General features: G+C 68.4%; 78 protein-coding genes. 31 read left to right on the top strand and 47 right to left on the bottom strand.

Annotated elements, in window-relative coordinates; genetic code table 11:
• Together AC1RVW_RS11055 and AC1RVW_RS11050 are read right to left on the bottom strand one after the other, a co-directional pair.
• The coding region (locus tag AC1RVW_RS11055; RefSeq protein WP_493199867.1) for an Ig-like domain-containing protein at positions 1 to 5,663 on the bottom strand (5,663 nt) is incomplete at its 3' end.
• 692 nt (positions 5,664 to 6,355) lie between these two features.
• Positions 6,356 to 6,565, bottom strand: coding sequence for a hypothetical protein (locus AC1RVW_RS11050; protein ID WP_081268037.1), 210 nt, complete (start codon positions 6,563 to 6,565; stop codon positions 6,356 to 6,358).
• 184 nt (positions 6,566 to 6,749) lie between these two features.
• Here AC1RVW_RS11050 and AC1RVW_RS11045 point away from each other — a divergent pair, with 184 nt between their 5' ends.
• The gene (locus AC1RVW_RS11045; RefSeq protein WP_493199865.1) at positions 6,750 to 7,223 is read left to right on the top strand and encodes a hypothetical protein; all 474 of its coding nucleotides are present in this window, start codon (positions 6,750 to 6,752) and stop codon (positions 7,221 to 7,223) included.
• A gap of 101 nt (positions 7,224 to 7,324) precedes the next feature.
• Complete coding sequence (locus AC1RVW_RS11040) at positions 7,325 to 9,166, top strand: bifunctional metallophosphatase/5'-nucleotidase (protein ID WP_493199863.1); 1,842 nt, start codon at positions 7,325 to 7,327, stop codon at positions 9,164 to 9,166.
• Here the strand turns inward: AC1RVW_RS11040 and AC1RVW_RS11035 are convergent.
• The 5 genes from AC1RVW_RS11035 to AC1RVW_RS11015 all read right to left on the bottom strand — a co-directional run bounded on the left by AC1RVW_RS11035 (position 9,097) and on the right by AC1RVW_RS11015 (position 12,233).
• Positions 9,097 to 9,963, bottom strand: coding sequence for a DUF418 domain-containing protein (locus AC1RVW_RS11035; RefSeq protein WP_493199861.1), 867 nt, complete (start codon positions 9,961 to 9,963; stop codon positions 9,097 to 9,099). The two genes, AC1RVW_RS11040 and AC1RVW_RS11035, sit on opposite strands and share 70 nt — an antisense overlap.
• Positions 9,964 to 10,090: 127 nt before the next feature.
• Entirely contained in the window at positions 10,091 to 10,450 is a 360-nt protein-coding gene (locus tag AC1RVW_RS11030) for a hypothetical protein (protein ID WP_081267979.1), read from the bottom strand.
• Positions 10,451 to 10,549: 99 nt separating this feature from the next.
• Positions 10,550 to 10,933, bottom strand: a complete 384-nt coding sequence (locus AC1RVW_RS11025) for a roadblock/LC7 domain-containing protein (protein WP_081267980.1) — start codon at positions 10,931 to 10,933, stop codon at positions 10,550 to 10,552.
• 26 nt (positions 10,934 to 10,959) lie between these two features.
• Positions 10,960 to 11,484, bottom strand: a complete 525-nt coding sequence (locus AC1RVW_RS11020; RefSeq protein ID WP_493199858.1) for a GTP-binding protein — start codon at positions 11,482 to 11,484, stop codon at positions 10,960 to 10,962.
• Positions 11,481 to 12,233: a hypothetical protein gene (locus tag AC1RVW_RS11015; RefSeq protein ID WP_493199856.1), complete on the bottom strand. Its 753-nt coding sequence runs from the start codon at positions 12,231 to 12,233 to the stop codon at positions 11,481 to 11,483. The genes AC1RVW_RS11020 and AC1RVW_RS11015 overlap by 4 nt, the downstream gene beginning before the upstream one ends.
• Before the next feature lie 324 nt (positions 12,234 to 12,557).
• On the opposite strand from AC1RVW_RS11015, the gene AC1RVW_RS11010 reads away from it, so the two are divergent.
• Positions 12,558 to 13,142, top strand: coding sequence for a BPSL1445 family SYLF domain-containing lipoprotein (locus tag AC1RVW_RS11010; RefSeq protein WP_493199854.1), 585 nt, complete (start codon positions 12,558 to 12,560; stop codon positions 13,140 to 13,142).
• A 22-nt stretch (positions 13,143 to 13,164) separates the two neighbouring features.
• On the opposite strand, the gene AC1RVW_RS11005 is transcribed toward AC1RVW_RS11010, so the two are convergent.
• The 5 genes from AC1RVW_RS11005 to AC1RVW_RS10985 all read right to left on the bottom strand — a co-directional run bounded on the left by AC1RVW_RS11005 (position 13,165) and on the right by AC1RVW_RS10985 (position 17,341).
• A complete protein-coding gene (locus AC1RVW_RS11005; RefSeq protein ID WP_493199852.1) occupies positions 13,165 to 14,007 on the bottom strand; it encodes a plasmid replication/partition related protein in 843 nt (280 codons plus the stop codon).
• A 30-nt stretch (positions 14,008 to 14,037) separates the two neighbouring features.
• Positions 14,038 to 14,847 carry a 4'-phosphopantetheinyl transferase family protein gene (locus AC1RVW_RS11000; RefSeq protein ID WP_493199850.1) on the bottom strand — a complete coding sequence of 270 codons (810 nt, stop codon included), beginning with the start codon at positions 14,845 to 14,847 and terminating at the stop codon, positions 14,038 to 14,040.
• Between the two features lie 25 nt (positions 14,848 to 14,872).
• A complete protein-coding gene (locus AC1RVW_RS10995; RefSeq protein ID WP_081267986.1) occupies positions 14,873 to 15,577 on the bottom strand; it encodes a glutathione S-transferase N-terminal domain-containing protein in 705 nt (234 codons plus the stop codon).
• 51 nt (positions 15,578 to 15,628) lie between these two features.
• Positions 15,629 to 16,588 (bottom strand): TIGR03571 family LLM class oxidoreductase, encoded by a 960-nt coding sequence (locus AC1RVW_RS10990; RefSeq protein ID WP_081267987.1) that lies wholly within the window; start codon positions 16,586 to 16,588, stop codon positions 15,629 to 15,631.
• A 66-nt stretch (positions 16,589 to 16,654) separates the two neighbouring features.
• Positions 16,655 to 17,341, bottom strand: coding sequence for a TetR/AcrR family transcriptional regulator (locus AC1RVW_RS10985; protein WP_493199847.1), 687 nt, complete (start codon positions 17,339 to 17,341; stop codon positions 16,655 to 16,657).
• A gap of 204 nt (positions 17,342 to 17,545) precedes the next feature.
• Between AC1RVW_RS10985 and AC1RVW_RS10980 the strand changes: the two genes are divergently transcribed.
• The 3 genes from AC1RVW_RS10980 to AC1RVW_RS10970 are packed head-to-tail and all read left to right on the top strand — an operon-like array spanning position 17,546 to position 21,066.
• Entirely contained in the window at positions 17,546 to 18,349 is an 804-nt protein-coding gene (locus AC1RVW_RS10980; protein WP_493199845.1) for an SDR family NAD(P)-dependent oxidoreductase, read from the top strand.
• A 25-nt stretch (positions 18,350 to 18,374) separates the two neighbouring features.
• Positions 18,375 to 19,511 (top strand): DUF5938 domain-containing protein, encoded by a 1,137-nt coding sequence (locus tag AC1RVW_RS10975; protein WP_493199843.1) that lies wholly within the window; start codon positions 18,375 to 18,377, stop codon positions 19,509 to 19,511.
• 4 nt (positions 19,512 to 19,515) lie between these two features.
• Complete coding sequence (locus AC1RVW_RS10970) at positions 19,516 to 21,066, top strand: AMP-binding protein (protein WP_493199841.1); 1,551 nt, start codon at positions 19,516 to 19,518, stop codon at positions 21,064 to 21,066.
• Here the strand turns inward: AC1RVW_RS10970 and AC1RVW_RS10965 are convergent.
• Entirely contained in the window at positions 21,051 to 22,682 is a 1,632-nt protein-coding gene (locus AC1RVW_RS10965; RefSeq protein ID WP_493199839.1) for a class I adenylate-forming enzyme family protein, read from the bottom strand. The genes AC1RVW_RS10970 and AC1RVW_RS10965 overlap by 16 nt on opposite strands.
• Positions 22,683 to 22,781: 99 nt before the next feature.
• On the bottom strand, positions 22,782 to 23,621 hold the full coding sequence (locus AC1RVW_RS10960; protein WP_285411925.1) for a hypothetical protein: 840 nt from the start codon (positions 23,619 to 23,621) through the stop codon (positions 22,782 to 22,784).
• A gap of 204 nt (positions 23,622 to 23,825) precedes the next feature.
• On the opposite strand from AC1RVW_RS10960, the gene AC1RVW_RS10955 reads away from it, so the two are divergent.
• Entirely contained in the window at positions 23,826 to 24,485 is a 660-nt protein-coding gene (locus tag AC1RVW_RS10955) for a DUF1345 domain-containing protein (RefSeq protein ID WP_081268039.1), read from the top strand.
• Between the two features lie 16 nt (positions 24,486 to 24,501).
• Here the strand turns inward: AC1RVW_RS10955 and AC1RVW_RS10950 are convergent, their stop codons facing one another.
• Genes AC1RVW_RS10950 through AC1RVW_RS10940 form a run of 3 tightly spaced genes read right to left on the bottom strand, consistent with a single transcriptional unit; the run spans position 24,502 to position 27,577 of the window.
• The gene (locus tag AC1RVW_RS10950; protein WP_493199836.1) at positions 24,502 to 25,449 is read right to left on the bottom strand and encodes a DMT family transporter; all 948 of its coding nucleotides are present in this window, start codon (positions 25,447 to 25,449) and stop codon (positions 24,502 to 24,504) included.
• A gap of 31 nt (positions 25,450 to 25,480) precedes the next feature.
• Positions 25,481 to 25,978, bottom strand: a complete 498-nt coding sequence (locus tag AC1RVW_RS10945; RefSeq protein WP_285411922.1) for a methylated-DNA--[protein]-cysteine S-methyltransferase — start codon at positions 25,976 to 25,978, stop codon at positions 25,481 to 25,483.
• A 6-nt stretch (positions 25,979 to 25,984) separates the two neighbouring features.
• A complete protein-coding gene (locus tag AC1RVW_RS10940) occupies positions 25,985 to 27,577 on the bottom strand; it encodes a DNA-3-methyladenine glycosylase 2 family protein (protein WP_493199834.1) in 1,593 nt (530 codons plus the stop codon).
• A gap of 111 nt (positions 27,578 to 27,688) precedes the next feature.
• On the opposite strand from AC1RVW_RS10940, the gene AC1RVW_RS10935 reads away from it, so the two are divergent.
• Together AC1RVW_RS10935 and AC1RVW_RS10930 are read left to right on the top strand one after the other, a co-directional pair.
• Complete coding sequence (locus AC1RVW_RS10935; RefSeq protein ID WP_409195126.1) at positions 27,689 to 29,071, top strand: phosphomannomutase/phosphoglucomutase; 1,383 nt, start codon at positions 27,689 to 27,691, stop codon at positions 29,069 to 29,071.
• A 4-nt stretch (positions 29,072 to 29,075) separates the two neighbouring features.
• Positions 29,076 to 30,461, top strand: coding sequence for a 3-deoxy-D-manno-octulosonic acid transferase (locus AC1RVW_RS10930; RefSeq protein ID WP_493199832.1), 1,386 nt, complete (start codon positions 29,076 to 29,078; stop codon positions 30,459 to 30,461).
• Positions 30,462 to 30,513: 52 nt separating this feature from the next.
• Here AC1RVW_RS10930 and AC1RVW_RS10925 read toward each other — a convergent pair whose 3' ends face one another.
• From AC1RVW_RS10925 to AC1RVW_RS10910, 4 genes are all read right to left on the bottom strand, one after another.
• A complete protein-coding gene (locus AC1RVW_RS10925; RefSeq protein ID WP_493199830.1) occupies positions 30,514 to 32,058 on the bottom strand; it encodes a TolC family outer membrane protein in 1,545 nt (514 codons plus the stop codon).
• 21 nt (positions 32,059 to 32,079) lie between these two features.
• Positions 32,080 to 32,415 carry a rhodanese-like domain-containing protein gene (locus AC1RVW_RS10920; protein ID WP_493199828.1) on the bottom strand — a complete coding sequence of 112 codons (336 nt, stop codon included), beginning with the start codon at positions 32,413 to 32,415 and terminating at the stop codon, positions 32,080 to 32,082.
• A gap of 13 nt (positions 32,416 to 32,428) precedes the next feature.
• The gene (locus tag AC1RVW_RS10915; RefSeq protein WP_493199826.1) at positions 32,429 to 33,106 is read right to left on the bottom strand and encodes a protein-L-isoaspartate O-methyltransferase family protein; all 678 of its coding nucleotides are present in this window, start codon (positions 33,104 to 33,106) and stop codon (positions 32,429 to 32,431) included.
• A gap of 89 nt (positions 33,107 to 33,195) precedes the next feature.
• Positions 33,196 to 33,873: a TetR/AcrR family transcriptional regulator gene (locus AC1RVW_RS10910; RefSeq protein ID WP_409195128.1), complete on the bottom strand. Its 678-nt coding sequence runs from the start codon at positions 33,871 to 33,873 to the stop codon at positions 33,196 to 33,198.
• A 102-nt stretch (positions 33,874 to 33,975) separates the two neighbouring features.
• Between AC1RVW_RS10910 and msrA the strand changes: the two genes are divergently transcribed.
• The 6 genes from msrA (at position 33,976) to AC1RVW_RS10880 (ending at position 40,860) form a co-directional block, all read left to right on the top strand.
• A complete protein-coding gene (msrA, locus tag AC1RVW_RS10905) occupies positions 33,976 to 34,527 on the top strand; it encodes a peptide-methionine (S)-S-oxide reductase MsrA (protein ID WP_409195129.1) in 552 nt (183 codons plus the stop codon).
• 14 nt (positions 34,528 to 34,541) lie between these two features.
• Positions 34,542 to 34,937, top strand: a complete 396-nt coding sequence (locus AC1RVW_RS10900; protein ID WP_081268004.1) for a hypothetical protein — start codon at positions 34,542 to 34,544, stop codon at positions 34,935 to 34,937.
• A gap of 79 nt (positions 34,938 to 35,016) precedes the next feature.
• The gene (locus AC1RVW_RS10895) at positions 35,017 to 37,191 is read left to right on the top strand and encodes a TonB-dependent receptor (RefSeq protein ID WP_493199823.1); all 2,175 of its coding nucleotides are present in this window, start codon (positions 35,017 to 35,019) and stop codon (positions 37,189 to 37,191) included.
• A 7-nt stretch (positions 37,192 to 37,198) separates the two neighbouring features.
• Positions 37,199 to 37,585, top strand: coding sequence for a hypothetical protein (locus tag AC1RVW_RS10890; protein WP_285411915.1), 387 nt, complete (start codon positions 37,199 to 37,201; stop codon positions 37,583 to 37,585).
• Between the two features lie 82 nt (positions 37,586 to 37,667).
• Positions 37,668 to 39,761 carry a TonB-dependent receptor gene (locus AC1RVW_RS10885; protein WP_493199820.1) on the top strand — a complete coding sequence of 698 codons (2,094 nt, stop codon included), beginning with the start codon at positions 37,668 to 37,670 and terminating at the stop codon, positions 39,759 to 39,761.
• Positions 39,762 to 39,909: 148 nt separating this feature from the next.
• Positions 39,910 to 40,860, top strand: a complete 951-nt coding sequence (locus AC1RVW_RS10880) for an AEC family transporter (protein ID WP_081268007.1) — start codon at positions 39,910 to 39,912, stop codon at positions 40,858 to 40,860.
• A gap of 21 nt (positions 40,861 to 40,881) precedes the next feature.
• On the opposite strand, the gene pdxH is transcribed toward AC1RVW_RS10880, so the two are convergent.
• Positions 40,882 to 41,535, bottom strand: a complete 654-nt coding sequence (gene pdxH, locus AC1RVW_RS10875; protein ID WP_493199818.1) for a pyridoxamine 5'-phosphate oxidase — start codon at positions 41,533 to 41,535, stop codon at positions 40,882 to 40,884.
• A gap of 29 nt (positions 41,536 to 41,564) precedes the next feature.
• Between pdxH and AC1RVW_RS10870 the strand changes: the two genes are divergently transcribed.
• Positions 41,565 to 42,143, top strand: coding sequence for a nucleotidyltransferase family protein (locus AC1RVW_RS10870; RefSeq protein WP_493199816.1), 579 nt, complete (start codon positions 41,565 to 41,567; stop codon positions 42,141 to 42,143).
• Here AC1RVW_RS10870 and AC1RVW_RS10865 read toward each other — a convergent pair.
• Positions 42,133 to 42,669 carry a superoxide dismutase family protein gene (locus tag AC1RVW_RS10865; RefSeq protein WP_493199814.1) on the bottom strand — a complete coding sequence of 179 codons (537 nt, stop codon included), beginning with the start codon at positions 42,667 to 42,669 and terminating at the stop codon, positions 42,133 to 42,135. The two genes, AC1RVW_RS10870 and AC1RVW_RS10865, sit on opposite strands and share 11 nt — an antisense overlap.
• Entirely contained in the window at positions 42,666 to 43,370 is a 705-nt protein-coding gene (locus AC1RVW_RS10860) for a gamma-glutamylcyclotransferase (protein WP_493199812.1), read from the bottom strand. Before AC1RVW_RS10860 ends, AC1RVW_RS10865 begins: the two co-directional genes overlap by 4 nt.
• A gap of 135 nt (positions 43,371 to 43,505) precedes the next feature.
• Here AC1RVW_RS10860 and AC1RVW_RS10855 point away from each other — a divergent pair, with 135 nt between their 5' ends.
• The 4 genes from AC1RVW_RS10855 (at position 43,506) to AC1RVW_RS10840 (ending at position 47,616) form a co-directional block, all read left to right on the top strand.
• Entirely contained in the window at positions 43,506 to 44,063 is a 558-nt protein-coding gene (locus AC1RVW_RS10855; RefSeq protein ID WP_493199810.1) for an OmpA family protein, read from the top strand.
• A gap of 197 nt (positions 44,064 to 44,260) precedes the next feature.
• On the top strand, positions 44,261 to 46,090 hold the full coding sequence (gene edd, locus AC1RVW_RS10850) for a phosphogluconate dehydratase (protein WP_493199808.1): 1,830 nt from the start codon (positions 44,261 to 44,263) through the stop codon (positions 46,088 to 46,090).
• Between the two features lie 159 nt (positions 46,091 to 46,249).
• Positions 46,250 to 46,885 carry a bifunctional 4-hydroxy-2-oxoglutarate aldolase/2-dehydro-3-deoxy-phosphogluconate aldolase gene (eda, locus tag AC1RVW_RS10845; protein WP_409195138.1) on the top strand — a complete coding sequence of 212 codons (636 nt, stop codon included), beginning with the start codon at positions 46,250 to 46,252 and terminating at the stop codon, positions 46,883 to 46,885.
• Between the two features lie 2 nt (positions 46,886 to 46,887).
• Positions 46,888 to 47,616, top strand: coding sequence for a haloacid dehalogenase type II (locus AC1RVW_RS10840; protein WP_493199806.1), 729 nt, complete (start codon positions 46,888 to 46,890; stop codon positions 47,614 to 47,616).
• On the opposite strand, the gene AC1RVW_RS10835 is transcribed toward AC1RVW_RS10840, so the two are convergent.
• The 7 genes from AC1RVW_RS10835 to AC1RVW_RS10805 form a co-directional block, all read right to left on the bottom strand.
• The gene (locus tag AC1RVW_RS10835; RefSeq protein ID WP_493199804.1) at positions 47,617 to 48,174 is read right to left on the bottom strand and encodes a DUF1697 domain-containing protein; all 558 of its coding nucleotides are present in this window, start codon (positions 48,172 to 48,174) and stop codon (positions 47,617 to 47,619) included.
• Positions 48,175 to 48,193: 19 nt separating this feature from the next.
• Positions 48,194 to 48,607 (bottom strand): lactoylglutathione lyase, encoded by a 414-nt coding sequence (gloA, locus tag AC1RVW_RS10830; RefSeq protein ID WP_081268016.1) that lies wholly within the window; start codon positions 48,605 to 48,607, stop codon positions 48,194 to 48,196.
• A 61-nt stretch (positions 48,608 to 48,668) separates the two neighbouring features.
• Complete coding sequence (locus tag AC1RVW_RS10825; RefSeq protein WP_493199802.1) at positions 48,669 to 49,349, bottom strand: glutathione S-transferase family protein; 681 nt, start codon at positions 49,347 to 49,349, stop codon at positions 48,669 to 48,671.
• 101 nt (positions 49,350 to 49,450) lie between these two features.
• Complete coding sequence (locus AC1RVW_RS10820; protein WP_493199800.1) at positions 49,451 to 50,137, bottom strand: ABC transporter ATP-binding protein; 687 nt, start codon at positions 50,135 to 50,137, stop codon at positions 49,451 to 49,453.
• Positions 50,134 to 51,813 carry an ABC transporter permease gene (locus AC1RVW_RS10815; protein WP_493199798.1) on the bottom strand — a complete coding sequence of 560 codons (1,680 nt, stop codon included), beginning with the start codon at positions 51,811 to 51,813 and terminating at the stop codon, positions 50,134 to 50,136. Before AC1RVW_RS10815 ends, AC1RVW_RS10820 begins: the two co-directional genes overlap by 4 nt.
• A gap of 40 nt (positions 51,814 to 51,853) precedes the next feature.
• The gene (locus tag AC1RVW_RS10810; protein WP_493199796.1) at positions 51,854 to 52,918 is read right to left on the bottom strand and encodes a Fe(3+) ABC transporter substrate-binding protein; all 1,065 of its coding nucleotides are present in this window, start codon (positions 52,916 to 52,918) and stop codon (positions 51,854 to 51,856) included.
• 159 nt (positions 52,919 to 53,077) lie between these two features.
• Positions 53,078 to 53,626, bottom strand: a complete 549-nt coding sequence (locus AC1RVW_RS10805) for a PaaI family thioesterase (protein ID WP_106935121.1) — start codon at positions 53,624 to 53,626, stop codon at positions 53,078 to 53,080.
• Positions 53,627 to 53,701: 75 nt separating this feature from the next.
• On the opposite strand from AC1RVW_RS10805, the gene AC1RVW_RS10800 reads away from it, so the two are divergent.
• The 4 genes from AC1RVW_RS10800 to AC1RVW_RS10785 all read left to right on the top strand — a co-directional run bounded on the left by AC1RVW_RS10800 (position 53,702) and on the right by AC1RVW_RS10785 (position 57,783).
• On the top strand, positions 53,702 to 54,157 hold the full coding sequence (locus AC1RVW_RS10800; RefSeq protein WP_106935120.1) for a MarR family winged helix-turn-helix transcriptional regulator: 456 nt from the start codon (positions 53,702 to 53,704) through the stop codon (positions 54,155 to 54,157).
• 109 nt (positions 54,158 to 54,266) lie between these two features.
• A complete protein-coding gene (locus AC1RVW_RS10795) occupies positions 54,267 to 55,580 on the top strand; it encodes an MFS transporter (protein ID WP_493199794.1) in 1,314 nt (437 codons plus the stop codon).
• A gap of 23 nt (positions 55,581 to 55,603) precedes the next feature.
• Positions 55,604 to 57,025, top strand: coding sequence for an MATE family efflux transporter (locus AC1RVW_RS10790; RefSeq protein ID WP_493199793.1), 1,422 nt, complete (start codon positions 55,604 to 55,606; stop codon positions 57,023 to 57,025).
• Between the two features lie 47 nt (positions 57,026 to 57,072).
• Positions 57,073 to 57,783, top strand: coding sequence for an SDR family oxidoreductase (locus tag AC1RVW_RS10785; RefSeq protein WP_081268025.1), 711 nt, complete (start codon positions 57,073 to 57,075; stop codon positions 57,781 to 57,783).
• Positions 57,784 to 57,795: 12 nt separating this feature from the next.
• On the opposite strand, the gene AC1RVW_RS10780 is transcribed toward AC1RVW_RS10785, so the two are convergent.
• The 5 genes from AC1RVW_RS10780 to AC1RVW_RS10760 form a co-directional block, all read right to left on the bottom strand.
• Entirely contained in the window at positions 57,796 to 58,113 is a 318-nt protein-coding gene (locus AC1RVW_RS10780; protein WP_106935116.1) for a hypothetical protein, read from the bottom strand.
• Positions 58,114 to 58,316: 203 nt separating this feature from the next.
• On the bottom strand, positions 58,317 to 59,054 hold the full coding sequence (locus AC1RVW_RS10775; RefSeq protein ID WP_081268027.1) for an aldolase: 738 nt from the start codon (positions 59,052 to 59,054) through the stop codon (positions 58,317 to 58,319).
• 39 nt (positions 59,055 to 59,093) lie between these two features.
• Positions 59,094 to 59,735, bottom strand: coding sequence for a 2-dehydro-3-deoxy-6-phosphogalactonate aldolase (locus tag AC1RVW_RS10770; protein WP_493199790.1), 642 nt, complete (start codon positions 59,733 to 59,735; stop codon positions 59,094 to 59,096).
• Complete coding sequence (locus AC1RVW_RS10765; protein WP_493199788.1) at positions 59,732 to 60,643, bottom strand: 2-dehydro-3-deoxygalactonokinase; 912 nt, start codon at positions 60,641 to 60,643, stop codon at positions 59,732 to 59,734. The genes AC1RVW_RS10770 and AC1RVW_RS10765 overlap by 4 nt, the downstream gene beginning before the upstream one ends.
• 171 nt (positions 60,644 to 60,814) lie before the next feature.
• Complete coding sequence (locus tag AC1RVW_RS10760) at positions 60,815 to 62,551, bottom strand: IlvD/Edd family dehydratase (RefSeq protein ID WP_493199786.1); 1,737 nt, start codon at positions 62,549 to 62,551, stop codon at positions 60,815 to 60,817.
• 149 nt (positions 62,552 to 62,700) lie between these two features.
• On the opposite strand from AC1RVW_RS10760, the gene AC1RVW_RS10755 reads away from it, so the two are divergent.
• From AC1RVW_RS10755 to AC1RVW_RS10735, 5 genes are all read left to right on the top strand, one after another.
• A complete protein-coding gene (locus AC1RVW_RS10755) occupies positions 62,701 to 63,444 on the top strand; it encodes a FadR/GntR family transcriptional regulator (RefSeq protein ID WP_081268031.1) in 744 nt (247 codons plus the stop codon).
• Between the two features lie 106 nt (positions 63,445 to 63,550).
• Positions 63,551 to 64,933: an ABC transporter substrate-binding protein gene (locus AC1RVW_RS10750; RefSeq protein WP_493199784.1), complete on the top strand. Its 1,383-nt coding sequence runs from the start codon at positions 63,551 to 63,553 to the stop codon at positions 64,931 to 64,933.
• Between the two features lie 43 nt (positions 64,934 to 64,976).
• Complete coding sequence (locus tag AC1RVW_RS10745; protein ID WP_081268033.1) at positions 64,977 to 65,858, top strand: carbohydrate ABC transporter permease; 882 nt, start codon at positions 64,977 to 64,979, stop codon at positions 65,856 to 65,858.
• On the top strand, positions 65,855 to 66,706 hold the full coding sequence (locus AC1RVW_RS10740) for a carbohydrate ABC transporter permease (RefSeq protein WP_081268034.1): 852 nt from the start codon (positions 65,855 to 65,857) through the stop codon (positions 66,704 to 66,706). Before AC1RVW_RS10745 ends, AC1RVW_RS10740 begins: the two co-directional genes overlap by 4 nt.
• A 23-nt stretch (positions 66,707 to 66,729) precedes the next feature.
• Entirely contained in the window at positions 66,730 to 67,800 is a 1,071-nt protein-coding gene (locus AC1RVW_RS10735) for an ABC transporter ATP-binding protein (RefSeq protein WP_493199782.1), read from the top strand.
• Between the two features lie 15 nt (positions 67,801 to 67,815).
• On the opposite strand, the gene AC1RVW_RS10730 is transcribed toward AC1RVW_RS10735, so the two are convergent.
• Positions 67,816 to 68,856 carry an endonuclease/exonuclease/phosphatase family protein gene (locus AC1RVW_RS10730; RefSeq protein ID WP_493199780.1) on the bottom strand — a complete coding sequence of 347 codons (1,041 nt, stop codon included), beginning with the start codon at positions 68,854 to 68,856 and terminating at the stop codon, positions 67,816 to 67,818.
• A 121-nt stretch (positions 68,857 to 68,977) separates the two neighbouring features.
• Positions 68,978 to 70,780: a DEAD/DEAH box helicase gene (locus AC1RVW_RS10725; protein ID WP_493199778.1), complete on the bottom strand. Its 1,803-nt coding sequence runs from the start codon at positions 70,778 to 70,780 to the stop codon at positions 68,978 to 68,980.
• A 301-nt stretch (positions 70,781 to 71,081) separates the two neighbouring features.
• Here AC1RVW_RS10725 and ettA point away from each other — a divergent pair, with 301 nt between their 5' ends.
• Positions 71,082 to 72,743 (top strand): energy-dependent translational throttle protein EttA, encoded by a 1,662-nt coding sequence (gene ettA / locus AC1RVW_RS10720; protein WP_081271470.1) that lies wholly within the window; start codon positions 71,082 to 71,084, stop codon positions 72,741 to 72,743.
• A 3-nt stretch (positions 72,744 to 72,746) separates the two neighbouring features.
• Here ettA and AC1RVW_RS10715 read toward each other — a convergent pair whose 3' ends face one another.
• The 4 genes from AC1RVW_RS10715 to AC1RVW_RS10700 are packed head-to-tail and all read right to left on the bottom strand — an operon-like array spanning position 72,747 to position 76,188.
• Complete coding sequence (locus AC1RVW_RS10715; RefSeq protein ID WP_493199776.1) at positions 72,747 to 73,208, bottom strand: carboxymuconolactone decarboxylase family protein; 462 nt, start codon at positions 73,206 to 73,208, stop codon at positions 72,747 to 72,749.
• Positions 73,126 to 73,761: a MerR family transcriptional regulator gene (locus AC1RVW_RS10710; RefSeq protein ID WP_493199774.1), complete on the bottom strand. Its 636-nt coding sequence runs from the start codon at positions 73,759 to 73,761 to the stop codon at positions 73,126 to 73,128. Before AC1RVW_RS10710 ends, AC1RVW_RS10715 begins: the two co-directional genes overlap by 83 nt.
• On the bottom strand, positions 73,751 to 75,130 hold the full coding sequence (locus tag AC1RVW_RS10705) for a TAXI family TRAP transporter solute-binding subunit (RefSeq protein ID WP_493199772.1): 1,380 nt from the start codon (positions 75,128 to 75,130) through the stop codon (positions 73,751 to 73,753). Before AC1RVW_RS10705 ends, AC1RVW_RS10710 begins: the two co-directional genes overlap by 11 nt.
• Before the next feature lie 20 nt (positions 75,131 to 75,150).
• Positions 75,151 to 76,188, bottom strand: coding sequence for a P1 family peptidase (locus AC1RVW_RS10700; RefSeq protein ID WP_493199770.1), 1,038 nt, complete (start codon positions 76,186 to 76,188; stop codon positions 75,151 to 75,153).
• 40 nt (positions 76,189 to 76,228) lie between these two features.
• Between AC1RVW_RS10700 and AC1RVW_RS10695 the strand changes: the two genes are divergently transcribed.
• Positions 76,229 to 77,530, top strand: a complete 1,302-nt coding sequence (locus AC1RVW_RS10695; protein WP_493199768.1) for an NAD(P)/FAD-dependent oxidoreductase — start codon at positions 76,229 to 76,231, stop codon at positions 77,528 to 77,530.
• A 16-nt stretch (positions 77,531 to 77,546) separates the two neighbouring features.
• Here AC1RVW_RS10695 and AC1RVW_RS10690 read toward each other — a convergent pair whose 3' ends face one another.
• Genes AC1RVW_RS10690 through AC1RVW_RS10670 form a run of 5 tightly spaced genes read right to left on the bottom strand, consistent with a single transcriptional unit; the run spans position 77,547 to position 81,767 of the window.
• Positions 77,547 to 77,837, bottom strand: coding sequence for a copper-binding protein (locus tag AC1RVW_RS10690; protein WP_493199766.1), 291 nt, complete (start codon positions 77,835 to 77,837; stop codon positions 77,547 to 77,549).
• Between the two features lie 32 nt (positions 77,838 to 77,869).
• Positions 77,870 to 78,325: a DUF411 domain-containing protein gene (locus AC1RVW_RS10685; RefSeq protein ID WP_493199764.1), complete on the bottom strand. Its 456-nt coding sequence runs from the start codon at positions 78,323 to 78,325 to the stop codon at positions 77,870 to 77,872.
• Between the two features lie 10 nt (positions 78,326 to 78,335).
• A complete protein-coding gene (locus AC1RVW_RS10680) occupies positions 78,336 to 78,848 on the bottom strand; it encodes a cupredoxin domain-containing protein (RefSeq protein ID WP_493199762.1) in 513 nt (170 codons plus the stop codon).
• A 23-nt stretch (positions 78,849 to 78,871) separates the two neighbouring features.
• Entirely contained in the window at positions 78,872 to 80,293 is a 1,422-nt protein-coding gene (locus AC1RVW_RS10675) for a multicopper oxidase family protein (protein WP_493199760.1), read from the bottom strand.
• 1 nt (position 80,294) lies between these two features.
• Complete coding sequence (locus AC1RVW_RS10670) at positions 80,295 to 81,767, bottom strand: TolC family protein (RefSeq protein WP_493199758.1); 1,473 nt, start codon at positions 81,765 to 81,767, stop codon at positions 80,295 to 80,297.
• Positions 81,768 to 81,799: the final 32 nt, after the last annotated feature.

Here is an 81,799-nt window from a genome sequence, read left to right as displayed (position 1 = left end):
AAGCTGTGCGGGCCGGTCGTCAGGGGCAGCGCGGGCGTGAAGCGCCATGTGCCGTCGGCGTTGACCGCCGTGCTGCCCAGCAGCATGCCGTTGTCGTAGACATTCACGCTGGCCACTTGTGCAGTGTCCGCCTTGCCCGCGTAGGTGGGCTTGCTGTCGTCGGTCTGTGCTCCGGAAGCGATGGGGCCCTGCGTCGAACCCACGTCGTCGAGCACCTGCAGCACCGAAGCGTCGAGCGCCGGGGGCGGCGTGATGTCCATGTGGACCACGAGAGCGCCCGAAGGCGCGCTCTCGTTGCCGGCCGCATCGGTCAGCGTGTAGCTGAGGCGGTGCGAGCCCTCGGCCAGCGGCGCGTTCGGTGTCAGCGTGCCTGCGGCCGGGTCATAGGTCGCCGCGACCTTGGTGCCATCGACATACAGCGAAGGCGTCGTGTCGGCGGGTACCGTGCCGATGTTGAGCCCGGGCATCGTGTCGTCGGTGCTCGGCGCGGTGCTGGCCGGGTTCCGTACGGTGCCGATGTCGTCGGCATAGCTCGTCGGCATGACCGGCGCGACCGGGGCGGTCTTGTCGACGACGACGGCAAGCGCCGGCGCCTGCGCGCTCTCGTTGCCGGCCGTATTGGTCAGCGTGTAGCTGAGGCGGTGCGCGCCTTCTGCGAGCGGGGCATCCGGCGTCAGCGTGCCGAGGGCCGGGTCATAGGTCGCGGCGACCTTGGTGCCGTCGACGTACAGCGAAGGCGTGGAGCCGGATGGCACCGGTGCGATGTTGAGTCCCGGCGTGCTGTCGTCGGTGGTCGGCGCGGTGCTGTTCGGGCTCTGGACGGCGCCCACGTTGTCGGCATAGCCGCTTGCCGCAACAGGCGCGGCCGGAGCGTTCGTGCTGACGGTGACGGCGAGCGCGGGCGCCTGCATGCTCTCGTTGCCGGCGGCGTCGGTCAGCGTGTAGCCGAGCTGGTGCGCGCCGTCGCCGAGCGGGACATTGGGCGTCAGCGTGCCTGCGACCGGGTCATAGGTCGAGGCGACCTTGGTGCCGTCGACATACAGCGAGGGCGTGAGGCCGTTGAGCAGCGTTCCGATGTTGATGCCCGGCGTGGTGTCGTCGGTGATCCTGGCGGTGCTGGCCGGGCTCTGGATGGCGCCGACGTTGTCGGCATAGCCGGTCGCCGCGACCGGCGTGGCCGGAGCGACGGTGTCCACGGTGATCACGAAGTCGCTCGACGGCTTGCTCTCGTTGCCCACGGGATCGGTGGCCGTGGTCGTGAGCCGGTGCGCTCCCTCGGCCAGCGGCGTGGTGGGCGTGAAGCTCCAGCTGCCGTCGGCCTTGACCGTGGTGCTGCCGACGGCGCTGCCGTTGTCGTAGACCGTGATGACATCGCCGGCGGTTGCGCCGCTGCCGGTGAGCGTGGGCGTGGTGTCGTCGCTGGCGCCTCCGTTCGCGAGGGGGCCCTGCAACGTGCCCACGTCGTCCGTGGCCTGTCCTATGGCAGGAATCTTCGGCGGCGTGGTGTCGATGGTCAGGCCGAGGACGGCCTGCCCGTTGGTGCCGGCGGCGTTCACCGCGGTGGCCTTGTATTCGTGCGCACCCTCGGCCTGTTCCGGCAGCGTGAGGCTCCAGTTGCCGCTGGCGTCCGCCGTGGCGGAGCCGAGCACTGCAGCGCCTTCGGTGACCGTGACGACCGCGCCGGCCGTGGCCTTGCCCGCGAGCGTCGGTGTGGTGTCGTTGGTGAGCCCGGCAATCTGCCTTGCTCCGCGCCCCGACGTGCGCTCCTGGGCCTGCTTGACGCTGACGATGACGTCGGAGGTGTCGACCGTGAAAGCCAGCGGCGCGCTGGCGGCGCTGGTGTTGCCCGCGGCATCGGTGACCGTTTGCGTGATGCTGTGCAGGCCCGCGCCCAAGGACGCGGCGGGCGTGACGCTCCAGCCGCCATCGGTCGCGACCGTGGCGCTGCCGATGAGGGTGGCGCCGTCGTACACCCTGACGGTGTCTCCGGCCTTGACGCCGCTACCGCTGAAAGTGGGCGAGACGTCGTCCGTGGTGCCGCCGGACGCGACCGTGCCTTGCACCGCGCCAACCTTGTCCGTTGCCACGACCACGCCCGGGGTGGCGGGAGGCGCGGTGTCGAGCACGATCGGATAGATGCCCGTGGCAGGACTGGCCTGGCCCGCGCCGTCGACCGCGATGGCGCTCAGGTTCTTGACGCCGTCGGTGCCCAGCGGGTCGGTGGTCACGCTCCAGGTGCCATTGGCGGCCACGCTGGCCGAGCCCACGGCAATGCCGTCGGCGTACACGGTCACGACCGTGCCGACGGAGCCGGTGCCGCTGAGCGTGGGGGTGTTGTCGTCGGTGCTGGTGTCCTTGGCGATGTTGCCGGTCACGCCGCCCCTGTTGTCGCTCACGCCGGTGATGGCCGGTGCCGCGGGCGCGGTGCCCAGCAGTGTGAAGGTCGAAGCGGGCGTGAGGGCGCTGGCATTGCCCGCCGCATCCACGGCCTGCGCGGTGAGGCTGTGCGCGCCCGTGGACAGCGGAAGCGCGGGCTCGAAGCGCCAGGTACCGTCTGCGTTCACGGCAGTGCTGCCGATCAGCGCGCCGTTGTCGTAGACGTTGATGCTCGACACCTGCGCGGGGTCTGCCTTGCCGGTGTAGGTCGGCCGGCTGTCGTCGGTCTGTGCGCCGGAGGCGATGGGGCCCTGCACGGCGCCCACGTCGTCCAGCACCTGGATGAGCGAGGCGTCCGGCCTCGAGGGCGGCGTGGTGTCCACGTCGACCGTGAAGTCGCCCGAACGCGGGCTTTCGTTGCCGGCGGCATCGATGGCCGACGTGCTGAGGCGATGCGTGCCTTCGGCCAGCGGCGTGGTCGGCGTGAAGCTCCAACTGCCATCGGCCAGCACCGTCGCGCTGCCGATGGGGCTGGCGTTGTCGTAGACCCTGATGACGTCGCTTGGCGTAGCGCCGCTGCCGGTCAGCGTGGGCGTGGTGTCGTCGGTGGAACTGCCGCTCGTCAACGGACCCTGCACCGAACCGACGTCGTCGGTGGCCTTGGCGATGGAGGGCGCGGTCGGTGGCGTCGTGTCGATGGTGAGCGAGAGCGAGGCTTCGCCCTTGGTGCCTGCCGCGTTCACCGCGGTGGCCGTGTACTTGTGCGTGCCTTCGGCCTGTGCCGGCAGCGTGAGACGCCAGTTGCCGTTGCCATCCGCCGTGGTGGAGCCGATGACAGTCGCGTTTTCCGTGACGGTCACGACGGCCATTGCCGTTGCCGTGCCCACGAGCGTGGGAGTGGTGTCGTCGGTGAGAGCCCCTGGAGCGAGGTTGCCTTGTTTGCTGCCCTGGTCGTCCACCGCGTGGCCGACGCTGACCACAACATTCGATGTGTCGACCGTGAAAGCAAGAGGTGCGCTGGCGGCGCTGGTGTTGCCCGCGGCATCGGTGAGCGTGTGCGTGATGCTGTGCGCGCCCTCGCCCAGGGGTTTGTCGGGCGTGAGGCTCCAGCTGCCGTCGGCCTTGACCGCGGTGCTGCCGATGGGGGTGGCGCCGTCATACAGCTTGGCGATGTCCCCGGCCCTGGCGCCGGTGCCGCTGAAGGTGGGCGATGCGTCGTCGGTGGAGCCGCCGGCGGGGATGGCGCCGGTGACTGCGCCCTGGTCGTCCGTGGCCACGAGGGTGGCCGGTGTTGCCGGCGCCGTGGTGTCGAGCACGATCGGGTAGTCGCCGGTCGCCGGGCTGGCCTGGCCCGCGCCGTCGACTGCGATGGCGCTCAGGTTCTTGACGCCGTCGCCGGTCAAGGGATCGGTCGTGACGCTCCAGGTGCCGTTGGCGGCCACGCTGGCCGAACCCACGGCCACGCCGTCGGCGTACACGGTGACGACCGTGCCGACGGTGCCCGTGCCGCTCAGCGTGGGCGTGTTGTCGTCGGTGCTGGCTTCTTTGGCGATGTTCCCGTTGATGCTGCCCTTGTTGTCGCTCACGCCGACGATGGCCGGCGCGGCAGGGGCATCACCCAGCAGGGTGAATGTGGACGCCGGCGTGAGAGGGCTGGCGTTGCCTGCCATATCGACCGCTTGCGCGGTGAAGCTGTGTGCACCGGTGGACAGTGGCAGTGCGGGCGTGAAGCGCCAGGTGCCGTCGGCGTTCACCGCCGTGCTGCCGATCAGCGTGCCGTTGTCGTAGACCCTGACGCTCGAAACTTGCGCCGGGTCGGCCTTGCCCACGTATTCCGGCTTGCTGTCGTCGGTCTGCGCTCCCGCCGCAATGGGGCCGCGCACGGCGCCTATGTCGTCCAGCACCTGGATGCCGGAGGCTTCCAGCGCCGCGGGCGGCGTGGTGTCCACCTCGACCGTGAAGGCGGCCGAAGGCCTGCTCTCGTTGCCGGCAGGGTCGACGGCGGTGGTGGTGAGCCGATGCGTCCCCTCCGGCAGAGGCTTGGGCGGCGTGAAGCTCCAGCCGCCGTCGGCCCTGACCGTCGTGCTGCCGATGGCGCTTCCGTTGTCGTAGACCTTGATGACGTCGCCCGGCGTTGCGCCGCTGCCGGTCAGGGTGGGCGTGGTGTCGTCGGTGATGCCGCCACTGGCAAGCGGCCCCTGCACCGGGCCCATGTCGTCCGAGGCAGCACCGATGGCAGGCGCGCCGGGAGCGCTGGTGTCGAGGCGGACGTTTCCTGTCGTCACCGGTGGGGAAACGTTGCCGGCCATGTCGCGGCTGGTTGCGCTCACGCTGATCGCGCCGCCTTCCACCGGATTGGCGAAGGAGGCGTTGACAAAGCCGTTGGCGACGTCCGCCGCGGTCAGGGTGATGCTGGACGAGGCCGTGCCGGCGGCAAGAGTGATGACGTCGCCCGCGGTCGCGCCGGACACCAGCGTGACCTGCACCGTCACATCGGCGCCTTTCTCGCTGGCGTTGATGAAGCCATCCTTGTTGGCGTCATTGAGGATGGCGATGCCGATGACCGGCGGCTCGCCGTCGACCGCGGCCGTGGCCTCGGGGCTGGCGTTGCCGGCTGCATCGGTGGCGACGGCGTGCAGCGCCGTGCCGTCTTTCGGCGGAGTCGCCGGGGCGATCGTGTACGTGCCGTCGGACGCGGCGGTGGTGCTGCCGATGATGTTGCCCGAGTCGTCCTTGATGGTGATCACGGAGCCGGCTTCGGCCAAGCCGGTGATCAGCTTGCCGTTGGTCGGATTGATCGTGGGCGCCGCGGGCGGAATGGTGTCGCCCGGTGCCGGCAGCGCTGAGGGGAAGACGAACGCCTGAAAGTCGTCGCCCCTGCTGGCGAAGGCAACTCCTCCCGCCAGAGCGCCGCCAACCAGAAAAGGCACGAGGCCGAGCTCGAAGTCCTGGTGCAGCAGCAATGGCTCGATGGAATCGATATCCAAGTACTCCACCGCCAGATCGCCTTGGTTGTCGCTGATTTCGGCGAGCCACATGCCCTCTTGATCGTCGTTCAGTACCAGGTCGTTCCTGTTTCCGTCGAAAGCGGTGAAGAAGTCATGAATGGTGATGACCTCGCCCGAAACAGCGGTAACGACCAGATCATTGCCGTCACGACGCATGCTCTTGATCCTGTCACTCGACAGGCCAATTCGAACGACCGAGGCCGCTTTCAAGGAGACCTCGTTCACCAGGACCTGGCTGACTTCTCCACCGCGCTTGGCAATTACTTCCAACGAAAACATCTTCTATTCCCTGCTATTTAAATCCGAGATCAATTACTTCTTTGAACGCAATTGAAGGGGTGCGGTATGCGCTGCTGCCAACCAGGGGTTGCCCTCGGGCTGGGCTTCCGAGCGAGATCGGCACACCTTTTCAGATCGTTCGGACAGCGCAATGTAGTGGGTTACATTGCGTTCTGAATATTTCAATCATTGAAGGCAGATGACAATCGCGACCACCAAATTTATTCTTGTGGGGGTGCGATTCAAAGTAATCGTGAAAAAGAGCACGAAACAAAACTGATGCTGAGCGCTCCCTGAATTATTTATTGCACGTTCATTGCAATTTTTGAAACATTCAAAGAGCGCAGTGAAAGATTGCCGCGCTCAATTTCAAGGACAGGCGCGAAAAATTTCACGTTGAGCCATCGGGCGCCGCGAACTATCCGGCGCGTTTTGCCGAAGAGAGGGCGTGCTTTGTCTCTGGTGCAAACGCGAGCAGTCCGCGCGAACGGCAATTGCTTACCGTTGCTCAGGTTTCAGGCTGCGTGCAGGCCTGACTCGGGGGATCAGGCGATGGATGGCGCAACGCGCGTTGGGGAGCGCGTCGGCGTGAAGGCCGCGGAGATTTCATCGATGGCGGCTGTCGACGAAAAGGCTCTTGAAGATCTTGAAGGCAACGCTCTGGGGCACTGCCGCCTGTGCCCAGGCTCGGCTCAGTCCGGCTGGATCACGCCTTCGTCGAGATAGCGCTGGTATTCAGCGATGGGAATCGCCGTCGTCTGTGCGCTTCCGCCGTCACCCCAACTCAGCACTGCGCTGTCGGGTGCCAACTGGACCTCGATCGGGCCCTGGGGAATCAGGATGAGGGGGCCATCGCCGGCCCTGTACTCGACATCTCCGGTGACTTTCGCGTTCGCTGGCATGGGGTGCATTCCTTGGGCTGGGGTGGCGGAGCCATCAGCTTAACGCGCCTGTGCGGAGGAGGGGGCGTCGCACCGCGACGAATCGTGTAGGCCTGACCGCCGTTCGCGGTCGTCATATCGGCGTCATGGGCCGCGTGGCACGCTCGCGCTCGTCTTCCCTAGGGATTGAAGTCGAGAAAGTGCGATGAAGCCACTGCATGGAGTCGTTGCGTTGGCCGCCTGCCTGATGGCTGTCGTGTCGATCGTGCTCGCCGCATGGCTCCCCGCAACTGAAAAAGCCGCCCGCGCAGGCGACGCCGCGTCGGCTCCGCTGCTCGAGATCCGCTGGCATGGCGGCGGCATCGTGCTGCAGGGCGCGGTGCGCGACTCGGCCACGCAGCATGCGTTGGCACAAGCCGCGGCCGAGCGTCTGGGCGGGGAGACCGACCAGGTGACCGACTGGCTCGACATCAAACCCACAGGGCTCGTCGTGGCCGACCCGGCGGCGCTCGCGCGGCTCATCCGTCTTGGACAGGAGGGCTGGCACCTGCAGCGCCAGCCTGCCGAGGCGCGGCTCGCGGTGCAGTCGCTCGCCGACACGCGCAGCGCACAGGCCCAGTCGTTGTTGCAAAGCGCCTTCGGCCCAGGTGTCTCGGCCCGCCTGGTCCCGCTGCCCTGAAATTCGAGAAAGCTCCGAAACCTCCAAGGGCCGAAGGGATTCACGCCGCCGTCATGCGCCTTCACCAGCATCGGCTGCACTCAAAACAGAGGAGAGGTGCCATGCAACCATCATTGAAACAGCTCGCCCTGGCGGGCGTGGTACTCGCCACGCTGACCGCCTGCGGCGGCAGCAACAATTCGAACAGCCTCCTGCCGCTGCCGGCGCCCACCGCTTCGAATCCGCCGGCACCTGCGCCAGCGCCAGCGCCCGCGGTGCCTGGCACGGTGGATGTCAAGCTCATTGCCTTCAACGACCTGCACGGCAACCTCGAGCCGCCGAAGCTGACGATCTCCGCGCCTGCCAAGGGGGGCGGCACGGTGGCGGTGCCGGCCGGCGGCGCGGCCTACATGGCTTCGGCAATTGCAGCGCTCAAGGAGAAGAACCCGAACAACGCGGTGGTGTCGGCCGGCGACATGATCGGTGCGTCGCCGCTGGTGTCCGCGCTGTTCCTGGACGAGTCGACCATCGAGGCGGTGAATGCCATGAAGATCGACTTCAACGCGGTCGGCAACCATGAGTTCGACAAGGGCCAGACTGAACTGCTGCGCATGAAGAACGGCGGCTGCGCGAAGAACACCGCGCTCGAGCCGTGCCGCGTCAACAAGAACTTCCCGGGTGCGAACTTCGGCTTCCTGTCGGCCAACACGGTGAAGACCGACGGCAACACGCTGTTTCCCGCCACCGGCATGAAGAGCTTCACCAAGGACGGCGCCACGGTCAAGGTGGCGTTCATCGGCATGACGCTGAAGGGCACGCCCAACATCGTCACGCCCGCCGGCGTCGCCGGCCTGAGCTTCAAGGACGAGGCCGACACCGCCAATGCGCTCATCCCGCAGCTGAAGGCCCAGGGCGCCGACGCCGTGGTGGTGGTGATCCACGAAGGCGGCACCACCACCGTGGGCTACAACGACAAGAGCTGCGCGGGCCTGAGCGGCGACATCCTGCCCATCCTCAACAAGCTCGATGCCGCCGTCGACGTCGTCATTTCGGGCCACACGCACCGTTCCTATGTGTGCGACTACGGCAAGACCAACCCGGCCAAGCCCTTCCTGCTGACCAGCGCCGGCCAGTACGGCACGCTGCTCACCGACATCAACCTGACCATCGACACCCGCACGCGCAAGGTCACGGCCAAGGCGGCGGACAACGTGATCGTGCAGGGCGAGGGCTACACCAGCGGCGCCACCACCTATGCGGTGACCGACCAGTACCCCGTGTTCGGCAAGAACCAGCAAGTGGCTGCGCTGATCAGCCAGTACCTCACCATCGCGGGGCCGCTGGTGCAGCGCGTGGTGGGCCAGCTCACCGCCACTGCCACGCGCACGCAGACGTCGTCGCGGGAAAGCGTGATGGGCAACCTGATCGCCGACGCGCAACTGGCCGCGACCAAGGCGGCCGACAAGGGCGCCGCGCAGATCGCCTTCATGAACCCGGGCGGCGTGCGCGCCGATCTCGCGCCCGCTTCCGACGGCAGCGTGACCTACGGGCAGATCTTCGCGGTCCAGCCCTTCGGCAACAGCCTCGTGGTCAAGACCATGACCGGCGCGCAGATCCGGGCGGTGCTGGAGCAGCAGTTCAACAGCGGCGCCAACACGACCGCGGCACCAAGGGTGCTGCTGCCGTCGGCCGGCTTCACCTACACCTACAACCTCGCGCAGCCCGCCGGCTCGCGCATCACCAACATGGCGCTCAACGGCACCGCGATGGCCGACGCCACCAGCTATCGCGTCACGATGAACAGCTTCCTGGCCACGGGCGGCGACAACTTCACCGTGTTCAACCAGGGCACGAACACGCTCGGCGGCGACCAGGACGTGGACGCGCTCGAGGCCTACATCAAGGCCGGCAGCCCGTTGGCCCCGCCGGCAACGGACCGCATCACCAACGCCACGCCGCCCTGAGCGGCCGGCGGCGCGCGCAGGCGCATCGGTTGTGGCTTGCCATGGACCAGGCTTTGCCACACCCATTCGGCCGGGCCGAAGCGGAAGCGGCCAACCCACCAGCAACTGAAAAGCGCCTGCAGCCCGAAGATCGCGAACCCGGCGAGCGCAACGCCCAGGGGGCCGAACCGCGGCCCCGGGCCCAGCCCGATGCCGTGGAACAAGCCAAGGCCGACCAGCGTCTGTGCGATGAAGCTGGTCAGCGCCATGCGGCCCATCGGCGCCAGCTTGCACAACCATCGGCGCCACGCGGCATGCTGGAACAGCAGCACGAAGCCCGCCATGCAGAAAAGGCCCAGTGCCAGCGGCGCGATGTCGCGCAGCAGGCGCGCAAGGACGAGGCCCGCGCCGCCGTGCAGCCAGGCAGCGACGCGGTTGTCGCCGTGCTGCAGCATCAGCAGCGTGCCCGCGACCACGCCGACGCCGAAGCTCGCGCGCAACAGTCGGACCCAGAATCGCCGGTGCGCCACCGACTGCTGCAGCACCGGCATGCGCAGTTTGCAGGGCCGCGTGCCGCCGGACTGCAATGCGAAGCCGGCGCCGAAGAGCAGCGCGAAGAGGGTGATCGACCTCGCGTCGAGCAGCGGCACCCCGAGCAGCGCGAAGCCGCGCAGCGCGTCGAGCAGTTCAAGGCGCCGAGTGGCTTGCGCTGACCCGGGCACTGCCGGGGATCGCGCGCGCGGCGCGGCGGTGTTCGAATGGCTCGGGGAGCCGCCCGCGGCTGAATAGCGCGGCGGCCTTGCAGGATCGGATGTCATCGGAGTTCGCAGGGTCGGGTCGGATGCCGGATGTCGGGCGGCTGCAGCGAGCCGCCCGTGCCAGACCTGCGATGCTATGAATCAGCATTGCGCGAACATTGCGCTGTTCGGCGCATGCGCCCCGCGCTCAGACGGCCAGGTTCTGCTCCACGTCCAGCGTCTTGCGGCGGGCCAGCGCGAGGTTCGACTTGGCTTTGTCGAGCACGAGGTAGACGAACAGGCCTTCCTTCTTCTGCATCGGCCGGATGATGTGGTACTGCCTGCCCAGAGTGATGAGGATGTCCTCGATGACGTCGTTCAGGCCCAGGTCACGCATGGTGCGCAGCTTGGCGCGGACCACTTCGGTGTTGCCCGCCGCCGCCACTTCCAGGTCGACGCCCGAGCCGATCTGGCCCAGGATCATGCCGCTGCTGGAGTCGACCAGTGCCGCGCACAGCGCGCCGTCGCAGGTCATCAGGTCGTCCATGGATTGCTTGATATTTGCCATCGGAATCTTTCCTAGTACCTCGCCCCTGAAAGTCGGCAGCCACCCGGGCGAAGAGGTGGGCGGCTGCCGGAGTCGAACCGGTGCGGCCGGGGCGGGCCCTCAGGCCTGCTGCAGCGACAGCGTTGCCTGCTTCGCGAAGTAGAGGACCTGGCCGATGATCGCGTCCTTGCCCGTGACGACGCTCACGATGAGGGTGATCTCCGGGTGGCGCGCCTGCAGCATCAGGATGTGGCCGTGGGTCGCTTCGATGGTCACGTTGTCGCAGGCGCCGAGGTTGCTTTCCTCGCCCGCGACCGCGCCCAGCGCCGCCAGAGAGCTGGCAATGGCCGAGAGGCGGGCCACCTGCGCGGTGTTCTCCACGCGCGCGGCCAGTTCCAGGCCGTCCTCGGTCGAGATCACGACCGCTTTCACGCCCTTGATCTCGCGCATCAGCGTGTCGATGGCGGCTTCGGCGGCGAGCTTGATTCTTGGCGTTATTTGCATGAGGACTCGAGGGTGAAGGACGGGGCTCAGGTTTCGAGCTGCAGCAGCAGCAACTCCAGCAGCTCGACCACCTGCCGTGCGTCGGTGACGTTGGCCGGCAGCACGGGGCAGAGCACGCCCCGGGATTCCATCCGCTGCGCATAGGCGTCGATGTCGGGCTGGGGGTGGGCTTCCATGCGGCCCACGGCGACCACGCAGGCGGTCCTGGCGATGAGTTCGGCAAAGCCGTCGAGGTAGACATCCAGGTCGGCCAGCGGATCGGGGCGGCTGTTGTCCACCAGGATCACCAGGCCGAGCGCGCCGCGCGCCAGGATGCGCCACATGAAGTCGAAGCGTATCTGGCCGGGCGTGCCGTACAGGCGCAGCTTCTCGCCGTTGTCGAGCGTGAGTTCGCCGTAGTCCAGGCCGACCGTGGTGGTGGCCTTGGCCACCGAGGTGTCGCTGTTGCGCACGTCGGTGCTGACCGGGGGTATCTCGCTCACGGCGCCGATGGCGGTGGTCTTGCCGGCGCCCATGGTGCCGGTGAAGAGGATCTTGTGTTCGACAGTCATTTGTGCCCGGTCGTCAGCAGGCCGAGGCGGCTGCGGATGCGCGCCAGCAGGCCGGGTTGCACGGGGTCGCGCGCCAGGGCCTGCGGACGGCTGTCGATCGGCAGAACCGAATCGGGCGCGGACGGCGTGGAAAGCGCGACCGGCAGCGTGGCGGCGGCGGCGGGCGCAGGCTGGCGGGCGCTTTCGAGCAACTCGGCGCGCCGCAGGTCTGAAAGGAAATCGAGGCAGTCCTGCGGCGCGAGGCCCGAGCGCTGCCGCAGCAGCAGCAGGGAGGTCGGCCGGCCGGTCATGAGGGTGGCCAGGCGAACGCGCGCGGGCGTCTCCAGCAAGGCGGCGGGCGGCCAGCGCAGCAGGCGGAATTCCTCGTCGTCGGCAATGTGGGTGCCGGGCGCCGCGATCCCGAGGCCGCGTGCGTGGACGACCATCGCGCCGAGCCGGTTGAGCGTGTTCTCCAACTCATCGGCATGCAGCGGCAGCGACAGGAAATGGCCGCCGCGCTGCGGATCGGGCTGGCCGATGGCCAGTACCGGCACGGCCGGCGCCGGATCGTCGGCTTCTGCGCTGGCTTGCCCGCCCACCACCCGGAGGTCTGCCTGGCCGGCCTTCCAGGCCCAGTGCTGGTGGGTGCGGTGGTCAAGCAGGCGGACCAGCGACTTGAGAAGCAGCTCTTCGCGGGGCGGCAACCCCTCGACGCTGAAGCTCAGCAAGGCGCGCTGGCCCTTGATCGCGGGAGTGGCGGCGCTCGTCATGGCAGGTATGCGTGACTGCGATGCGCCTCGACCAAGGGCGTCAGCATGGGGCGGATATGCCGGTTTGGATGCAACTCAGGCTCGCAGGAAAGGGTTGTATCAATATGTGTGACGATAAAAATATAACACCTGTTGCAAATAAAAACACAAGATTACGGACGAAGTTGTTGCGCCGAGCAACGGATTCGTTCACCGACACCGTGTCTTCGCGTAGGCGGATTCCTCAAGCGCCATTTGCCCCGGTTTTGCGGATTTAGCATGGCTCATCTGCCGAGGGAGGCAGAGATTTCTTCGCCGAACCATGTTTTTCCAAAGGAAGACGCTATGAACACCCTGAATCTCCGCACGCTTGCCGTTTCGTCTGCTGTCGCCCTGGCCAGCATCGCGTTTGTCGGTTGCACCACCACGAAGCCGCAGGACCAGGCCAGCAGCACGTCGTCGCGCACTTCGATCGACGCGCAGATCGACGCCTCGCTGTCCAAGCTGTATGACTCCGTGAAGGGCTCCCGCGAGTTGGTCGCGCGTTCGAGCGGCGTGCTGGTGTTCCCCGCCGTGGTGGGTGCCAGCATGGGCGTGGGCGCCGAATACGGCCGCGGCGCACTGCGCGTGAACGGGCGCACCCAGTCGTACTACAGCACCACCTCGGGCTCGCTGGGCTTCCAGGCCGGCGCGCAGTCGAAGGCGGTGGTCTACGTGTTCACCACGCAGGCTGCCCTGGACAAGTTCCGCAACAGCAAGGGCTGGACGGCCGGCGCCGACGCCACCGTGGCCGTTGCAACCATCGGTGCCAACGGCAGCGTCGACACCAATACCCTGCGCCAACCGGTCGTGGGCTTCGTGATGACCAACGTTGGCCTGGAAGCCGGCGTCTCGCTGTCGGGCGCGAAGATCACCGAAATCCAGCTGTAAGCTGACCGCGCGCTAAAAGCACTTAGTGGCCGAGCCGCGCCTGCAGCTCGGCCACTTGCTTGCGCAGGGCGTCGTTCTCCGCGGTCAGCTGCAGCACGCGCTCCTTCAGCAGCTGCACCGTGTCCGCGTCGGAGGACGATCCATCGTCGCCGGCCGCAGTTTCAGCGGGCTCCTCACGTGGTTTTTTCTTCGACTCGCGCACGCGCTTGGCCGCCTGCTTGAGTTCGTCCTTGCCGGCATTCGCCGCGGACACCTGTTCTTCGGCTGGCAACGTGGCCACCGCCGCGGCGGTGTTGATGGAAATCACGCCCGACTTCACGGCCGCCACCAGTTCAGGCGCGGCCTGCTTCTGGATTTTCTCGATCATCACGACCTGGCTGCTGCTCAGCCGCGCGGCCCTGGCAATGGCCTCGCGGCTGTTCAGCGGCGCGGGCGGCGGCAGGGGCACGGCGCCTTCCACGGCGCCGGTGTCGGCCGGCGGATCGACGTCGAACGGCGCATCTCCCGCCGGCGCCGGGGTGGCCGAGGCCATGCGGGCGCGTTGCTGATCCACGATGTCCTTCTTGCGCAAGGCGAGCACGCCGCGCAGGAAATCGGAAATGCTGCGCCGGCCGAGGTGCTGGTCGATCATCCACAGATGCACGTCGTCGATGCTCTTGAAGCGCGTGTTCTGCACGGTCTGGAACGGCAGGCCGTGCTTCTGGCAGATGCCGTAGCGGTTGTGGCCGTCGACCAGCACGTCCCCCCACAGCACCAGCGCGTCGCGGCAGCCTTCGGCCAGGATGCTGCGTTCCAGCGCTTCGTACTCCTCCGGCGTCAGTGGGTCGATATAGGCTTTGAGTTCTTCGTTGACGACGATGTTCATGGGTGCGGGATCGGGGAGAGGGGCGGAATTCTAGATGCCCGCCGATCCCCCGCTGCGCACCGCCCGTATATCGAGGGGCCTCTCCCATTGCAGAGGCGCGATGTCGCGGCACACGATCCGCATGCCGCTTGCGTCGGTGGCGGCGCAGACGGCAACCAGGTGCTCGGGCGTGGGCCTCAGTTGCCAGAAATGCCGATGCGGTGCGTTGTCGCCGCGCGCGTCACCCCACAGCGCGAATCCGATGCGGTCGTCGGCATCGTCCAGCGCGAAGCCGAAGCTGTCGAGCGGGATCTGCAGGCCCATTCCGCGCGCCTTGATGTAGCTCTCCTTCAAGGTCCACAACTCGAAGAAGCGATGCGCGCGCCGCGTGGGCGGCAACGCGGCCAGCGCCTTCGCCTCGGCCGGCGAGAAGAAGTGGTCGGCGAGCTCCAGAGAGGCCGTGCGGGCGAGGTTCTCGGCATCGACACCGATCTCGAGATTTCGCGCGAGCGCCAGCACGATCAGCCCGTCCGTATGGCTCAGGTTGAAATCCAGCCCGTCGACGGCCTGCGTCATCGGCTCTGCGATGCGAGGGCGGCCGAAGCTGCCTTCGGCAAAGCGCCAGTCCTGCGGCTTCACCGGTGCATAGCGCGACAGGACCGTGCGCACCAGCACCCGCGTCAGCAGGTGGCGATGCCGGTCGCGCTGGAAGTGGAAGCGCGCGGTCCGCGCAAGTTCATGAGGCTCCAGCAATGCACGGCAGGCCGCCTCCAGCGCCGGATCGCCCGATTCGCCGTGGCGGCAGAACCAGAGATGGATTTCGCCTGGAGGCAGGGGAAGGGTGGCGTCGGCTGGTGGCATGAGTGCGCCGATGAGCGCGGCCCGTTCAGCCGCGCTTGGGAATGCCCAGTCCCTTGACGACGGCGGGCCGCGCCACGAAGGCTTCGAGCACGCGAGCGACGTTCGTGAAATCGTTGAAACCCACCAGCTCGCCGGCCTCGTAGAAGCCGACGAGGTTGCGGATCCACGGGAAGGTGGCGATGTCGGCGATGGTGTAGCTGTCGCCCATGATCCATTCGCGGTTCGCGAGGTGCTTGTCGAGCACGCCGAGCAGGCGCTTCGATTCGCCCACGTAGCGGTCGCGCGGGCGCTTGTCCTCATAGTCCTTGCCGGCGAACTTGTTGAAGAAGCCGAGCTGGCCGAACATCGGGCCGATGCCGCCCATCTGGAACATCACCCACTGCAGGGTCTGGTAGCGGCCGGCGGCGTCCTGCGGAATGAACTTGCCGGTCTTCTCGGCCAGATACAGCAGGATCGCGCCCGACTCGAACAGCGCCAGCGGCTTGCCACCCGGGCCTTCGGGGTCGAGGATGGCGGGAATCTTGTTGTTCGGGTTGAGCGAGAGGAACTCCGGCGACATCTGGTCGTTGGTCTCGAAGCTCACGAGGTGCGGCTCGTAGGGCAGGCCGGTTTCCTCCAGCATGATCGACACCTTCACGCCGTTGGGCGTGGGCAGCGAATACAGCTGCAGCCGTTCAGGGTGCTGCGCGGGCCATTTCTTCGTGATGGGGAAGCTCGAGAGATCGGTCATGGGTGGTGTCCTTGGGTTCACGGAAACTGCAAGCGCCGGATTCTGCACGGGTCAGGCCGCCGGCGTGCGTGCGTGGCCTTGCAGCCGCGGCAACACCTCGCGCCCCAGTTCCTCGACCACCTCCGTGGCGGGCCGGGGGCCGCGCACCACGTTCATCAGCACATGCGCCACGCCGGCGTCTTCCATGCGATCGAGATAGGCCACCAGCGCGTCGCGCCCGGTGCGCAGGCCGAGCTCGATGGGCTCGGCCGGCGCGGCGGGGTCTTCGAGCAGGTCGATCTGCAGCGACTGGACGAAAGGCTTGGGCTCGCCGTCCGCGCGCTCGCGCAGCGCGGTCTGCCACAGGCCGATGCGGCCCTGCTGGCGTGCCTCGTCGCGGTGGTAGGTGGCCCAGCCGTCGGCATGGGCGGCGGTCCATTGCAGCGACTGGCGCGCCGAGCCCACCACCAGCATGCCGATGCGTTCGGCGGGTGGCGCCATCAGGTCGTGGCCGCGGGTGGCTTCGCGCAGCGCGGCGCGCCCGGCTTCATCGGGTGAGAGCGCCGAGCGCACCAGGTTCCAGCGCTCGCGGAAAGCGTCGCCGCGCAGCGCGATGTCTTGCCTGAAGATGGCGAATTCGGCCTCGCGGTCGCCCGAGCCCAGGCCGAGGATGAAGCGCTCGCCGGACAGCCGGTTCAGCGACAGCGCCGCCTTGGCCACATGCAGCGGATGGCGCAGCGGCAGCACTGCCGCGGCCGTGCCGAGCGCGATGCGCCGCGTGGCGCCCGCCAGCATCGCGAGCCACACGAAGGGTTCGTCGAGCACCGATATCTCTTCGCCCTGCGGCACCATCACCGGCACGTCGCGCGTCCACAGCGCGGCAAAGCCGAGCCGGTCGGCGAGGGCGGCAACTTCGCGCTCCGCTTCGGGGTCGGCCATGGCGCCGTTGGCGCGGGCCACGGGCGTCATCAGGCCCAGTGTGAGTCGGCCGGCGAGCAAGGTCCGCCGGTAGGCGGTGTTGAAGGGAGGCATGTACGGAAGACGCGAAGGCGCACGTGAGGTCCTGAAAATGATGATCGCACGTGCGATCGCATCGCCTTACACGCGTTGAGCGCGCTTGGGTGCTGCCGGCGCGGGCTTGGCCTGCAGCGAGAACAGCCGCACGATGGACTGCCGCACGTCGGCCTGCATCGCGGCCACCGCGCCGGCGTCGCCCGAAAGATGCTTGAGCAGCGCCTGCTGGAACAGCCCGTCGAACAGCGCGTAGGTGGCCGAGGGCGTCAAGCCGGGGTCTTCGCCGGACAACTCGGCAAAGCGGCTCATGATGCGCCAGATCATGTCTTCCAGGCTCTTGTCGATCTGCACGACGTCGGAGCGGAACGCTTCCTCGAACAGGGCCTGCGAACGCAGGTCGTACCAGAGGCGGTGCACATGGCCTTCGTCGCGCAGCGTGTCGGCCAGGCTCTGCAGGAAGCCTTCCATCAGCTCGTCGCAGGTGTTCGCGCTGTCGACCGCATGGTCGTAGCGGGTGACGCAGCGCGCCTTGTACTGCTTGACGCTGCAGATGATCAGGTCGATCTTGTCGCTGAAGTAGTAGTGCAGCACGCCGTGCGAGAACTCGGAGTTCTGCGCGATCTCGCGCAGGCTGGTGCGCGCATAGCCCAGCGCGGCCAATGTGGTGAGTGCGGCCTCGCCCAGTTCCGCACGTCGCTCCGAGAACTTGTCGATCCTTGCCTTGGGCACGCGCTCCGCTGGCTTCTTTGTTGAGCGTTGTTCTGTCGTCATTTCAAAACGGACCGCTTGCATGCCGGCCCCCTGTATCCGTGTTGATTGCAAACCATAGCACGCAAGCGGGAGAACCCGCATCCGGCATGTCACGCATGCCATTCTATGGATTCTTGACACTCGTCAAATAAATCCTTGACACGTGTCAAGTCGATTTCTAGCATGGCCGCTCCATCTCACAAACATATCCACAGGAGACAAGTGATGGCCAAGTTCGACTTGAAAGGGCGCCGTGCGCTCGTGACGGGCGGCGCGCGCGGCATTGGCGCGAGCATTGCCGAAGCGCTGGCGGCGGCCGGTGCGTCCGTGATGATCGGCGACGTGCTCGCCGACCTCGGGCGGGAGACCGCCACCCGGCTTTCTTCTTCAGGCGCGAAGGTGGGCTTCGTTCCGCTCGACGTCACGAAGGACGGCGACTGGGCCTCGGCCACCGAGACCACGGTGAAGGAGCTCGGCGGCTTCGACATCCTCGTCAACAACGCGGGCATCGAGATCACCTCTCTGGTGATCGATGTCGACGGCGACGACCTGCGCCGCATGCTCGACGTCAACGTGGCCGGCACGCTGCTCGGCATGAAGCACGCGTTCCGCGCGATGCGCCCCGGCGGCAGCGCGGGCGGCGGCGGGGCGGTGGTCAACATCGCTTCTGTCGCGGCCACCATCGCGTTCCCGGCCATCGCCGGCTACTCGGCCACCAAGTCGGCGGTCGACCGCGCCACGCGCGTGGCCGCCATGGAGTCCGGCAAGCTGGGCTATGGCGTGCGCGTGAACTGCATCTACCCGGGGCTGGTGCCCACCGACATGGGCATGAAGCTCGCCAGCGACATCGTGGCCGCTGGGCTCGCGCCCAGCGTGGAAGCGGCCGTGGGCGACGTGGTCGGCCAGACGCCGCTCGGGCGGCTGGGCGAGGTCGGCGACATGGCCGACGTGGTGGTCTTCCTCTGCAGCGACGCAGCCCGGTTCATCACCGGCGCCGGCCTCGCGGTGGACGGCGGCATGGGCATGTGAGCACACGACATCAAGGAGAAACAACATGAGCAGCAGCAAGAAGAAGCCCGTCGTCGTCTACGGCGCCTCCGGCTACACCGGACGCCTGATCTGCGAGTACCTGCGCGAGTACAACATTCCCTTCGTTGCAGCGGGCCGCAGCGCGCAGAAGGTGGAAGCGGCGATGAAGTCCAACGTGCCCGGCATCGAGACCGCGAACTACGAGGTGGTGGAGGTGGCGCATTCGGTGGGCGCGCTCACCGAGCTCTTCACCGGCGCATCGGTGGTGCTCAACACGGTGGGGCCTTTCGCCAAGTTCGGCCCCGAGGTCGTCGAAGCCTGCCTGGCCGCCGGATGCCACTACACCGACACCACCGGCGAGCAGGACTGGCTCATCACGCTCGAGCGCGAATGGGGCGACAGGTTCGCCAAGTCCGGCCTGCTGCTCTCGCCGGGCCTGGCGCAGATGTACACCACCGGCGAGATCGCGGCGCAACTGTGCCTGGAGACGCCGGGGCTCGACACGCTGGACATCGCGGTGTTCTGGGGCGGCAGCCCGACCATCGCGTCGACCCAGACCATCCTGGTCAATGCGGCCACCTCCAAGGCCTACTACCTGGAGCAGAACGAGTACGTCGAATGGCAACCCGACGCCGGCCTGTACCACCTGTCGATTCCGGGCCAGCACGAGGCGGCGCTGGCATTGCCGTGGGGCGGCACCTCGCACCCGGTGTGGTTCAAGCGCGATCCGCGCGTGGCCAACGTGAAGGTGCTCGGCGGCGTCTTCAACAAGGCGCTGATGCAGGGCGTGCCGCAGATCGTCGCCGCCGCGCTCAAGGCCACCGAGGGCATGAACGACGAAGACCGCTATGCCGCGCTGGCCAAGACGGCGGCGGGCGTGATGAACACCATGCCCCCGCGCGAGAACCCGCGCATCAACAAGTCCGTCGATTCTGTGCATGCCTCCGGCCCGCTGGGCCGTGTGCACTGCGTGATCTTCGGCAACTGCAACTACAAGCAGACCGGCTTGCTGCAGGCCTATGCCGCCGCCTCGCTGCTGCAGCAGCCGCCCAGGCGGGCCGGCTTCGCCTCGGGTTGCCAGGCCTTCGGGCATCGTGAGCTGCTGGGTGCGCTGCGCAGCTTCGGGCTGGTGCAGGAGCCGGCGCTCACGCGGCTGGGCTGACGCCATGCGCCTCGTCGACTACCTCGACAAGGGCGCCCAGCTGGGTGCCCATGCGCCGTGCCTGACCCTGGGCACCACCGACCTGAGCTACGCCCAGGTGCAGCGCATCAGCTGGCGCGTGGCACGCGGCCTGCAGCGCGCCGGCGTGCGGCCGGGGGACAAGGTGGCCGTGCTCTCGAGCAACGACGCGACGGCTTTCGCCACGGTGTTCGGCATCTCGCGCGCGGGCTGCGTGTGGTGCCCGGTCAATCCACGCAACGAGGCGAGCGAGAACGCCTTCGTGCTCGATGCGTTCGACTGCACGTGCCTGCTCTTCCACGGCAACTACGCCGACATGGTCGGCCAGATGCGCCCGCAGTTGCCCAGGCTGCGGGCGCTGGTCTGCCTCGACGGGCGGCAGCCCTTCGCGCCCTCGCTGGAAGACTGGCTCGAAGGGCTGGACGACTCGCCCATCGACATCTCGCCGCCCGACGACGTGGCCATGATCGCCGGCACCGGCGGCACCACCGGTCAGCCCAAGGGCGTGATGCTGTCGGGCCGCAACCTCGAGGCGATGTCGGCGCTGACGCTCATGGGCTATCCCTTCGAAGGCCGGCCCGCCTACCTGGCGCTTGCGCCGCTCACGCATGCGGCCGGCGTGCTGTGCCTGCCGGTGATGGCGCTCGGCGGGCGGGTGGTGATCATGCCCAGGCCCGACCTGGGCGAGTTCCTCGGGCTCATCGAGTCGCACCAGATCACCCACACCTTCCTGCCGCCCACGCTCATCTACATGCTGCTGCAGCATCCGCAGCTCGCCTCGGCGCAGCTCGATTCGCTGCAATGCTTCTGGTATGGCGCCGCGCCCATGTCGGCCGCGCGGCTCGAGGAGGCGCTGCACAAGATCGGCCCCGTCATGGCGCAGCTCTTCGGCCAGACCGAGGCGCCGATGATGATCTCGATGATGTCGCCGCGCGAGCACTTCAACGCAGACGGCACGGTTGCGGGCCATCGGCTTTCCTCTGCCGGCCGGCCCGGCCCGCTGGTGCAGGTGGGCGTGATGAACGGCGACGGCGCGTTGCTGCCCGCCGGCGAGAGCGGGGAGATCGTGGTGCGCGGCTCGCTCGTGATGCAGGGCTACTACAAGGACCCGCGCGCCACCGAGGAAGCGAGCCGCTTCGGCTGGCACCACACGGGCGACATCGGCTACCTCGATGCCGACGGCTACCTGTACATCGTCGACCGCGCGAAGGACATGATCATCTCCGGCGGCTTCAACGTCTACTCCGCCGAGGTGGAGCAGGCGCTGATGCAGCACCCGGACGTGCAGGACAGCGCGGTGGTCGGCCTGCCCGACGAGAAGTGGGGCGAGCGCGTGGTGGCCGTGCTTCAACTGCATGCCGGGCGGCAGGTCGACGTGGAAGAGATCAAGGCCTTCGCCAAGTCGCGCATCGGCAGCGTGAAGGCGCCCAAGCAGATCGAGGTGTGGCTCGACCTGCCGCGCTCCAAGGTGGGCAAGGTGCTGAAGAAAGACGTGCGCGCGACGTTGCTGAAGGCCGCCGGTCAGCCGCGCGTGTAGTTGTCCTGGTGCGCCTTGCGCAGTTCGAACTTCTGGATCTTGCCGGTGGACGTCATCGGCAATGCCGCCAGGAAGATGATCTGCTTGGGCACCTCGAAGCCGCCGAGGTGCTCCTTGCAGTGCGCCGTGAGCGCGGCTTCGTCGAAGTCCGCGGGCGCATCGGGGCGGCGCGTCACGAAGGCGGTGATGGCCTCGCCCCAGTGCTCGTGCGGCAGGCCCACCACGGCGGCGTTCATCACGCCCGGGTGGCGCAGCAGCACTTCCTCGACCTTGATGGAGGGCACGTTCTCGCCGCCCGACTTCACCATGTCCTTCAGGCGGTCGAGGAAGATGAGCTGGCCGTCGTCGTCCATCCTGCCGAGGTCGCCGGAGTGGTGCCAGCCGAAGCGCTGGGCATTGGCGGTGGCCTCCGGGTCCTTGTAGTAGCCCAGCATCACGTTGGGCCCGCGAAAGACGATCTCCCCGACCTGCCCGGGGGCCAGCAGTTCGCCGCCGTCGCCCATCACCGCGACCTCGTTCACCAGCGTGCCCACGCCCCAGTAGGAGCCGAAGCGCTTGCGCTGCTCGCTCGCCTCGAAGATGGTGGCGCCCGGATACATCTCGGTCTGGCCCGACACCAGCGCGAAGCTGGGGCAGAACTCGTCGAGCAGGCGCAGCAGCAGCGTGCGCGACATCGGCGCCATCGCATATACGCACAGCCGCAGGCTCGACAAGTCGCGTGAGGCGCGCTGCGGATGGGCCAGCAGCGCGCCGTACATCATCGGCAGGCCCACGGCCACGGTGATCCTGTGGCGCTCGATGGCGGCCAGCATGGCGCCGGGGTCGAAGCCGCGCAGCACGACCACCGCGCCACCCACCGACAGCGCCGACATCAGCACCGTGTGCTGCCCGCAATGGAACAGCGGCAGCACGCTGCTCCACACATCGGCGCGCTCGGGGCTGCTGCCCCATTCGACCATGTTGCTGAGCAGCACCGAATGCACTGAAGCGTGCGAATGCATCACACCCTTCTGGCGTCCGGTGGTGCCGCTGGTGTACATGATGAGCGCGAGGTCGGTGCTGTCGATGCCCACGTCGGGCAGCGTCTCTGGCCCTTGCGCGATGGCCTGCGGCACCGTCGCCAGGCCCGGCGGCGGCGTATCGCCGTCGAGCACGCACAGCAGGGGAGACACGCCCGTGGCCTGCAGCAGTTCACGCAGCTCCGGCTTCGTATGCAGCGCGGTGTCGATCACCACGTGCCGCACTTCGGCGTGCGCAAGGATGTAGCCGATGGCGTCCACCGCCAGCGCGGTGTTGATCGGCACCCACACCAGCCCGGCCTTCTGGATGCCCAGCATGGCGATCACCATCTGGGTCGAGTTGTTGCACAGCATGCCCACGCGCGCCCCCTTGGCGAGGCCGAGGCCCAGCAGGTGGTGCGCAAAGCGGTTCGACGCCGCGTCGAGCGCGCGGTAGGAGAGGCGATGTTCGCCCTCTATCAGCGCCGTGCGCTCGCCGAAGCGGCGCGCGGAGCGATGGATCACGTCGCCCAGGGTTACGCGTGAAATGCGCGCGTGAAGGCGCGGGGCCGACGAGGGCGCGAGGCTGGTGACGGCCGTGGTGGTGGCTGCAGGCATGCTTGTGTCTCCGTTCTTCGTTCGTTGAGGCGCAGCCTAAGGCCGGCCCCCGCGTCGCGTCTTGCGAAGACTGGCTGCGCGCAGCCGCTGCGGCCTTGCCTAGAAGCGGGCCTTCAGGAAAGCCGAGGGGCCTTGCAGCCGCACCTTCAGGCGCGTGTCCGCAAAGTCGGCGTCGCGGGTGAGGTCGATGTTGGTCACGTTGTAGGCGAGCACCAAGCCGACGTTCTTCACCGGGAACCACTCCACACCCGCGGAGGCGTTGTAGATGTTGCCGTGGAAGCGGCCGCCGTTCTTCCACACGCCCGAGGCGTCTGCGAACAGCCGGAGGTCCGGCGTGATGGCATGGCGCACGCCGATTTCCAGCAGCGGCGCGATCGCGTTGTCGCTCGAACTCTGGCTGTACGTGCCGACCTGTCCGTTGACCACGGCGCTGGCGCTCGCTCCCAGCGTCGCGCGGTAGTAGGCCGCGCCGGCGCCCAGGCCCAGCACCGTGTTGCCACTGCCGATCCACCACTTGTACGACAGCTTGGCGAAGTCCAGCTTGGTGCTGATGTTGGCGTTGCCGAAGGTGTTGAGCGAGCCGAAGCTGCCGAAGCTGTTGTTGCTCGCGATGCCGCCCGAGTAGTCGCGCTTGTATTGGTAGTAGTCGAAGGAAATGCCCTGGCTGTCGCCGAGCAGCACGTCGGCGCTGACGCGCGGCATGGTCACGCGGCCGGGCTTGATGTCGCCCGACTGCAGCGAGCCGTAGGGCGAATTGACGGAAGCGTTGAACTTGGGGTCGGCGTTGTAGCCGCCCACGGAGAAGCTGAAACGGTCGAGCGCCGGCGACGGATCGGCGAGTGCGGGCGCGGCGGCGAACAGGAAGCCTGTGCCGACGAGCGCGCCGATGGCGCCGAAGCGGACGGTCCAGTCGAAAGGACGGGAATGAAGCTGCAACATGAAAATGGATCCTTCAGATGGAAAAGAAAAGCCTCGCGCATGCGCATTCCGGAGCAGCTCCCTGAGGGCGGCCGGCAAGGTAGTGGAAGCGCGTGATCAATTACATGCGCGCTCGGCGGCTGCGTGTGTAGGACTTTCTTGATGGTCGCCGACTGCGCGAGTTTTTTGCCGTCACGGGCACGTGTGCGGCGCTACAGTCGCCGCATGCGCGAACACCTCTCCACCACCACCGGGCCCCAGCGTCTTCTCTACGGCAGTCTCACGGGCGCCGCGGTCGCGTTGGTGCCATGGCCCATGAGCGGCATGGCGCGCGGACTGGCCGGATGGTGTGCCGGCGTGCTGGTCTACCAGGTGCTCACCTGGTGGCTGGCCGAAACCTTCGACGCGCGCCGCACGCGCGAGCGCGCGCAGTCGCTGGACCAGCCCAACGTGGTGATCCTGGTGTCGATGCTGGTGGCAGTGGGCGTGAGCGTGGTGGCCATCGCCATGCTGCTGCAGGAGGTCAAGCAGCTCGACGGCTGGGAGCGTGCCGCGCACGTCGCGCTCGGGCTGGTGGCGCTCGCGGGGTCGTGGCTGATGATGCATTCGATCTACGCGTTCCATTACGCGCACCGCTACTACATCGACCAGAAGAGCGGCAGGCCCGACGGCGGCCTCGACTTTCCGGGCAAGGACGACGCCCCCGACTACTTCGACTTTCTCTACTACTCCTACGTGATCGGCATGACCTCGCAGGTCTCCGACGTGCAGGCCACGTCGAAGGAGATGCGCCGCATCACGCTGATCCACAGCGTGCTGTCGTTCACCTTCAACATGCTGGTGCTGGCCCTGTCGGTCAACGTGGTGGCCAGCGCCTTTTCCTGAGCGCGCGGCGGGATGCTCAGGCCGCGGCCTTGCGCGGCCGGCCGAACTTGACGATGCCGGTCGACAGCGCCACGCCGCAAACGATGACGGCCGCGCAGATCAGCATCCACTGCGTGATGCGCTCGTCGAGGAACACCGCGCCGTAGAAGAGCGCGAACACCGGCACCAGGAAGGTCACAGTCAGTGCGCGTGCGGGGCCGGCGCGCTCGATCAGCCTGAAGAACAGGATGTAGGCGATGCCCGTGCAGGCGATGCCCAGCGCCAGCAACGCGAGCCATGCGCGCAGGCTCGGCATCTGCGCAGGCCACAGCCAGAAGGCGGGGATGGCCAGGAACAGCGTGGCGCCGATCTGGCTGCCGGTGGCCGTCGTCAGGGCCGGCACGCCGCCCAGGTGGCGGCGCGTGGCGCTGGCCGAGATGCCGTAGCACAGGCACGCACCCAGGCAGGCGAGCACGGCCCACAGCGCCGAATGGCCGGTGGCGCCCGCATGCAGGCCGGCGCTGCGGCTCGCGAGCATCGCGACGCCGGCAAAGCCGATCACCAGGCCCACGATGCGCGAGCCCGCGGGCCGTTCGCGGAACCAGGCCCAGGCCACCAGTGCGCCGAACATCGGCGTGGTGGCGTTGAGCACCGCGGCCAGGCCGGTGTTGATGGTCAGCAGCGCGAAGCAGAACAGCGCGAACGGCATGCCCGAATTGAAGACGCCGACCGCGAAGCTGGCCTTCCAGTGCTTTGCGATGGCCGGGCCCTGTCCGCGCAGCAGCGCAATGGGCAGCAGGAACAGCGCCGCGATGGCCACCCGCACGGCCGCCGTCGGCAAGGCGCCGAACTCCGCCGCGCCGATGCGCATGAAGAGAAAGGATGCGCCCCAGAGTGCCCCCAGCAGTACCAAATCGACAAGCCACGCTGCGGATTTGGCGGGCGCGACGGCCTTGGCGGGAATGTTGTTGTTCGTTGTGCTCATGCGGCTTTTTTCGTTCTTCCTGGTGGTTGCCTTACAGCGCGCCTTCCAGTTCCAGGAGGGCCGTCTTGCGTTCGAGCCCGCCAGCGTAACCGGTCAGCGAACCGTCGGCGCCCAGCACGCGGTGGCAGGGCACGATCACGCTGATCGGGTTGCGCCCCACGGCCGCGCCCACGGCGCGCACCGCGGTGGGGTTGCCGAGCTTGGCGCTCAGCGTGCCGTAGGTGAGCGTGGCGCCGGCCGGAATTGTCAGCAACTGCTGCCACACGCTCTGCTGGAACGCGGTGCCGTGCGAGAGGTCGAGTTTCATGTCGAAGTGGTCGCGCTTGCCGGCGAAGTAGTCGTGCAGCTGCGCGGCCGCTTCCACCAGCGCGGGGTGGTCGTCCTTGGCGATCCAGCCCGTGGTGTCGGGCCAGTGGCGCTGCTGGTCGAACCAGACGCCGGCCAGGCCCTGGTCGGTCGCCGCCATCGTGATGCCGCCCAGCGGCGTATCGATGTGCGACGTGTAGATGAGCTTGCTCTTGAACTTCATGGCATTTCAGGCGGTGAGGCCTGCCGTGGTGATGAGGGGAGACGCAGCCGTGGCCGCGGTAGCAGTGGAGGGCGCCGAAGGCGCGTGCCATGCGCGCAGCACCGCGTAGCTGCGCCAGGGGCGCCAGGCTTGCGAGGCCTCGCTGGCAGCGCGCGCGGTGGTCACGCCCAGCGCCTTCTGCAACGCAACGTCGCCGGCCGGGAAGGCGTCGGGCCAGCGCAGTGCGCGCATCGCGATGTACTGCGCGGTCCAGGCGCCGATGCCGGGCAGTTCCTGCAGCGCCGCGATGGTCGAGGGCACGTCGGCCCCCGCATGCAGCGCCAGCCTGCCGTCCGCGACCTCGCGGGCGATGGCCTGCAGGGCGGCCTGCCGCTGGCGCACGATGCCCAGCTGCCCCAGCGCGTCGCCGCTCGCCTGGGCGATTGCGGCCGGCGTGGGAAACAGCCGGTCGAGTCCTTCGATGGGCGTCGCGATGGTTTCGCCGAATGCCGCCACCAGCCGCGAGCCCAGCGTGCGCGCCGCGGCCACCGTGATCTGCTGGCCCAGCACCGCGCGCACCGCCAGCTCGAAGCCGTCGACCGCGCCGGGCACGCGCAGGCCGTCGCCGTGCGGGAAGGCCGCATGCAGCGCGGCGTTGATGGCCATCGGCTCTGCGTCGAGGTCGAACAGCGCGCGGGCGCGGCTGATGACGATAGGCAGCACGGCGGCCAGCGAGTCGCTGACCGACAGCAGCGCCTGTTCGCGCTCGAGGTCGAAGCGCAGTTGCAGCCAGCCGGCATGCGCCTGCCCACCCTGCTGGATGCGCAGGGTGCGTGCCAGCTTCACATAGGCGGGCGTGCTGCCCTTGGCCGGCTCCTTGCCGTCGGCCGTGGCCACCACTTCGATGCCGCGCAGCGCACGGCGCGCGAAGAAGCCGAGCATGGCGTTGTCGTCGTAAGGCGGCCTGAAACCCAGCCGCACCTCGATGGCCCGGCCCGCGCCGCTTTCCACTGCCGCGCCGCCGGCACGGCGCAGTGCGCTCGGGTTGAGGCCGTAGTGCTCCACGAATGCGGCATTGAAGCGCCGCACGCTCGCAAAGCCGCTGGCCAGCGCGACCTGCGTCATGGGCAGGCGGGTGTCGGCGATCAATTGCTTGGCGGCCAGCAGGCGGCGCGTCTGCAGGTACTGCAGCGGCGACACCCCGAACTGCGCCTCGAAGATGCGGCGCAGATGTCGGTCGCTCACGCCCAGGCGGGCCGCGATCTGCGCCGCGCCGGGGCCGTCCTCGGACCATGCATCGGGCTCGTCGATCAGCCGCGCGGCCTGCAGCGCGAGGATGCGGGAGGCGTCCTCGGTCGACCAGCTGGCCGCGCGCGGCGCCAGCTCCGGCCGGCATCGCAGGCAGGGACGGAAGCCCGCGGCCTCCGCCTGCGCCGCGTGGCGGAAGAACCGGCAGTTCTCGCGCCGCGGCAGCTTGACGCGGCAGACCGGCCGGCAATAGATGCCAGTGGAGGTCACGGCGGTGAAGAACGACCCGTCGAAGCGCGCGTCGTGCGTCTTCATCGCCAGGTAGCAGGCGTCGCTCTCGAGCGCTTCGGTGGGGGCGTGGGTGGAAGGCATGGGGAAATGATACGGTTTCGACTCGTTTCAACTGGCCGTTTTCGGACATGTGGCACCCCGGGGCGTTGCCTACAATGGCCCGTTTACAAACCCAGCAGGAAACCGCATTCCATGCAGCTCAGCGCGTCGATCTTCAAGGCCTATGACATTCGCGGCGTCGTGCCGGTCACTCTCGACGCCGAAGTGGCGCAAGCACTCGGGCGGGCCTTCGGCAGCGCCGCCCGCGCCGCCGGTGAAAAGTCGGTGGCCGTTGGACGCGACGGCCGTCTGTCGGGCCCGATGCTGGTCGAAGCGCTGATCAAGGGCCTGGTGGAAACCGGCATCGAGGTGATCGACGTGGGCGCCGTCACCACGCCGATGCTGTACTTCGCGGCCCACACGCTGGCCTCCAGCGGCATCCAGGTCACGGGCAGCCACAACCCCAAGGACTACAACGGTTTCAAGATGGTGTTGGCCGGCCGCGCCATCTACGGCGAAGAGATCCAGGGCCTGCGCAAGACCATGGAAGCCGGCACCGCGCAGCTCGCCCCCGGCGGCAGCGTTCGCAAGGTCGACGTGACCGAGGCCTATGTGAAGCGCATCGCCGGCGACATCAAGCTGGCCCGGCCCATGAAGATCGTGGTCGACTCCGGCAACGGCATCGCGGGTGCCACCGCGCCGGCCATCTTCCGCGCCATCGGCTGCGAAGTGACCGAGCTGTTCAGCGAGGTCGACGGCGACTTCCCCAACCACCACCCCGATCCGAGCAAGCCCGAGAACCTCAAGGACCTGATGGCCGCGCTAGCCTCGGGCGACGCGGAGCTGGGCCTGGCCTTCGACGGCGACGGCGACCGCCTGGGCATCGTCACCAAGGACGGGCAGAACATCTTCCCCGACCGCCAGATGCAGCTGTTCGCGCAGGACGTGCTGTCGCGCGTGCCGGGCGGCACCATCATCTTCGACGTGAAGTGCTCGCAGCGCCTGGCCCCGGCCATCGAGGCGGCTGGCGGCAAGGCCATGATCTACAAGACGGGGCACTCGCTCATCAAGGCGAAGATGAAGGAAGTCGATTCGCCGCTGGGCGGAGAGATGAGCGGCCACATCTTCTTCAAGGAGCGCTGGTTTGGCTTCGACGACGGCACCTATGCGGGCTGCCGCCTGCTCGAGATATTGAGCAAGAGCCCCGACGCGAGTGCGGTGCTCAATGCCTTGCCCACCAGCTTCTCGACGCCCGAGCTGAACGTGGCCTGCGCCGAGGGCGAGCCCCACGCGGTGGTCGACAAGCTCGTGAAGAGCGCCGATTTCGCGGCGCCGGCCAAGGTGTCGACCATCGACGGCCTGCGCGTCGACTGGCCAGACGGCTTCGGCCTGATCCGCGCGTCGAACACCACCCCCGTGCTGGTGCTGCGCTTCGAAGGCCAGACCGATGCCGCGCTCAAGCGCATCGAGGCCGAGATGCTGGCGCTGCTGCGTACCGCCAAGCCCGACGCCCAACTGGCGGCAGCCGCCCACTGAGCCTGTGCGTTCGCTACTGCTGCGCCTCTACGGCGTCTTCACCACCGCTGTGCAACCGCTGGTCCGCCGCAAGCTGCGGCGCCGTACCGTGGCCGAGCCCGGCTATGGCGTGGCCGTCGAGGAGCGCTTCGGCCGCTACGACGAGTCCATCACCGGCCATGCCCAGTGCTGGGTGCATGCGGTCTCGCTCGGCGAGACGCGCGCGGCCGCCATCCTGATTGCCGAATTGCGGCGGCAGTATCCGGGCGTGCCGATCCTGCTCACGCACGGCACCGCCACCGGCCGCGAGGAGGGCGCCAAGCTGCTCGAGCCGGGCGACACCCAGGTCTGGCAGCCGTGGGACACGCCGGGCGCCGTGGCACGCTTTCTCGACAAGTTCCAGCCGCGCATCGGCGTGCTGATGGAAACCGAGGTCTGGCCCGAGATGGCCGCCGCCTGCGCCGAGCGCCGCATTCCGCTGGTGCTGGCCAATGCGCGCCTGAATGAAAAATCGCTGGCGGCCGCCGAGCGCCTTGCCTGGCTCTCGCGGCCCGCCTACTCGGCCCTTGCCGCCGTGTGGGCGCAGACCGAGGCCGATTCGCACCGGCTCGTGTCGCTCGGCGCCAAGGTGGCCGGTGTGTACGGCAACCTCAAGTTCGACGCCACGCCCGACGCGCGGCAGCTCGCCACGGCCATGTCGCTGCGCGAGCACCTGCCGCGGCCGATGGTCGTGCTCGCCAGCTCGCGCGACGGCGAAGAGCGCATGCTGCTCGAAGTGCTCAAGCGTTTCGGCGCGACCTCGCCGGTGCCGCCGGAGCAGGGCGCGGTGCGCTCCATCGCCAAGCGTGTGCACGAGGTGCAATGGATGATCGTGCCGCGCCATCCGCAGCGCTTCGACGAAGTGGCGGCGCTGATCGAGGCCGAAGGCTTTGCGGTGGCGCGGCGCAGCGCGGCGGGTCAGCCGGCCGAATCGGAAATCTGGCTCGGCGATTCGCTGGGCGAGATGGCGCTCTACTACGGCCTGGCCGACGTGGCGCTGCTCGGCGGCAGCTTCGAGCCGCTGGGCGGGCAGAACCTCATCGAGCCTGCGGCCTGTGGCTGCCCGGTGGTCATGGGACCGTCGACCTTCAACTTCGCGGAAGCGGCGCAGTTGTCTCTGGCCGCGGGCGCATCGCTGCGCGTCGAGGGCATGGAGCAGGCGGTGACGGCGGCGCTGAAACTGGTCGAGAACCCCGAGCGCCGCGCGGCGATGGCCCAGGCCGCACAGGCTTTTGCGTCGTCGAACCGCGGAGCGGCCGAGCGCACGGCGGCAGCGGTGCTGGCGATCGCGCAGGCTGCCGATCCCGTGGACACCGTGAACGCGCCGCTGGAAGACGACCAGCCGCCGCGCGCCGAACCCACGCTGGACTGACCGAGCCCGCATTGCTCCTTCCCCCGGAAGGGGAGGGAGAAAGACGAATGCCTCAGCGAACCGGCGGATTCAGGATCACCGGCGGCACGGGCGGCGTCGGCATCGTCGGTGCGGGCGGATTGAACGGCTGCACCGGCACCGGCGGAATCACGGGAATGCTCGGCGGCACCACCGGTTGCTGCTGCTGCGGCGGCGAGCGGTCGGGCGCGGTGGCCGAGGGCACCGCCGGCACGCCGGCGTTGCTGGCCAGCGTGGCGTTGATCGCATTCATGTCGTCGGTGGTCAGCGTGCCGTTGGCCTGGCGCAGCTTCAGGTTGCCCAGCAGCACGTTGTAGCGCGCCTGTGCGAGGTCGCGCTTGGTCTGGAACAGCTGGCTCTGCGAATTCAGCACGTCGATGTTGATGCGCACGCCCACCTGGTAGCCCAGCCGGTTCGCATCGAGCGCGCTCTGGCTGGAAGACTCGGCGGCCTCCAGCGCCTTCACCTGCCCCGCACCCGAGACCAGCCCGAGGTACGCCGCGCGCGTGGCCTGCGCCACGTTGCGGCGCGTGCCTTCGAGCACGCTGCGCGACTGGTCTTCGAGCGCCAGCGTTTCCTTGATGCGGTTCTCGGTCGCGAAGCCGGCGAACAGCGGCAGGTTGAAGGTGACGCCGACCGTGGCCGCGTTGGCGCGCGTGCCCACCGTGCTGGTGGTGGTGCCGGTCGGATTGCGCGTGACGTTGTAGCCGAGGTTGGCGTCCAGCGTGGGCTTGTGGCCGGCCTTGGCCTTCTCCACTTCGAGCCCGGCCACGTCGACGCCCAGGCGCGCCTGCTTGATCGCGGGGTGCACTTCGTCGGCCTGCGCGACCCAGGCGTTGATGTCCGCGGGCATGGCCGTGGGCAGCACCACCGGCACCGCCAGCGGCACCGGCACGCTGCCGGGGCGGCCGACCAGCTGGTCGAGCACCACCTTCTTGACCTGCAGGTCGTTCTCGGCGGCGATTTCCTGCGCGATCACCAGGTCGTAGCGGGCCTGCGCTTCGCGCGAGTCGGTGATGGTCGAGGTGCCGACCTCGAAGTTGCGCTTGGCCGATGCCAGCTGCTCGGCCACGGCCACCTTCTGGGCGCGCACGAGCGCCAGGCTGTCCTGGCTGGCGAGCACGTCGAAGTAGGCCTGGCTCACGCGCACGATCAGGTCCTGCTCCGCAATGGTGAACACCGCCTGCGCGATGTCTGCCTGGCGCTTGCCCTGCTCGTAGGTGGCCCAGTTGGCCGGGCGGTACAGCGGCTGCGTGGCGTTGATGCCGACGTTCTGGGTATTGAAGTCGCGCGGGGTGGTGGTACCGCGCCCGGCGCCCGTGAGGGTGTCGATCTCGATGTCGCTGCGCGTCACGCCGGCCGTGAGGCCGACCGCCGGCAGGATGCCGGCCTTGGCCTGCGCGGCGCGCGCCACGTTGGCGTCGTACTGGGCCCGCGCGCCCTGGTAGGTGGCGTCGTAGCTGCGGGCGGCGTCATACAGTTCGTTCAGTGTCTGGCCCTGGGCCGGCAATGCGAGCAGTGCTGCGAAGGTGCTTGCGAGCGCTGCGGAAAGTGGCGAGAGCCGGGGCCTGGAAGGCATTGAACGTCCTTGGAGAAAGAATCAGTAGCGCGGGACCGTGGGGTCGTGCGAGGACCAGGCGTCGATGCCCCCGGCCACGTTGGCCAGGTCGGCAAAGCCGTTCTGGCTCAGGAAGGCGGCCACGCGCTGGCTGCGCGCGCCGTGGTGGCAGAGGCAGGCGATGCGCTTGCCTTCGCCCAGCTCGGCCAGGCGCCCGGGGATCTCGTTCATCGGGATCGCGACCAGGGTGAAGCCCTGGGGCGCGACGCTCGCCGTCTGCAGCTCCCAGGGCTCGCGTACGTCGAGCAGAACCGGGGCAGCGTCGGCATCCTGGGCGAACCAGGCGGCGAGGTCGACGGGGCGGACTTGGTCGATCATGGCTGCCGTCCGCTCAGAACGAGAAGCGCGAGGGCTCGGGGAAGTTCAGCAGGCGCGGGGCCACGGTGTCCCAGGGCTGGATGGTGTCCCACTTGCTTTCGCTGGTGCGCGTGACGAAGTGGGCGCGCATCATGGGTTCGTCGCCCACGATGGCCGAGAGGCGGCCGCCGACCTTCAGCGAACCCAGCAGGTTCTGCGGAATGCGCGCGACCGAGCCGCTGAGCACGATCACGTCGAAGCTCGGGCCGCTGGCCAGGGGAACGGAGCCGTCGGCGTGGCGCACCTCGACGTTGGTCACGCCGTTGCGGCGCAGCGTCTCGGCGGCGCGGGCGGCCAGCACGGGGTTGATTTCGAGCGACAGCACCTGGGCGGCGCGGGCGCCGAGCAGGGCGGCCATGAAGCCGGAGCCGGTGCCGATCTCGAGCACGGATTCGTGCTTCTGGATGTGCAGGTCCTGCAGCGTGCGGGCCTCGACCTTGGGCGACAGCATGATCTCGCCGGGCACGGAGCCGTCCAGCAGCGGCAGTTCCATGTCGAAGAACGACAGGGTGCGGTGCTCGTCGGGCACGTAGTCCTCGCGGTGGATTTCAGCCAGCAGTTCGAGGATGTCGGTCTCCAGCACATCCCAGGGGCGGATCTGCTGTTCGATCATGTTGAAGCGCAAGCGCTTGAGGGTGGGGGTGGGGTTCATGGCGTGGCTTTCCTAGTGGGCTCAGGACAAACCTTCAATTTTAGGTGGCGCCGATGACACCCGCGGCCCGGTCGGCCTTGCGAGATGCTTCATGCCTTGTCTCCGGGGCGAACGGTGAGGCCGTAAAGCACGGTTTCGGCCTGCGTCGCGAGGTATTTCTCGGGGTCGAGCGTCGCGGCGCCGTCGACGCAGACCATGGCCGAATGCTTCCAGAGCATGAGGAAGACCATGGGTGCGACCACCGAATAGATGGCATGGTCGATGTCGACCTTGGCGAACTCGCCGCGGTCGATGCCGCGCTGCAGGATGCGCCGCAGCAGGTCGTGGCCGGGGCGCACCACCTCGCGGCGGTAGAACTCCGCGAGCTCGGGGAAGTTGGAGCCCTCGCACATCATCAGCTTGGTCAGGCCCGAGGCCTTGGTCATGCCGACGCGTTCCCACCACACGTTCATGCAGTAGCGCAGCATTTCGGCCGAGGTGCCCTCGAACGCCTCGAATTCGGCGTTCCACTCATTGAATCGGCCGCCCAGGCTCTCCATGACCACGGCCTTGAACAGCTCTTCCTTGCTCGGGAAGTACAGGAAGAGGGTGCCCTTGGAAACACCGGCCCTCGCCGCCACTTCTTCTGAGCGGGTGGCGGCGAAACCCTTTTCCACGAACAGGTCGAGCGCGGCTGCCAGCAATTCGCCGGGGCGCGCTTCTTTCCGGCGCTCGCGCTTGGCGCGGACCGGACAGATCTTGTCGACAAAGGATCGTGGCGTGGGCATGATTTTAATGACTCGCGGGTTAGTAATGTAGTGAGCGGCATCTGTCACGTCAAGCCGCGACAATATCGGGTTCGTCTTTTTCCAACCTTCCGGAGCAGTGCAATGACCTCTTCATCGTCGCCCACAGAAACTATCGTGCTCGGTGGCGGCTGCTTCTGGTGCACCGAGGCGGTGTTCGACCGGGTGCAGGGCGTGCTCGACGTGGAGTCGGGCTATTGCAACGGCCAGGTCGTCAAGCCGACCTACGAGCAGGTCTGCACCGGGCGCACCGGCCATGCCGAGGTGGTGAAGCTCGAATTCGACCCGGCCCAGATCAGCCTGCGCGAGATCCTCGAGATCTTCTTCGTGGTGCATGACCCGACCACGCTCAACCGCCAGGGCAACGACGTCGGCACCCAGTACCGCAGCGGCATCTACTACACCGACGACGCGCAGAAGCAGGTGGCCGAAGAGGTCATCCGCGAAATCGAGGCCAGCAAGACCTACCGTTCGCCGGTCGTCACCGAAGTGGCGAAGCTCGACAACTACTCGACGGCCGAGGCCTATCACCAGGACTACTTCCTGAACAACCCGAACCAGGGCTACTGCGCGTTCGTCGTGGGCCCGAAGGTCGAGAAGTTCCAGAAGACCTTCGCCTCGCGCCTGAAGGCCTGATCGGCCCCGGACCCGTGCACATCGCCCGCCAGTCACCCTCCCGTTCGTCGCGCGCGTTGATCGTCGCGCTGGCGTTCGCGTTGTGGATCGCGGGCACGCTCGGGGTCATGCACCGGTCGCTGCACGTGCCGGGCCTTTCGCAGGCCGCGGCGGCGGTGCAGGTGCAGCAGGCATCGCAGAGCGGCGTGCACAAGCATGCGGCCCATGGGCTGGGCAGCCTGTTCGGCGAGCACACCGATGCCGAGTGCCGGCTGTACGACCAGCTGGAGCACGGCTCCACGGCGCCCAGCGTGCCGCTGGTGGTGCTGCCGATACTGCTGCCTTCGGCCACCTTCGCCTATCTGCAGGGCGAGGCCATCGCCCGCTGGATCGCGCTGTTCGACGCGCGCGGTCCGCCTTCCACTCGCTGAATCCCCCGTGTTCCGGCCGTAGCTGTCCGCCTTGAGCGGGCGGCTGCGGATCGTTCATCGATTCAACGAGTGCCCATTCATGATTCCCAATTTCCGTCGCAGTGCCGTTGGCATTGCCGTTCTTTCCCTGCTGTCCTGGTCGGCCTTCGCCCAGGACGCGAGCACCACCACCACGACCACCGTCGCGCCCAGCAGCGCCGAGGGCACGCTGTCCACCGTGGAGATCCAGTCCGAGCGCCTCAAGAAGGCGCGCATGGAGCTCTCGCCCGAGGTCGGCGCGACCGTCTATCGCATCGACCGCGCGGCCATCGACGCGCTCGGCAAGGGCGACGCCACGCCGCTGGACGACGTGCTGCTCACCCTGCCCGGCGTGGCCAAGGACTCCAAGGCCTCCGGCTCGCTGCACGTGCGCGACGACCACGGCAACGTGCAGTACCGCGTCAACGGCGTGCAGTTGCCCGAGGGCATCTCGGGCTTCGGCCAGTCGCTGGACACGCGCTACATCGACTCGGTCAACTTCCTGACCGGCGCCTTGCCGGCGCAGTACGGCCTGCGCACCGCCGGCGTGGTCGACATCCAGACGAAGCAGGGCTTCGGCAAGCCCGGCGGCTCGCTCGGCTTCACCTTCGGCAGCCACAACACGCTGGAAGAAAGCGGGTCGGTCTACGGCACCACCGGCAACCTGAGCTACTACCTGTCGGGCAGCCTGGTGTCCAACACCAACGGCATCGAGAACCCGCAGCCCACGCTCAACGCGCAGAACGACCGCACGCGGCAGGGCAAGACCTTCGGCAACCTGAGCTACTACCTCGACGCCGACACCCGCCTGGGCCTGATGTTCGGCACCTACAACGGCAAGTTCCAGATCCCGACCAACCCGAACCAGACGCCGGCCTTCTCGCTGGCCGGCTACAGCGACCTGGGCACGGGCTACAACGGCCTGCCGTCCTCCGACGTGCGCGAGCGCCAGACCGAGGCCACGCGCTTCGTCGCGCTGTCCTATCAGAAGACCGTGGGCGCGCTGGATTTCCAGATCTCGGCCTTCCACCAGTACTCGAACCTGCACTACCTGCCCGACGCCGTGGGCGACCTGATCTACAACGGCGTGGCGTCGGACACCCTGCGTTCCAACTCGTCGAACGGCCTGCAGGCCGATGCGTCGTACAAGCTGAACGACGCCCACACGCTGCGCTTCGGCGGCGCCTACACGCGCCAGAGCACGCGCAGCATCAATGCGGTGAACGTGTTCCCGGTCGACGACAGCGGCGCGCAGGCCGGCAACACGCCGGTGCTCATCAACGACAACTCCGGCAAGGTCGGCCAGCTCGCCAGCCTGTATGTGCAGGACGAATGGCGCATCGACCCCCGGCTGACCTTCAACTACGGCCTGCGCTACGACAGCGTCGACGCGTTCACCAAGGAACACCAGTGGAGCCCGCGGCTGAACCTGGCGTACAAGCTCTCGGACGACACGGCGCTGCACGCGGGCTACGCGCGCTACTTCACGCCGCCGCCGCAGGAGCTGGCTTCGCAGCAGAGCATCAACCTCTACGCCGGCACCACCAACCAGCCTGAAATCGCCAATTCCGACCCGGTGAAGGCCGAGCGCACCCACTACTTCGACCTGGGCCTGGACCACAAGGTGAACGACAACCTGTCGCTGTCGGCCGACGTGTACTACAAGAACATCTCCAACCTGCTGGACGAAGGCCAGTTCGGCCAGGCGCTGATCCTGTCGCCGTTCAACTACGCCAAGGGCTTTGCGCGCGGGCTGGAGCTGTCGGCGCGCTACAACGACGACCACTGGTCGGCCTACGCCAACTTCGCCTACCAGAAGGCGATGGGCAAGAACATCGTGTCGAGCCAGTCGCTGTTCGGCGCCGACGAGCTGAGCTACATCGCCAACCACTACGTGTACCTGGACCACGACCAGACCTACACGCTGTCGGGCGGGGCGGCCTACCGCTTCGGCGACAACCAGGTCAGCGGCGACCTGATCTTCGGCAGCGGCCTGCGCCGCACGCCCGACGGCGGCGCGCCCAACAGCGCGGCGCTGCCGCACTACGCCGTGGTCAACGCCGCCTACTCGCACACCTGGAAGGAGCCGTCGGGCGGCGACATCGTCGGGCGCATCGCCATCCTGAACCTGTTCGACAAGAGCTACCTGCTGCGCGACGGCACCGGCGTGGGCGTGGGCGCGCCGCAGTACGGCACGCGGCGCAGCCTGTACGTGAGCATGACCACGCACTTCTGATACTCGCATGATGAACCCGAGGCTGTCGCGCACCGTCGCACTCATGCTGCTCTTCGCAGTGTGGGTGACGGCTACGCTCGGCCTCGTGCATGCCACGCTGCACGTGCCGGGCGACCGCGCGTGGACCGTGGCGGCTGCGACCGTCGCGGCCGAGCCCTCGGCAAGGCACGAGCCGGCGCAGCGGCATGGCTGGATCCATGCGCTGTTCGGCGACAAGACCGATGCCGAGTGCCGTCTGTACGACCGTCTCTCGCACGGCTTCAGCATGCCCGGCGTGCCGCTCGTGGTGTTGCCGATGGTGCTGCCGTCGGCCACCTTCGCCTACCTGCAGGGCGAAGCCATCGCCCGCTGGATCGTGCTGTTCGACGCACGCGGTCCACCACTCGCTCGCTGATTTCCCACGTGTTCCGACGCTGCCTCCACCCGCCTTGCGCGGGTGGCGGCCGGTCGCCCCTTGATTTCAACGAGTGTTTTTCATGATCCCCAATTTCCGTCGCAACGCCATCGGCGCTGCCGTTCTTTTGCTCGCCGCGCTGGCGGGTGCGGCCAACGCGCAGACCGCGCCTGCGCCTTCCACCGCCGATGACGCGAGCCTGCGCGAAGTGACCGTCACCGGCAATCCGCTCGGCGCCAGCGACCTCATCGCGCCGACGACTTCGCTGTCGGGCGACAAGCTGCTGCTGCGCTCCGAATCGACCCTCGGCGAAACGCTGAACAACCTGCCGGGCGTGAGCAGCAGCTACTTCGGCCCCAACGCGAGCCGGCCCAGCATCCGCGGGCAGGACGGCGACCGCATCCGCATCCTGCAGAACGGCGGCGGCGCGCCCGACGCCTCGGCGCTGAGCTACGACCACGCGGTGCCGGTCGATGCACTGGTCACCGAGCGCATCGAGGTGCTGCGCGGTCCTTCGGCGCTGCAGTACGGCGGCAGCGCCGTCGGCGGCGTGGTCAACGTGATCGACAACCGCATTCCGTCCGAGCCCATCAACGGCTTCGGCGGCCGTGCCGACCTGGGCTATGCCACCGGCAACAAGGAAAAGAGCGGCGGCGTGCTGCTCGAGGGCGGCAACGACCGCATCGCGGTGCACGTCGATGCCTTCAACCGCGACTCGAAAGACGTGTCGGTGCCCATCACCCTTGAGTGCAGCAAGCCGGGCTCGCCGTGGATGGCGCGCAGGATCTGCAACTCCGCCAACCAGGCGCACGGCGGCGCGTTCGGCGGCACGGTGTTCTTCGACCAGGGCTGGGTCGGCGCGTCGGTCAGCACCTACCGCAGCACCTACGGCACCGTGGCCGAGGACGACGTGACCATCGGCATGAAGTCCGACCGCCAGGCGCTGGAAGGCGAGTGGCGTCCGGGCGGCTTCATCAGCAGCATCCACGCGAAGCTGAGCCACACCAACTACCGCCACACCGAGTTCGAGGGCCGCGAGCCGGGCACCGCGTTCTCCAACGTGAGCAACGACCTGCGCCTGGAGGCGCGCCACCGGAAGATCGGCAACTTCGAGGGCCTGGTCGGCTTCAGCAGCGAGACCAACCGTTTCGCCGCCGACGGCGAGGAAGCCTTCGCGCCGCACAGCCGCACGCGTTCGACCGCGCTGTTCCTGCACGAGGAATACGGCACCTCGTGGGGCCGCCTGAGCTTCGGCGCGCGCACCGAGCGGGTCCGCGTGCGTTCGCTCGGCTACCCGGAAGACCCGAGCGTGACGCGCTTCGCCGTCGGCGAGCGCACCTTCAACCCGCACAGCGCCGCGTTCGGTGCCCTGGTCAACCTCGCGCCGCAGTGGCAACTGACCTCGAACATCGCCTACACCGAGCGCGCGCCCAAGGACTACGAGCTGCTGGCCAACGGCACGCACGTGGCCACGGCTGCATGGGAAGTGGGCGACCCGACGCTCAAGAAGGAAAAGTCGACCGGCTTCGACCTAGGCGCGCAGTGGAAAGACGGCCCCAACACGGCCCGCGTGAACGCCTATGTCACGCGCTTTCGCAACTACATCGGCCTGACCGCCTCGGGCCGCGAGCTGGACTCGGAAGGCAACGTGGCCGAGCCCGGCACGCCCGACACGCTCGCCGAATACCTCTACGGCGGCGTGCGCGCGCGCTTCACCGGCATCGAGGCCAACGGCAACCTGCGCTTGCTGGGCGCCGACGGCTTCGCACGCATGGCCGACGCCGGCACGCTCGACCTGGAGTGGCGCGGCGACATCGTGCGCGCGAAGAACCTCGACACCGGCGAGCCGCTGCCGCGCATCGCGCCGCTGCGCCTGGGCGCCACGCTGGCCTACGGCAACGGCCCGTGGACCGCGCGACTGGGCTTCGACTACAACGCCGCGCAGCACCGGGTGCCCAGCGTGGGCGCGCGCGAGACCGATGCGTACACGCTGTGGAACGCGGCCATCACGTACCGCATGAAGGTGCAGCGCGCGAACCTCACCTGGTATGCGCGCGTGGACAACATCACCAACAAGCTCGCCTACAGCCCGACATCGATCCTCACGACCACGGTGTACCCGAATGCCCCGCTGCCGGGGCGGACGCTGAAGGTCGGGCTGCGCGTGACGTTCTGACCGCTGTTCTCCCTCCCCCTCTGGGGGAGGGCAGGGGTGGGGGCCAGCGGCCTGGGATGAAGCCGTGGTTTGTCCAAGCGCCGCTTGCCCCCATCCCAGCCTTCCCCCGGGAGGGGAAGGAGCAAAAACGCTCGGCTATCCTCGCCGGGTGAATTCGTTCGTCATCTCCTCGCTTCTTCCCGTCGTCCTGCTCATCGCCGCGGGCTACCTTGCCGGAAGGCGCCGCTGGATCGGCGGCAACGCGGTGAAGGACCTGTCGAACCTCATCTTCCTGCTGCTCGCGCCCGCGCTGCTGTTCCGCGCCATGAGCACGGTGCACGTCGAGCAGCTGAGCCTCAAGCCGGTGGCGGCGTACTTCATCGCCTCGGGCCTGCTGTTCGCGGGCACGATGGCGCTGCGCGGCTTCAATCGCACGGCCGCCGTGATCGCTCTGGCCAACACCTACAGCAACACCGTGATGATCGGCATCGCGCTGATCGGCCTGGCCTACGGCGAGGACGGCATGGTGGTGTTGCTCACCCTCATTTCGTTGCACTCGCTGGTGCTGCTGACCAGCGCCACGGTGGTGCTGGAGCTGGCGGTGGCGCGCGAGCACGCAGCCGACGGCGGCGCGCAGAAACATTCGATGGCGCGCACCGTGCTGCGCGCGCTGCGCAACGCCATCATCCATCCGGTGCCGCTGCCGATCCTGGCCGGGCTGCTGTTCGCGCAGACCGGACTCGTGATGCCCGAGGTCATCGACAAGCCGATCCAACTGCTGGGGCAGGCCTTCGGACCGGTGGCGCTGGTGATGGTGGGCATCACGCTCGCGCTCACGCCCATCGGGCGGCACTGGCGCGGCGCGCTGACGCAGGCGCTGGTGAAGAACCTGCTGCACCCGCTACTGGTGGCCGCGATCGGCTGGGCGCTGGGTGTGCGCGGCATTCCGCTCACGGTGATGGTGGTGGCCGCGGCGCTGCCGATCGGCGCCAACGTGTTCCTGTTCTCGCAGCGCTATCGCACCGCCGAAGACCTGGTGACGGCCAGCGTCGCGGTGTCGACGGTGCTGGCCCTCGGCACGCTCACGCTGGTGATGGTCTGGGTGCAGTGGCTGCCCTGAAGCACGGCCTGGCGATGCGGCTCAGGGCGCGAGACGCTCGCGCACCCAGTCCGCGCCTTCGAGCCGGTAGCGCAGCCGGTCGTGCAACCGGCTCTTGCGGCCCTGCCAGAACTCCCAGCGATCAGGGACCAGCCGGTAGCCGCCCCAATGCGGCGGGCGCGGCGGCGATAGCAGGTGCTTGGCGGCGAACAGGGCCGCGTTCTTCACCAGCACGTCGCGTCCGCTGATCACCTCGCTCTGCGGGCTGGCCCAGGCGCCGATGCGCGAATCGAGCGGGCGGCTGGCGAAGTAGGCGTCGCTCTCGTCGGCGCCGGCCTTCTCGACGCGGCCCTCGATGCGCACCACGCGCTCCAGCTCGACCCAATGGAATTGCAGCGCCGCATACGGGTTGCCCGACAGCTCTCGGCCCTTGCGGCTCTCGTAGTTGGTGTACCAGACGATGCCGCGCGCGTCGTAACCCTTGATGAGCACGATGCGGCTCGACGGCCGCAGGTCGCTGCCCACGGTGCACAGCGTCATGGCATTGGGCTCGGGCACCTGCGCGTCGATGGCCTCGGTGAGCCAGCGTTCGAACTGCTTCAGCGGATCGCCTTCGCTGTGGGCCTCGCCGAGCTCGGCGCGCTCGTAGCTCTTGCGCAGCGCGGCCAGCGCGTCATTGGAAAGAGGGGAAGTCATGACGGGATTGTTGCGCACATACTCCGCCCATGACGACCAACAAGGTGAATTCCCCGGTGGTGATCGTGCTGGCCTCGGGCCGCGGCGAACGCTTCATCGCGGCCGGCGGCACGGGCTCCAAGCTTCAGGCGCCGCTGGCCGGCAAGCCGGTGCTGGCCCGCACGCTGGACGCGGTGCGTGCCAGCGGACTGCCGTGGCACCTGGAAGATGCCGGGCACCCCGGCATGGGCGATTCGATCGCGGCGGCGGTGCGGGCCACGCCCGATGCCGCCGGCTGGCTGATCCTGCCGGGCGACCTGCCGCTGGTGCGGGCTGAAACACTGCAAGCGGTGGCGGCCGCGCTGGGCACCGGCGTGGGGGCGGTGCAGCCGCAATATCGCGGAGAGCGCGGCCACCCGGTCGGCTTCGGGGCCGCCTGCCATGCGCAGCTCGCGGCGCTGGAAGGGCCCCTTGGCGCATCGTCCGTTCTGCGCGCGATGCGCGCGGCGGATTCGGTGCTCGACCTGCCGGTGGACGACATCGGCGTGGTGACCGACATCGACACGCCAGAGGCCCTGGCGCACGCCGAGGCGCTCTGGCTCGCCGGGCCGGGCAGGCTCAGCGCGTGATCACTGCGCAGGCGATGCGCGGACCGGAATTGCCCGAAGGCTGGGTCGTGAAGTCGTCGCGGTCGCGGTGAACGACGAGCGCGCGGCCGATCACGTTGTTGGGGGTGCCGTCGGTCAGCGAGATCGAGTGGTCTTCCACGCTGAAGCGCGCCACGCCGCCGGCGTCGGCCACCAGGCTCGGCAGTTCGCCGGCATGGCTGCCCGGCGCGGCGAACTTGCCGTGCGTGGCGCCTGTGGGGTTGAAGTGGCCGCCGGAGGCATCGCCGTTGTTGCCGCAGTCGCCCTTTTCGTGGATGTGGAAGCCGTGCTCGCTGCCCGGCGCCAGGCCGCGCACCTCGCCCGACACGCGCACGCCGTGGTCCAGCGCGGTGAAGGTCACCGTGCCGCGGGTCGGGTTGGGCGTGATCGCGCCGGTCGGCACCAGCTCCACGACCGTGCTGGGCTTGCCGCCCATGCTGCCGCAGGCTGCGAGTACGGCGCTGGCGGCCAGGGCGGCGGCAATGGCGGAGAGACGACGATGGTTCATGTGTTTTCCTTGGACGGTCCGGAAGAGGGGTGGGATGGTTTGTCTGCAGACCCCGGAACATATACCGGAGCCTGCGGCGCGCCGCAATCGGCGGCGGACTGCTCTTGCTGCTCTTGCTGCTCTTGTGCCGCGGCCAGCGCCACCAGCCGGGCCAGCGCCGCGTCGTGGATGGCGTGGCGGCGCAGTTCCGCCAGCGTCTGCCGGGCATAGTCGAGCGAACTGCCGTAGCGCCCCACCGCGTTGGCGAAGATGTGGCGGTAGTGGTCGTCGCTGAGTTCGCCCGTGAAGTTGGGGCTGCGCCGCGACAGCGTGAACGCCAGCGCCCGCACCGGGCCTTCGGCCGTGCCGCAGCGCAGCCACTTGGGGTCGTACACGCCGGTCGGCATTTCGCGCAGCCAGAGCCGTCGCAGGGTCTCGAGCCCTTCGGCCTTCGGCACCCGGAACACCATGCCCCGCACGCTGCCGCCCGAGAGCAGGCCGAACACGAGGCCGGGCACCTGCACGCTGCCGCGGTTGACCCGGCTCCACATCTTCAGCGCCCGGTGCCAGCCGCGCACCCAGGCCGGGCGCCGCTCGATGAAGTCGAACTCGGGCCGCCAGATCAGCGAGCCGTAGCCGAACAGCCACAGATCCTCATGCCCGCCCCAGTCGGCGATGGCGCGTTCGAGCATCGGTTGCGGGTCGCGCAGGGGCTTGGGCATGGGGTCGAGTCCCGGCGGACCGGGATTTGGCGCCGGGTCCGACACGGGCGTGCCGCGGGCGGAGCCTACAATTTCGTGATCATGGTTCACCGCACCATTATTTACCGTCCCCTTTCCTACGGAGCAAGACCCGCAATGAGCGACGACGACAGCCAGCAAAATTTCATCCTCGGCTTCCTGATGGCGTTGATCGCTCTCGTGATCTTCTTCGTGATCGGCATCGTGCTCTGGCACAAGTCGCACAACCCGGCCGCCGCGCTGGCCGCCGCCAAGCCGCCGGCGGTGGTGATCTCGGCGCCTGCGCCCGGCGCGGAGCCCAAGCTGGCCGAAGTGACCGAGACGGTGACGGTCACGATCCCCGACGGCGCCAGCATTCGCGTGGTCAACGGTGTGGTGAACTTCTACTTCGCAACCGGCAGCGCCGATCTGGCGCCCGGCGCCGCCGAGGCGCTGGCCGCGGTCATCAAGGGCGTGGAAAGCGGCCGCAAGGCGGTGATCTCCGGCTTCCACGACACCACCGGCGACGCTGCCATCAACGAACAGCTCGCCAGGAAGCGGGCCGAAATGGTGCGCGACGTGCTCGTGGGCCTGGGCGTTCCGGCCGCCAAGGTCGACCTGCACAAGCCCGAAGTCACCGCCGGTACCGGCAACAACGCGGAAGCGCGCCGCGTCGAGGTCAAGCTGGTCGACTGACCGCCTTGCCACCCTCGCAAGCCAAAAATAGCCCGGTCCGCCGGGCTTTTTTCATGCGCGCCGCCTCGTGGGGCATGACTGAGTAAATTCGTATCGCCCGGCGTCCTGATTTCATCAGCCCGCGGCGCCCGGCTTGGTACCATGGGCCTCCAGGCCCACAGTCGCCCCGGCGACACGCAGCAAGAGCCACTATCCCCATGAGCAGCAGCACACACCCCACCGTCCGCGACGTCACCGATCGCATCCGCGAGCGCAGCCATGGGCCGCGCAGCGCCTACCTCGCCCAGCTGGCCGAGATCCGCAACCGAGACCGCGGCTCCGACCGCATGGGCTGCGCCAACGTGGCGCACGCCGTGGCCGGCATTCCGGCCAACGACAAATTCCGCGTGGTGGCCGAGCGCGCACCCAACATCGGCATCGTCACCGCCTACAACGACATGCTCTCGGCTCACGCGCCGTACCAGGGCTACCCCGACATCATCAAGCAGGAGGCCCGCCGCCTCGGCGCCACCGCCCAGGTGGCCGGCGGCGTGCCGGCCATGTGCGACGGCGTCACGCAGGGCACGCCCGGCATGGAGCTTAGCCTGTTCAGCCGCGACGTGATCGCCATGGGCACCGCCATCGCGCTCACGCACGACATGTTCGACGCCGCGCTGATGCTCGGCGTGTGCGACAAGATCGTGCCGGGCCTCCTGATCGGCGCCTTGCACTTCGGCCACCTGCCGACCGTGTTCGTGCCCGCCGGTCCCATGCCCTCGGGCCTGTCGAACGGCGCCAAGTCGAAGGTGCGTGAGCAGGCGGCGCAGGGGCTCGTCGGCCGCCAGGGGCTGCTCGACGCCGAAATGGCGGCCTATCACACGCAGGGCACCTGCACCTTCTACGGCACCGCCAACAGCAACCAGATGCTGCTCGAGGCCATGGGCCTGCACGTGCCCGGCACGGCCTTCATCCAGCCCGGCGACGCGATGCGCGAAACGCTCACGCGCGAGGCGGTGCGCACGGTGCTCGGCAAGGCAGGCGAGGCTGCCTACCAGTGCCCGCCCATCGGCGAGATGGTCGACGAGCGCTGCATCGTCAACGCCATGGTCGCGCTGCTGGCCACGGGCGGCTCCACCAACCACCTGATCCACTGGGTGGCCGTGGCGCGCGCGGCCGGCATCGTGATCGACTGGGACGACTTCTCCAGGCTCTCCGACATCATTCCGCTGCTGACCCGCGTGTACCCAAACGGCAGCGCCGACGTGAACGAATTCCAGGCGGCCGGCGGCCCCGGCTTTGTGATCGGCGAACTGGTGGACGCCGGCCTGATGCACGGCGACGTGCTCACCGTGCGCGCCGGCGGCATCCGCGAATTCGCCAACGTCCCCGAGCTTGACGGCGAACAGCTGCGCTGGACCTCCGCCGCACCTTCGAAGAACGACGCCGTCGCGCGGCCGGTGAGCAGCCCTTTCAGCGCCACCGGCGGCCTGAAGCTGCTGAGCGGCAACCTGGGCCGCAGCGTCATCAAGGTGTCGTCGGTGCCGGACGACCGCCATGTCATCGAAGCACCCGCGCGGGTGTTCGACTCGCAGGCGGCGCTGCACAAGGCCTTCACCGCCGGCGAGCTTGAGCGCGACGTGGTCTGCGTGGTGCGCTGGCAGGGCCCGCAGGCCAACGGCATGCCCGAGCTTCACAAGCTCACGCCGCCGCTGTCGGTGCTGCAGGGCAAGGGATTCCGCGTGGCGCTGGTCACCGACGGCCGCATGAGCGGCGCGTCGGGCAAGATTCCCGCCGCCATCCACGTGTCACCCGAAGCGGCCGCCGGCGGCCCGCTCGCCAAGGTGCGCGACGGCGACGTGATCCGGCTGGACTCGCTGGCGGGTACGCTCGCCGTGTTGCTGCCCGAAGACGAATGGGCCGCGCGCGAAATCGCGACGCTGCCCGAAGCACAGCGCCTCGCCGACGGACGCGGCCTCGGCCGCGAACTGTTCGCCGGCATGCGCAGAAACGCATTGACTGCAGAAGAAGGAGCCTGCTCATGGCTGTGATCAGGCTCGCCCCCAGGCTGCGCGCACTTCGTGTCGCTTCGCCTTCCCCCTACCGGGGGCAACACCAGCGGCCCGGCAAAGCCGGTTCCGCGGTGTTTCTGGAATCGAGCCCTGCGCAGTTCCAGGCTGCGGGCTGTACGAAATCTATGGAGCCATGAGATGACAGACAAACTCACCCCTCTCGACGTGATGCGTGACGCACCCGTCATCCCGGTCATCGTGCTGAACGACGTGAAAGACGCGATTCCGCTCGCGCGCGCCCTGGTGGCCGGCGGCATCCGCATGCTCGAGGTCACGCTGCGCACGCCGCAGGCGCTGCAGTGCATCGAGGCCATCGCCAAGGAAGTGCCCGAGGCCGTGGCCGGCGCGGGCACCATCCGCAGCGCGGCCGATGCACAGGCGTCGGCGCTGGCCGGGGCAAAGTTCGGCGTGAGCCCGGGCTACACGCGCTCCGTCGGCAAGGCCTGCCACGACCTCGGCCTGCCGCTCCTGCCTGGCGTGGCCACCGGCAGCGAGATCATGACCGCGCAGGAAGACGGCTACACCCAGCTGAAGTTCTTCCCCGCGCTGCAGGCGGGCGGCCTGCCGATGCTGAAGGCCTGGCAAGGCCCGTTCGGCGACGTCACCTTCTGCCCAACGGGCGGCATCCACGCGGGCAACGCGGCGGAGTTCCTCGCGCTGTCGAACGTGGCCTGCGTGGGCGGTTCGTGGATCGTGCCGACCGACGCCATCCGCGACGGCGACTGGGCCCGCATCGAGCAGCTGGCACGCGCCGCGAGCCAGCTGCCGCGCTGACCATGCGCGCCGGGTTCGACGCGAGCGACCTCAAGGTCATCGCGTTCGACGTCTTCGGCACGGTGGTCGACTGGCACAGCGGCATTGTGGTCGAGGCCGAGAGCGCGCTGCCGGGTGTCGATGGCGCCGCGTTCGCGCTGGCGTGGCGCGCGGGCTACCAGCCCGCGATGAAGGCCGTGATGGAGCGCATCGCCGCGGGCGAGGGCGGCTTCACCCTGCTCGACGAGCTGCACCTGAGCATGCTCGAACAGGTGCTGCACGACTTCAGCCTGGCCGAGCGCCTCGACACCGCCGCCAAGCGCGAACTGAGCCGCGCGTGGCACCGGCTGCCGGCCTGGCACGACGCGGTGGCCGGACTCACGCGCCTGAAGAAGAAATTCACCATCTGCACCCTGTCGAACGGCAACATCGGCCTGCTCACCGAAATGGCCAAGCGCGCCGGGCTGCCCTGGGACTGCGTGCTGTCGGCCGAGGTGTTCAAGGCCTACAAGCCCGACCCGCGCACCTACCTGGGCGTGGCGGGCGTGTTCGACGCCACGCCCGGCCAGGTGATGCTGGCCGCGGCGCACCACGACGACCTGGCCGCCGCGCGCACCTGCGGCCTGAAGACGGCGTACATCGAGCGCCCGCATGAGTTCGGCCGCGCCAGGCCGAAGGACGTGTCGCCGCAGCCGGACAACCATCTGCATGCGCGCGACATCAACGAGCTGGCCGACCTGCTGGGCTGCTGATCAGTCCGCGAGCAGCTTCTCGACCGTGCGCAGGTTGCGCGCGGTGGTGCTCGACTTGTAGCGGGTCTTCGCCAGCAGCTTGGCGACCGGCGTGTCGGTGCTTTCGCCGCGCGGGCATTCCCAGTACAGCACGCCCTTGCCGCGCTTCAGGCGCTCGACCTTGGCATCGACGGTGCCGGCCTTCTCGACGATCTCGTCGAGCATGGCGGCGTCGGAGCCGAACACCAGGTACGGATGCCGCTCGTCGTCGATGCGTTCGAAGGGGTAGTCCGCGGCCATGGCTGCCATGGTCTTCTGCGTGAGCAGCACGATCCATGCGTCGTAGCCGAAGCGCTTGCGCAGGGCCTGCTCGATGCGGGTGCGCAATGCGTCGCCGTCGCTTTCGTCGGTGTCGAACAGCACATTGCCGCTGGCGAGCACGGTGCGCACCGCGCCGAAGCCCAGTTCGACGAACAGCGCCTTCAGTTCGGCGCTCTTGATCGTGATGCCGTTGACGTTCACGCCGCGCAGCAGCGCGACATGGCGAGTCGTGCCTGTGGCCTTCTTCGTGCCTGGCATGGCGCAGCTACGCCCGCGTTCAGCGCAGGCCGCCGCCGGCGGCGCCTTCGTCGCGCTGGATCAGCTCGATCTTGTAGCCGTCGGGGTCCGTCACGAAGGCGATGACGGTGGTGCCGCCCTTGACGGGGCCGGCTTCGCGCGTGACGTTGCCGCCCGCCGCCTTGATTTTTTCGCAGGCCGCGTAGGCGTCGGGCACGCCGAGCGCGATGTGGCCGTAGGCGGTGCCGAGTTCGTAGCTCTCGGTGCCCCAGTTGTAGGTCAGCTCGATCTCTGCCTGGTCGGGGTTGCCCTTGCCGTAGCCGATGAAGGCGAGGCTGTATTTGTATTCGGGGTTTTCCGACGTGCGCAGCAGGTTCATGCCGAGCACCTTGGTGTAGAAGTCGATGGAGCGCTGGAGGTTGCCGACGCGCAGCATGGTGTGAAGAAGTCGCATCTCGTGGTGCCTTGTAGTCATGAAGGGGGAGGCCGCTATTGTCGGCCTCCGCGCGCGGCGATCAAGCCGCCAGGGTCAGCAGGTGGGCCTGGTGCTTGCGCAGGAAGGCCATGAGGTGCTGCGGGTACTCGGGCACCACCGCATCGCGCACGCTGGGGCGGGCCGCGAGTGCCTGCCGCCATGCGTTGAGCCTGGGCTTGCCGTCGAACACGCGCGAGTCGCTGATCGTGTCGAACACCTCGAAGTAGCGGAAAACCGGCGCGAACACCGCGTCGACCAGGCTGAAACTGCTGCCCGCGAAATAGGGGCCGTCGCCGAGCGTGGCTTCCAAGCGTTCGAACTTCGCTGCTAGTGCAAGGCGCTTCTGCTCGAACACGGCGGCGTCCTGAGTGGTCTCGTAGCCCCAGAGGTCGGCGAGGATGGCCGATCCGAACTCCATCCAAGCGCGGTGTTCGGCACGCGCGAGCGGGTCTTCGGGGTGCAGGCGCGCGCCGGGCTGCGTTTCTTCGAGGTACTCGCAGATCACGTTGCTCTCGAACAGCACGGCCTCGGAGCCGTCGGGCCGGCGCACCTTCAGCAGCGGCACCTTGCCCAGCGGCGAGATGTCGAGAAACCACCGGGGCTTGTTCGCGAGGTCGATCACGACGCGCTCGAAGGGCACGCCTTTTTCATGCAGCGCGATGGCGGCGCGCTGGACATACGGGCACAGCAGGTGGCTGACGAGTGTGAGTGTCGGGGACATGGGGCTTTCCGTTCTCGAAGAGGTGTTTCGGCTCGCCGCGATTCTTGCGGGGCCGAGCAACCTTTTCCCGAAAAGCCCATTCGAGAAAAGACGCCCTTGTGCTAAGCCACCGCGGTGCCTTGCCAGTGCGTGATGCGCCCGCCGTGCATCACGCCGATGCGGTCGGCCATGGCCTGCGCCTCGGCCTCGTTGTGCGTGACCAGGATCGCCGTCTGGCCCGCCTGTTTCAGGATGCCGCGCACCTGTGCCGTCAGGCGTTCGCGCGTGCCGCCGTCGAGGTTGGAGAAAGGTTCGTCGAGCAGCAGCAGGGCGGGCGAGGGCGCGAGCGCGCGGGCCAGCGCGATGCGTTGCTGCTGGCCGCCGGAAAGCTCGTGCGGATAGCGCTCCGCCGCGTCTGCCAGGCCGACCAGCGCAAGCATTTCGGCCACGCGCTCATGTTGCGCGGCGCGAGGCATGCGGCGCAACCCGAAGGCCACGTTCTTCGCGGCCGACAGGTGCGGGAACAGCGCGTACTCCTGGAACATCATGCCCACGCGGCGCTGCTCCGGCGGCAGATGAACCTGGCTGGACGACAGCAGCACGCTGCCCAGCCGGATGGTGCCGGCGCGCACCGGCTCGAAGCCCGCAATCGCGCGCAGCACCGTGGTCTTGCCGCAGCCCGAGGGGCCGAACAGGCAGGCGATTTCGCCCGCGTCCAGCGCGAGCGAGAAGCCGTCGACCACCGTGTGCGGGCCGCGCGGCGTGTCGTAGGCGAGGCTGAGCGAATCGAGGTGCAGCGAAGAACTCATGGGGCATCCGGACTGAAAGTGGCAGCGGGCGTACCCAGTTGGTTGCGCGCCAGCAGCACCACCGGCAGAAGGCCGGCCAGCACGATGCCGAGCGCGGCAATCGCGCCTTCCTCGTAGGTGCCGCGCGCGGCCTCGGCGTAGAGCCAGGTGGCGAGGGTGTCGAAATTGGCGGGCCGCAGCAGCAGCGTGGCGGGCAATTCCTTCATCGCATCGACGAACACCAGCAGCGCGCCGGCCGCGAGCGCGGGGCGCAGCAGCGGCAGGTGCACGCGGCGCAGCGTGCCACCCGTGGTTTCGCCGAGCAGCCGCGAGGCCTGCTCGATGGCCGGAGGAATACGCGAAAGACCCGCCTCGATGCCGCCCACCGGCATCGCCAGGAAACGGATCGTGCAGGCCACCACCAGCACCACGCCAGCGGCCATCAGCGGCAGGCCCTGCCAGCCGAAGGCGGTGGCCAGCGCCGCGTCGAGGGTCAGCGCGGGCGTCAGCAGCCCGATGGCGAGCACCGTTCCCGGCACCGCATAGCCCAGCGTGGCGACGCGCGCCTGCCAGCGCGCACGGTTGATGCCGGAGCCCTGCGTGCGCGCGGTCCATGCGACCACCAGCCCCGCGGCCACGGCCGTCACGGTGACGCCCGCCGCCAGCGCCAGCGTGTTGCCCAGGCTCGCGAGCAGCCCCTGCGAGATACCGCCGCCCTGGCGCAACCGCTTGGCGCTTTCCCAGACGAGGTACAGCGCCGGGGCCACGAAGCCGATCAGCACCGGCAGCGCGGCGGCGGCGGTCGCAGCCCATGCCGCGGCCCCGCGCAGACGGCGTGGCTGCACGGCGCGCATGCGCTGCGCAGAGCCGAAGCGCTGGTGCCGCCGGCCGTTGCGTTCGAGCCAGACCAGCGCCACCACCATGAACAGCATGGCGCATGCGATCTGCGCGGCGCCTGCGAGGTCGGAGCGCGTGATCCACGTGGTGTAGACCGCCACGGTGAGCGTGTTGACGCCGAGGAACTCCGAGGCGCCGATGTCGTTGAGCGTCTCGAGCAGTGCCAGGCTCAGGCCCACGGCCAGCGCCGGCCGTGCGAGCGGCAGCGCCACGCGGAAGAATGCGCCGCGCCGGTTCTCGCCGAGCATGCGCGCGGCTTCCATCAGGTGGGCCGGCTGCGTCATGAACATCGCGCGCGCCGTCATGTAGACGTAGGGGTACAGCACGAAGCCCAGCACGAAGATAGCGCCGGGCATCGAGCGCAGGTCCGGCAGGCGGAACTGGCGCGGGCTGTCGAAGCCCAGTATCCATCGAATGGCGCCCTGCACCGGGCCGATGGGATGCAGCAGGTCGAGGTAGGCGAAGGCGACGATGTAGGTCGGCATCGCCAGCGGCAGCAGCAGCGCCCAGTGCAGCACACCGCGCCCGGGAAAGTCGTGCGCCGTGACCAGCCATGCGCAGCCGGTGCCGATCAGCAGCACCAGCGTGCCGACGCCGGCCAGCAGCAAGGCCGTGTTGAGCGCCGCCTGCGGCAGCACGTGCGCGAGCAGCGGCCCCCAATGCCCGACGCCCGAGCCGAACGCGATCCACGCGAGCGAGACCACCGGGGCCAGCACGCCGATGGCGATCAGGAAAGACGCGCAGCGCCAGGCCGGGCCCGCGGCGTGCAGGCCCGGCGGCCGGCGCCGCAGGAAGCTCATTCAGTCAATTGCCGGCAAGGATTGCCCGGCTCCGTCGAAGTCACTGGTCGAAGCCGACCTTGTCGACCAGCGCGCTGGCCTGCTTGCGGTGCTTGGCGATCTCGGTCAGCGGCAGCGGATCGACCTTCAGCTCGCCGATGGTCTGGCCGATGATCGGGTCGAGCGCCACGCCCTTGCGCACCGGGTATTCGTAGTTGGCCTGCGCGTAGAGCGCCTGGGCCGGCTCCGACACCAGGAACTCGAGCAGCTTGACCGCGTTGGCGCGCTGCGGCGCATTCCTGGCCACGGCAGCGCCGCTGATGTTGACGTGCGTGCCGCCGCTCCCGGCGTTGGCGAAGGTCGGGCGGATGACCTTGATGGCGTCGCCCCACTTGCGCGCGTCGGTGCCTTCCTTGGCGCTCTTCATCTGGCCGACGTAGTAGGAGTTGGCCAGGCCGACGTCGCAGATGCCGCCCAGGATGTCGCGCGCCACGTCGCGGTCGCCGCCGGTGGCCTTGCGCGCCAGGTTGGCCTTGACGCCGCGCAGCCACTGCTCGGCCTTGGCTTCGCCGTCGTGCGCGATCAGCGAGGCGACCAGCGCGGTGTTGTACGGGTGCTGGCCGGCGCGGATGCAGACCTTGCCCTTGTACTTCGGGTCGGCCAGGTCTTCGTAGCGGAAGCTCTTGATCGGCAGGCTCTTGTCGGCGTACAGCACGCGCGCGCGCATCGAGAGCGAGAACCACTGGCCGTCCGCGCCGCGCAGGTTGGCGGGAATGGCCGATTCGAGCGCGGCCGACTTCACAGGCTGCGTCACGCCGCCGTCCACCAGGTCCATGAGGTTGCCGATGTCCACCGTCATCAGCACGTCGGCCGGCGAGCGCGCGCCTTCGGCCTTCACGCGTTCCAGCAGGCCGTCCTTCACGAACACGGTGTTGACCTTGATGTTGCTCTGCGCACTGAAGGCCGAGATGAGCGGCTGGATCAGCGCCGGCTCGCGCGTCGTGTAGAGCGTGAGTTCGTCGGTCGCGGCTTGCGCGGGCAGGGCGGCAACGGCCAGCCAGGCGGCGCCGGCGCTGAACAGTGCGCGCGCGGCGCGGCCTCGGACGCTTTTGCGTTCGGTGAACATGAAGAAATCCTCCGGGAAGCGGCTGTGAAATATTCTGGAAACGTCGGCGCCTGTTGCTTCGGCAACGGCGGCGATGAGAATAATTATCACTGGGCGTACGAAGGCCGACGCCTTTGGACTTACAGGTCGAAGGCCTACTCCGCTTCCGGGCGGGTCGGGTCAGCGCGCCGGCGGGATCTCGAACACCAGGCAGGTGGTGGTGGCGTGCGCATACAGCGTGCCGTCGGGGCCGTACAGGCGGGCCTCGGCGGTGGCCAACTGCTTGCCGCAATGGATCACCTTGCCTTCGGCGCGCACGCGCTGCACCTTGGGCGTCAGGCCCTTCACGTAGTTCACGCCCAGCTCGGCGGTCGTGTAGCCGCGCCCGGGCGGCATCATGGTGTGCACCGAGCAGCCCAGGGCGGAGTCGAGCATGGTCGCGACCCAGCCGCCGTGGATGGTGCCCAGCGGATTCAGGTGCTGCGGCAGCGGCGTGCCCTGGAAGATGGCCACGCCGGCGCGCACTTCCACGATCGTGAAGTCCAGCGTCTTGGCGATGGCCGCGTACGGAATCTCGCCGGCCAGCATGGCCTGCATCACTTCGAGGCCGGTCTTGCCCGCGATCTGCTCGGGGCGGGCGAGGCCGGGACCGGGGCCGGCGTCCAGGCGCTCGGTGATGCGGCGTTCTTCGGCGATCCAGCCTTCGAGCTGGTTGGGGTTCTGTGTCATGCCTGTGTTCCTTCTGGGGGCTTTGCGGAGCGGTGTTGATTGCATATGCAATAGTTGCACATACAATAATATCCCATGGACACCCCCACCAAGCCCCGCGGCTGCACCAGCTTCAAGGTGCGCCAGCTGTCGCGCCGCCTCTCGCAGCACTACGACGCCGAGGTTTCGCAAAGCGGCCTCAAGACCACGCAGTACTCGCTGCTGTCGAACCTGGCCCGCATCGGCCCCTGCCGGCCGGTCGACCTGGCTGCCGAACTCAAGATGACCGCCTCCACGCTCAGCCGCAACCTGCAGCCGCTGATCGCCGCGGGGTTCGTGGCGCAGACCGCCGGTGCCGATGCGCGCAGCCGGCTGGTGCAGGTCACGCCAGAGGGCGAAGCCAAGCGGCGCGAGGCGCTGGGCCACTGGAAGACCGCGCAGCAGAAGCTCAATGCGCTGCTGGGCGTGGAGCGCGTGCTGGCGCTGCACCTGCTGATCGACGAGTCGATGGAACTGCTGGGCGCCGACGACGCACCCGACGCCGACGACTGATTCCCCCACCCACCGCTTTTTCCCCACGCATTCACATCACGCGCATGGCCGCGCGCTGCCCCCGTTTTTTTCTTCGTCCTCTACATCGCATTCCAACATCCGAGGTCCCATGTTCGCAACCCAAGTTTCCGCATGGCTGCAGCGCCGCGGCATCCACTACGGCTGGATCGTCGCCGCCATCACCTTCCTGACCATGCTGACCATGTCGGCCGCGCTGGGCCTGCCGGGGGCCATGCTCAAGCCGCTCGGCCAGGAATTCGGCTGGAGCACCGAGCAGATCTCGTCGGCGCTCGCGCTGCGCTTCGCGCTGTTCGGCCTCATGGGCCCGTTCGCTGCGGTGCTCATGGAGCGCTACGGCCTGCGCGCGGTCATCTGCACCGGCCTCGCGCTGGTCGGCCTGGGGATGGCGCTCGTCACCATGGCTTCGCAGCTGTGGCAGCTGTTCGTGCTGTGGAGCCTGATGCTGGGCCTGGGCACCGGCATGACCGCGCTGGTGCTCGGCGCGGTGGTGGCCAACCGCTGGTTCGTGGCGCGGCGCGGCCTCGTCATCGGCATGCTCACGGCCAGCTCGGCCACGGGGCAGCTGGCGTTCCTGCCGTTCGCGGCCTGGATGATCGAGCACTGGGGCTGGCGCTCGGCCATCGTGCCGATCGTGATCGGCAGCATCCTCATCGGCCTGCTCGCGCTGTGCCTGATGCGCAACCGGCCGTCCGACATCGGCCTGCTGCCCTACGGTGAAAAGCCCGGCACGCAGCCGGCCGCGCCGGCTGCCGCCGCGCCCGCCATGAACTTCGCCACGCCGTTCCGCGTGCTGAAGGAAGTCTCGACCAACCGCACCTTCTGGATCCTGGCGGGCACCTTCTTCATCTGCGGCCTGAGCACCAACGGCCTCGTGCAGACGCACTTCATCTCGCTGTGCGGCGACAACGGCATGGGCGCCGTGCCCGCCGCGTCGGTGCTGGCGATGATGGGCGCCTTCGACTTCGTCGGCACCATCCTCTCGGGCTGGCTGTCGGACCGCTACGACAACCGCAAGCTGCTGTTCTGGTACTACGGCCTGCGCGGGCTGTCGCTGTTCTGGCTGCCGCATTCGGAGTTCACCATCTACGGCCTGGGCATCTTCGCGATGTTCTACGGCCTCGACTGGATCGCCACCGTGCCGCCCACCGTCAAGCTCGCGGGCGCCGCCTTCGGCCCCGCCAAGGTGGGGCTGGTGTTCGGCTGGGTCTTTGCCGCGCACCAGCTGGGCGCTGCCACTGCCGCCTACGGCGCCGGCTTCGCACGCACGCTGCTGCTGACCTACACCCCCGCGCTGTACGCAGCCGGCGCGGCCTGCCTGGTGGCCGCGTTGATCGTGATGATGATCCGCCGCCCGGCCGCCAAGGCCGGCACATCCGTGACGCCCGCCGCGGCACGCGCCTGACCCGAACCCATCGAGGCCCCGCCATGACCGCTCCCGGCAACACCGCCGAACTCGACCCGCGCACCCGCCGCCTGCTCGAGGCGCCCATCGTTCCCACGCTGCTGCGCCTGGCCGCGCCCAACGTGCTGGTGATGGTGGCGCAGGCCTCCGTCGGCCTGATCGAAACCTACTTCGTCGGCAAGCTCGGCACCGACGCGCTCGCGGGCATGGCGCTCGTGTTCCCCATCGTCATGCTGATGCAGATGACCTCCAGCGGCGCGATGGGCGGCGGCATCGCCTCGTCCATCGCCCGCGCGCTCGGCGCGCGCCGCCGCGCCGATGCCGATGCGCTGGTGTGGCACGCCATCGTCATCGCGCTGGGCTTCGGCCTGTGCTTCACGCTCGCGCTGATACTGGGCGGGCGCTGGCTCTACGGAATCATGGGCGGCACGGGACCGGCGCTCGAAGCCGCGCTCACTTACTCGCACTGGGTGTTCTCGGGCGCGGTGCTGGTGTGGCTGTTCAACTCGCTGTCGGCCATCATCCGCGGCACCGGCAACATGTCGGTGCCGGCCAACGTGACGGTGGTGGGCGTGGTCTTCCTGATCCCGGCGTCGCCGCTGCTGATCTTCGGCATCGGCCCGCTGCCCGGCATGGGCATCGCCGGCGGCGCGATGGCGCTGCTGCTGTATTACCTGCTGGGCTCCATCGCGCTCATCGTCTACCTGCGTTCGCCGCGCAGCCTGCTGCGGCCCACGCTGGCCGCGCTCAAGCTGCGCTGGCCGCTGTTCCGCGACATCCTGCGCATCGGGCTGGTGGGCGCGGTGTCCACCGTGGCCACCAATCTTTCCATCGGCATCGCGACCGCGCTCACCGGGCATTTCGGCTCGGGCGCGCTGGCCGGCTACGGCACGGCCTCGCGGCTCGAGTATCTGCTGGTGCCGCTGGTGTTCGGCCTCGGCGCACCGCTGGTCGCGATGGTCGGCACCTGCATGGGGGCGGGCCAGCGCGAACGCGCGCTGCGCGCCACCTGGGCCGGCGCGGCGCTGGCCTTTGCGTTGACCGAGACCATCGGCCTCGCGGCGGCGCTGTTCCCGCGTCCGTGGCTGCTGCTGTTCGGCAATGACCCTGCAATGCTCGAGACCGGCGCGCACTACCTGCGCGTGGTGGGGCCGCTCTACGGCTTCTTCGGCGTCGGGCTGGTGCTGTATTTCGCATCACAGGGCGCGGGCCGGCTGCTGTGGCCGGTGCTCGGCAACATCGCGCGGCTCGCGGTGGCCGGCGCGGGCGGGTGGCTGGCGCTGCGCTGGGGCGGCGGGCTCACGGGCGTGTTCGCGGCGCAAGGCGTTGCGCTGGTGGTGTACGGCATCGTGATCGCATCGGCCATCGCGGGCGGTGCGTGGTTTGGCCGGGTGGGCTGGCCGCGCACCACCAGCGGCCTGCTGCGCCGCGTGGCGCAGGCTTGAAGCGAAGCCGCAATTTCTTCTGACGATTCTCAACACAAAGGCACATCATGCAGATCAAGGACTCGGTCGTCTTCATCACTGGCGCCAATCGCGGCCTCGGCCTCGCCTTTGCGAAGGCGGCGCTGGCCGCGGGCGCGCGCAAGGTCTACGGCGCGGCGCGCGACCCCAGCTCCGTCACGCTGCCCGGCGTGACGCCTGTGGCGCTCGACGTGACGCAGCCCGCGCAGATCGAGGCGGCCGTGCGCGCCTGCGGCGATGTATCGCTGCTGGTCAACAATGCGGGCATTTCGCGCGGCTCCAGCCTGCTGGGTTCGCCCGATGCAATGGCTGCGGCACGCGCGGAATTCGAAACGAATTTCTTCGGTCCCTGGGCGATGACGCAGGCCTTCGCGCCGGTGCTCGCGGCCAACGGCGGCGGTGCGGTGGTCAACGTGCTGTCGGCCCTGAGCTGGACCACCTTCCCGAGCGTGGCGACCTACAGTGCCACCAAGTCGGCCGCATGGTCGCTGAGCAACGGCCTGCGCAACGAACTGGCGGGGCAGGGCACGCAGGTCACGAGCCTGCACGTGGCTTTCATGGACACCGACATGGCCGCGCACGTGCCCGGTGCCAAGGCCTCGCCCGACGACGTCGCTAGGCAGGCCCTGGAGGGCGTGGAGGCGGGCAAGGCAGAAGTGCTGGCCGACGCGGTCTCCCGGCAGCTCAAGCAGGGCCTGTCGAGCGATGCGCCGCCCTATGCGGCGGCGCCTGCCCGATAAGGGCTCGGGCCCTTAGTAGCGATACGGATTGTTCGGCCGGCGGTCGTACCGGTTGGGCACCCCGTCGCCGTCGTTGTCGCGGCGACCATGGCGGCGGTCGTCCCAGCGGCGGTCGCGGTAGTAGCGGTCATTGCCGTGGTAGTGCCGCGGGGCGTGGTAGTAACGCGGCGGCGGCGGCGGTGCGTAGTAGCGCGGGCGCGGCGGCGGTGGCGGCACCACGTAGACCTGCGCCTGGATGAAGCTGCCGGCGGGCTGTGCCTGGGCCGGTGCGGTGAATGCGGCCAGCGACAACAAGGCTGCCGCACCGAATGCCAAAGTAAGCTTTTTCATCTCTGATCCCCACTTGTGTTTTCGAAGCCTCATCCTCGCGGCCCAGTGTGAAGTTCTTGTAAGGCTGGAGCGAAATCGGATGAAGAGCTGTAAGCCCGTGCGCGTAGGACGCGGCGCGAGCTGGACACAATTTTGAAGCAGATTTGCGCCGCGGATCACCTCCGCGGGCAGGCCTTCGGCCCCATGGCCCGTAGGCCGGACGCTCAGCCGCGCGGCGCCGGCAGCATGCGGCGCAGCGCCTCGAAGAACAGGTCCGACTGTTCGCGTTCGCCCTGGATCTGTGCCGCCACGTGCGCGGCCAGCTTCGCATCGACCGGCGCCAGCGGGCGGCCAGTCGATTGCGCGATCACCTGGTGCAGGCAGGCGCGCTCGAGGTAGTAGAGATCGTCATAGGCGTGGGCGATAGTGCCTCCCGCCACGATCACGCCGTGGTTCGCCAGGAAGGCCACGTCCTTGCCCGACATGGCGCGGGCGATGCGCTCGCCCTCGGCATCGTCGAGCGCCAGGCCGTTGTATTCGGCGTCGATGGCGATGCGGTTCATGTAGCGCATCGCGTTCTGGCTCGAGGTCGGGTCGAGCGCGCGGTCGACCGTGATCGTGAGCGCCGTCGCGTAGGGCATGTGGCAATGCAGCACCACCGCATGGCCCGTGAGCCGGTGCACCGCGCCGTGGATGAACAGGGCGGTGGGCTCCACGCGGTGGCGGCCGGCGAGCACTTCGCCGTGCACGTCGATGAGCACGATGTCGTCCGGGCCGATCTCGCTCCAGTGCAGGCCGCGCGGGTTGATGAGGTAGCGGTCCTGCGCGCCCGGCAGCATCACGCTGAAGTGGTTGCAGACGCCCTCGGAAAGCCCGTGGTGCGCGGCGGCGCGAAGGGCCAGCGAGAGGTCTTCGCGCAGCTTGCGGACCGCGGGGCTGGCGTAGTCGGAATCGGCGGACATCGTGGGGGTTTCTCCTGGTTCTTGTGGGTTGGCCGGGGGTCAGGCGTGGATCACTCCGGTCCAGGCCGCGATGAATTTCTTCGCGTCTTCGCGCACCGCCGTGGCCTGCTTGCCCGGCTTGTAGAGCGCGGAGCCGATGCCGAAGCCGGCCGCGCCGCCCGCCCGCCATTCGGCCATGTTCATGGGCGTGATGCCGCCCACGGGCATCACCGGCGTGCCGGCCGGCAGCACCGCCAGCAGCGCCTTCACCACGGCGGGCGAGGCCAGCTCGGCCGGGAACAGCTTGAGCCCGGTGGCGCCGGCCGCCAGCGCGCCGAAGGCCTCGGTGGGCGTCATCACGCCCGGCAGGCAGACCATGCCGAGCCGCGCGGCTTCGGCGATGACATCGGCGTTGTAGTTGGGCGAGACGATCAGCTCGCCGCCGGCCGCGTGCACGTCGCGCACCTGCTGGGCGCCGAGCACCGTGCCGGCGCCGACCAGCGCCTGCGGAAAGCGCTTGCGCATCAGCGCGATGCTCTCCAGCGGTTGCGGCGAGTTGAGCGGCACTTCGAGCAGCCGGAAGCCGGGCTCGACGATGGCGTCGCCGACGTCCGCCGCTTCCGCTGGCGTGAGGCCGCGCAATATCGCCACCAGGGGCAGCTCGCGCATCGCGGCGTTGAATTTTTCGAGGGGAGTGGTCATGCGGCTGCAGTTCCGTCGGTGTCGAGAAAGCCGGACAGCGCGTGCAGTCCGGCCCAGGTGGCTTCTGCGCCCAGCGTGCGCGTGGTGACGCCGGTGGCGCGCAGCGCGAGCGTGTAGCGCTGGGTGAGGGTGGGCGATCCGATCAGCACCACTTCGCCGACCGCCTGCAACGACTGCGTGCGCAGCTCTTCGCCTATGAGCAGGCCAGAGAGATAGCTTGCAAGCTCCTGCTTCGGCATGCGCTCGAACAGCGCCAGCGTGCGCGCGCCGAAGGCGTTGTGCAGCAGGCCGTGGCCGTTCTCCGAGCGGGTCACGCCTTCCAGGAAAGCGGCTTCGTCGAGCGGCGCAGCGGCGTCGAGCGTGCGGGCGAGGATCGAGTGCTGGCTCAGCAATGCATAGAACTCGCCCGTCATGTAGGTGCGAAAGCCCGCCACGCGGCCCTTCCTGACCGTGGCCCACTTGTTGTGGGTGCCGGGCAGCACGAAGACGCCGTCGTCCAGTCCGGTGATCGACATGGCGCCGAAGATCTGCACTTCTTCTCCGCGCATCACGTCGGGCACGCCGTCATGCTCGTCGCTCAGGCCGGGAACGATCGCGATACGCGTGCCGGGAATGGCGTGGATGTCGATGATCTTGCGGCCCACTTCGACGCGGCCCGCGGGGCAGGCGCAGTAGGGGGCCTCGACCCAGCCCTGCTTGCTGCCGGCCATGCCCGAGATGAGGCAGCGGGTGCCCTCGGCTCGCATCCAGTCGCTGAACAGCGTCTCGAAGACTTCGGGAAAACCGCCTTCAGGCACGGTGAGGATGCCGCGCGCGTCGCTGCGTTCTTCCAGCACCTTGCCGTCGGTATCCAGCAAGGCGCCGCGCAGGGAGCTCGTGCCCCAGTCGATGGCTACCAGTCTCTTCATTTGTCCTTGTCTGTCTTGTCGTGTTTTGGTTCAGGGCGTGCGCACAGGCAACCGGGTACTCCCCGCAGCGAAATAAAGGAGGAGGGGCGAAGCCCCGGGGGACATTCGCGGAGCAAGGCACCCCGTCGGCGCGATCGCACCCCGAACAGCAACCGGCCTGAATCCTAGTGGCTAGTGATTGTCGCGCGGCACGAAAGACCCGCGACGCCCACGCAGGAAAGCAAGGTCGGCCCCTTGGTCGGCCTGCAGCACCGTGTCGACATACAGCTTCCAGTACCCCGAATCCAGCGGTGCCTTGGGCGCAACCCATTTCTCGCGCCGCTTCGCCAGCTCTTCGTCGCTCACATGCAGATGCAGCCTGCGGTTCGGCACGTCGAGTTCGACGATGTCGCCGTCCTGCACCAACGCCAGCGGTCCGCCGGCCGCGGCCTCGGGTGCCGTGTGCAGCACCACCGTGCCGTAGGCCGTGCCGCTCATGCGTGCGTCGCTGATGCGGACCATGTCGGTGATGCCCTTGCGCAGCACCTTCGGCGGCAGCGGCATGTTGCCTGCCTCGGCCATGCCGGGGTAGCCCTTGGGGCCGCAGTTCTTCAGCACCATGACGCAGTGCTCGTCGATGTCCAGGTTCTCGTCGTCGATGCGCTTGTGCAGGTCTTCGGCGCTCTCGAACACCACCGCGCGGCCCTTGTGCACCAGCAGCTCCGGCGTGGCCGCGCTGGGCTTGATGATCGCGCCGTTGGGCGCGAGGTTGCCGCGCAGCACGCAGATGCCGGCCTTGTCCTTGAAGGGCTCGGCCTGGGTGCGGATGACCTGCGGGTTGAAGTTCTCGGCGTCCTTCACGTTCTCCCACAGGCTCTGGCCGGTGACGGTGAGAACATCCTTGTGCAGGTGGTCGGCGATTTCCTTGATCACCACCGGCAGGCCGCCCGCGTAGCAGAAGTCTTCCATCAGGTATTGGCCCGACGGCTGCAGGTTCACCAGGCAAGGCAGCTCGGCGGCAAGGCGGTCGAAGTCGTCGAGCGTGAGCTCGACACCCATGCGGCCCGCAATGGCCAGCAGATGGATCACGAAGTTGGTGGAGCCGCCGATGGCCGCGTTGACCTTGATCGCGTTCTCGATGGCCTCGCGCGTGAGGATCTTCGACATGTTCATGTCTTCATGCACCATGCCGACGATGCGCCGGCCCGCCTGCCGCGCGAGCACGTTGCGGCGGCCGTCCACGGCGGGGTAGGCCGCATTGCCCGGCAGGCCGATGCCCAGCGACTCGACCATGCTGGCCATGGTGCTCGCGGTACCCATCGTCATGCAGTGGCCGTGGCTGCGGTGCATGCAGCTCTCGGCCTCGAAGAACTCCTGCAGCTTGAGCGTGCCGGCGCGCACCTGCTCGCTCATCTGCCACACGCCGGTTCCCGAGCCGAGCTCCTGTCCGCGCCACTTGCCCGAAAGCATCGGGCCGCCCGACACGCCGATGGTCGGCAGGTCGACGCTGGCGGCGCCCATCATGAGCGCGGGCGTGGTCTTGTCGCAGCCCATGAGCAGCACCACGCCGTCGAGCGGGTTGCCGCGAATGCTTTCTTCCACGTCCATGCTCGCGAGGTTGCGATACAGCATGGCGGTGGGCCGCAGCAGCGTTTCGCCGAGCGACATCACCGGGAACTCGAGCGGGAAGCCGCCTGCTTCGTACACGCCGATCTTCACCTGCTCGGCGAGCGTGCGGAAGTGCGAGTTGCAGGGCGTGAGTTCGCTGAACGTGTTGCAGATGCCGATGACCGGCCGACCGTCGAACTGGTCGTGCGGCACGCCCTTGCCTTTCATCCAGCTTCTGTAGATGAAGCCGTCGCGGTCGTTGCGGCCGAACCATTGCTGGCTGCGAAGTTCGCCGGGTTTCTTCTTGGGGATCGTGCTCATGGGGTTTGTCTCCGAGTACCGTTTTTGTGGTGACAAACCTCAGGGTTTGTCCTGCCGGGCTGCAGTTTCAATCATCATATGATAAGCGCGGAGAGCCTGCCAGAGCCTCTGTTTTTTGGATTGGCGGGATACCGGAATTCACATCGCTCATGATCAAGAACATCCACGGTCGAACGCTCGAGCTGCTCGGTGAAGCCGTGGTGTCGGGGCGTTACGCCATCGGTGCGTCGATCCCCGCGGAGCCCGTGCTGGGCGAGGAACTCGGTGTGAGCCGCACCGTGGTGCGCGAGGCCATCAAGTCGCTGGCGGCCAAGGGCTTGATCGTCACCGGCCCGAAGGTCGGCACGCGCGTGCTGCCCAAGGACAAGTGGAACTGGTTCGACCCCGACGTCATCACCTGGCAGGCGCGCGCCGGCCTCACGCCCGAGTTCCTGCGCGACCTGCAGGACCTGCGCCGCGTGGTCGAGCCCGCGGCCGTGCGGCTTGCCGCCGAACGTGCGAGCGCGAAGGACATCGAGGAGATCGAGGCCGCCTACGCGGGCATGAAAGAGGCCGTGGAGAACGGCGGCGAGTACGTCGCCTTCGACCTGCGCTTTCACAACGGGCTGCTTTCCGCCGCCGGCAACCGCATGCTCTCGCAGATGAGCAAGGTGCTCAACGCGCTGCTTCGCACCAGCTTCGAGATATCGACCACCAAGCCCGACGGTCCCGCGCTGTCGCTGCCGCTGCACCGCGCGGTGCTAGACGCCGTCATCGCGCACGACCCCGCGAAGGCCGAGCTGGCCATCATCCGCCTCATCGACGGCGCGCGGCAGGACATCGAGGACGTGCTCGGCTCGCGCCGCAGGCTGCCGCGCCTGAGCCGGCCGCCGCCCAGGCTCAAGGCCAGCTAGCAGCTTCGGCGCCGACCACGCGTTTTCCCGCAGTTCGCATCCGGTTCTTTCACCCCTGGCTCGCGCCCGAGCCGATTCCACCGAAGAAGAGAAGGAGACAACAAGCATGAAACTCGTCAAATCGCTGATCGCGCCGACGCTGGTCGCGTTGGGCCTCATAGCGGCGGGCAATGCCGCCGCCCAGGAAAAACTCACCGTCTGGTGGGTCAAGGGCTTCTACAAGGCGGAGGACGACGCACTGTTCGCCGCCATCAAGAAGTTCGAGGAGAAGAACAAGAACGTCAAGATCGAGCTGTCGCAGTACCCGATCCAGGACATGATCCCCAAGACCGTGTCCGCGCTCGACTCGGGCAGCCCTCCCGACGTGGCCTACGCCGACGTGTACGACTTCCAGGTCACCGGCAAGTGGGCCTACGACGGCAAGCTCGAGGACATCAGCAGCGTGCTCACGCCCATGAAGGACCGCTTCGCGCCCAACACGCTGGAAACCACGTACCTCTACAACGACCAGACCAAGGCCAAGGCGTACTACGCGTTCCCGATCAAGCAGCAGACGATGCACATCGAGTACTGGCGCGACATGCTGGCCGAGGCCGGCTTCAAGGAGTCGGACATCCCGGCCACCTGGAAAGAGTACTGGTCGTTCTGGTGCGACAAGGTGCAGCCCGCCAGCCGCAGGGAAAGCGGCAAGCGCACCTTCGGCATCGGCCAGCCCATGGGCGTGGATTCGAGCGACGCCTTCTATTCGTTCCTGACCTTCATGGACGCCTACAACGTCAAGCTGGTCGACGACAACGGCAAGCTGCTGGTCGACGATCCGAAGGTGCGCACCGGCCTGATCGGCGCCATGACCGACTACACCGCGCCATACACCAAGGGTTGCACGCCGCCTTCCTCCACCAGCTGGAAGGACCCGGACAACAACGTCGCGTTCCACAACAAGACGACCGTGATGACGCACAACGCGACCATCTCCATTGCAGCCAAGTGGCTCGACGACTCGACCAACGCCTCGCTCACGCCGGAGCAGCGCGAGGAAGCGCGCAAGAACTACACCGAGCGCATCCGCACCGCCGGCTTCCCCAGCAAGCCCGACGGCAGCAAAATGGTCTACCGCACCGCGGTGAAGACCGGCGTGGTGTTCAAGGATGCGAAGAACAAGGCGCGCGCCAAGGAGTTCGTCGCCTTCCTGATGCAGGAGGACAACCTCACGCCGTACGTCGAGGGCTCGCTGGGCCGCTGGTTCCCCGTGACCAAGGCCGCGCAGCAGCGTGACTTCTGGAAGGCCGACCCGCATCGCCTCTCGGTCTACAACCAGTACGCCGCCGGCACCGTGACCTTCGAATTCACCAAGAACTACAAGTTCACCGTGCTGAACAACGAGAACGTCTGGGCCAAGGCCATGAGCCGCGTCGTGACCGACAAGGTGCCGGTGGACAAGGCCGTGGACGAGATGATCGCCCGCATCAAGACGGTGGCGGGTCAGTAGGCCGCGCACGCACGGCACCCGTCAACACCAGCAGCTGCACACCATGAGCGCCACTGCCACCGCCGCCGCGTCGACCACACCGGCGCCTGTCGTCAATCCCGGAGCGCGGCATGCGCGCTGGCAGTTCTGGGGCGCGGTCATGGTCGTGCCCTACCTGCTGGTGTTCGTGGTGTTCGTGCTGTACCCGGTGGGCTACGGGCTCTGGCTCGCCCGCCATCCGCAAAGCTACGTGAAGCTGGTCGAAGACCCGATCTTCTTCCGCTCGGTGATCAACACGGCCATCTTCCTGGTCGTGGCGATCAACCTGAAGATGGTCGTGGCACTCGTGCTGTCGGGCTTCTTCGTCACTTCGCGCTGGTGGATCAAGATCGTCGCGGCGATCTTCATCCTGCCGTGGGCCATGCCCTCGATTCCCACCATCCTGTCGATCCGCTTCATGCTGAACCCGGAGTGGGGCGTGATCAACAGCACCATCTTCCGCCTGACCGGCGCCGACGGCCCCAACTGGCTCAACGATCCCTCGCTGGCGCTGGCCTTCGCGATGATCGTGCACATCTGGAAGTCGCTGCCGTTCTGGACGCTCATCCTCGTGGCCGGCCGCCTTGCCATTCCCACCGAGCAATATGAAGCGGCTTCGGTCGACGGCGCCTCGTCGTGGCAGAAATTCCGCTTCGTGAGCTGGCCCGCGCTCAAGACGCTATACATCACCTCGCTCATCCTCTCGATGATCTGGACGCTGGGCGACTTCAACAGCGTGTACCTGCTCACCGGTGGCGGCCCCGCCGACCTGACGCACGTGCTCGCAACCCTGGGCATCCGCTACCTGCGGCTCGACCAGGTCGACCTGTCGATGGCATCCATCGTCGTGGCGCTGCCTCTGGTGCTGCCGCTCGTGTACTTCATGATGAAGAGGCTCTCGAAATGAAACGCTGGACCCCCAAGGCCATGGCGACCGAGGCCAAGCTGCTGCTCATCGGCATTCCGGTGCTGCTGTGGACGCTGATACCGGTCTACCACATGGTGCTGTTCGCGATCTCGTCGAAGGACTCCGCGACCTCGGGCCACCTGTGGCCCAAGAACCCGACGCTGGACAACTTCCGCATCGTGTTCCAGCAGAAGCACTTCTACCTCGACCACTTCTGGCTGCAGCTGTGGAACTCGCTGGTGATCGCGCTGTCGGTGGGCGCGCTCACGCTGTTCGTGGCCACCACCGCCGCCTTCGCCATCAGCAGGCTACGGGTGCGCGGCGGCCGCACGGTGATGAACCTGGCGCTGTTCACGTACTTCATTCCGGCGGCCTTCCTGGCCGTGCCCATGTACAAGACCATGGGCAACTACGGGCTGCTGAACAGCCAGTGGGCGCTCATCCTGGCAATGGTGACCATCGCCTCGCCTTACTGCATCTGGGTGCTCAAGCAGGCGTCGGACAAGCTGCCCTATGAGCTCGACGAGGCCGCGCGCATGGACGGCGCCTCGCCGCTGCAGCTGTTCCGCCTGGTCTACCTGCCGCTGATGGTGCCGTCGCTGGTGGCGGTGGGCACCTATTCGCTGCTGCTGGCGTGGAACGAGTACCTCTACGCGTTCCTGCTGCTGTCCAACGACAAGAGCGTGACGCTGGCCGTGGCGCTCGGCAACTTCCTCTCGGCCGACGACTCGCCGTGGGAGCTGCTCATGGCCACCGGCCTCATCTACGCGCTGCCGCCCGCGGCGATCTACTACACCTTCAAGCGCTACATGGTGGGCGGGCTCACCGCCGGCGCCGTCAAGAGCTGAACGAACGACTCAGGGACAACACGATGGCATCCGTTTCCTTTCGCAATATCCAGAAATCCTTCGGCAAGGTCCAGATCATCAAGGGCCTGGGCTTCGACATCACCGACGGCGAGTTCGTGGTGCTGGTCGGCCCTTCGGGCTGCGGCAAGTCGACCTTGCTGCGCATGCTCGCGGGCCTGGAAGACATCAGCGGCGGCGAGATCATGATCGACGGCCGCGTGGTCAACGACCTCGAGTCGAAGGACCGCGACATCGCCATGGTGTTCCAGAGCTACGCGCTGTATCCCCACATGACGGTGGGCGAGAACATGGGCTTCAGCCTGCGCCTGCGCAGCGCCGAGAAGTCGGTGACCGAAGAGCGCGTGGCGCGCGCCGCGAAGATCCTCAACCTCGACGCATTGCTCGGCCGCTATCCGCGCGAGCTCTCCGGCGGCCAGCGCCAGCGCGTGGCCATGGGCCGCGCCATCGTGCGCGACCCGAAGGTGTTCCTGTTCGACGAGCCGCTGTCCAACCTCGACGCCAAGCTGCGCGTGGCCATGCGCGCGGAGATCAAGGCGCTGCACCAGCGGCTGAAGACCACCACCGTCTACGTGACGCACGACCAGATCGAAGCCATGACCATGGCCGACCGCATCGTGGTGATGCACGACGGCATCGTCGAGCAGATCGGCACGCCGCTCGACCTGTACGACCGGCCCGACAACCTGTTCGTGGCCCAGTTCATCGGTTCTCCGTCGATGAACGTGATCGAGGGCACGGTGCGCCGCGCGGGCGGCGAGTGCTGGGTCGAGGCGCAGGGCGCGCGCTGGCCGGTGCCGGCCACCACATCGGCGCCCGACGGCCAGCCGGTGCACTACGGCGTGCGGCCCGGCGACATCACGCTCGGCGGCGGAGCGCAGTCGGTGGCGGCCAAGGTGATCGTGGTCGAGCCCACGGGCGCGGAGACCGAACTGCTGGTGCAGGTGGGCGAGTCCCGCCTGGTGCTGGCGGTGCATGGCCGCGTCGATGCCCGGCCCGACGAGATCGTCAACCTGGCGATCGACACGCCGCGCGTGCACCTGTTCGACCGGCAGACCGGCCGCCGCATGGGCTGAGCGCGCGGCCCGGGTTCAGTCCGTGCGCAGCCTGAGCAGGGCGCGCACGAAGCCGTGGTCGGAGCGCGAGCGGTCGCGCCCTTCGTGCAGGTGGTCGTTGAAGTAGTCGACACGCCGCACGTCGCCCAGGCTGTGGCGGCTGGTGGCGACGAATTCCTCGCTCACCAGGATCTGGTCGAGCACCTCCGGATAGCCCTGGTGGATGTGCGAGTACGCCACGTCCTTCTTGAGCGCCGACTCGCCCTGCATCTCGTAGGCGTTGAACAGCGCCACGTCGCGCGCGGCTTTGTCGTAGGCCACTTCGGAGGTGGCCGCCACGAGCTGCGTGGTCACGCTGTGCGGGTTGTCGTTGAAGTCGCCCATCACCACGAGCGGCACGTTCGTGCCCTGCAGCAGGTCGATGACGATGCAGCGCAGGGCCGCGGCCTCCGCGCCGCGCATCAGCAGCGAGCGCAGCGACGCCATCACGCCCACCTTGCGGTCGTCGCGGTCCTCCAGGTGGTTGCCTTGGGCGTCCTGCAGGAACTTCGGGCGCTTGGACTTCAGGTGCACCGTCAGCACATGCACCTGCTGGCCGTGCTTCATGCGCACCGTGACCAGCAGGGGCGGGCGTTCGAAGCGCGTGTGCGCGCCCAGGCCCGGCACCTCGACGCCGAAGCCTGGCGGGAAGTCGACGAAGGAGCGGACCTCGTCCAGCTTCAGGCGGGTCGCGATGCCCACGCGCGGCGTGCCCTGCGCCCCTGGCCTGGCCGGTGTGCCGGCGGGGCTGCCGGGCGGCGGCGTGTTCTCGGCGCCGGGCACAGACACGAAGTCGTAGCGCAGCCCGCTGCGGGCGATGGCGGCCTTCAGTGCCGCCTCGTCCCACACCTCCTGCACCGCCAGCACGTCGGCGTTGAGCGCCTGGAAGCGCTCGCCGGTCCAGTCGATCTTTCGCTCGTACTCACGCTCGTTGTAGGCGTCCTGGTTCTCGTAGTACGCCCGGTTCGGGTTCGCGAGGTTGAGAAGGTTGCAGGTGGCGACGAAGAGGGTGGCGTAGTTGGGCGGGATGTATTGCATGGCGTAACGATTGTGGCCCGGGCGAGGGCGGTGCCGCACCACCAATGAAAAAGGGCACCGAAGTGCCCTTGCTCTGTTTCCGGACAGGCGTGCCGCCCGGATGCGTGTGCTTTCTTCAGCCTCAGCGGCCGAAGGAACGGCCACCGCCGCCACCGGAGCGGCCGCCACCGCCGCCATAGCCACCACCGCCGCCACCCGAGCGGCCACCGCCGCCCGAACGGTTGCCGCCGTAGCCACCGCCGCCGCCGCCCGGACGACCGCGTCCGCGGCCGCCACCCATGTGGTCGACGCTGGTTCGCAACGGATCCGGCTGGCCTGCGCCGCCAGCGACCGCTTCGGCACGCAGGTGCGCGACCTGGTTGGCTTGCGTCGGGCTGTGGCTGTTGCCGTGATGGCGCGGCTGGCGCTCGTCATGCGGCTGATGGGCTTGCTGATGCTGATGCGGCGCATGGTGCGGTGCGCGTGCCGGACCTTGCGGGCCGCGGCCTTGCGGTGCGCGGGCACCCGGGCCGCGCGGGCCCTGGCCTTGTCCGCCGCCGTTGGCATTGCGGGCCTGGCCGCCGCCCTGGCCCTGGCCGCCGCCGCGGCGCTGACCGCCGCCATTGCCGCCGCCACCGCCGTTGCCGCCACCCTGGCCAGCCTTGTTCTCGCGGATGCGTTGCAGCATCTCGGTGCGGGCTGCCTTGGCGGCTGCCTGCATCACATCGCGGCTCGGCGGACGGCCGGCGCCGCCCCAGATCGTCTGGCGACCCATGGCGATGGGCTCGGCGCGTTCGCCTTCCTCAGGGCCGAAGCCCTCGACGATCTGCACGGGAATCGTCTGCTTGGTGAAGCGTTCGATTTCCTGCATGAAGCCTTCTTCGTCCAGGCACACGAAGCTCACGGCCTCGCCGCTCGAACCGGCGCGGCCGGTGCGGCCGATGCGGTGGACGTAGTCTTCGCTGACGTTCGGGATCTCGTAGTTCACCACGTGCGGCAGCTCGTCGATGTCGATGCCGCGGGCCGCGATGTCGGTGGCCACCAGCGCGCGGATGTCGCCGCTCTTGAAGCCGGCCAGCGCCTGCGTGCGGGCGCTCTGGCTCTTGTTGCCGTGCAGCGCCATCGCCTCGATGCCGTTCTTGGTGAGGAATTCGGCCACGCTGTTGGCGCCGAACTTGGTGCGCGTGAACACGAGCACCTGGCTCCACTTGTTCTCGTTGATGATGTGCGCGAGCAGCGCCTTCTTCTTGCCGCGGCCCACGGGGTGGATCACCTGGGTGATGCGCTGCACGGTGGTGTTGCGCGGCGTGACCTGGATGCTCTGCGGGTTCTTCAGCAGCGTGGCGGCCAGGTCGCGGATCTCGTCGCTGAAGGTGGCCGAGAAAAGCAGGCTCTGCTTTTCCTTGGGCACCAGGGCCAGGATCTTCTTCACGTCGTGGATGAAGCCCATGTCGAGCATGCGGTCGGCTTCGTCGAGGATCAGCATCTGGACCTGGCTCAGGTCGAGCATGCCCTGCTGCTGCAGGTCGAGCAGGCGGCCGGGGGTGGCCACGAGGATGTCGACACCCTTCTTGAGCTTGCTGATCTGCGGGTTCATGCCGACGCCGCCGAAGATCACGGTCGAGTCGAGCTGCAGGTACTTGCCGTACGTGCGCACCGACTCTTCGACCTGGGCCGCGAGTTCGCGGGTGGGGGTCAGCACGAGGGCGCGGATGCCGACGCCGCCGAACTTGTTGGTGGCGCTGCGGCTCATGCTGAGCTTGTGCAGCATCGGCAGCGTGAAGGCGGCGGTCTTGCCGGTGCCGGTCTGTGCGCCGCCCAGCAGGTCATGACCTTCGAGCACCGCGGGGATGGCTTGCGCCTGGATGGGGGTGGGCGAGTCGTAGCCGTGCTCGTGCACAGCCTTCAAGATGGCGGGGGCCAGCTTCAGTTCGTCAAAATTCATTGGAAACAATAAGCGCCATACACGGCGCAGTGGCATCGGCCCGCTTGGCGTCTTGTTGACGCCGAGCCAGTCAAGGCAGATGAAGGTCAGGGGTGGGAGCCGGAAAGTCCGCCCTCGCGAAAGGGTTGTTGGATGGAGCTTTCTTCGTCCCCGGCAGAGAGCCGGTGTTGCGGGCAACTGGACCCGGCAACGGTGGCTATTGTCGCATGAGTCGATAATCGGTGGTTTGCCGCGCCAGAACGTGCTTTTCTGGCGCCCGCGCTTTCCCCCGAATCTTTGTACCCAAGGTAACTACTCCCAGATGGCTCAATACGTCTATTCGATGAACCGTGTCAGCAAGACCGTGCCGCCCAAGCGGCAGCTCTTGAAAGACATTTCGCTGTCCTTTTTCCCCGGCGCCAAGATCGGCGTGCTCGGCCTGAACGGCTCGGGCAAGTCCACGCTGCTCAAGATCATGGCGGGTGTGGACAAGGAATTCGAGGGCGAGGCACTGCCCATGCCGGGCATGACGATCGGCTACCTGGAGCAGGAACCCAAGCTCGACCCCGAGCACACGGTGCGCGAATCGGTCGAGGAGTCCATGGGTGCGGTGTTTGCCGCCAAGGCGCGCCTGGAAGAGGTGTACATCGCCTATGGCGCCGAAGACGCCGACTTCGACGCGCTGGCGGCCGAGCAGGCCCAGCTCGAAGCCATCATCGCCACCGCCGGCACCGATTCCGAACACCAGCTCGAAATTGCCGCCGACGCCCTGCGCCTGCCGGCCTGGGACGCCAAGATCGGCGTGCTGTCGGGCGGTGAAAAGCGCCGCGTGGCGCTGTGCCGCCTGCTGCTGAGCAAGCCCGACATGCTGCTGCTCGACGAGCCGACCAACCACCTGGACGCCGAATCGGTGGAGTGGCTCGAAGTGTTCCTGCAGCGCTTCACGGGCACCGTGGTGGCCATCACCCACGATCGCTACTTCCTCGACAACGCGGCCGAGTGGATCCTGGAAATGGACCGCGGCCGCGGCATTCCCTGGAAGGGCAACTACAGCACCTGGCTCGAGCAGAAGGGCGAACGCCTGGCGCAGGAGCAGAAGAGCGAAGAAGCCCACGCCAAGGCGCTGAAGAAGGAACTGGAGTGGTCGCGCCAGAACCCGAAGGCGCGCCAGGCCAAGAGCAAGTCACGCCTCGCCCGCTTCGAAGAGCTGAGCGACATGGAATACCAGAAGCGCAACGAAACGCAGGAAATCTTCATTCCCGTGGCGGAGCGGCTGGGCCAGCAGGTGTTCGAGTTCCACAACGTGAGCAAGTCCTTCGGCGACCGCATGCTGATCGACAACCTGAGCTTCACCGTGCCGCCGGGCGCCATCGTCGGCATCATCGGCCCCAACGGCGCCGGCAAGTCGACGCTGTTCAAGCTGCTCGCAGGCAAGGAAAAGCCGGATTCGGGCGAAGTCGTCATCGGCCAGACCGTGAAGATGGCCTTCGTCGACCAGCACCGCGACGAGCTGGCCAACCAGAAGACCGTGTGGGAAGACATCTCGAACGGCCTGGACATCATCAACGTAGGCAAGTTCCAGATGGCCAGCCGCGCGTATGCGGGCCGCTTCAACTTCAACGGCGCCGACCAGCAGAAGAAGGTCGGCACGCTGTCGGGCGGTGAACGCGGCCGCCTGCACCTGGCCAAGACGCTGATCGCCGGCGGCAACGTGCTGCTGCTCGACGAACCGTCGAACGACCTGGACGTGGAAACCCTGCGCGCCCTCGAAGACGCGCTGCTCGAGTTCGCCGGCACGGTCATGGTGATCAGCCATGACCGCTGGTTCCTCGACCGCATCGCCACCCACATCCTGGCCGCCGAAGGCGACAGCCAGTGGACCTTCTTCGACGGCAACTACCAGGAGTACGAAGCCGACAAGAAGAAGCGCCTTGGCGAAGAAGGCGCAAAACCGAAGCGCATGCGCTACAAAGCCCTGAAGTAAGGCTCAGGCGGCTTCGGCCGCTTCGGCAAGAGCGCGCGGTTCCGCAAGGGGCCGCGCGCTTTTTTCATCGTCCGCCGCAAACACATCGCGTGCGGCGAAGAGGCCGTTCAATGCCGCCGGAAAGCCCGCATATACGGCCATCTGCATGATGATCTCGACCACTTCGTCGCGCGTCACGCCGACGTTCAGCGCGGCCTGGATATGCACCTTCAGTTGCGGCGCGGCATTGCCCATGGCGGTGAGCGCGGCCACCGTGGCGATCTCGCGGGCGCGCAGGTCGAGGCCGGGGCGCGAGTAGATGTCGCCGAACGGAAACTCGATCAGCAGGCGGCTGAAGTCGGGCGCGATGCCGGCCAGGCTCTCGACCACCTTGACGCCGCCATCACCGTCGATCTCCTGGAGCTTGGCCAGGCCACGCGTGTAGCGCAGGTTGTCGTCGTGGCCCTGGTTCTGTGTGTTCGTCATTGCTCGTCTTTCCTTCCCGGGCTTTGCCCGATGGAGGAGGACGCCTCTTCGTCTTCTCGACCTTGCGGTAGTGGCCGATCTTGAGCGACAGCGCCTGCATGGATTGCTGCAGCGCCGCCACCCGGGCCTGAACTTCGGCAAGGTGCTGCTCGAGCATCTCGCGCCGCTCGCCGACGCTGGCGTCCCCCTGGCTTCGAAGCCTGACGAAGGCCTGCATGCCCTGGATGGACATGCCGGTCTCGCGCAGGCGCAACAGGAAATCCAGCAAGTCCATGTCGGCGCTCGCATACCGCCGCTGACCGCCCGGCGCACGCGGCACCGCGGCAATCAGCCCGATGCGCTCGTAGTAGCGCAACGTGTAGGCCGTGAGGCCGGTTCGCTTCGCGACTTCCGCAATGGTCAGGCTGGTTTCCATGGCGTTGATTCTCGAAATTAGAGTGCGCTCCAAGTCAAGCGCTTCGTTGAAGCTCGCGCGCAGGGCGGCGGTGTCGTTGATCTGAGAGGGCCACCAGCAGGCGCGACGGCCCGAAAGCGCCTTGCCGTCACCCGGCATCGTTCGTTGCGGCCGCCGCCGGTTCGGCCTCCGGCATGCCCCGCGCGAGCACGCGCTTGCGCACCGCGTAGATGTTGTTGCGCAGCGCATAGAGCTCGTCGGCATACGACAGCGGCACCGCCACCTTGTTGACGGTGCGGTCGAGCTGGTCGAGGTCGTCCAACAGCGCCTTCTTTTCGCCCTTGTGCGCATCGACCTTGGCTTCGATGTCGCGCAGCCGCGCATACCAGCGGAACACGCGGCGGCGCACTCGGAACTGGTAGAGCGGCGGCACCACGCGGCTCAGCGGCAGCATCAGCACCAGCAGGCCGCCGAGCACCAGCCACATCCGCTCGATCAGGTTGCTGGCCCAGAACGGCAGGTAGCGCTGCCAGGCCGGCGGCGTGCCGTTGATGGCGCGGTCGCCTTCGGGGCTCACCGGCAGCTCGCTGGTGCGCGTGTTGGGAAAGTCGCGCGCCCGGTTGAACCAGCCGGCGCCGCTGTGCAGCGTCTGCGCCGACTGCGCGAAAAGCTGCCGCAGGGCGGGGTGCGTTTCGTCGCGCGACAGCAAAGAGGTGGTGGCCGCCAGCAGCGACACGTCGTGCGGCGGCAGGTCCTTCGACAGGTCGACCACGCCGCGCGGCAGCGTCACGGCCGACAGGAACGGGAAGCGGCGCGAATAGGCGTCGGCCTGGCCGAAGTCCATGAGCTTGATGTCGTCGGAGCGCAGCAGGTGCTGCACCTGCGGCGACTGCGGCGCCGACGACAGCACGATGGCGTCGAGCAGCCCCGCCTGCAGCGCCTCGGCGGCGGCTGCCTGCTCGAGGTTCGACAGCAGCAGGTCGCCGGGTCCGAGCTTGTTGGCCTTGAGCATGCGCTCCATGATGTCCGGCAGGCCGCTGCCCGGCAGGTCGACGTTCACGCGCAGGCCGCGCAGTTGCGTGAGCGATGTCAGCGTGCCGGTCTTGCGGTCGATCTTCTGTGCCGAATCGGCGCGGTAGAAGAGCCATATCGGCTCGTAGAACAGGCTGCCGAGCGATGTCAGGCCGGCCTGCTCGTCCGCCACCGGGTCGGCGCTGCCGCCGCGCACGAAGCCCACGTCGGCGCCGCCGGTGCGCAGCAGCTGCAGGTTCTCGGTCGAGCCCGAGGTGGGCTTGAGCTCCACCTCGATGCCGGCGCGCTTGAGGGCTTCCGCATAGTGCTTGCCGAACTGCGCATAGGCGCTGCCCGTGGGGCCGGTGGCGAGCGTGACGTGCTTGGGCGGTTGCGGTTGCAGCCACCAGTAGGCGGCGACCAGCAGGCCGATCACGATGAACACGATCGGCCCCGCCGAGGCGATCAGGTCGCGGATCGACAGCAGGATGAGCTTCAAGGTCCGGGGGAACGCCATGGTGGTCTTCTCGTGAAGTGTCAGCCGCGCGTTGCTGCCATGTCCGCCGCGCAGGGAATGTGCAGCTCGCCCACCGTCACCGCGCGCGCCGCCTGCACCGCGCGCAGCGTGGCGATGGCGACCGCCTCGGCGGCCATGGTGCTGAGCACCGTCATGCCCGGGGCGTTGCCTTCCAGCGGCACGCGGCCGGTGGCCAGCGCGAACAGCGTGTCGCCGTCGCTCATGGTGTGCACCGGGTTGATGGAACGCGCCAGCCCGTCGTGCGCGACCATGGCGAGCCGGTTGGCCTGCACCTTGGTCAGTAACGCGTCGGTGGCGATCACGCCGATGGTGGTGTTGGTGCCCGCCAGCAGCGGCTTGGGGCTGTCGCCGCGCAGCAGGGCGCGGCGGGTGTCGAGCAGCGACTTGCCGTCTTCGGTGCGCGCACCGGCCACGGGCTGGCCGGTGTTGTGGTCGATCACGTCGCCCAGCGGATTCACCGCGATCAGCGCGCCCACCGTGACGCCGCCGACCTTGACCGACGCGGTGCCGATGCCGCCCTTCATCGCGCGGTGCACGCCGAAGAGCTTGCCCACCAGCGCGCCGGAGCCCGCACCCACGTTGCCTTCGGCGGGCGGCGCCGTGCTCGCGGCCTCGCAGGCGGCATAGCCGGCCGCGGCGTCGGGGCGGATGCGCGCATCGCCCATCGGCAGGTCGAACAGCACGGCGGCGGGCACGATGGGCAGCGTGCCGAAGCGCACGTCCATGCCGATGCCGCGTTCCTCCATCCAGCGCATGGCGCCTTCGGCCGCGGCCAGGCCCCAGGCACTGCCGCCCGCGAGCATCACCGCATGCACCTGCTGCACCAGGTTGCCGGGCGCGAGCAGGTCGGTCTCGCGCGTGCCGGGGGCCGCGCCGCGCACGTCGACACCGCCCACGGCGCCGTCGCGCGCCATGATCACGGTGCAGCCGGTGGGGCGGCGGGTGTCGGAGAAATGGCCGACTTCGATGCCGGCGACGTCGGTGATGGAACCGGCGGAATGGGAAGAGGCGAAAGAGTTGGAAGAGGAGGCTGGCATGGCGGCCGATTATGAGACCGCACCCTCTACGATCAGCACCATGACAGTTGCAAGAAGTTTCTCCCCCGACGGCGGGAGCCGTCATGTCGTGGTGATCGGCGCGGGCGCGGTAGGCAGCGCCACCGCCATCGAAGCGCTGCGCGCGGGTTTGCGCGTGACGGTGGTGGAGCCCGGCGAGCCGGGCGGCCCGCATGCCACGAGCTACGGCAACGCCGGCTGGCTGTCGTCGCATTCGGTGGTGCCGCCCGCGTTGCCGGGGGCCTGGCGCAAGGTGCCCGGCTGGCTGGCCGACCCGCTCGGGCCGCTCGCCCTGCGCTGGCGCTACCTGCCTCGGGCCCTGCCATGGCTGCTGCGCTACCTGGCCTCGGGCTCGACCGAGGCGCGCGTGCAGCGCACCGCCGACGCGCTGCGCACGCTGCTGGCCGACGCGCCCGCGCTGCACGCCCGACTGGCCGCCGAAGCGGGCGTGCCGCAGCTCATCGAGCGGCGCGGGCTGCTGCACGCCTACCGCTCGCGCGCGGAGTTCGACGGCGATGCGCTGGGCTGGCGCGTGCGCCGGCGCGTCGGCATCCAGTGGGAGGAATGGCCGGAGGCCGAACTGCGCCGCCGCGAACCCGATCTCGATGCGCGCTACACCCTGGGCATCTTCGTGCCCGAGGCCGGCCACTGCCGCAACCCGGGCGCCTACGTGGCGGCCCTGGCGCAGCATGCGCTCGATGCGGGCGCCGAACGGGTCGCCGCCCGCGCGACGGGGTTTCGCATCGAGGGCGGCCGGCTGCGTGCCGTGCGCACCGAGGCCGGCGAAATCGCCTGCGACGGCGCCGCCATCTGCGCCGGTGCCCGTTCAGGCGCGCTGGCCGCGGCCGCCGGCTCCGCGGTGCCGCTGGAGTCGGAGCGCGGCTACCACGTGGTCATCGAAGACGCCAAGGCCGGCCCGCGCACGCCGACCATGGTGGCCGACGGCAAGCTCATCGCGCACTGGATGGACGGCGGCCTGCGCGCGGCAGGGCAGGTCGAGATCGCGGGCCTGGAAGCCGCGCCCGACTGGCGCCGCGCCGCAATCCTGCACGAGCATCTGCAGTCGATGTTCCCCTCGCTTGCACGGCCCGCGCCGGGCGCGCCTTCCGTGAAGCACTGGCTCGGGCACCGCCCGAGCCTGCCCGACGGGCTGCCCTGCATCGGCCCGTCAGGTGCCAGTGCCGACATCGTGCTGGCCTTCGGGCATGGCCACGTGGGCCTGTGCGGCTCGGCGCGCACGGGGCGGCTGGCGGCGCAGCTGCTCGCTGGCGCTGCAGCGGAGATACCGCTCGCGCCCTTCGATCCGGGGCGCTTCAAGTCCTGAAGCCGGCCGGCGAATCTCAGTTCGCCGGCGCTATCGAAAGCACCGTGAGCGCACCGTCGACCTTGTCGGCCGTGAACTGCACCTTGTCGCCGGGCTTCACCTTGGTGAGCAGCGCAGGGTCGCTCACGCGGAAGACCATCGTCATGCCCGTCATCTCGAGGTTGGGAATGTCGCCGTGCTTCAGCGTGATCTTCTTCGCGTCGGAGTCGATCTTGCGGACCTCGCCCTCGACGGACGGCAATGCAGCCTGCGCGAAGGCGGCTGCGGCGAGCAGGGCGGCGGAGAGTGCGGTGAACAGTTTCTTCATGATGAGTTTGCTTTCTTCGGTAGGCGGTTGGTTCAGCGATAGCTTTGATAGACGCGCGTGCTGCCGTCGGCCAGCACCAGCAGCACCTCGTGGGGGTCGCGCCGGTCGCCATAGGCCGGGCCGTCCATGCCGGGCGATCCGACCGGCATGCCGGGCACGGCGAGGCCGACGGCCTTGGGCTTTTCCTTGAGCAGCCGTTGCACCTCGCGCGCTGGCACGTGGCCTTCGATGGCGTAGCCGCCGACGAGGCCCGTGTGGCACGAGCCCAGCTTGGCGGGCATGCCCAGGCGGGTGCGCGCGGCGGTATTGCCTTCGTCGTGCACGCGCGTGGCGAAGCCGCTCTTGTCGAGGTGCTTGACCCAGTCCTGGCAGCAGCCGCAGTTCGGGTCTTTCCAGATCTCGACCATCGGCGCCGCGGCCATCGCGGTCGTCGCGGCAAACGGCACGGCAGTGGACGCCAATGCCAGCAGCAGCTTTCTTCTTTGCATGATTTCTCCTTCAGGATTTGCCGGCGGCGGGCAGCACGCGGACGCGGCCGGCCATGCCGAGCTCGTAGTGGTCCTTCACCAGGCAGGCGAAGTCGAAATCGCCGGCGCGGTTGAAGGTCCAGACCATGTCGCCGGTCTTGCCCGGGGGCACGTGCACCATCCACGGCTCGTCGTGCTCCATGCCCGGGAATTTCTTCATCATGGCCGCGTGCGCCTCGATCTCGGCGGTGGTCCCCAGCACCAGTTCGTGCAGGTCCTTGCCGCGGTTCTTCAGGCGCAGGCGGATGGTGTCGCCTTCGCGCACTTCGATGACGGAGGGCGTGAAAGTCATGTCGTCGGCCATCGCGATGTCGATGGTGCGCTTCACCGCGCCGGCCTTGCCCGCGATGCCCCAGGGCTTCTGTTCGGGTGCGGGCGTGGCGGCGCCTTGCGGCCTGGCGACGTGGGCCTCGTGGGCCTGCGCAGCGGTGGCGGCTGCCGCAAGGGCCAGGCTGGCGGCGATGGATGCGAGTGTCTTGTTCATGAGGTGGGTTCCAGGAAAAGAGATCAGTGGTCGTGCGCGCCGTGGCCCGAAGGCTTGCGCACGCTGGCGTCGGTCTTGTCGCCGCCGCCCTTGGCGTCGGTCTTGTTGCCGCCGCCCTTGGCGGCAGGGGCGCTGCGCGTGGCCGGCGGGACGTTCGCCCCCGGCACTTCGCGCGCGACGGTGCCCGCCGGGTGCCTGAACCAGCCCGGGTCGCGGTAGTCGCCCGGCTTCTGGTCGCGCCGCACCTTCAGCAGCGTGAACATGCCGCCCATCTCGGCCGAGCCGAAGGGGCCGGTGCCGGTCATCATCGGCACGGTGTTGTCGGGAATGGGCATCTCCATCTCGCCCATGTCGGCCATGCCCTTGTCGCCCATCACCATGTAGTCGGGCACGAGCTTGCGGATCTTCTCGGCCACGCCCTTCTGGTCGACGCCGATCATGGTCGGCACCTCGTGGCCCATCGGGCCCATGGTGTGGTGCGCCTTGTGGCAGTGCAGCGCCCAGTCGCCTTCCTCGTCGGCAATGAACTCCATCTGCCGCATCTGGCCCACCGCCACGTCGACCGACACCTCCGGCCAGCGCGCGGTGCGCGGCACCGGGCCGCCGTCGGTGCCCGTCACCTCGAACTCGTGGCCGTGGATGTGGACGGGGTGGTTGGTCATCGTGAGGTTGCCCACGCGGATGCGGACACGGTCGCCGCGGCGCACGTTCAGCGTGTCGATGGCCGGGAACACGCGGCTGTTGAAGCTCCAGATGTTGAAGTCGGTCATGGTGTTGACCTTCGGCGTGGCGCTGCCGGGCTCCACGTCGAAGCTGCCGAGCAGGAAGCAGAAGTCGCGCTGCACCGGCTCGATCAGCGGATGGCTGCGGGCCTCGCGAGGATGCGTGACCCAGAAGCCCATCATTCCCATCGCCATCTGCACCATCTCGTCGGCGTGCGGGTGGTACATGAAGGTGCCGGGCCGGCGCGCGGTGAACTCGTAGACGAAGGTCTTGCCCGGCGGGATGTGCGGCTGCGTGATGCCGCCCACGCCGTCCATGCCGTTGGGCAGGCGCTGGCCGTGCCAGTGCACGGTGGTGTGCTCGGGCAGCCGGTTGGTCACGAAGATGCGCACGCGGTCGCCCTCGACCACCTCGATGGTCGGGCCGGGCGACTGGCCGTTGTAGCCCCACATGTTGACCTTGAAGCCGGGCGCCATCTCGCGCACGACGGGTTCGGCGACGAGGTGGAATTCCTTGACACCGGCGTTCATGCGCCAGGGCAGCGTCCAGCCGTTGAGCGTGACGACAGGGTTGTAGGGCCGGCCGTTGGGCGGATCGAGCGGCGGCGCGGTGGCGGTCGAGCCTTGCGACACCGGCTCGGGCAATGCGGCCATGCCCACGCGGCTCACGGTGGTGGCGGCAACGGCCGTGGCCGCGCCCGCGAAGAAGTTGCGACGGTTCATGTCAGTGGCCTCCCGCCGCTGGCGTCTCGCCGGACGCGGCGGTCTGCAGCGCGGTCATGCCGCCGGGCGAACTGCCGGTGAGCACCAGTTGCAGGTCGGTGTCCGCCAGCCAGAAGTCGCGCTGCGCCTCCATGCCCGCGTTCACCGCGAGCACGCTGGCGCGGGTTTCGCCGAGCAGCTCCCACACGCTCGCGAGCATGCCGTTGTAGCGCAGCACCATTTCCTCGTTGACCTGCTTGCGCAGCGGCAGCACCTCGTCGCGGTAGCGGCGGGCGATGGCATAGGCGGTGTTCCAGCCCTGCCATGCCTCGCGCGCCTCGCTCGCGGCCAGCACGCCCACGTCGCGCACGCGAGCGGCCGACTGCAGATACAGCGCCTCGGCGCGGCCGTTGCGCGCCTGGCCCCAGTCGAAGACCGGAATCGGCAGGTCGAGCTCGAAGCCGCGCTTGGTGCTGCGCGAGCGGTCCGCGCCGTTGTCGAACTTCGTGTTGCGCACCACGCCCAGCTCCATCGCGTTGATCACGCTGGTGGCGTGCGTGAGGCCGAGCGAGCCGGCCACCGCCGCGTTCTGCGCCGTGGCCGATCGCACGTCGAGCCGGTCGCGCAGCGCCAGCGCCTGCACGTCGCCGAGTTCAGGCGCCGCATCGGGCAGCGGCGGCAGGCGGTCGGGCAGGGTGTAGGCGGTGTCGCCGCCGCTCAGGCCGAGCAGCCGGGTGAGTTGTTCGCGCGAGGCGACGGCCGACTGTTCCGCGCGGGCGAGCTGCGCCGAGGCGTCGGCCAGCAGGAGCTGTTCGCGCGTGCGCTGCAGCGCACTCCAGTTGCCGGCCCTGGCCATGCGGTGCGCGAGTTCGGCGCCGGCTTCGGTGGCCTCCTTCGCGTCGCGCAGGTAGGCCACGCTCTGCTGCGCGGCCACCGCGCGCACCCAGGCGCGGCGGGTGTCGGCGGCCAGCACCAGCACACTCTGCGCGGCCTGCAGCTTGGCCGACTCATGCCGCTGGTCGGCCCAGCGCGCCTGCCACGGCAGCGTGAGCAGGCCCACCACGTTGAAGCTCAGCATGCGCTCGAACTCGCGCTCGCTGCCTTCGCGCAGGCGGCTGAAGGCGAGCACCGGGTTCGGCAGGCTCGCGGCCTGCACGCGGTCGGCGTCGCTCAGCTGCAGCGTGGCAAAGGCGTCCTGCACGCGCGGGCTGTTGACCAGCGCGATGCGCACGGCCGATTCGGCATCCAGCGGCCGTGCGAGCAGTTCGCCGATGCGCTTGCGCGAGGCCTCGTCGGGCGCACGCTGGGTCGCGGCGCCGGCCACGAGCGGATTGCCGGCCGTCAGCGCCTGCACGTCGGCGCTGCCGCCGTCGGACGAGAGGCTGGCGCAGCCGGCCAGCACCAGCGCTGCGGCCAGCGCGGCCGCGGTGCGGATGAATGAAACGGAAGAAGGGGAATCGCGGCCGGCAGGCGGCCGGCCAATATTGGGGTTCACGCTCGATCTCCATGAGCAATACGACGGACGCC

Source organism: Variovorax sp. MPBD4-3, from assembly GCF_058809745.1.
Note: the sequence above shows the minus strand (reverse complement) of the source record. Positions and strands in the feature narration are given on the sequence as shown.

Excerpts from the sequence above, each read along its gene's own strand:
- AC1RVW_RS10685 (WP_493199764.1), bottom strand. The coding sequence starts at position 78,325 with ATGCAAAGAAGAAAGCTGCTGCTGGCATTGGCGTCCACTGCCGTGCCG.
- AC1RVW_RS11025 (WP_081267980.1), bottom strand. The coding sequence starts at position 10,933 with ATGCAAATAACGCCAAGAATCAAGCTCGCCGCCGAAGCCGCCATCGAC.
- AC1RVW_RS10695 (WP_493199768.1), top strand. The coding sequence starts at position 76,229 with ATGACAGTTGCAAGAAGTTTCTCCCCCGACGGCGGGAGCCGTCATGTC.
- AC1RVW_RS10705 (WP_493199772.1), bottom strand. The coding sequence starts at position 75,130 with ATGGCGTTCCCCCGGACCTTGAAGCTCATCCTGCTGTCGATCCGCGAC.
- AC1RVW_RS10715 (WP_493199776.1), bottom strand. The coding sequence starts at position 73,208 with ATGACGAACACACAGAACCAGGGCCACGACGACAACCTGCGCTACACG.
- AC1RVW_RS10965 (WP_493199839.1), bottom strand. The coding sequence starts at position 22,682 with ATGCCTGCAGCCACCACCACGGCCGTCACCAGCCTCGCGCCCTCGTCG.
- AC1RVW_RS11040 (WP_493199863.1), top strand. The coding sequence starts at position 7,325 with ATGCAACCATCATTGAAACAGCTCGCCCTGGCGGGCGTGGTACTCGCC.
- AC1RVW_RS10995 (WP_081267986.1), bottom strand. The coding sequence starts at position 15,577 with ATGACCGATCTCTCGAGCTTCCCCATCACGAAGAAATGGCCCGCGCAG.
- AC1RVW_RS10770 (WP_493199790.1), bottom strand. The coding sequence starts at position 59,735 with ATGACCACTCCCCTCGAAAAATTCAACGCCGCGATGCGCGAGCTGCCC.
- eda (WP_409195138.1), top strand. The coding sequence starts at position 46,250 with ATGACAGACAAACTCACCCCTCTCGACGTGATGCGTGACGCACCCGTC.
- AC1RVW_RS10950 (WP_493199836.1), bottom strand. The coding sequence starts at position 25,449 with ATGAGCACAACGAACAACAACATTCCCGCCAAGGCCGTCGCGCCCGCC.
- AC1RVW_RS10985 (WP_493199847.1), bottom strand. The coding sequence starts at position 17,341 with ATGACGACAGAACAACGCTCAACAAAGAAGCCAGCGGAGCGCGTGCCC.
- AC1RVW_RS10915 (WP_493199826.1), bottom strand. The coding sequence starts at position 33,106 with ATGAACCCCACCCCCACCCTCAAGCGCTTGCGCTTCAACATGATCGAA.
- AC1RVW_RS10775 (WP_081268027.1), bottom strand. The coding sequence starts at position 59,054 with ATGTCCGCCGATTCCGACTACGCCAGCCCCGCGGTCCGCAAGCTGCGC.
- AC1RVW_RS10895 (WP_493199823.1), top strand. The coding sequence starts at position 35,017 with ATGATTCCCAATTTCCGTCGCAGTGCCGTTGGCATTGCCGTTCTTTCC.
- AC1RVW_RS10785 (WP_081268025.1), top strand. The coding sequence starts at position 57,073 with ATGCAGATCAAGGACTCGGTCGTCTTCATCACTGGCGCCAATCGCGGC.
- edd (WP_493199808.1), top strand. The coding sequence starts at position 44,261 with ATGAGCAGCAGCACACACCCCACCGTCCGCGACGTCACCGATCGCATC.
- AC1RVW_RS10890 (WP_285411915.1), top strand. The coding sequence starts at position 37,199 with ATGATGAACCCGAGGCTGTCGCGCACCGTCGCACTCATGCTGCTCTTC.
- AC1RVW_RS10750 (WP_493199784.1), top strand. The coding sequence starts at position 63,551 with ATGAAACTCGTCAAATCGCTGATCGCGCCGACGCTGGTCGCGTTGGGC.
- AC1RVW_RS10920 (WP_493199828.1), bottom strand. The coding sequence starts at position 32,415 with ATGATCGACCAAGTCCGCCCCGTCGACCTCGCCGCCTGGTTCGCCCAG.
- AC1RVW_RS10725 (WP_493199778.1), bottom strand. The coding sequence starts at position 70,780 with ATGAATTTTGACGAACTGAAGCTGGCCCCCGCCATCTTGAAGGCTGTG.
- AC1RVW_RS11020 (WP_493199858.1), bottom strand. The coding sequence starts at position 11,484 with ATGACTGTCGAACACAAGATCCTCTTCACCGGCACCATGGGCGCCGGC.
- AC1RVW_RS11005 (WP_493199852.1), bottom strand. The coding sequence starts at position 14,007 with ATGAACATCGTCGTCAACGAAGAACTCAAAGCCTATATCGACCCACTG.
- AC1RVW_RS11035 (WP_493199861.1), bottom strand. The coding sequence starts at position 9,963 with ATGACATCCGATCCTGCAAGGCCGCCGCGCTATTCAGCCGCGGGCGGC.
- AC1RVW_RS10945 (WP_285411922.1), bottom strand. The coding sequence starts at position 25,978 with ATGAAGTTCAAGAGCAAGCTCATCTACACGTCGCACATCGATACGCCG.
- AC1RVW_RS10680 (WP_493199762.1), bottom strand. The coding sequence starts at position 78,848 with ATGAACAAGACACTCGCATCCATCGCCGCCAGCCTGGCCCTTGCGGCA.
- AC1RVW_RS10760 (WP_493199786.1), bottom strand. The coding sequence starts at position 62,551 with ATGAGCACGATCCCCAAGAAGAAACCCGGCGAACTTCGCAGCCAGCAA.
- AC1RVW_RS10690 (WP_493199766.1), bottom strand. The coding sequence starts at position 77,837 with ATGAAGAAACTGTTCACCGCACTCTCCGCCGCCCTGCTCGCCGCAGCC.
- AC1RVW_RS10910 (WP_409195128.1), bottom strand. The coding sequence starts at position 33,873 with ATGCCCACGCCACGATCCTTTGTCGACAAGATCTGTCCGGTCCGCGCC.
- AC1RVW_RS10815 (WP_493199798.1), bottom strand. The coding sequence starts at position 51,813 with ATGAGCTTCCTGCGGCGCCGGCCGCCGGGCCTGCACGCCGCGGGCCCG.
- AC1RVW_RS10740 (WP_081268034.1), top strand. The coding sequence starts at position 65,855 with ATGAAACGCTGGACCCCCAAGGCCATGGCGACCGAGGCCAAGCTGCTG.
- AC1RVW_RS11030 (WP_081267979.1), bottom strand. The coding sequence starts at position 10,450 with ATGGCAAATATCAAGCAATCCATGGACGACCTGATGACCTGCGACGGC.
- AC1RVW_RS10980 (WP_493199845.1), top strand. The coding sequence starts at position 17,546 with ATGGCCAAGTTCGACTTGAAAGGGCGCCGTGCGCTCGTGACGGGCGGC.
- AC1RVW_RS10700 (WP_493199770.1), bottom strand. The coding sequence starts at position 76,188 with ATGCCAGCCTCCTCTTCCAACTCTTTCGCCTCTTCCCATTCCGCCGGT.
- AC1RVW_RS11000 (WP_493199850.1), bottom strand. The coding sequence starts at position 14,847 with ATGCCACCAGCCGACGCCACCCTTCCCCTGCCTCCAGGCGAAATCCAT.
- AC1RVW_RS10940 (WP_493199834.1), bottom strand. The coding sequence starts at position 27,577 with ATGCCTTCCACCCACGCCCCCACCGAAGCGCTCGAGAGCGACGCCTGC.
- AC1RVW_RS10935 (WP_409195126.1), top strand. The coding sequence starts at position 27,689 with ATGCAGCTCAGCGCGTCGATCTTCAAGGCCTATGACATTCGCGGCGTC.
- AC1RVW_RS10675 (WP_493199760.1), bottom strand. The coding sequence starts at position 80,293 with ATGAACCGTCGCAACTTCTTCGCGGGCGCGGCCACGGCCGTTGCCGCC.
- AC1RVW_RS10825 (WP_493199802.1), bottom strand. The coding sequence starts at position 49,349 with ATGTCCCCGACACTCACACTCGTCAGCCACCTGCTGTGCCCGTATGTC.
- ettA (WP_081271470.1), top strand. The coding sequence starts at position 71,082 with ATGGCTCAATACGTCTATTCGATGAACCGTGTCAGCAAGACCGTGCCG.
- AC1RVW_RS10835 (WP_493199804.1), bottom strand. The coding sequence starts at position 48,174 with ATGCCAGGCACGAAGAAGGCCACAGGCACGACTCGCCATGTCGCGCTG.
- AC1RVW_RS10780 (WP_106935116.1), bottom strand. The coding sequence starts at position 58,113 with ATGAAAAAGCTTACTTTGGCATTCGGTGCGGCAGCCTTGTTGTCGCTG.
- AC1RVW_RS10745 (WP_081268033.1), top strand. The coding sequence starts at position 64,977 with ATGAGCGCCACTGCCACCGCCGCCGCGTCGACCACACCGGCGCCTGTC.
- AC1RVW_RS10990 (WP_081267987.1), bottom strand. The coding sequence starts at position 16,588 with ATGCCTCCCTTCAACACCGCCTACCGGCGGACCTTGCTCGCCGGCCGA.
- pdxH (WP_493199818.1), bottom strand. The coding sequence starts at position 41,535 with ATGACTTCCCCTCTTTCCAATGACGCGCTGGCCGCGCTGCGCAAGAGC.
- AC1RVW_RS11010 (WP_493199854.1), top strand. The coding sequence starts at position 12,558 with ATGAACACCCTGAATCTCCGCACGCTTGCCGTTTCGTCTGCTGTCGCC.
- AC1RVW_RS10865 (WP_493199814.1), bottom strand. The coding sequence starts at position 42,669 with ATGAACCATCGTCGTCTCTCCGCCATTGCCGCCGCCCTGGCCGCCAGC.
- AC1RVW_RS10755 (WP_081268031.1), top strand. The coding sequence starts at position 62,701 with ATGATCAAGAACATCCACGGTCGAACGCTCGAGCTGCTCGGTGAAGCC.
- AC1RVW_RS10710 (WP_493199774.1), bottom strand. The coding sequence starts at position 73,761 with ATGCCGGGTGACGGCAAGGCGCTTTCGGGCCGTCGCGCCTGCTGGTGG.
- AC1RVW_RS10735 (WP_493199782.1), top strand. The coding sequence starts at position 66,730 with ATGGCATCCGTTTCCTTTCGCAATATCCAGAAATCCTTCGGCAAGGTC.
- AC1RVW_RS10840 (WP_493199806.1), top strand. The coding sequence starts at position 46,888 with ATGCGCGCCGGGTTCGACGCGAGCGACCTCAAGGTCATCGCGTTCGAC.
- AC1RVW_RS10870 (WP_493199816.1), top strand. The coding sequence starts at position 41,565 with ATGACGACCAACAAGGTGAATTCCCCGGTGGTGATCGTGCTGGCCTCG.
- AC1RVW_RS10810 (WP_493199796.1), bottom strand. The coding sequence starts at position 52,918 with ATGTTCACCGAACGCAAAAGCGTCCGAGGCCGCGCCGCGCGCGCACTG.
- AC1RVW_RS10885 (WP_493199820.1), top strand. The coding sequence starts at position 37,668 with ATGATCCCCAATTTCCGTCGCAACGCCATCGGCGCTGCCGTTCTTTTG.
- AC1RVW_RS10820 (WP_493199800.1), bottom strand. The coding sequence starts at position 50,137 with ATGAGTTCTTCGCTGCACCTCGATTCGCTCAGCCTCGCCTACGACACG.
- msrA (WP_409195129.1), top strand. The coding sequence starts at position 33,976 with ATGACCTCTTCATCGTCGCCCACAGAAACTATCGTGCTCGGTGGCGGC.
- AC1RVW_RS10800 (WP_106935120.1), top strand. The coding sequence starts at position 53,702 with ATGGACACCCCCACCAAGCCCCGCGGCTGCACCAGCTTCAAGGTGCGC.
- AC1RVW_RS10790 (WP_493199793.1), top strand. The coding sequence starts at position 55,604 with ATGACCGCTCCCGGCAACACCGCCGAACTCGACCCGCGCACCCGCCGC.
- AC1RVW_RS10855 (WP_493199810.1), top strand. The coding sequence starts at position 43,506 with ATGAGCGACGACGACAGCCAGCAAAATTTCATCCTCGGCTTCCTGATG.
- AC1RVW_RS10795 (WP_493199794.1), top strand. The coding sequence starts at position 54,267 with ATGTTCGCAACCCAAGTTTCCGCATGGCTGCAGCGCCGCGGCATCCAC.
- AC1RVW_RS10960 (WP_285411925.1), bottom strand. The coding sequence starts at position 23,621 with ATGTTGCAGCTTCATTCCCGTCCTTTCGACTGGACCGTCCGCTTCGGC.
- AC1RVW_RS11045 (WP_493199865.1), top strand. The coding sequence starts at position 6,750 with ATGAAGCCACTGCATGGAGTCGTTGCGTTGGCCGCCTGCCTGATGGCT.
- AC1RVW_RS10975 (WP_493199843.1), top strand. The coding sequence starts at position 18,375 with ATGAGCAGCAGCAAGAAGAAGCCCGTCGTCGTCTACGGCGCCTCCGGC.
- AC1RVW_RS10925 (WP_493199830.1), bottom strand. The coding sequence starts at position 32,058 with ATGCCTTCCAGGCCCCGGCTCTCGCCACTTTCCGCAGCGCTCGCAAGC.
- AC1RVW_RS10860 (WP_493199812.1), bottom strand. The coding sequence starts at position 43,370 with ATGCCCAAGCCCCTGCGCGACCCGCAACCGATGCTCGAACGCGCCATC.
- AC1RVW_RS10805 (WP_106935121.1), bottom strand. The coding sequence starts at position 53,626 with ATGACACAGAACCCCAACCAGCTCGAAGGCTGGATCGCCGAAGAACGC.
- AC1RVW_RS10765 (WP_493199788.1), bottom strand. The coding sequence starts at position 60,643 with ATGAAGAGACTGGTAGCCATCGACTGGGGCACGAGCTCCCTGCGCGGC.
- AC1RVW_RS10955 (WP_081268039.1), top strand. The coding sequence starts at position 23,826 with ATGCGCGAACACCTCTCCACCACCACCGGGCCCCAGCGTCTTCTCTAC.
- gloA (WP_081268016.1), bottom strand. The coding sequence starts at position 48,607 with ATGCGACTTCTTCACACCATGCTGCGCGTCGGCAACCTCCAGCGCTCC.
- AC1RVW_RS10730 (WP_493199780.1), bottom strand. The coding sequence starts at position 68,856 with ATGCAATACATCCCGCCCAACTACGCCACCCTCTTCGTCGCCACCTGC.
- AC1RVW_RS10970 (WP_493199841.1), top strand. The coding sequence starts at position 19,516 with ATGCGCCTCGTCGACTACCTCGACAAGGGCGCCCAGCTGGGTGCCCAT.
- AC1RVW_RS11050 (WP_081268037.1), bottom strand. The coding sequence starts at position 6,565 with ATGCCAGCGAACGCGAAAGTCACCGGAGATGTCGAGTACAGGGCCGGC.
- AC1RVW_RS11015 (WP_493199856.1), bottom strand. The coding sequence starts at position 12,233 with ATGACGAGCGCCGCCACTCCCGCGATCAAGGGCCAGCGCGCCTTGCTG.